This window comes from Rhizobium leguminosarum bv. trifolii WSM2297 (assembly GCF_000271845.1).
In genome coordinates, this window is record NZ_JH719395.1 from 4505093 (window position 1) to 4618097 (window position 113005).

Genomic DNA, 113005 nt, shown 5'->3' on the forward strand with positions numbered 1-113005 from the left:
ATCATCATATCCTTGTGCATCTTGGCGTTCGCCTCGCTGAAGGCGTGGCTGGCCGCGTCGTGGCTGCCCATCGGCTTGCTCATATCCATGGGCTTGTCCTCGGCAAGAGCGGGGGCGGCGATAGCGAGCATTGCGGTGAGCGTGATGATTTTCAGAGACATGAGAGTTCCTTCCTCTGTCTGACAATAGGTTTATGAAGCGACCGGGGCCGCTCATTCTGCATGGACGGATGCGATGTCAGGCAAATCGGGGAGGGCGCGCTTGTGGAGCAGGCCTGTTGTCATCCAGCGCGCGGACAGGCGCCGGCGCGGGATAAGCGAAAGCAGGTTTTGCATTGTCTGCCACGGAAATCGCCGGCGGCAGCAGAAGACAGGCGGCGCAAAGCGGCATATGCGCGGAGTTTGCACCTGCGCAGGGATCTTTCAGGGGCGTAGTCTTGCCTGCCCCTTCCGGCATATCCATGCCAGCCATCGCGTGGTGCATGCCGCCGCTCTCGGCGGTCACCGGTGCATTCATCGACGCACAAGTCGGACAGCCCGCCGAGGCGGACATGGCGCTATAGACCAGCCAGCTGAGAACCATCGTGATGAGAGCAAGCGTGCGCATGGTATTTCATATAGGGGAATGCCGACCGCAAGCCAATCCGGCCGACGGTGAACATTCGGTGACGACATCGTCATTGCCTCTTACCAGGCGGCAATGACCTTGTGCTCGATCCGGTAATCCCGGCTCTCTTCGCCGAGCGGCGCGACCGGCCATGTCCAGGCCGCTTTTGCGGGCGGCGGCGAAACGCTGTGCAGCAGGTCGGCCTCTTCATGCGTTTTGCCGTTGCGGTCGATGACGTCATAGGCGATGTCGGTCACCAGGCAATGGCGGCAGGGTATCTCAGAAAGCCCGGCCAGATGCGCCGCGATCAGCCTTTCCACGGTATCCGCCGGCATGCGGCCGGGCTCGGCCTCAAAACGACGTTTCACGCCGCGGCCGATCTGCGACAGGAGATTGGCCGAAACCACGAAATCGAGATAGGGCACCGACCGCAGGAAGCCGAGCGGTTCGGGCTCACGGCCGGCGGCAAGATCGTCGTAACCGGAGAGATCGCGCTCGATCAGCCGCACATTGCGATAGCCTTTGACGGCAAGCCACAGGCGCACAGAGGCGAGGTGAACGAGATCGACCAGCACGACGGTATCGAAATCGCGCGCCAGTTCCTTGATCGGCACATCACGCAGCAGGCCTGAGCCGAGCACGACGGCGGTACGCTTCTGCCGGAGATCGGCCGTTGCCGCACGGATCGCATTGCTGCTCATCGTCTCATGTTCGGCCCAATCCGCCCCACAGCGCCCGGCTCGTGACCAGAGATTGACGGAATAGCGGATGAATTTACGATAGGGCTTGCCGGTCAGCGGCAATGTCGCGGCATAGAGAAGCGCCTCGGTGATCATGAGCATATCCGCATTCTGATGGACGCCTTTGCTTCAATCGAGTCTGCTTACGGCTTCAAGACCCTTCGCCCTTGCCGCTCCCCGCCCAATCCGCTAGGAAACCGCCACTGTCACAGTCAGCGGAATTCCCGGAAATGAACGACAAGCAGAAGAAACCGCAAAAGCTCAAGGCCCGCCTGCCGCGCGGCTTCGTCGACCGCATGGCCGACGATATCCGCGCCGTCAATGAGATGACGGCAAAGATCCGGGAAGTCTATGAGCATTATGGTTTCGATCCGCTCGAAACGCCGCTGTTCGAATATACCGATGCGCTCGGCAAGTTCCTGCCCGACAGCGACCGTCCGAACGAGGGCGTCTTCTCGCTGCAGGACGACGACGAGCAATGGATGTCGCTGCGTTACGACCTGACGGCGCCGCTCGCCCGCCATGTCGCCGAGAACTTCAACGAGATCCAGCTTCCCTACCGCACCTATCGCGCCGGTTACGTCTTCCGCAATGAGAAGCCAGGCCCTGGCCGTTTCCGCCAGTTCATGCAGTTCGATGCCGATACCGTCGGCGCGCCTGGTGTTCAGGCAGATGCCGAAATGTGCATGATGATGGCCGATACGCTTGAAGCGCTCGGCATCAAGCGCGGCGACTATGTCATCCGCATCAACAACCGCAAGGTCCTGGATGGCGTGCTGGAAGCGATCGGCCTCGGCGGCGACGACAAGGCGGGCCAGCGGCTCAACGTGCTGCGCGCCATCGACAAGCTCGACAAGTTCGGCCCGGAAGGCGTAGCCCTGCTGCTCGGTCCCGGCCGCAAGGATGAATCCGGCGACTTCACGAAGGGCGCCGGGCTGAACCAGGAACAGATTGACAAGGTGTTGTTCTTCGTCGGCATCAAGGATTATGCCGAAAGTGCTGCACGCCTGGCCGAACTCGTTGCCGGAACGTCGAAGGGTGTCGAGGGCGTCGACGAACTGAACTTCATTGGCGCGCTGGTTGCCAGCGCCGGCTACCAGTCCGATCGCATCAAGATCGATCCCTCGGTCGTGCGCGGCCTCGAATATTATACCGGCCCGGTCTACGAGGCCGAACTCAGCTTCGACGTCACCAACGAAAAGGGCGAAAAGGTCGTCTTCGGCTCGATTGGTGGCGGCGGCCGTTATGATGGCCTCGTCTCCCGCTTCATGGGCCAACCGGTGCCGGCGACCGGTTTTTCGATCGGCGTCTCCCGTCTGATGACGGCGCTGAAGAACCTCGGCAAGCTCGGCGCCAGCGCGGTCATCGAGCCGGTGCTGGTCACCGTCATGGACGGCGATTCCGAGGCGATGGGCCGTTATCAGAAGATGACGCAGCAGCTGCGCGCCGCCGGCATCCGCGCCGAGATGTTCCAGGGCAACTGGAAGAAATTCGGCAACCAGCTGAAATATGCCGACCGCCGCGGCTGCCCCGTCGCCATCATCCAGGGCGGCGACGAGCGCGCAACCGGCGTGGTGCAGATCAAGGATCTGATCGAAGGCAAGCGGCTTTCCGGCGAAATCGAGGACAATGCCAGCTGGCGCGAAGCCCGCGTGGCGCAGGAAACGGTGCCGGAAGCCGACCTCGTCGCCAAGGTGAGGGAAATCCTTGCCGCGCAGGCGGAGGATCGGAAGAGGGCGGGCGGCGATGTCTGAGACATCCTTTCCGGCACCTTCGGCTATTGTTCGGAGCTCGCTATGCCCCTGATCAACCTCCCCGAATTCGCCGCTGACCTGCTGGCGGAGTTCGACGACCGCAAGGCCGAGCGCATCGATACGCCGGTCATTCAGCCGGCCGAGCCTTTCCTCGACATTGCCGGCGAGGATCTGCGCCGCCGCATCTTCATGACGGAGAGCGAAACCGGCGCCAGCCTCTGCCTGCGTCCCGAATTTACCATCCCCGTCTGTCTGCGCCACATCGAGACCGCAACCGGCACGCCGAAGCGTTACGCCTATCTCGGCGAGGTTTTCCGCCAACGCCGCGACGGCGCCAATGAATTCTATCAGGCCGGCATCGAGGATCTCGGTGATATCAACATACCGAGCGCCGACGCCCGCGCCATCAGCGATGCCACCGGCATTCTCGCCCGGCTGCTGCCCGGTCGGCGCCTGTCGGTGACGCTGGGTGACCAGGCGGTGTTCGAGGCGGTTGTCCAGGCGCTCGGCCTGCCGCTCGGCTGGCAGAAGCGTCTGATCCACGCCTTCGGCAACATGACGCAGCTGGAAGCGCTGCTCGCCGGTCTCGTCAGCCCGCAATTCGTCACGGGGTTGGACGACGATATTGCCAGGCTTGTCGCCTCAGGTGACGAGCAGGCGCTGGTCTCCCATCTCGAGCAGGAAATGCAGGCGACCGGTTATTCCACAAATGCGAGCCGCTCGCCGTTGGAGATCGCCCGGCGTCTCAAGGAAAAGCTCATCCTCTCCGAAACGCGCCTCGACGACGCGGCTTTCCATGTGCTGGAAGAGTTCCTGTCGCTCGACGTGCCGCTCGTCAACGCGTCCGCAGCACTGGCCGGTTTTGCCGATGCAGCCGGCCTGAAACTCGGCAATGCGCTCTCGCGCTTCAACGGTCGGGTCGCTGCCCTTGCCGATGCCGGGGTCGATCTTTCCTGCCTCGACTATCGCGCCGCCTTCGGACGGCCGCTCGATTATTACACCGGCCTCGTCTTCGAGGTAACGGTTGAGGGTTCGACCGCGGTTCTGGCCGGTGGTGGCCGTTTCGATAGGCTCCTGACTTTCCTCGGTGCAACCGACCGCATTCCGGCCGTCGGCTTTTCCTTCTGGCTCGACCGCATCGAAACCGAAAGGGTAGCCGCATGACCATCACCATCGCGCTTCCCTCCAAGGGCAGGATGAAGGACGAGGCCTCGGAGATCTTCGAGCGCGCCGGCATGCGGATCTCCGCAGTCGGCAACGACCGCTCCTATCGCGGCCGTGTAGAAGGCTGGGACGATCTCGAAGTGGCCTTCCTCTCGGCTTCCGAAATCTCCCGCGAACTCGGCAACGGTACCGTCGATTTCGGCGTCACTGGCGAGGATCTGATGCGGGAGGGTTTTGCCGAAGTCGACAAACGCGTCGAATTCTGCGCCCGCCTCGGCTTCGGCCATGCCGATGTCGTCGTCGCCGTGCCCGAGATCTGGCTCGATGTCGAGACCATGGCCGATCTCGGCGATGTGGCCGCCGATTTCCGCGCCCGCCACTCGAGGCGCCTGGCCATCGCCACCAAATACTGGCGCCTGACCCAGCAGTTCTTTTCGAGCCAGCACGGCATCCAGCTTTATCGCATCGTCGAGAGCCTCGGCGCCACCGAGGGCGCTCCCGCCTCCGGCTCGGCCGACATCATCGTCGATATCACCTCCACCGGTTCGACCCTGCGCGCCAACCACCTGAAGGTGCTCCAGGACGGCATCATCCTGCATTCGCAGGCCTGCCTGGTGCGCGCCCGCAAGGATACACATGTCGATACGCCGACGGTCGCGGCGATTATCGAGGCTGTCCGCTCGGTTCTCTGATCAGCTTGTTGAACATGCAAAACCCGCCGTCACGAGACGGCGGGGTTTGCGTGTTTGGGAGGAGATGGAATTAGCGGGCAGCGACGGCCTGCAGACCACGGCGTGCGTCGATCGAATAGGCACCGGCACCGACGGCGGCGAGCAGTATGTACGCGCCGGCCAGCGTGATGTTCTTCATGACCATGATCTGGTTGAGAATATTCACGAGTTCCGCGCCGCTTGCGTAGGGCAGATGGAAGGCAACGGCCGTGAAGACACAGAAGCCGGCGAGCAGCCAGCCGACAATGCGGACCTGGAAGCCTGTGAGAACAGCAAGGCCGGCCAGCAGTTCGAAAAGACCTGCGACATAGGCCAACAGGGTTGCTGCCGGCAGGCCGGCACCGGCGATCATGCCCGCAGTACCGGCAGGATCGGTCAGCTTCATGAAGCCGGAAAGGATGAACATGAAGGAAAGAAGAATGCGGGCAATCAGGATGATGACATTGTTCGACATGGATGCTGTCTCCGTTTGAAGGACCGTGGAGATCTTGGTGCCCCGGCACCTGTTGGACCTCGTATGCCACCTATGTCGCCTTTTCCTCGCGTTATGGATAGATAAACGAACGCGGACAGTTCGTTCAATAATATGAAACGATGACCTGCCGTCGTCGCTTGCCTTTCACGAAGCCGGTCTTTTATGGTCGGCTGATAACAAGGAGAATCCGATGGCAGATCTGTCCGCATTTCCGATCACGGCGCGCTGGCCGGCGAAAAATCCCGACATCATCCAGCTCTATTCCCTGCAGACCCCGAATGGGGTGAAGGTATCGGTCGCCCTCGAAGAGCTCGGGCTCGCCTATGAGCCGCATTATATTTCCTTCGCCGAGAACGAGCAGAAGTCACCGGAATTCGCATCTCTCAACCCGAACGGCCGCATTCCGGCGATTATCGACCCGAACGGACCGGATGGTAAACCGATCGGCCTTTTCGAATCCGGCGCCATCCTGCTTTATCTCGCCGAAAAAACCGGCAAGCTCATCCCTGAGGATGCCGCCGGCCGCTACGACTGCATCCAGTGGGTGTTTTTCCAGATGGCCGGGATCGGTCCGATGTTTGGCCAGTTCGGCCACTTCTACAAGTTCGCCGCCGATAAGGTCGCCAATAATTCCTATCCGGTGGAGCGCTATCGCGACGAATCCAAACGCCTGCTCGGTGTGCTCGAAGACCGGCTGAAAGGGCGTCAATGGATCATGGGCGATCAATATACGATCGCCGACATCACCACCTTCACCTGGGTTCGCGGCGCCGACATCTTCTATGGCGGCCGCGAGGTTCTCGACTATGCGAAATTTCCCGCCGTCATGGACTGGCTGCAGCGCTGCATCGCCCGCCCGGCCAGCGCCAGGGGCCTGAACATACCCGTCAAGCCGGAGTAGCGGACGGAGATAAGAGCAGGAATGTCACGCGCCATCCTGGCCCCAGGAGATCGGCGAGATCAGCCCCTCATCCGGCTGCCGCGACCTTCTCCCCGCCTGCGGGGCGAAGGGGAATAGCCGCGACCTCTCTGTCTCTCTCGCCAACTTCTCGTGTGGCACGTCCCCTCTCCCCGTCAAAACGGGGAGATGGTTAGGGTATGGTTAGGGTGAGGGGCAGCTTTTTTGGGCCCGAATCCGTGAGCAATCTCAAACTGAAACTCCCCTTGGGAGCGGCCTATCGCCGGCTTGTGTGGCTTGCGCCTTCGAGCTTGAAGCGCGGAAAGATGAAGACGCCGGCCAGGCTGCCGCTGTATTTCTCTTCGAGCCCGCTCGACTCGCCCATGCAGAAAAGCGGCTGGCGCAAGCGGTTCGGCATGATGATCGTCGTCGAAAAACAGAAGGAGGAGCAGAGTGTTGCCGCCTGCTCGAACAGCTCCAATATGTGGCCGCGGTCCTTGGCGTCGTAGCAGCGGATGAGGCTTAGGAGGCCGCATTCCTGTGCGGAGAGGCCGTGCAGCATGGCGCTCCATTCGCCGAGACGGAGCATGCCGCTCGACAGGTCTCCGGTCCAGGCTTCGGAAATGGAAAACTGCGCCACCATTTCGTCATTTTGATTCTGGTGGTCCAGCGAGCCTGATTTCAAAGGGACGGCTGCATTGGCTTTGGCGATCTTAAACAAGGCGTTCCCCCGTTCGGATGCAGCTCCTCCGCCGCACGCTCGACAAACACAAAGAAACAGAATCACGCAGCAGCGGGCCTTATGCCCGTGCTTTTACCGGCGATCGTTGCCGCGGCCATCAGGCTTGCGAAACGTCACGAATCGTCTTTCCACGCCCGTCAGATGGCGAGTTATCGCCGGGCGCGTCGATGGCAGCGCGGATTTATAGGAGCTTTTGGACAAACGGCAACGGCTTTTTAGGGCGTGTTCGGATCGGCATTTGTGCCCGGATGCCGGCCTCCTCATGGTATTTCCCGGGGAAGCAGCGCGGAAACACCAAATTTGCGGGCTTTGGAACGGTTCTGCCGCGGGTCGCGCCGCAAATCGTGTCTTCACACGGCGATTTCTCGCATGTTTGTGCCGACGGAAAATACGCGACGACGCAAGCTTCGCGAAAGCTTCCGGCCGGGCGCCGGCAACGCCGTGCCGGTTAAACGGGTGCGCGGCATGAAATAGCGCGCAACGGATCGAATCGCTTGGGGCGAAAGGAGGGGCACAAACGAAAAGGGCGACCCGAGGGCCGCCCTTCCTGTTCCGGATGCCGGAATGGTATCAGTGCAGGCTTTCGCCTATCACATCATGTCCATTCCGCCCATTCCGCCCATGCCGCCCGGCATGCCGCCGCCGGCCGACTCTTTCTTCGGCAGTTCGGCGATCATAGCTTCGGTGGTGATCAGCAGCGATGCGACAGAAGCAGCGTTCTGCAGCGCGGTGCGGACAACCTTGAGCGGGTCGACGATACCCATGGCGATCATGTCGCCGAATTCGGACGTCTGGGCGTTGTAGCCGTAGTTGTCTTCATTCTTGTCGAGGACCTTGCCGACAACGATCGAGGCTTCGTCGCCTGCGTTTTCAGCGATCTGACGAACGAGCGACTGCAGGGCGCGGCGAACGATGTTGATGCCGGCTTCCTGGTCGTCGTTTGCACCCTTGACGGTGATCTTGGTGGAGGAGCGCAGGAGAGCGATACCGCCGCCGGGGACGATGCCTTCCTGAACGGCAGCGCGCGTCGCGTTGAGGGCGTCGTCGATGCGGTCCTTCTTTTCCTTCACTTCAACTTCCGTCGAGCCGCCCACGCGGATGACGGCAACGCCGCCGGCGAGCTTGGCAAGACGTTCCTGCAGCTTCTCGCGGTCGTAGTCGGAGGTGGTTTCTTCGATCTGGGCCTTGATCTGGGCAACACGGCCTTCGATGTCGGACTTGGCGCCCGAACCGTCGACGATCGTGGTGTTTTCCTTGGAGATCGAAACCTTCTTCGCACGGCCGAGCATGTCGAGCGTGACGCTCTCGAGCTTGATGCCGAGGTCTTCGGAGATGACCGTACCGCCGGTCAGGATCGCGATGTCTTCAAGCATGGCCTTGCGGCGATCGCCGAAGCCCGGAGCCTTGACGGCAGCGATCTTGAGGCCGCCGCGCAGCTTGTTGACGACGAGCGTTGCAAGAGCTTCGCCTTCGACGTCTTCAGCGATGATCAGGAGCGGCTTGCCGGTCTGAACGACAGCTTCGAGAACCGGAAGCATCGACTGCAGGTTCGAGAGCTTCTTCTCGTGAAGGAGAATGAAGACGTCTTCGAGGTCGGCGATCATCTTTTCCGGGTTGGTCACGAAGTAGGGGCTGAGGTAGCCGCGGTCGAACTGCATGCCTTCGACGACTTCGAGTTCGGTTTCGGCGGTCTTGGCTTCTTCAACCGTGATGACGCCTTCATTGCCGACCTTCTGCATGGCTTCAGCAATGTCGAGGCCGACCTGCTTGTCGCCGTTTGCCGAGATCGTGCCGACCTGTGCAACTTCCTCAGAGGTGGAGATCTTCTTGGCCTTGGCCTGGAGATCCTTCACGACGTCGGCAACAGCGAGGTCGATACCGCGCTTCAGGTCCATCGGGTTCATGCCGGCTGCAACGGCCTTGTTGCCTTCGCGAACGATCGCCTGGGCAAGAACGGTTGCAGTCGTGGTGCCGTCGCCGGCGATGTCGTTGGTCTTCGAAGCAACTTCGCGGACCATCTGGGCGCCCATGTTTTCGAACTTGTCTTCGAGTTCGATTTCCTTGGCGACGGAAACGCCATCCTTGGTGATGCGCGGAGCGCCGAAGGACTTGTCGATGATGACGTTACGGCCCTTCGGGCCGAGCGTTACCTTGACTGCATCGGCGAGAATGTCGACGCCACGCAGCATCTTTTCGCGCGCGGTACGACCAAACTTGATTTCTTTAGATGCCATGATTGAAACTCCTCAATTCGAGTGTCCGGGTTCTGGACCCGTCGGCTACGTCGGAAAGGCCAGCGGCTGATCAGCCGATGATGCCCATAATGTCGGCTTCCTTCATGATCAGAAGGTCTTCGCCGTCGATCTTGACTTCGGTGCCGGACCACTTGCCGAACAGGATGCGGTCGCCAGCCTTGACGTCGAGTGCGACGACCTTGCCGGACTCGTCACGAGCGCCGGAACCGACGGCGACGATTTCGCCTTCCTGCGGCTTTTCCTTGGCGGTATCGGGAATGATGATGCCACCCTTGGTCTTGGCTTCGGACTCAACGCGGCGAACAACGACGCGGTCGTGAAGGGGGCGGAAGTTGGTGCTTGCCATTGTCTAATCCCTCGATCGAATGACATTCGCGGGCCGGAGCGGCCCACATGGATAGATGTTAGCACTCCCTTGCGGTGAGTGCTAGCGACGAGCATTTAGGGATGGCTCCGAGAGGAGTCAATGAGAGCAATCACGAATTTTTGCGCCGGAATTGTGAAGAGGCCGGAGAATTGCGGAGATTGCCGCCGAAACCCCGTGTGCTGGGCCGGCAGCAAAGAAAATGCCTTGCCATCGCCTTGCGCCTTTGCAATGTCACCGGGGACTGCAGCAAATCGGGAATTCGGAATGGCCAAGCGGATAGAAAACTTCTCGGAGATAACAGGTCATTATGACGTGGTGCTCTGCGATGTCTGGGGCGTCGTTCACAACGGCGTCGATCCGTTTCCAAAGGCAGCCGCTGCGCTTGAAGCAGCACGCGCAAACGGCGTCGCCGTCGTCCTCATCACCAATTCGCCGCGCCTTTCCTGGCAGGTGGTCGAGCAGCTGCGCCAGATCGGCGTACCCGACAGCGCCTATGACCGGATCGTCACCTCAGGCGACGTCACCCGCCGGCTGATCGCCGAAGGGCCGAAGACGGTCTTTCTGCTCGGCCCCGAGCGCGACAGCCCGCTGCTCGACGGCCTCGACATCGAGCGCCGGCCGGCCGGCGAAGCGCAATCGCTCGTCTGCACCGGCTTTTTCGACGACGAAACGCAGAAGCCGGAGGATTACACCGACATGCTGCTGGAGTTCAAAGCCCGCGAAGTGCCGATGATCTGCGCCAATCCCGACCTCGTCGTCGAGCGCGGCCATCGCATCATCCCCTGCGCCGGCGCCATGGCCGCCTATTACGAGCAACTTGGCGGCAGCACCCGCATCGCCGGAAAACCGCATCGGCCGATCTATGAGGCGACCCTGGCCGCTGCCCGCGAGCTTCGCGGCGATTTCCCCGTGGAGCGGGTGTTGGCGATCGGTGACGGCATGCCGACCGACGTGCGCGGCGCCTTGAATTACGGCCTCGACCTTCTCTACATCAGCGGCGGTATCCACGCCAAGGAATACACCCTGAACGGCGAGACCGACGAGGCTATCCTCAACGCCTATCTCGATCGGGAAAAAGCCGCGCCGAAGTGGTGGATGCCACGCCTTGCATAAAGAGAAGCCAGCCGATGACCGTCTTCCACCGCAATGAAACCCGGGAACCCTTGCCCGCCCATCTCAAGGGCGGCGTCATTGCCATCGGCAATTTCGACGGCGTGCACCGTGGCCACCAGTCGGTGCTCGACCGCGCGCTCGAAATCTCCAGGGCGCGCGGCATCCCAGCCTTGGTGCTGACCTTCGAGCCGCATCCGCGCACGGTCTTCCGGCCTGAGACGCCGGTCTTCCGCCTGACGCCCGCGCCGCTGAAAGCGCGCATCCTCGAGACGCTCGGCTTCAACGCCGTCATCGAATATCCCTTCGACTACGAGTTCTCGCAGCGCTCGGCCGATGATTTCATCCATTCGATCCTCAAGGATTGGCTCGGCGCCTCCGAAGTCGTCACCGGCTTCGATTTCCATTTCGGCCGCGGCCGCGAGGGCGGTCCCGCCTTCCTGATGAATGCCGGCCAGACCTATGGCTTCGGCGTCACCCTGATCGACGCCTTCCGCGACGAAAATGCCGATGTCGTCTCTTCGAGCCATATCCGCGCACTCCTGAAAGAGGGCAGTGTCAGCGAGGTCGCCGGCATGCTGGGCTACCGCTATACGGTTGAGGCCGAGGTGATCGACGGCGAAAAACTCGGCCGGCAGCTTGGTTTTCCCACCGCCAACATGCGCCTGCCGCCGGAGGTCGAACTTGCCGCCGGCATCTACGCCGTCCGCTTCCGCCGCCAGGGCGGCACGCTCCACGATGCCGTCGCCAGCTACGGCCGCCGCCCGACGGTGACGGAAAACGGCGCACCGCTGCTCGAAACCTATCTTTTCGATTTCAGCGGCGATCTCTACGGAGAGCTCTGCTCCGTCTCCTTCTTCGGCTATCTCAGACCCGAGCTGAAATTCGACGGCCTCGATCCGCTGGTCGCGCAGATCAAGCGCGACGAGGAGGAGGCGAGGGCACTGCTGGCGGGGGTAAAGCCGCTCGGCGAGCTCGATCGCAAGCTTTGTTTTTCCTGAGGTCGCTCCGCACGGAATTTTTCGGACGCAATCGAAAAATTCGCTCGCGCCCAGGGATCGCTTGCGGCGAATTCTTCTCTTCCTTTTCCCGGCAAAAACGCCTATGAACCGGCGCTATGACGAAATTTCGGCTGGCGATCACGATGCGAATTATCGGCCCGGCCTTCCGCGCGCGCTAAGCGGCCGGGAGGTCCGGGTTTTTGGCGCTCTCACATGAGCGCTTCCGTCACCAGCTTTTTCATGCCCGTAGCGCCCCTTTCTGGGCCGCCAGAAACGATTGTCCCGATATGACCGACACAGCCGAAAAGATCGATTATTCGAAGACCCTCTATTTGCCCGAAACCGATTTCCCGATGCGCGCCGGCCTGCCGCAGAAGGAGCCGGAACTCGCCAAGCGCTGGCAGCAGATGGATCTCTACAAGAAACTGCGTGCCTCGGCCGCCGGCCGCGAGAAGTTCGTGCTTCACGACGGCCCGCCCTATGCCAATGGCAACATCCATATCGGCCACGCGCTGAACAAGATCCTCAAGGACGTCATCAACCGCTCGTTCCAGATGCGCGGCTACGACGCCAATTACGTGCCCGGCTGGGATTGCCACGGCCTGCCGATCGAATGGAAGATCGAGGAAGAGAACTATCGCGCCAAGGGCAAGGCCAAGCCTGACTTGACCGAGCCGGCAGCGATGATCGAGTTCCGCCGCGAGTGCCGCGCCTATGCCGAAAAATGGATCAAGGTCCAGGGTGAGGAGTTCCAGCGCCTCGGCATCGTCGGCGACTTCGAAAACCCGTATCTGACGATGAACTTCCACGCAGAAAGCCGCATCGCCGGCGAATTGCTGAAGATCGCCCAGAGCGGCCAGCTCTACCGCGGCTCCAAGCCGATCATGTGGTCTGTCGTCGAGCGCACCGCGCTGGCGGAAGCCGAGGTCGAATACCACGATTATGAGAGCGACACGATCTGGGTGAAATTCCCCGTCGAAAAGGGCTCCGAAAGCGCTAGGGGTGCCTTCGTCGTCATCTGGACCACTACGCCCTGGACGATCCCCGGCAACCGGGCGATCGCCTATTCGTCGCGCGTTGCCTATGGCCTTTACGAAGTGATGGCTGCCGAGAACGATTTTGGCCCGCGCCCCGGCGAGAAGCTGATCTTCGCCGACAAGCTGGCTGAGGAATCTTTTGCCAAGGCGAAGCTGCAGTACAAGCGTCTCGCCGATGTCTCGGCTGGCGATCTCGCCGGCATCACCTGCGCCCATCCGCTGAAGGGCCTCGACGACGGCTATGAATTTGCCGTGCCGCTGCTCGAGGGCGACCACGTCACTGACGATGCCGGTACGGGATTCGTTCACACGGCGCCGAGCCACGGCCGCGAAGACTTTGACGTCTGGATGGCGCATGCCCGCGAGATCGAAGCGCGCGGCATCGAAACCAAGATCCCGTTCCCGGTTGACGACGGCGGCTTCTACACAGCAGATGCCCCCGGCCTCGAAGGCGCGCGCGTCATCGATGACAACGGCAAGAAGGGCGATGCCAACGACCGTGTCATCAAGGAGCTGATCGCCCGTGGCGCGCTCTTTGCCCGCGGCCGGCTGAAGCATCAGTATCCGCATTCCTGGCGCTCGAAGAAGCCGGTGATCTTCCGCAATACGCCGCAGTGGTTCGTCTATATGGACAAGACGCTGTCGGATGGAACGACGCTGCGCACCCGGGCGCTGAAAGGGATCGAAGACACCCGCTTCGTGCCCGCTGCCGGCCAGAACCGGCTGCGCGCCATGATCGAACAACGCCCGGACTGGGTGCTTTCTCGTCAGAGAGCATGGGGCGTGCCGATCTGCGTCTTCGTCAACGAGCAGGGCGAAGTGCTGCAGGATGATGCCGTCAACCGGCGCATCCTCGATGCCTTCGACGCCGAAGGCGCCGATGCCTGGTTTGCCGAAGGCGCCAAGGAACGGTTTCTCGGCAACGAGCATGACCCGGCCAAGTGGTCGCAGGTCATGGATATCCTCGACGTCTGGTTCGACTCGGGCTCGACGCACACCTTCACGCTCGAAGACCGCCCGGACCTGAAGTGGCCGGCCGACCTTTACCTCGAAGGTTCCGACCAGCATCGCGGCTGGTTTCATTCATCGCTGCTGGAATCGGCTGCCACCCGCGGCCGTGCGCCTTATAACGCCGTCCTCACCCATGGTTTCACCATGGACGAGAAGGGTGAGAAGATGTCGAAATCGAAAGGCAACGTCACAGCACCGCAGGAAGTGATGAAGGATGCCGGCGCCGATATCCTGCGCCTCTGGGTGATGACCTCGGATTATGCCGACGACCTGCGCGTCGGCAAGACGATCATCCAGACCAATGTCGACGCCTATCGCAAGCTGCGCAACACCATCCGCTGGATGCTCGGCACGCTCGCCCACGACAAGGGCGAGGAGATCGCCTTTGCCGACCTGCCGGAGCTGGAGCAACTGATGCTGCACCGGCTGGCCGAGCTCGACGAGCTGGTGCGCGAGAACTATGACAGCTTCGACTTCAAGAAGATCGCTCGCGCCCTGATCGACTTCGCCAATGTCGAGCTTTCGGCCTTCTATTTCGATATCCGCAAGGATGCGCTCTATTGCGACGCGCCGTCGAGCCTGCGCCGGCGCGCCAGCCTGCACGTCATCCGCCAGATCTTCGATTGCATGGTGACCTGGCTTGCTCCGATGCTGCCCTTCACCACCGAGGAAGCCTGGCTGTCGCGCAACCCGTCCGCCGTTTCCGTGCATCTGGAGCAGTTTGCCCCGGTTGCCAAGGAATGGCGCAACGATGCCCTGGCCGAGAAGTGGAAGAAGATCCGCGCCGTCCGTTCGGTCGTGACCGGCGCTCTGGAAATCGAGCGCAGGGATAAGCGCATCGGCTCGTCGCTGGAGGCGGCTCCCGTCGTCCACATCGCCGATCCGGAACTCAGGAAGGCGCTGGAAGGTCAGGACTTCACCGAGGTCTGCATCACCTCTGGCATCACGATCGAGGCGAACTCCGGCCCGACTGACGCCTTCCGCTTGGCCGAAGTGGCTGATGTCGCCGTCGTTCCCAAGCTTGCCGAAGGCGTGAAATGCGCCCGATCCTGGCGCATCACCACCGATGTCGGCTCCGATCCGGACTATCCCGATGTTTCCAAGCGTGATGCTGCCGCATTGCGTGAACTCGGTATCGGCGCCTGAAGATATTTGCCGGGTGAATTGCGTTTTCGCGGTTCATCCGGTAAAAGCTGCCTGAAAATGGCCGGATTTTTGCGTCAGGGGGACGGTTGTCCGGTTGGGCAACGATTGCACCGGTGGCTGGAAGGGTTTTCATGTTCGCAACGCATTGGTTCCGTATGGGCGCCTGCCTGTCTGTTGTCATGGCGGGATGCTCCCTGGTGTCAAGCTGCGCCAGCAGCCCGACCTACGGCACCGACAAGACCGCCATGGAGCAATTGACCGACGATCTCGGTCAGTCCGTGTCGTTGACCGGGCCGGATCCGAAGAACAAGGGCGTCAAATACACGCCGCGCCCGACGCTGGTGCTGCCGGCCCAGGCGCAGAAGGAGACCCTCGTTGCGCCGCAGCAGACGGTCGCCAACAAGGACAATCCGCAGTGGATTGAATCGCCGGAAGAAACCCGCGCCCGCCTCGTCGGGGAAGCCGATGCGAACTCGGACAATCCGAATTACCGCTCGCCGCTCGCAAGTTCCGCCATCGAAGGCGGCCGCCGCACGACCGAAGCCCAGACCAAGGCCTATCGTGAAGCCCGCGCCCTGCAGAAGGGCTCCTATATCGATCAGCGCCGCTATATTTCCGATCCGCCGCCCGGCTACCGCACCGTCGACGATCCGGCAAAGCTCGACGATCTCGGCGAGCCCGAGCTCAAGAAGGCGAAGAAGCGCAAGAAGGACGCGGCGGTCGCCAACACCGGCAAGCAGTGGTGGAATTTCCTGCAATAGCATTTGCCTGAGCGCTTAGGCGCTGCTGATTAGTAATTGATCATCCTGCATCCAGAGATCGGCGAGAGCAGCCCCTCATCCGGCTGCCGCCACCTTTTCCCCGTAAACGGGGCGAAGGGATATGCCGCAACCTCTCCTTCCTTCGCAAAGCTCTCGGGTGGCACGTCCCCGGTCAGATTAGGCTGAGGGGCAATCGGTGCAAATCCGAGAGTCGTGGCGCGAATTACAGCGCCTCTCTCTTTTGCGAAAAGAATGTCCGCAAAATCTCAGCCGACTGGATCTCGTTGATGCCGGAATAGACCTCCGGGGCGTGGTGGCAGGTCGGCTGTGCATAGAATCGCACGCCATTGTCGACGCCGCCGCCTTTCGGGTCCTCGGCGCTGTAATAGAGCCTGCGGATACGCGCAAACGAGATGGCTGCCGCGCACATGGTGCAGGGCTCCAGCGTCACGTAAAGATCGGCGCCGACCAGACGCTCCTGTCCGAGCGCGTCGCAGGCCAGCCGGATCGCGGCGATTTCGGCGTGTGCGGTGACGTCGTTGAACTCGCGCGTGCGGTTTCCCGAGCGTGAAATGGCGATATCGTCGATGACGACGACGGCGCCGATCGGCACCTCGCCGCGTTCTCCGGCGGCACGCGCTTCTTCGAGCGCCATCTCCATGAAACGATTTGTCTTCACGATCGCAAGAATTTCCACTTAACCGCAGATGCGTGACCTGATAGACAGGCCCAAAAGGCAGGCAAACAACAAATGACACCCAAAGACAAGCCAAAACGCCCGGGCGCAAAGCCCTTTTCACGGGACACCGGATCGAAGACCGGCGCCAAGCCGGGCGGCTCGAAGCCGGCGAAGGCTGCAATCGCCGCCGAAAACGATGGCGACGCGAAGGCCGAACGCATTTCCAAGGTGATGGCGCGCGCCGGCGTCGCCTCCCGCCGCGATATCGAACGCATGATCATGGAAGGCCGGGTGACGCTGAACGGCGCGGTTCTCGACACACCGGTCGTCAACGTCACGCTAGCCGATCGCATCGAGGTCGACGGCGTGCCGATCCGCGGCATCGAACGCACCAGGCTGTGGCTCTATCACAAGCCGGCCGGCCTGGTGACCACCAATGCCGATCCGGAAGGCCGCGCGACCGTCTTCGACAACCTGCCGGACGAACTGCCGCGCGTCATGTCGATCGGCCGCCTCGATATCAATACCGAAGGCCTGCTGCTGCTCACCAATGATGGCGGTCTCGCCCGCGCGCTCGAGCTGCCGGCGACCGGCTGGCTGCGTCGCTACCGTGTCCGCGCCCATGGCGAGATCGATCAGGACGCGCTGGACAAGCTAAAGGACGGCATCGCCGTCGACGGCGTGCTCTATGGTTCGATCGAGGCGACGCTCGACCGTACGCAAGGCTCGAACGTCTGGATCACTATGGGCCTTCGCGAAGGCAAGAACCGCGAAATCAAGAACGTGATGGGCGCGCTCGGCCTCGACGTCAACCGTCTGATCCGCATCTCCTATGGCCCGTTCCAGCTCGGCGACCTGCCGGAAGGCCATGTCATCGAGGTGCGCGGCCGCACATTGCGCGACCAGCTCGGCCCGCGCCTGATCGAGGAAGCCAAGGCGAATTTCGACGCGCCGATCTATAACGCGCCTGCCGTCGCCGCCGAGGAAGAGGCTGAAGCCGCCGTGCCGGAAAGGCGCGAACAGCGTCCGCGCCGCGACGAGGACAAGCGCGAACGGGCGCTGAGCCGCCTCGATACCAAGCGCGACGATCGCCGCGGTGGCGGGCGTAGAGATGACGACCGCCGCGATGGCGGCCGCTTCGACGACGACAAGCCGAAACGTCCCCAGCCGCTTGGCCAGCGCCGCAGCGCCAATGTCTGGATGGCGCCGGGCGCCCGGCCGCTCGGCGAAAAGGCTGCGGCGAAAGCCGCCAAGAATGAGCAGACCGCGCGCCGGCGCGGCGAGCAGACGCCGGCAAAGGGCGCCGGTTCCCACCATATCGAGGATCGCCCGCGCACGCAGATCAATCGCGTCCGCGAGGAGGATGGCGAATGGATCCGCTCGAGCGAGGAGCCCCGCCGCAAGGATGAGGGCGAGGGCTTCGGCCGCAAACGCTCGTTCGGGGATCGCCCGTCACGTGGAGATCGTACCTTCGGCGACAAGCCGCGTGGTGATCGCAAACCGCGTGGCGAAGGTGACGAGCGTCCTCGTGCCGCTAGAGCCTCCGCCGGCGAGGGCCGTTCTGAGCGCCCGCGCGGCGACCGGCCTTTCGGGGATCGCCCCTCGCGTGGCGACCGTCCCTTCGGCGACAAGCCCCGGGGTGACCGCAAGCCGCGGGGTGATAGTGACGAGCGTCCACGTGCCGCCAGAACCTCCACCGGCGAGGCCCGTTCGGAGCGTCCGCGCGGCGAACGGCCTTACGGCGATCGTCCTTCGCGTGGCGACCGGCCCTTCGGCGACAAGCCGCGGGGTGATCGCCGGCCGCGCGAGGACGGTGATGAGCGCCCGCGCGCAGCCAGAAGTTTTGCCGGCGAAGGCCGCTCCGAGCGCCCGCGCGGCGAAAAATCCTTCGGCGACAAATCTGCCGGTGGAAGGCCTTCGGGAGACAAACCTTCCGGCGACAGGCCGCGCGGCAAGGGCTTTGGCGCCAAGCCGGGCGGGCCTAAGAATTTCTCCGGTAAGCCGAAGGGCGCCAAGCCAGGCGGTGAAAGGCCCGGTGGTGAAAGGTCTGGCGGCGACAAGCCTGCGGGCGGGCCGTCCAGAGGTGGTGGCAAAGGAAAGGGAATGACGCGCGGTGCGGATCGTCGGCGGTGAGTTTCGCGGACGGCCTCTCGCCGTGCCAAAGTCCAACGAGATCCGGCCGACTGCCGATCGGACGCGCGAGAGCCTGTTCAATATATTGAGCCATGCCTATCCGGAATGCGTCGATGGCACCCGGATCCTCGACCTTTTTGCCGGAACCGGTGCCGTCGGCCTGGAAGCCGTTTCACGCGGCTGTCGCCATGCGCTTTTCGTCGAAAACAGTGTCGAGGGCAGGGCGCTGCTCTGGGAGAACATCGATGCGCTCGGCCTGCACGGCCGCACGCGCATCCTGCGCCGGGATGCGACCGATCTCGGCAGCGTCGGCAATCTCGAACCCTTCGACGTGCTGTTTGCCGACCCGCCCTATGGCAAGGGCCTCGGTGAGAAGGCGATGGCGGCGGCTGCCTTGGGGGGCTGGCTGCGGCCGGGCGCGATGGCGGTGCTCGAAGAACGCGGCGATATTGTCGTTTCCGTGCATCCTTCCTATGTTTTCCTCGAAAACCGCATCTTTGGCGATACGAGGGTGCATTTCTTCCGGTATCAGCCGCAATAAGCGGGGGCGGGGCGTGCAGCAGGCAGAGATCATCAGCCCGAAACTGCCTGCGATCAGCGATCTTCCAACGGTCGCTGTGGCTTTCGGCGGCGGCGGCGCGCGCGGGCTTTCCCATATCCACGTGATCGAGACGCTCGACGAACTCGGCATCCGGCCGGTGGCGGTGTCAGGCTCGTCGATCGGCGCGATCATGGGGGCCGGCATGGCCGCCGGCATGTCCGGCGCCGAAATCCGCGAACATGCGCTGGCGACCGTCGGCAACAAGACGGCCGTTGTTGCCCGCATCTGGGGCATGAGACCGGCAACGGTGCGTGATGCGGTGGCCAAGGGCATACGCATCGGCCAGTTCAACCTGGAGCGCATCCTGAAAGCCTTTCTGCCGGCCGAGCTGCCGGCCCGATTCGAGGATCTGCTGGTGCCGATGAAGGTCATCACCACGGATTATTACGGGCAGAACGAAGTCATCATCGAAGAGGGCGAACTGTTTCCGGCACTCGCCGCTTCCTCCGCCATCCCTGCCGTCTTCATGCCGGTGCGCCTGCGCGGCCGCGTGATGATCGACGGCGGCATCAGCAATCCAGTGCCCTATGAACCGCTGATGGATCTTGCCGACATCGTCGTCGGCATCGATGTCGTCGGCGCGCCGGAAGGCGACGGCACCCATATTCCGAACCGCATGGAGAGCATCTTCGGCTCCGGCCAGCTGATGATGCAGACGGCGATCACGCTGAAGCTGAAGCTGCGCCAGCCGCACATCTTCCTGCGCCCGGCCGTCGGCCGCACCGGCGTCATGGATTTCCTCAAGGCCCGCGAAGTCCTGGCCATGTCCGTCGGCGTCAAGGACGAGCTGAAATTCGCCCTCGACCGGGAGATCGAGGCGCGGCTGAAGCGTTAGCGATCACGTCTCCTCATTGGGCGTGGCCCTCATGGCCGCCGGCCGCGCGGTTCGATGCCTCGTCCATCATCATGACCGTGCCCTCGAAGCTTGAGAGCAGCGCGAGCGCGGAGGGATCGAGGTTGGCTTCGGCGTTTTTCAGTTTTGCCGCCAGCGCAGTGGCGTCATGTGCCGAGAGCCCGATCTTCTCCAGCGTCCCGGCATCCTTCAGGCTGTCGCCGCTGCAAAGATAGATGCTCCAGCCATGATGCATTTTTTCAGCAAAGCGCGTCCACCGCGTCCGTCCTGCCGCCAGCCGACGATCGCCCAATCGGCCTGGATGACGACCGGGGCGATGTCCAATGGCTTGTCCGGCCTTTCGAACATCACCTTCAGCGTGGCCGGGATGGCCTGCTGCGGATCGTCGTCTGCCGCTGCCATGGATGCGAGAAGCACGCAGGTAAGAAAAACAATGATCTTTTTCATCCAATGGCCTCCTTCAAGCGAGAACGCGTTTCAATACGGGGACCGAGCGCACGACGATCTGGTCGAAGGCGATCATGGCGACAATGGCGAGCCCGCTCATCGGGAAGGCGATGGCGAAGATCCCGGTAATCACCCACAGGCCGTAATAGACGGAGCGTTTTGGCGGCATGGGTGGGACGCCGAGCCGGCCGGCCGGCCGCCGTTTCCACCACATGATGACGGCAGTCACGCAGCTCAGAATAATTGCCAGGCAGGTTGCGAGCATCAGCAGCTGATTGAAACGTCCCCATTCCTGTCCCTGATGGACATTGATGCCCCATTCGATCGCCTTGCCGAGAAACGGATACTGATTGAAGCCGATATCGATCAGCGGTTTGCCGGAATACTGGTCGATATGGATGGTGCGTTCGTCGGCAAGATTGTCGGGATAGAGCGAGGCGGTATAGACGCCGGTCGCGTCGGAGGGCATTGCCATGTCGAAGCCCGGCGCCATGCCCAACCGCTCGGCAATCTCCACGGCTTTGTCGAGACCGATCGGCCTGGCCGATTGCGCCGCGGCGATATCGGAAAGCGGTACCGGCGCCTTCTCGACGATCCAGCCACTCTTCGGCAGGATGTCCTCGGTGACCTTCTGCGACTTCGGCACGTCGTCCCAGAGTTGGACGGGATAGCCGAGACCGTGCTCGGTCAGCCAGGCATTGGCATTCGCCCCCCAATAGCCCGACCACGGCATGCCTGACATCGCCAGGAAGAAGATCAGGACGCCGGCGAAGGCGCCTGTCACCGCATGCAGGTCACGCCAGAAAACCCGGCGGCGTGGTGTTCCCCGCACGCTGACGACACCACCCGTCTGGCGCCGCGGCCACCAGAGATAGATGCCGGTCGCGACGAGCATCATGGCAAAGCCGCCGGTGATCTCAATCAGCCGGTTCGTTGTGGTGCCGAAATAGGCCAGGCTGTGGATGCGCTTGACGACATAATTGAACTCGTCGGTCGATCCGACCACATCGAGCACCTTGCCGTCATAAGGGTTGACGAAGACCAGTCTCGCGCCGGCATCGCTGGCGACGGTGACGATCGCCGATCGCTCGGGCAGGGCCGGGTTCTTGAAGGAGGTTGCACGCGAGCCCGGCACGGCGGCGGCGGCGATCTCTGCGATCCGCTCCGCCGACAGCGCTTGGCCAGAAGGTTGGACGATGTAACGGTAGCCGAAGACAGTGCCGTTGATCTCGTCCTTGAAGAGATAGAGCGATCCGGTAATGGCCAGATTGAGCATGAAGGGTATGACGAGGAGCCCGGCAAAGAAATGCCAGCGCCAGATGGCGCGGTAAAGCGAAACGCCGTTGGCGGCGTCCTCCGCCGGTGCGGCGGCAGTAATAGTCGACATGATGGTGGATCCGTATCCGCGGCCGACTGCTCGAGCGCAGTTCAGCCGGCGTTGAAGGTGCGTCACGGCACTGCCGCAACACAAGGTTCAGGTCAGGAGCGGATCGGAAGGGGGAGCGCGAGGGCCGGTATTGGGCGGGAAAAGCTGCCGAGGGAAGACCTCTGAGCGGATCGGCAATTCAACCGCAACTGCAAAGCCTATGGGAGTGCCTGCCACGTCCACCGGCGCCGGCAGCAGGGTCGAGGCGCCGATCCGGCAGGCCTCGCAACCGTGCGAATGGGCTTTGTCGTGCTGGCCTTGGTCGGATTGATCGGTGACGGTGACGCAAAGCGTCGGCAGCGTACCATCGGGCAACATATATTGGGCGAGTTCGGCCGGACCAAAATCGCTGGCGGCTGCGACAGGAGCCTGATGGGCGAGCCCGACAACCACGAGCGCGGCCGCGCACAGGATGCGCAGTGCCCATTGCTCGATCTGTCTCGCTTGTCTGATCAACTGTCCCTCTTCGATCGCCCCGATCGCCCGGTGATAAACGCCGCCGAGTTCATATTCAATGCGTCAATTTCGCAAACCGGCCAGAGCGATCAGGCGTCCGCCGTCGCATCCACAGTCCCTGCCAGCGGATCGTCCTCGAAGGGATCGGCGGCTCGTTTCGGCTTGACCAGCGGTTCGGGGCGAACGGGGTGGGAAAACAGCATGTCACGCCCGGCCTGCAATCCTTCTGACACCTGCAGCACCAGGCGCGCCTCGTCGCGCTTGCGGATATCCTCGCCGATTTCATAGGCCTCGACCTCGGGAACGCCAAGCGCCTCCAGCGTCCGCCGCCCGAAGAGCAGGCCGGATTCCAGCGTTTCGCGCAGCTCGTAATCGACGCCCTTGTTGCGCAGTTCGATCGAATGGAGGCGGTCGTAGGATCGCACATAGAGCCTTGTATGCGGATAGTCCGCCTGTACCAGCTCCACCACCTTGTCGGTGAGTTCCTTTTTCTGCGTGCAGACGAGCACGATCTTTGCCCGCTCGATCCCGGCCGAGCGCAACACGTCCTTGCGCGCGCCGTCGCCGAAATAGATGCGGAAGCCGAAGGATGAGGCCTGGCGGATGCGGTCCGCCGAAAAATCGATGACGGTGACGCTGCGCCCGCCGGCCAGCAGGATCTGGGCGGCGATCTGGCCGAAACGCGAGAAGCCGACCATCAGCACGTCGGCGCCCGCACCCTCGAAATCCTCGTCCAGTTCCTCCTGTTCGTCGCCACGCAGCAGCCGCTTCGAAAGGGCAGCTCCGATCGGCGTCAGCGCCATGGAGAGCGTCACGATCGCGACCAGCAGCGATGCCGTGCTCGTCGACATCAGCCCGACCACGCCTGCCGTGGTGAACAGCACGAAGCCGAATTCGCCGCCCTGCGGCAGCAGGAAGGCAATGCGGATCGCATCGTCGTGGGAAGAGCCGGAGATCCGGCAGAGCCCATAGATGATAATCGCCTTGACTGCCATGACGATCGGCACGGTGACGATGACGAAGAGCGCGTTGTCGACGAGAACGCCGAGCTCCAGCGACAGGCCGACGGCTATGAAGAAAATGGCGAGCAGCACGCCGCGGAAGGGCTCGATATCCGCCTCCAGCTCGTGCCGGTAGGAGGATTCGGCCAGCATCACGCCGGACAGGAAGGCGCCCATCGCCATCGAAAGCCCAGCAAGCTGCATCAGGCTCGCCGATCCCATGACGACGAAGAGGGCGGCCGCGATCATCGCCTCGCGCGCGCCGGTCCGGGCGATGATCTGGAAGAGCGGCGTAAGCAGGTAGCGCCCCATGACGATCATGGCCGCAACGGCGCCGACGGCAACGGCGAAATCGGTGAGCGGCGCGTTGCTGCCCTTGTCGCCGCCGTCGAGGACGCTGATCAGCGCCAGGAGCGGCACGATCGCCAGGTCCTGGAACAACAGCATCGAGAAGGACCGCTGCCCGTATTTGGTGTTGACGTCGCCGTCGCCCTCGAGGATCTGCATGGCGAAGGCCGTCGAAGACAGCGCCAGGCCGAAGCCGGCGACGATACTGCTGCGCCAGTCGAGAACGCCGGACAGCCAGGCGAGCGCGGTCAGCGCCAGCCCGGTCAGCACCACCTGCGCCGTGCCGAGGCCGAAAATGTCGCGCCGCATCTGCCAGAGGCGGCTGGGTTTCAGCTCGAGTCCGATGATGAAGAGCAGGAAGACCACACCGAGCTCGGCGACGTTGAGGATCTGTTCGCCATCGGTGATGCCGTGGAACACAGGGCCGATGACGATGCCGGCAGCGAGATAGCCAAGCACCGTGCCGAGCCCGAGCTTCTTGAAGATCGGGGCGGCCACAACCGCTCCGCCGAGCAGCAGGATCGTTTCGGTAAAAAGGGCATTGGGCGCTGACATGCTGGCGATTTCTCTCGACGGCGGGGAACATGCTGGCCGCCCGGACAAAGAATCGGTCGCGGCGGCCTTGATGCTTGGGAGAGTGCACAATAAATGGAAGCCGAAGGAAAGGCCAAATCATGTCCTCTGAAATCGATTCCTCGACACTTCTTTCCCGCGCAAGTCAATTGATCGATCTGGCCAGGAAGGCAGGGGCCGATGCTGCCGACGCCGTCGTCGTCCGGTCGCGCTCGCAATCGGTCAGCGTCCGCCTCGGCAAGGTCGAGGGCACGGAATCCTCCGAAAGCGACGATTTTTCGCTCCGCGTCTTCATCGGCAAACGCGTCGCCAGCGTTTCGGCCAATCCGGGCTTCGATCTCCAGGCGCTTGCCGAACGCGCCGTCGCCATGGCCAAGGTCTCGCCGGAAGACCCCTTCGCGTGCCTCGCGGATGAGGCGAGCCTTGCGAAATCCTATCCCGACCTGCAATTGCTCGATACCACCGAGGTCTCCTCCGAGATGCTGCGCGAGGCAGGCCTTGCCGCCGAGGCCGCAGCCCTTGCGGTCAAGGGTGTCACCAATTCCTCCGGCGCCGGTGCCTCGGCCGGCATGGGCGGCCTGGTTCTTGCCACGTCGCACGGCTTCGAGGGCAGTTACATGGCCTCGCGTTTCGGGCATTCCGTCAGCGTCATCGCTGGAGAAGGCACCGGCATGGAGCGCGATTATGATTTCGACAGCCGGCTCTACTATGCGGAGCTCGACGATCCCGCCGAGATCGGCCGCCGCGCCGGCGAGCGGGTGGTCAAGCGCATCAATCCGCGCCAGGTGCCGACCGGCAAGGACGTCACCGTCATCTTCGACCCACGCGTCGCCCGCGGCTTCGTCGGCCACATCGCTGGCGCGATCAATGGCGCGGCCGTCGCCCGCAAGTCCAGCTTCCTGCGCGACAGGATGGGTCAGCAGGTGCTGAAATCAGGCCTGTCGATCACCGACGATCCTCTGATCGTGCGCGGCCCCTCCTCGCGGCCTTTCGACGGCGAGGGCGTGTCGGGCGAACGGATGGTGATGATCGAGGACGGCGTCTTGAAGCACTGGTTCCTCTCGACCTCCACCGCTCGCGAACTGGGGTTGGAAACCAACGGCCGCGGCGTGCGCGGCGGCACAGCCGTCTCGCCGTCCTCCACCAATCTGGCCCTCGAACCCGGCGACATCACTCCGGAGGAGCTGATCCGCAGCATCGGCAACGGTTTTTATGTCACCGAATTGATCGGCCACGGCGTCAACATGATCACCGGTGAATACAGCCGCGGCGCCACCGGCTTCTGGGTCGAGAACGGCGAATTGACCTTCCCGGTCTCCGAGGTGACGATCGCCTCGAACCTCAAGGACATGTTCATGCGCCTGACGCCGGCAAACGACATCGACCGCAAGTTCGGCGTCGCAGCCCCAACCTTCGCCATCGAAGGCATGACGCTTGCTGGGCGCTAGAGCAATTCCAGCAAAAGTGGGTGAGCGGTTTTGCGTCCGGAATTGCGTTAGAACAAAGAGCAATTCCGGCAAAAGTGTGTGAGCAGTTTCGCGGTAAGGCTGCTCATTATGAATTGAGAAACGGATTGATGGGATGAGCGATAGCAATCAGGCCCGTTGGCAAAGCGATCTGACGCTGATCGCCGATGCTGCGAAAGAGGCCGGCGCGGTCGCTTTCGGCTTCTTCAACCAGTCTCCCGAGGTCTGGTGGAAAAATGACGATCACTCCCCCGTCAGTGCCGCCGATTTCGCCGCCAACAAGACGCTCGAGACCATTCTGCGCAAGGCCCGCCCGGATTATGGCTGGCTGTCGGAAGAAACCGACGACGATGCCGGCCGCCTCTCGCCGAGACGCTGTTCATCATCGATCCGATCGACGGCACGCGCGCCTTTCTCGGCGGGCAGAAGGTCTGGTGCGTCAGCGTCGCGGTTGTTCATCGCGGCCGGCCGGTCGCCGGCGTGCTCTATGCCCCGGCGCTCGAGGAATTCTATGAGGCCGTCGTCGGCGGCGTGGCGCTGAAGAACGGCGTGCCCTTCACCGTCTCCGCCGCAGGACCGGATGAGACGAGCCGCCTTGCGGTCGGCGAGGACCTGTTGAAGACCTTTCCGCCGGAGTTTCGCGACCGGGTCAGCCGCCAGAAACACATTCCATCGCTTGCCTATCGCATCGCCATGGTGGCGGACGGCCGCCTCGAAGGCACCTTCGTCAAGGGCAATTCGCATGATTGGGATCTGGCGGCCGCCGATCTTATCTTGGCCTGCGCCGGCGGTGGTCTTGTTGACCTCGACGGCAGGCCGATCGTCTATAATCGCGCCGACGTGACCCACAAGGTCCTCTGCGCAGCACCGACGCCCCGCATCAGTGAATTCCTCACAGCCTTTGCGGGACGACGAGACAGTTGACGTTTCCGTCAAAATCCCGCAGATGGTGGCGGAGGAGTATAGCAGAAAGAGAACAAAAATGACTGAATCCGGTGACAAGAAGCAGCTTCTGCATCTCGTTTTTGGCGGCGAACTGAAAAGCCTCGATGACGTCCAGTTCCGTGATCTGAACGGTCTCGATATCGTCGGCATTTTCCCGGATTATGCCACGGCGCTGACAGCCTGGAAGTCGAAGGCGCAACAGACGGTCGACAATGCGCATATGCGCTACTTCATCGTCCATATGCATCGTTTGCTCGATCCGCAGGAAAAGGCCGGAGGCAACTGACCTCGGCTAGCGAGCTCGGCCAAGGCCATCCGCAAGTGCCGCCGGCGCTCGTTCGGTGCGCGGGGCTTTCGCGCATCGGCCGCCCGTCGTTCCGGATTGTCTGACGCATTCTGAACAAATTGATCGGTCATTGCGGCCGCAACGATAATGAGGGAATGGGTTTGATGTCGATCTTGGATCGGAGGCTGGCGCAATGAGCTCCCGGATGGCTCGGTTCGGTCTGAGCGCATACCGTCTGGCGGGAACCGTGGCCTCTCCTGTTGTCGGCCTCTACATCACCTACCGCACGGCCAAGGGCAAGGAAGACCGGGCGCGGCGCCTGGAACGCTTCGGCTATCCGAGCGCCAACCGGCCGCAGGGCCCGCTCGTCTGGTTCCATGCCGCAAGCGTCGGTGAAACCAATGCCGTCATCCCGCTGATCCGTGAAATCCGCCGTCGCGACATTCATGTCATCCTGACAACCGGCACCATCACCTCTGCCAGACTCGCCGCCGAGCGGCTCGGGAATGAAGCGATCCACCAATATGTGCCGCTCGACCTGAAACCCTCGGTCAGCCGCTTCCTCGATTATTGGCAGCCCGACTGCGCCATCATCGCCGAATCCGAGATCTGGCCGGCAACAGTGCTAGAACTCGGCCGCCGCCGTATTCCGCAGATTCTGATCAATGCCCGCATGTCGGACCGTTCCTTTGCCCGCTGGCGCCGCCGCCCTGCCATCGCCGAAGCCTTGTTCGAGAATCTGGCCCTCGTCATCGCCCAATCGGATATGGATGCCGAACGCTTCCGCGATCTCGGCGCCGTCCCCGTCATCACCTCCGGCAATCTGAAGGTCGATACCGACGCACCGCCATATGACAGCGCTGTCCTGGCCCGATACAAGAAGCAGATCGGCGACCGTAAGACCTGGGCGGCGATTTCGACCTTCGACGGCGAGGAGAATGCCGCCGCCATCGTTCATCGGGCGCTGAGGGAGCGTGATCGTCAGCTGACGATCATCGTGCCGCGTCACCCGGAGCGTTGCGACGAGATCGAGGCGGCTCTGGTCAAGCTGGGGCTGAAGGTCGCCCGCCGCACCCGCGACGATGTCTTGTCGGCCGATGTCGATATTTTCCTCGGCGATACGATCGGCGAAATGGGCCTTTATCTGCGCCTGACGGAAATCGCTTTCGTCGGCCGCTCGCTCTTTGCCGAAGGCGGCCAGAACCCTCTGGAGCCAGCCATGCTCGGCTGCGCCGTTCTTTCCGGCGGCCATGTGCAGAATTTCCGCGAGGCCTATCAGAAGCTTGCCCGCAGCGGCAGCGCCCGCATGGTGCGCGATACCGAGATGCTGGCCAAGGGCGTGCATTACCTTTTGATCAATGACGAAGCCCGCCGCAACATGATCGAGGCCGGCATTACCGCCGTGCACGAGATGCGCGGTGCGCTGACCGCCACCGTCAAGGGGCTGGAACCCTATATCAATCCGCTGACGGTGAAGGCGCGGCTGCTGCCCAAGGCCGTAGCCCAGGTCTGAGGATATATCATGCCGGCAGCATCCCTTATCAAAGGCATTCTCTTCGACAAGGACGGCACGCTGCTCGACTATGACGAGAGCTGGCTGCCGGTGAACCGCGAGCTTGCCCGCATCGCCGCTGAAGGCGACCCGCTTCTCGCCGACCGGCTGCTGTCTGCCTGCGGCATGGATCCCGTCAGCGGCCATATCGTTCCCGACAGCCTGCTTGCCGCCGGCAATACCCGACAGATTGCCGAGGGTCTCATTGCCGCCGGCTCGATGGTCGATGTCGAGCAACTGATAGTGCGCCTCGACGACCTGTTTTCCAACGCTGCTGAATTTTCCGTGCCGGTGACCGATCTCGCCGGTTTCTTCGCAAGGCTGCATCGGCGCGGATTCAAGCTCGGCGTCGCCTCCAGCGACAATGAACGCTCGATCCGCCAGACGGCGGAACGTTTCGGCTTCGCCCGTTATGTCGACTACATCGCCGGATATGACAGCGGTTTCGGCGTCAAGCCGGAGCCTGGCATGGTGCTCGGTTTCTGCGCCGCAACCGGTCTTTCGCCCGAGGAAGTGGCGATGGTCGGCGACAACAATCACGATCTGCACATGGGGCTGAATGCCGGAACAGGCCTCAGGATCGCGGTGCTGACCGGCACCGGTTCACGCGATTCGCTTGCCGCCGCTGCCGATCATGTGCTCGACGATATCACCGCGCTCGAGGCATTGCTGCCGGACTTGCAGCCCGCCTGACCGGTAAGGGCTTGCATTTTCACCGGTTTTGGCTTCTCAATCCGGCCTGTCGAGAAAAGCAGGGGTCTGGCCGCGATAAAGGCGGGCAGGGGAGCAGGACGGCAAGATGATATCCGAAGCGCCGCCGTTCTGGTGGAGGAAAGCCGATTGGCGGGCCTGGCTGTTGCTGCCGGTTTCCTTTCTCTACGGTCGTATCGCCGGCCATCGCATGGCCCATGCGCGCCGCGCCTCCGTTGCCATCCCGGTCATCTGCGTCGGCAATTTCACCGTCGGCGGCGCCGGCAAGACGCCGACGGCGCTGACCATCGCCCGTGCCGCCAAGGCGAAAGGGCTGAAACCGGGTTTTCTCAGCCGGGGTTACGGCGGTTCGCTCGATGTGACGACTGTGGTCGATCCAGATCATCACCGGGCGGTTGCCGTCGGTGACGAGCCGCTGCTGCTGGCTCAGGAGGCGCTGACGGTGATTTCCCGCCGGCGCGTCGACGGGGCTCAGCGTCTGGTGGCGGAGGGCGCCGATCTCATCATTATGGACGACGGTTTTCAGAGCGCCCGGCTGGCGATCGACTATGCCCTGCTCGTCATCGACGCGACCCGCGGCCTCGGCAACGGCCATATCGTGCCGGGCGGCCCGGTCCGCGCGCCGATCCGCCAGCAACTGCGTTCGGCCACCGCCCTGTTGAAGGTCGGCGGCGGCAATGCCGCCGACAGGATCGTCCGCATGGCGGCGCGCGCCGCAAAGCCCTATTTCACCGCATCGCTGAGAGTGCGCGGCGACAATACGCTCGCCGGCACCAAAGTGCTCGCCTTCGCCGGCATCGCCGATCCCGCCAAATTCTTCCGCACCGTCGAATCGCGCGGCGCCGAAATCACAGTTGCCAAGAGCTTCGGCGACCACGAGCACCTGACCGAGGACGAGATCGACGACATCCTGACGACCGCCGAGCGTCAGGGCCTCCTGATCGTCACCACCTCAAAGGACTTTGTCCGTCTCTCCGGCCATCCCGGCAAGGCGGCACAGCTCGCCGAAAAGTGCCGGGTCATCGAGGTCGACATGGTCTTCGAGGATCACCTCGCCCCGAGCCTGATCATCGACCGGGCGATCGTCGCCTGCCGCGAACGGCGTCTCAGGGAAATAAAGGCGGGGGGTAAAGCAATTTCAGGAAAGGCTCAGCCGCTCTAACAGGCGACAAACGGTCTCCTGCACATCGGGACACGCAACGCTATCACGCAATCGAGTGAAGCAAAGTTTCGCGGGCGGAAGTCAGATGCAACCGACATGCGCGATCGATCAGCGCGATATTGCGGCTTTCGAGCGCGTCGATCAGCGCGAGATGTTCCTTGATTGCGACTTCATTCCGCCCGCGTTCATCACGCTTGTTCCACTGATAGTGATAGTGGAAGACCATAGTTATCACGTCTTGGAAGCTCTCGATAAAGCGGTTTGGCGCAACCGCCGTAATCAGCCGGTGGAATCGACTGTCCAGTTCCGAGAAATCCTGAAATCGATTGTCAATATCCGCGAGCAGATCCAAATGTGCGGCCCGCATAGATTGGATCTGCTTCCAGACGGGCGAGTTGTCGGGCAGGGCAGGGAACTGCCGTGCGGAGCGCATTTCGAACATCTCTCTGATCTCGAACAATTCGAGTGCGAAACTGGCTGTGAACCCTTTAAAAACCCAGCCTGCATTCTGGCGCTTTTCGATTAACCCATATTTCTGAAATCGATTGAGAAATTCACGGACGAGCGTTGTCGCGGCGCCGAATTGCCGAGCTAACTCTGCCTCATTGATTTCTGTGCCCGGACAGACGTCGCCCCGCAGCATCCATTCCATGAAACTTGTCTCGACCTGTTCCGAAATTGCCAAGGTCTCTGCCTGCGGATAGCGTTCTATCTGCAGTGGCTGCTCGCGTATGATCCACCTGTGCGCTTCGGAAATGACGATCCCGCGGGCCGCCATCCCTGCCAGCACCTTCCGCACCGTTGTCCTGCTCACGCCAAGCTGCGCGCGCAGAGCATTTTCGGAGGGCAATTCCTTCCCGAGATCGAGTGTCCGAATGATGTCGATCATATCATTGAACGCCCGCTTGAAGGTCGCATCCGTTCTCATAACACAACTCCCGGTATGGTTATCTATCCATAAAAAACAAGTTGACGTACGTGTATCATATGTTTCTTATGTATAAAAAACAGGGGAGGCTAGGGGGATTTGGAAAACTCGGGGACTCTGCCGCAGAATTCGTCTCGGCCAGATGGTTCGCAGGATGCAACCCTCCATCCGAGACAGTCAGGCGTCACACTGGGGCTGAAGCTATTGAGCCTTGGCCCACTACTGATCCTCATCATGCTCATCGTCGTCGTCAGTGTGATCACGCCGGCTTTTCTAAAGCCCGTTAACCTGGGGAACATTCTGGCGCAGACAGCAGTGATCGCTGTTGTGGCAATGGGCCAGCAACTCGTTATCCTGACGCGCGGCATCGACCTGTCGGTCGGCTCGAATCTCGCGCTGGCGACGGTCATCGGCGGACTTGTCTACCAGCAGGTTGATTCCTCATTCATCGTCATTATGGCCATGCTCCTTGCAGGTGCTGCCGTTGGCGCAATCAACGGGGTGGTCTTTGTCTATGGTCGGCTGCCACACCCCTTTATCATTACACTGGCAACCTTGAGCATCTGCCGCGGTGTGGCACTTGCATTGGCGCCCGGCCACACGACCATGCGCGGCATGCCGGATGCGGTGACCGCGATCGGTGGGAGTACGACGCTTGGTGTGCCCAATTCCTTTTTTGTCGTCGGGATGTTCGGACTTCTTTTTCTGATCCTGACGAAGTCGATGGTCTGCGGCCGGTGGATCTATGCGGTCGGCGGGTCGCCGAACGCCGCCAGAAGCATGGGTATACCGGTAAGGGGCGTTCTGCTGTCGACCTACATCGTTTCCGGCTTTTGCGCCGGTGTCGGCGCGGTGCTGCTTGCCGGCCGGACGGGCGCCGCCTCGCCGATCTACGGCAATCTCCTGGAACTCGACACGATTGCTGCGGTGATTGTCGGTGGCGCCAGCTTCCTTGGCGGACGAGGTCACCTCGGGCACGCCCTGATGGGCGCCGTGCTGATCGGCGTCATCCGCAATGCCCTGAACCTTCTCGGCATCGACGTCTTCTTTCAGATGATTGCGATTGGCCTCGTCATCGTCATCGCCGTAGAGGCGGACGTGCTTCGAAACCATCTCGAGGCGCGTGCACGCGTGCTCCAATCGGCGAGAGTCCAATGAACCCGGCGCCCACCACACCGGCACTTTCTGTTCGAAACGCCCAGAAGCGCTTTGGCGCCATCCATGCCCTGAAAAATGTGAGCTTTGATGCTTATTCGGGTCAGGTAACTGCTCTCCTGGGTGACAATGGCGCCGGCAAGTCGACGCTCGTCAAATGCATCAGCGGGCTTCATAGTCTCGACGAAGGAGAGATCCTCGTGGATGGTGCTCCGGTGTCGCTCCATTCAACGGCGGCCGCCCGCCGCGCCGGGATTGAAACCGTCTATCAGGACCTGGCGCTTTTCGACAACCTGACCCCCGCACAGAATTTCTACTGCGGGCGAGAAATCTCTTTCCCCTCCTGGTTGCCGCGTCCGCTCCGGTTTCTCAACACGGGCGAAATGAAGCGGGAAGCGGCGAGCGTCATCGATCGCCTGAAGGTTAAGCTGCCGAGGTTCGATGCTCCGGTGGCGCTGATGTCTGGGGGACAGCGACAGGCGATCGCGGTCGCGCGCGCCATTGTTTTTGCACGTAAGCTGGTAATTCTTGACGAACCAACGGCCGCCCTCGGTCTTCGCGAGTCTCGCCAGGTTCTTGACATTATCAGTCAGCTCAAAGCCGACGGCAATGCCGTGATCATCATCACCCACAATATGGAGCACGTCGTCGAAATCGCTGATCGAGCGGTTGTCCTGCGGCAGGGTCGCAAGGTGGGTGAAGTGAAGCCAACGGACGCGAACAAGCAGGACATTGTCGCGATGATTGTCGGCGCGGAGGCTTAAGGAGATCGCTGCTTCGTTGGAGGCAGCGGACAACGAGGCCGCTCTAGAGGAGGGCGGTCGAAACATGGGAGGTGTAATCATGAAATCGCAATCCCTGCTGGGAGCTGTTGCGCTCCTGGTCGTCGCTGTAGTCCCGTGCCTGGCGCAGGAGCCGGTGAAGCTCGGCTTTATAACAAAATTCCCTGTACCGTTCTTCGCGACAATGGAGAACGCAGCCAAAGATTATGCAAAGAGAAATCCCGGCGTCGAGATAATCTATGGCCAAGGGACGTCCGCAACCGACATCGAGGGCCAGATTGCACAGATCGAGTCGATGGTAACACGAGGCGTGCAGGGCATTGCCCTTACGCCAGTCGATCCCACCGTATCCACCGCCCTGGACAAGGCGGTAGCGGCCGGTATCAAGGTCGTCCTGATGGATAACAATATTCCGGACTGGAACGGCAGGACTGCGCTGGCCACGACCAATAATTTCGCCGCAGGCAAAATCGCTGGGGAATATCTCAAAACCGTCCTTCATGCCGGCGACACGCTCGGGATTCTCGAGGGCGTGCCTGGCGTGCCAGCGCTTGATGACCGTGTGAAAGGCATGCTTGAAGGACTAAACGGACTTGACGTCAAGATCGTCGGGAAAGGCGCGACAAACTGTACCGAGGAGCTCGGGATCAGTGTCGCCGAGGATCTGTTGACGAAAAACCCGGATATCAAGGCGATTTATGCCGCCTGCGGCCCGCCCGCTGCCGGCGCGGCACGCGCGATCAAGAACGCTGGTACTGCCAATGACAAGATTGTGCTGGTCGGTTTCGATTTTTGCTGCGGCGAAGAGGAGGCGATGAAGAATGGAATAGAGGATGCGTCGGTCGCGCAGTTTCCCACCAAAATGGCCGAACTCGGTGTGGATGCGCTGGTAAAATCGATCCGCGGAGAGAAGGTTGAGTCTTTGATTGACTCTGGCGCTGCGCTCGTGACGCCTGAGAACATGGCAAAATTCAAGTAAACCGTTGCCGCTCCGTGCAATTTGCAAAGAGCGCATATGGAGCTTGTTAGTAAACGGCCCGTCCTTCATGGGGCGGGCCGGACCTGTGGTCCCTCGAATGCGGCGGCGTTTTAGCGCCGCTGGTTCGGCAGCACGCCGGCGCGTTTGTCGGCTTCGATTGCCGAGATCACGTCGGCATAGGGTTCCTGCCGGGCGACGCTCCAATAGCGCAGCTCGTCGAGCGGGATCTGTTTTCCGGTCATCACGCAGACGACATAGGAGCCGGGCGAGATAATCTGGAAATCGCCATCGAGATAGCGAATCTTCGCCTCGCGGTTTCCGTGCCCTTCGAACAAATTCATATGCTCCGTTCCCTGCAGCCTGTCATTAAAGCATGTCGCGCAAACTGCGCCGCTTTAGTCTGCCATACTCCCGCACAGGCTGCTTTTCCAGCTTTTTTAGCTTCTGCCGAAAAGCCGCTCGATATCGCTGAGCTTCAATTCGATATAGGTCGGCCGGCCGTGATTGCACTGGCCGGAGCCTGGTGTCACTTCCATTTCCCGCAGCAGTGCGTTCATTTCCTCTGGCCGCAGCCGCCGTCCGGAGCGCACCGATCCGTGGCAGGCCATCGTCGCCGCCACATATTCGAGCTTGGCCGACAGGCCCGACGCCGTGTCCCATTCGGCAATCTCGTCGGCAAGCTGGCGGATCAGGCCATGCGCATCGACCTCGCCGAGCATGGCCGGCGTCTCGCGCACGGCGATTGCCCCGGGGCCGAACCGCTCGATCGCCAGGCCAAGTTCGGAAAGCTCGGCGGCATGCTGCATCAGCCGGTCGCAATCTTCTTCCGGAATGTCGATGATCTCGGGGATGAGCAGCACCTGCGAAGCCAGCCGCTTGGAATGCAGCGCCTTGCGCATCGCCTCGAACACCAGCCGCTCGTGCGCGGCGTGCTGGTCGACGATGACAAGCCCGTCCTCGGTTTGGGCGACGATATAATTAGCGTGGACCTGCGCCCGCGCCGCGCCGAGCGGATAACGCGCGGTGGTGTCGGGTGCTGCCGGCTGCGGCGAAAACTGCGGCTCGGCCCGCGCCGTCGGCATCGATAGCCCGTCGAAGGAGGCCTGCGGCCGTTCACCGAGACCCGTTGCCGGCTGGTAGGGCCGCGACGGCGAGGTCTCGGCCGACCACGCCGTCTGCGGCCGCTGCGTCTGCGGCTGAAAGCCGGGGCGGAAGGAGCGCAGCATGTCGCTTGCTCCGGTCGTTGCCGCCCGGCTGCCGTCGCGCGCTAAAGCCTCGCGGATGGCGCCGACGATCAGGCCGCGCACCAGGCCGGGGTCGCGGAACCGCACGTCGGATTTCGCCGGATGCACGTTGACGTCGACGAGGGCGGGATCGAGGCTGATCGCCAGCACCGCCACCGGATGGCGGCCTGATGGGATCGTCTCGGCATAGGCGCCGCGGATCGCCGAGAGGATCAGCTTGTCCTGCACCGGCCGGCCGTTGACGAAGGCATATTGATGGGCGGAGTTGCCGCGATTGAAGGTCGGCACGCCGGCAAAGCCGGTGAGCGAGATCTCCTCGCGCAGGGCGTCGAGCGCGATGGCGTTGTCGCGGAATTCCTTGCCGAGCACCTGCGCCATGCGCGCCAAGTGATCGTCGCCGGTCGCCGGAAATTCCAGCGTCGTGCGGTCCGAGCCAGACAGCACGAAGCGCACGGCTGGAAAGGCGATCGCCATACGCTTGACGATCTCGGTAATGGCGCCGGCCTCGGCCTTCTCGGTCTTCAGGAATTTGAGCCGCGCAGGGGTGGCGAAGAACAGATCGCGCACTTCGACGATCGTGCCGGGATTGGCGGCGGCCGGACGCAAATGCGCGATCTTGCCGGCGTTGACGGCGATCTCGTGGCCGCCGGCGCTGTCGCGCCTGCGGCTGGCGATGCTGAGCCTTGCCACCGAGCCGATCGAGGGAAGCGCCTCGCCGCGGAAGCCGAGTGTGCGGATATCCTCGAGTGTCTCCGATAATTTCGAGGTGCAGTGGCGCCTGACCGCCAGTTCCAGATCGGCCGCATCCATGCCCGAGCCGTTGTCGCTGACCCGCAGCAGCGCCTTGCCGCCGCCCGATGTGGCGATCTCGATGCGCGTCGCGCCGGCGTCGAGCGCGTTTTCGATCAGTTCCTTGGCAGCGCTCGCCGGCCGTTCGATGACTTCGCCGGCGGCGATCTGGTTGATGAGCGTTTCGGAAAGCTGTCTGATGGCCATGGGCTATTTTCGAGGATTCGTGGGCCGGAGGGAAGGGGCTTCGATAGGCTTTCCCAAAGCGTGATCCGAGGCTCCCGCAAATTTGGGGGTCGCTAATGTTAAGCCGGTTTTAACATAAAAATGGCATTTCTAATCATATACCTCCGGAACCTTTCGAAATCGAACAGATGTGGGACGCAAGAGAATGAGTGCCGGCTTCGAAAAGGCGGACACATCATCGGAAACCGACGGGATTTCCGCCGTAGCCGATCTGCAGACGGCGCTTTTCGATGTGGTGTGCGACAGCCTTTCGGCAGCTTTCATCATCTATGACAAGAACGATCATCTGATCTTCGCCAGCCGCCAGACGCTGGAATTCTTCCCGCTGCCGCCGGAGATGCTGAAGCCCGGCACGCGGCTTCGCGATTTCCTCGGCGCGGTCTACGACACCGGCATTCGCCAGCAATATGACGTCAAGCAGCGCGGCTCGCTGAGCCGCGAGGACTGGCTGTCGCAGAAAATCGCCTCGCATTGGCGCGAGCGCTTCGACGTCGTCGAGCGCCACGCTGCCGACAGCTGGGTGCGTTTCGTCAAACGCAGGCTGCCCGGCGGTTACGGCGTCACCATCATTTCCGATATTTCCGAAGACAAGAAGCGCGAAGAGCAATGGCGCTCGGATCTGGAGCGTGTGCAGCTCACCGAGGACATTCTCGACAATCTACCGTTCCCGCTCTTCGTGAAGGACCGCAATCTCACCTATGTCGCGGTCAACCTCGCCTTTTGCGAGAAATATCAGACCACCGCCGACGAGGTGCTCGGGCGCAAGAGCGCCGATCTCTTCTCGGAAGAGATCGCCAAGCGCTTCGAGGAAAGCGATCGTCATGTGCTGGAGACCGGCGAGATGTCCGTCTCCCGCCAGCGGCAGATCTCCCGCGACGGCATCGAGCGCGATATTGTCAGCCGCAAGCACCGCATCGGCAAGCCGGGCCGCTATTTCCTGGTGTCGACAATGCAGGATCTGCCGCGCGACGGCGCCGATCTCGACGAGTTCGGCCGGGCATCGGCGATCACCACCTCAAGCAATCAAAGCTATCGCCGCGCCTATGTGCCGGTGCCGAGTGCCGTCGAGCGCCGCGAGCCGGCGGCAATGGAAGCGATCGTTCCGGAGAATTTCTCCGGCCGCAAGGTCCTCGTCGTCACGGCCGACCTTGCCGCCGAGACCGCCGCGCTGCGGACGCTGTCGAAATACGGTTTCGAATCCTGCTCGGTGCGCGGCGAGGACGAGGAGGAGCGGTTCCTGGAAATCGCCACTTCCTCCGGCATCTCGCTCGATCTCTTGATCATCGACAACCAGATGGGCATGCGCTGCCTCGAGCTTGCCGAGCAATACGGGATCCCGGCGCTTGTTATGGACGGTTTCCAGATCGCCAACGAACTCACCTTCCAGATCGCCCGCCATTTCAACCGCAACAGCCGCAATGGCGGCGCCGCTGCGGATTCGGATTGGGAAATCAGCATTTCCGACGATGTCGTCGGCCTGCAGGTTCTCGTCGCCGAAGACAATGATATCAACCAGATCGTTTTCTCGCAGATCCTCGAGGGCCTTGGTTATCGCCATATGATCGCGGCGACCGGCGATGAGGCCGTGCGGCTGTGGGCCGAGCACCGGCCCGAGATCGTGCTGATGGATATTTCGCTGCCGGGCTTCAACGGCTTCGAGGCGGCCCGGCTCATCCGGCAGATGGAGGAAACCGGCGGCGCAAGCCGCACCCCGATCATCGGCGTGCTCACTCAGGCCTTCGAACGAGACCGCGCCGAATGCGTCAAAGCAGGCATGGACGATGTCATCATGAAACCCGTCAGCCCCGATATGCTCGAGGCCATCTTCCAGAGGCATCTGATGGATGAGGCCATGCGGGCGCGAGGCTGATGCATATCATCAGGATATGTGCAGCGGTTCCGAGCTGACGGCTTAAAACCATGAACTTTAGCCGGGGCCACCCGTCAACTCCCGGAATCTGGGGTGGTTCTAGGAGCAATGCCTGCTGATTTACTATCAAATTGTTAAGACATACCGGTCATTCTTTGCCTGGCGCGGGAAAGCTCGGGTGGATGATGAAATCGGCGGACTTAGCTTTCTTGACCGTCGGTCAGAATGAGCTTCAGGCGATGGCCTATACCGATCCGCTGACCGGATTGGGAAACCGCAATCGCATGCGGGACAAGGTGTTGCAGATCTCTTCCGAGCGCGCCAGCGACCCGGCCCCCTTCACCATCGGCATCGCCAATCTCGACAGTTTCAAACCGATCAACGATCTTTTCGGCTCGGCCGCCGGCGATGAAATCCTTTGCCAGGTCGCCCATCGCCTCCGGGCCTGCATTCCCGATGGCGCGCTGGTCACCCGCCATGATGGAGATGAATTCGCCTTCGTGCTGCCGCTGATTTTCGAGCGGGCGAGTGCCGAGAAATTCGGCCAGATGATCCGCGAGGTGTTGTCGGCCCCCTATGATCTCGGCGACCGCAACGTCCGTCTCTCCGCCTCGCTCGGCTTTGCCATCTATCCCTTTGCCGGAGAAGATTGCGAGGAACTGCTGAAGAGTGCGGAAACCGCGCTTTACCGTTCCAAGCGCCGCGGCCGCGGCCAGGTCACCGTCTATTCGCGCGAGATCGCCCAGGAAATGAAGCGGGCGACGCAGCTGGAGCAGGCGCTCAGAAACGCCATCATCTCCGACGCGATCGACGTGCATTTCCAGCCGATCGTCTCGCTCTCCAACAACCAGGTCGTCGGCTTCGAGGCGCTCGCCCGCTGGAACGATCCGGATCTCGGCTTTGTCTCGCCCGGCGTCTTTGTGCCGCTCGCCGAAGAGCGTGGCTTCATCGACGCGTTGTCGGAGGCACTGCTGCGCAAGGCTGCTGAAGCCGCCCTTTCCTGGCCGCGCGAACTCTTCCTGTCGTTCAATCTCTCCTCGGCCCAGCTGATGGATCCGGGCACCAGCGGCAGCATCCTGTCGATCCTCGGCCGCGTCGGCTTTGATCCGCATCGCCTGGAGCTGGAAATCACCGAGACCGCGGTGATGAGTTCGGCCGATACCGCCCACCGCATCATTGCCGATCTGCGCGCCGCCGGCGTGCGTATTTCGCTCGACGATTTCGGCACCGGCCAATCGAGCCTCGGGCGCCTGCGCGACTTCATCTTCGACAAGATCAAGATCGACCGCGCCTTCGTCTCCCGCATCAACTCCGACCGCGCCTCCGAACATATCATCAAGGCGATCCTGACCATGTGCGACGGCCTGGAGCTGGAAGTCGTGGCGGAGGGCATCGAGGATTATGCCGAGGCAGTAAAGCTGCGCACGCTCGGCTGCGGCATGGGCCAGGGCTATCACTTCGGCCGCCCGGCGGACGGGATCGCCACGCTGCGCTTTCTGCACGAGAATTACTACGATCCGGCCACGGTGGAGCGTGTCAGCGCTAGAGCATGACGCCGAAACGTGCGCGCGGTTTTCGCGCGACATCATGCTCTAACGAACGACCCAGCAAAAAGTGATGGCGCCCCTAGGAGCGCCATCGCCTACGCTATACTACCGCGCGCGCGGTTTATCTGGCTCCAGCTTCCAACGCCAATTTACTTAGGCGTTGTCGAGCCGGTTGCCGTGGTATCGGTGCCGGTCGCAGCCGGGGCCTTTTCGGCCGACTGCATGGCCAGCGTCTTGAACTCAGGTGCGGCCTTCAGCGATTCAGCCGTTTCGCTTGTCGTCAGCTTGACGCTGCCGTCCTGGGTATTCTGGGCGACGGTGATCTTTTCCATCGGGACAGCGACATTCTTTTCGCCGATACCGAGGAAGCCGCCGACGCCGACGATTGCAGCAACAAAGCCACCATCCTTCTTGAGGATCAGGTCATTGACGCTGCCGATGCTTTCATTGTTGCCGTTATAGACGGACTGGCCGATATAGGTGTTGGCGCTGACCTGGTCCGGAGCCTGCTCCGTGATATAACCGGCCTGAGCCGTATCTGCTGTCGGTGCTGCGGCCGGTGCCTGTGCGGCATCGCCTGCGGGCTTGGTGACATCAGGGGTGATGGGCGGCTTCGGTGCTGCCGGATCGGCGGGAGCCGCCTGGGTCGTAGCGGCTGGATCGGCCGGCTTCGGGGCTGTCTGCGAGAATGCCGCCGGTGCGAAAGCCGTGGCAAACAGTGCGCCAGCGGCAACGGTCGTCAAGAGTTTGCGTGTCATTTCGAACCTACTTTCATTTCCCTAGTGTGGTCTTGACCCGGCAATATCGTCTCATTGCCGCGCCGGTTCGAAAGGAAAATGACTGGTGCGCCGATTGGTTCCGGTTGAAAACACGGAAAATTTCTCGATTCTCACGGAACATTTATCAAGGTGCGGCAACCGAAACGAGAAAAGGCGCTCCAGTCCGGAGCGCCCCTCGCAGGCAAAATTCACATCGCCATTTTCAGATCACATAGACCGGATCGAACACGCCTTTGACGTCGATGCCGAGTTCCAGCAGCGCGCCGGCGCTCGGCTGCGCCGAACGGGCATCCTCGTCGAGGCCCTCCCAGGCGGTCGTCACTGCCAGCCGGTCGGCATTGACGCCGATGAAGGCGGGGCAGGAGGGCTGGACGGCGGGAACCTTGTAGCGCGAGATGCGCAGGCCATCGGGATTGTATCGGTCGACGACGCCGGCGCCCCAGCGCGAATTCCAGATGTAACCATCGGCATCGACCACCGAGCCGTCGATGTCGCCGGGCTCGTTGGCGCTGTCGACCAGCACGATCGGCTCGCCGGAGGGCAGGCCGGTGTGCGGATCGACCATGACGCGCATCAGCCGGTTGAGGCGGGAATCCGTGTAATAGCCGATGGTGCCGTCGGGCGAGAAGCAGATCGAATTCGGGATGCTGATGCCGTTGAAGATCTTCGTCACCTTGCCGTGAGCGACATGATAGATGGCGCCGGCCTGGTTTTCCGCCCGCTTGCTCATCGTGCCGATCCACAGCGCACCGGAAGGATGGGTGCGGCCGTCGTTCGAACGGTTTTCCGGCCGGTCGTTTTCGAGCGCGGCGTAGAAGGTGAGGTTGCCGCTCGCCACATCGCGGACGAAAAGCCCTTCTTCCGTTGCGATCAGCTGCCGTTTGGCGTCGATGCGGGCAAGTACGCTCGCCATGGCGGGCAGGGGATGCACCTTCTTCGCGCCCGTCGAAAGATTGAGCTCGTGCAGTTCCTTGCCGAGGATGTTGAACCACCAGACGGTATTGCTGTCCGGATCATAGGTCGGGCCTTCGCCGAGAACGGAATTGGTGTTGCAAAGGGTCTTGCCCTCGAACTCGTAGATGTCGGTCATACGTTCACGCTCCCAGTGGCTGCATCATAGGCGTAAATGGTCGCCTTGGCGCGCTCGGCAACCTCTGATGCGGTCATTCCCGGCTTGTAGAGACTGGTGCCGAGACCGAAGGCGAAGATGCCGGCCTTGGTATAATCGCCGAAATTCTTGTCGGACACGCCGCCGACGGCGGCAATCGTCAGTTCCGGCGGCAGGATCGCCCGGATCGCCGTGATTCCGGAAGGGCCAAGCACGCTCGCGGGAAAGAATTTGAGACCGGTGGCGCCGGCGCGCGCTGCCGCGAGCGCCTCGGTCGGCGTGAAGACGCCGGGCATCGTCACCATGCCGTATCCGCGCGCCCGGATGATCACCTCCGGCTCGACATTCGGCGTGACGAGCAGCGTGCCGCCGGCGGCGTTCAGGCTGTCGACCGCCTCGACCGTCAGCACCGTTCCGGCGCCGATCAGCACCTCGGCCGGCGCCATCTTGGCGGCGATCTCGATGGATTTGAACGGCTCCGGCGAATTGAGCGGGATCTCGATTGCCGTCAGGCCATTGTCGATCAAGGCGCCGACCACGCTTTCGGTCTCGTCGGGTCGGATGCCGCGCAGGATGGCGATCAGCGGGCGTTTCATGTCGGGGAAGGGGATACGGTTCATCATGTCGGCTTTCTCAATTCGGCCAGATGGCTTCGGCGGCGGCCGAAAGCCCGCGGCGCACGGCGGCGTCGGCATCTATGGCGGTGAAGGTCAGGGAGAGGGTTTTGAAGGCCTGTTCGTAGAGCGCCTGCAGGCGCCCGGAAGCGACCAGCGTGATGCCCGAGTTGGCTGCATCCTGCAGCGCGCCGGCGATTTCGAGGCCGATCAGCGTGCCGGAGAGCCGGGCCTGCGCTGATGCGGCCGAGATCCCGTGCAGGAGCTGGCCCGAGCGGGCGGTAAAGAGCAGGTTGGAAGCAAGCGCGGGGCGCGCGAAAGCCGCCGAGACCGCCGCCTCGAAGGTCGCTGCATCGGCCGGCTGCTCCTCGGCGTCGACAACGGCATGCGAAAGGATCGTGTGTTTGCTGATGACGTCGAAAAGCTCGCCGGTCATGAAGGTTGAAAAGCCGGTGACCTTGCCGTCGCTGACATGCACCCATTTCGAATGCGTCCCGGGCATGCAGACCGCCTGCGCGCCCGCGCTTGCGCCGCCGAGCGCGCCGAGAAGCTGGGTCTCCTCGCCGCGCATGACGTCGGGTGTCGACGTATCCCGCTGGGCAAGCCCCGGCAGGATGCGGATGTCGCGGCTTTCGCCGGGCACGGAGACCGCCGCAGTCAGGATCGAGGCGAGCGGGGCCGGCACGTCGATATAACCGGCCTCCACCCAGCCCTGCCGTGCGCCGGCCATGCCGCAGACGATCACCGGCAGGTTTTCCGGCGCCTCGACGGCGGCGAGATGGCCTGAAAGCACGGCGGAAAAGCCGGTCTTTGCAGCACTCGTCATGCCTTCGCCGCTGCGGCGCTCGGCAAGGACGCTGCCGTCCCTGCCGATCAGCCAGAGCCGAAAGCTGCTGGTGCCCCAGTCCACCGCGACATAAGCGGGATTAACCATTACAGAATGCCTCCATCGACAATCAGGGACTGGGCGGTCATTCCAGCCGCGCAGTCGGATGCAAGAAACAGGCAAGGACCGACGATCGCGTCGGGCTTGAGCGCGACCTTCAGGCACTGCTGCTCGACCGAGCGCGCGATGCTCTCATCGGTCAGCCAGAGCTGCATCTGCCGGTCGGTGAGGACCATGCCGGGCAGAATGCAGTTGACGCGGATATTCTCCGGCCCGAGCCTGCCCGCCATGCTCTTCGTCAGTCCGACGACCGCAGCCTTCGCCGCCGCATAGGAGGGAAAACCGCCCATGTTCAGTTTGAAGGCGATCGACGACATATTGATGATTGCCCCGCCGCCGGCCGCCCGCATCGATGGCGCTGCTGCCTGGGAGGTGAAGAACACATGCCGCAGATTGACCGCCTGGTTGTTGTCCCAATAGGCCTCGGTCACCGCGTCGAAATCATGACGGTCGTCCCAGGCGGCATTGTTGACCAGCACCCGGATCGGCCCTGAACTGGCAACCACGGTATCGACGGTCTGCCGGATCGCCTCGATATCGCGCAGGTCGGCATGGTGAAAGGAAACCGGATGGAGTGTCTCGCGCGACAGGTTTTCGGCGAGCGCGCGGCCCGTGGCCTCGGCGATATCAATGAAGGAGACCTTGGCGCCCTGGCGCGCGAAACCTTCGACGATCGAAGCACCGATGCCCGATCCGCCACCGGTCACCAGCACGGTTCGGTCTTTGAACTCCGGAAATTGTGCTGGCATCGCCGTCGCCCCATGAATTCCGCAATGTTCCATTATTTGGAACTATATTTGACTATATGGAATTATCGAATTATGCTGGCCTTGCTGTCAAGGGCGGACGAGACGATGACTTCAAATAGCGATGGCATGACGCAGACCCGCGAGACCGGCACGCTCGGCAAACTGATGGGCCTGCTCGATCTCGTCACCCATGCCGACGCCCCGCTGCGTTTCACCGATATCCTGACCCTTGCCGGCCAGCCGCGCGGCACCTTGCATCGCCAGCTCAGCCATCTGGTGGAGGAAGGGCTGCTTGAGCTTGATGGCGACGGCCGTTATGCGCCGGGCCTGCGCCTGCTCGAATTTGCCGCGCGCAGCTGGGCGCGCAACGAATTCCGCCTGATTGCCGAGCCGCACCTTGCCAATCTGCAGCAGGCGACCGGCGAAACGGTGCATCTTGGTGTTTTGAGGGGGCAGTCGATCATCTATCTCGACAAGGTCGACGGACGCCAGCCGGTGCGCATGTATTCGCAGATCGGCAATGCCTCGCCCTGTTACTGCACCGGCGTCGGCAAGGCCGCGCTTTCGCTGCTTCCGGCTGATCTCCTCGCCGATCTTCTCGCCGGCCTGAGCTTTGTCAGATTTACCGCCTCGACCCATCTCTCGGCCGACTCGCTGCTTGCCGAAATCCGCGAGATCACTGACCAGGGCTATGCCTTCGACCGCGAGGAGCATGAGGCCGGCATCAGCTGTGTCGCCGCCCCTCTATGGTCGCAGGATCGGACCTTTATCGGCGGCATCTCGATCACCGGCCCGGCCTACCGTCTGTCGATGGAACTTCTCAGCCAATGGGCCGTTCCAGTTCAGCTGGCAGCTGGGAGGATCATGGAAGACATGCGCATTCGGCTCGGCCCGCGCCGCTAAATGCGATCGGAGAGATTGAGATTTGCCGGCGAATCACGACAACTACAGATAGTCCGCGAAATCGATAACCACTCACCGGCCGAACGCTGCACGCCGAGGCCGTTTCCATGTGATCCAGTCACGATCGTCATTCCCCGTTGCAATCGAGCCGGCCACAGTGCCGAAGATGAAGAAATGTGATGGCACCCTTGTCGCAAACATCCCCGGAAGACGACGACTATATCAATGAAATAGCCGGTCTGAAGACCCAGTTCGATATTTTCCGGTTCCTGAAACGCGTGACGGAAGCCTATCGCAGCCGTGCCTTCATGGTGCTCAATCTGCCGCCGGTCACGTCGCTGGATATCCAGGGCAGCACCGTCATCACCAGCTGGCCGGCCGAGCTTCTGGCGCTCTACGATCAGGAGAGTCTGCTGGTGAACAGCCCGGTTCTGAGGCGCCTGAGAACATCGGCGCGGCCGTTCTTTTACGACATGACGCGCGAGAACTGGTCACGCGACGACGGCAAGTCCGTCCTCGTCACCGCGCTGTTCGAACGTTTCCGGATGATGCGCGGCGCCTATTTTCCGACGCATGAGCCATCCGGCCTACGCGGCGCCATTTCTTTCGCCGGCGACCGCGAGACTTTCAGCCCGGCCGAGATGCGGGAGCTCTGCTACATCGCCATCCATGTCTATGACAGGCTGGCTGAGATCCGCAATCTCGATACGCGCATCACGGACACGCTGACCGATCGGGAAATCGATTGCCTCAATTGGACGGCAGCCGGCAAGACCAGTGCGGAAATCGCCGAAATCCTCACCCTCTCCGAGCACACGGTCAATCATTACCTGAACCGTGCCACCAAGAAGCTCGATACGGTCAACCGCACCCAGGCGGTGGCCAAGGCGCTGCGGATCGGCCTGATCAAATAAGGTGCAAAAGGCACGGCGGTTTTTCGCCGGACGCCCAGCGCGTGGGCATATGCTGGCCGTTGGGGCCGTCCTCATGCCGCGTTCGCGCCATTTGCGCCGAATTTCCGTCTGGCACGCTTTCTGCATCTCTTTTTCCAGAGGCCCAGAGGGGACTTGGACCAGCGCCAGGAAATGGCGCGGCCGGCATACCGCTGCCCGACGCCGATGCCGCTTTTTCAGCAGGCCTTCGGTGTCGGCGGTGGTTGTTGCGTTTTGGCACCGCTCATTTCGCAGCTGTTGGCGATTTGGTCTTCCCCGGTCATTTTTCGCTGGCCTTTTTGTCGGCTTGCGCTAGTTCGCCCCGGATTGCGCCGGTTCTCGGGGAGACCGTTGCGGCCATCAGGGCGAAAGCCCGGCGGACTTGATGGCCGCAACGGATCGCCCATTCTCCCCGGCGCTTTTTTGCAAGCCGGCAAATCGATTTTCCCGCTGATGATTTTGTTTGGCGAAGGCGTCCGGCTCCACTATCTCTACTGCATGATTTTAGCCTTGATCGGAATCGATCAAGGCTAAAATCATGCGGCAATTTAAGGTGCTGCAGCGTCCTTTGCGTCTTGAAAGACGCGCGCGCTGTCGTGCGAGAAGAAGCAATGAGGGTGGAATGACCGACGTCACCAAGGAACAGGTTCTCGAAACGTTGAAGACCGTGCGTGGACCGGATCTCGAGCACGATATCGTCGCGCTCGGCATGGTGTCCGACGTCTTCATCTCCGACGGCAAGGTCTATTTCTCTATCACCGTTCCGGCTGAACGCGCCAGGGAACTGGAGCCGCTGCGGCTCGCCGCCGAGCGCGTCATCAAGGAAATGCCGGGCGTCAAGGGTGCCCTTGTTACACTGACGGCAGATAAAAAGGCCGCCGCCGCTCCCGCCGCCCGTCCAGCGCCGAACCCGCCCCATGGCCATGCCGGCCACGATCACGCCGGTCATGATCACACAAGCCATGATCACAGGGGACACAACCACGGCGGCCAATCGCACGCGCCGCAGCAACAGCCGCCGCGGGCCGGCAAGATCGGCGTTCCCGGCATCGGTGCCATCATCGCCGTCGCCTCCGGCAAGGGCGGGGTCGGCAAGTCGACCACCGCCGTCAACCTGGCGCTCGGCCTGCTTGCCAACGGCCTTCGCGTCGGCATTCTCGATGCCGACATCTATGGTCCCTCGATGCCGCGGTTGTTGAAGATATCCGGCCGCCCGACCCAGATCGATGGCCGGATCATCAATCCGATGGAGAATTACGGCCTCAAGGTCATGTCGATGGGCTTCCTCGTCGACGAGGAGACGGCGATGATCTGGCGCGGTCCGATGGTTCAGTCGGCGCTCTTGCAGATGCTGCGGGAAGTCGCCTGGGGTGAACTCGACGTGCTCGTTGTCGACATGCCGCCCGGCACGGGCGACGCGCAATTGACCATGGCCCAGCAGGTGCCGCTGGCCGGTGCCGTCATCGTCTCGACGCCGCAGGACCTCGCTTTGATCGATGCCCGCAAGGGTCTCAACATGTTCCGCAAGGTCGAGGTGCCGGTGCTCGGGATCGTCGAGAATATGAGCTATTTCATCGCGCCGGATACCGGCACCCGCTACGACATCTTCGGCCATGGCGGCGCCCGCAAGGAGGCCGAACGCATCGGCGTGCCCTTCCTCGGCGAAGTGCCGCTGACGATGAATATCCGCGAGACTTCCGACGCCGGCACGCCGCTCGTCGCCTCCGAGCCGAACGGCGTCGTCGCCGGCATCTATCGCGGCATCGCCGCCAAGGTCTGGGAACAGGTCGGCGGCCAGCCCCTGCGTCCTGCCCCGGCGATCGTCTTCGAATAGGTCTGCCACGGCGTGCAGTTCCGAGCCACACTCTTGGCGGCCGAATCGCGACCGCCAGTACCCCAAATTGTGGGGGAAACGTGGTGAAAAGCCGCGGTTCACGGAAGATGTCTTGATTATTTCACGGCTTTGCTGCATATGCCGCGGCGCCATGATGGCGTTTGCTGCAGATGCTCAATGACGGCCGCTCTTGTTTGGAAGATCTCGGCCCGCCTGCAAGTTCGGAGTTGTCTTGTCGATCGAAGGATTGGTCGCTGCGATGCGGTGGAGCACAATGTGCATGCCGGCCTTCGAGGTTGGATGCAGCCGGAGTTGTATGAACTTTTTTGATCCGCTTCCGCCGGGACCTGGGACGAGCGACCCTCGCATTGCCGCGCTGGCCGTCGCATGGAAAGGCTGCCGGTGATCACCGCTTACTGTTCCAATTGCAGATCGGTCGAGATCCGCGATCTGACGCATCCCGCATCCTTCCCTGAGGATGTCGTATGGATCGACATGATCGAGCCGAGCCGCGACGAGGAGCTCTATGTCGAGAAGGTTCTCGGCATCGAGGTTCCGACCCGGGACGACCTCAAGGATATCGAGCCCTCCGCCCGTCTCTATGTCGAAAACGACGCCGTTTTCATGACCGCTTCGCTCCTCTGGAAGGCCGATACCGACGCACCGACGCTGACCGATGTCGCCTTCATCCTGGCCGGCAACCGGCTGGTCACCATCCGCTACGCCCATCCCAAATCCTTTGCGCTGTTCATCGCCGCCCTTCACCGGCTGCCGGAAAACTGGCGCAGCGGTGCTGCCCTTCTCGCCAAGCTGCTGGAGACGATCGTCGACCGCACCGCCGAGATCCTCGAGGTCTCCGTCTCGCGCATCGACATCTTGTCGATGCATGTCTTCGGCGACCGGGCGAAGAAGACGCGCAAGCCCTCGAACTACCTCGAGGAGAAGCTGCGCGATATTGCCGGCTATCATCGGACGATCAGCAAGGTGCGCGACAGCCTCGGGTCGCTGTCCCGCCTGCTGACCTTCTTTCACACGATCCCGGCAGTGCAGCAGGACCGCGAGACGAAGGAACTCTGCCGCACGCTGTCGCGCGATATCCAGTCGCTGTCGGAGCATGCCGCCTTCGTTGCAGGCAACATCACCTTCCTGCTTGACGCTTCGCTCGGTCTGATCAACATCGAGCAGAATTCGATCATCAAGATCTTTTCGATCGCCTCGGTGGTGTTCTTGCCGCCGACATTGGTCGCCTCCATCTATGGTATGAATTTTCAGGTCATGCCGGAGCTTGCCTGGGCCGCGGGTTATCCCTATTCGCTGGCCCTGATGGTGATATCCGCCGTCATCCCCTTTTTCTTTTTCCGCTGGAAAGGCTGGCTCTGAGGAGCCTGTTGCAACTTCATGTCCGAAGCGAGCCATCCGAACGAATCCCAGATGACGCCGAAAAAGCTGTTCTATCTTGCGCTCGGTTCCGTCGGCGTCGTCTACGGCGATATCGGCACCAGTCCGCTCTACGCTTTTCGCGAGGCGCTGAAGCCCGTCGCCCATGACGGCGTCACCCGTTTCGAGGTCATCAGCCTGATCTCGCTGATGATCTGGGCGCTGACCATCATCGTCACCATCAAATATGTGCTGTTTTTGCTGCGCGCCGACAATGAGGGCGAGGGCGGCACGCTGTCGCTGCTCGCTCTTCTGATGAAGACCGCCAACGGCCATACCGCCATACTCATGCTGCTCGGCCTGATGGGCGCTGCGCTCTTCCTCGGCGATGCGATGATCACGCCGGCGCTGTCGGTGCTTTCCGCCGTTGAGGGCCTGAAGCTCGTCACCCCGAGGCTTTCGGAATATATCGTGCCGATTTCGGTGGTGATCCTGGCGCTGCTCTTCGTCGTGCAATCGCGCGGCACCGGCGCCGTTGCGAGATTTTTCGGCCCGATCACCGCCGTCTGGTTTCTCGTCATGGCTGCCGCCGGCATTTCGCATATCTCGGATGATTACGGCATCCTTGCCGCCTTCAATCCCTATTACGCCGTCAGCTTCCTGCTGCATGAGGGCTTTTACGGCGTCGTCGTGCTCGGCGCCGTTTTCCTGACGGTGACGGGTGCCGAAGCGCTCTATGCCGATCTCGGCCATTTCGGTCGGCGTCCGATCCAGTGGGCCTGGTTCCTGCTGGTTTTCCCGGCGCTGACGCTGAACTATCTCGGACAGGGCGCTCTCGTCCTCGGCAATCCCTCGACGATGTCCGATCCCTTCTATCTTATGTATCCGAAATGGGCGCTGCTGCCGGTCGTCATCCTGGCGACTGCCGCGACGATCATCGCCAGCCAGGCCGTCATCACAGGCGCTTTCTCGATGGTGCGCCAGGGCATCAACCTCGGCTTCCTGCCGCGCATGGAAATCCTCTTCACCTCGGAAACCAATACCGGGCAGATCTTCGTTCCCTCGGTCAATGCCGTGCTGTTCATCGGCGTCATCTTCCTGGTCCTGAGTTTCAAGACGTCGGACGCGCTGGCGACCGCCTATGGCATTTCCGTCACCGGTGCCATGGTCGTCACCTCGATCATGGCCTTCGAATTCGTTCGCGCCCGCTGGAACTGGTCGCTGCCGGTTGCGGTGATCGCGCTCGCGCCGTTGGTCGTGCTCGAACTGATCTTCCTCGGCGCGAACCTGTTGAAGATCCACGACGGCGGCTACATCCCGATCCTGATCGCCACCGCCTTTACCGTCATCATGTGGACCTGGCGCCGCGGCACCGCGATCCTGATGGAAAAGACCCGCCATACCGATATTCCGCTCCCCTCCTTCGTCAGCTCGATCGAGCGCAAGAGCGAACATTCGCCGGCCCAGGTTCCGGGCACCGCGATCTTCCTGACCAGCGACCCGGAATCGGCCCCGGCCGCCCTGCTGCACAATCTCAAGCACAACCACGTGCTCCACGACCGCAACGTCATCCTGACGATCCGCACCGTCAACAAGCCGCGCGTCCCGAGCCAGGACCGCTACAAGGTCGAGCAGATTTCCGAGCGCTTCTCCCGCGTCGAACTGCTGTTCGGCTTCATGGAATCGCAAAATGTCTCGCAGGCCCTGGCGACCCTGCGCAAGACCGGGCTGAAGTTCGACATCATGTCGACCTCCTTCTATCTCGGCCGCCGCAAGCTGGTGCCGGACGCCAAGTCGGGCATGCCCTATTGGCAGGACCGGCTCTACATCGCGCTTGCCAACGCCGCCGCCAATCCGTCGGACTACTTCCGCCTGCCGGCCAACCGCGTGGTGGAACTGGGGTCGCACGTTATTATTTGATGGGTGGGATGACATTGCTGACGTGGGTGCCGCGCTTTGAATGGCCCCTCCGCCACCTCGTCCTCCGTCATGCTCGGCCTTGAGCCGAGCATCCACACGGCATCCACCAGTAACTGTGGCATGGGTCCTCGGCTCAAGGCCGAGGACGACGGAGATTGGGGATGCGTTCCTGCCGAACTCGCCTTACGGAGCCACATCAATAGATATGGGGTCATGAAGAGCGCAGCGGCTCCGGATGGCCGAAACTGTCAGCCACATTAGAACATGCAAAACTTCGCATGGTCACATTCCGGCACGCCCCGTTAACCGGACGTCAAGGTTAATGCGGGATTTATTATGGAATGTTCCCGCGTTCCATGCCCGGAGTTGGTGTTGCGTCGAAAGAGCTCTCCCCGTAGCAAGCTGCGTCTTCTTCCCGAGAATTGGGTGTCGCCCGCAATCTTCGGGCTCGCCGGCTGGCTGATCTTCCCGAGTGTTGCATCTCATGCCGATCTCGCCGCCATGCTCGCCGGTCTCGACCGGGAGGGGCAGAACTGGCGCATGGTGCTGACCAATTCGCCGGCCGGCTCGATCCATCAAGCCGAACTTGCCTTCGCCGATCCGGCGGTGACGGGTTCGATCTCCTCAGGCGCCGGCATGGTGCTTCCCGATGGCCGCAAGGTTGCCTTTAACGCCAAGGATAAGGGCCACGAAGACACGCCCGACGAGGATCGCGTCAACCGCGGCACCAAGAAAGGCCGCGTCGTCGCCGTTGAGAGGATGCAGCCGCCGAAGGATTTTTCCGCGGGCTCGATCCTTGAGCGCACCAGGATGCTCTTCACCCCGAACTTCGATCTCAAGGACAGGTCGGCTTTCGTCAAGCCAAAGATCCAGGGCAAGGAAATCGAGATCGCCACTTCTTTCTATAAGAAGCAGCCAGTGGTGACCGATAATGGCGTGCCGGCGATGCTCGCAAGCCTCGTTACCAACGACAAGGCTGATGTGCTGGCCACCGCCTATGGGCCGGCCGCACCCGACTATTCCCGCCAGTCGCCCTTTGATTCGATTCTGACCGATCAGGACAGCGGCCGCTTCGTTCCGGAGATCGGTCCGCACGACCATGCCTGGGCCGCTAGCATATTGTCGCCGAGCGTCTTTTCCGCCCGCGAACAGCAATGCCTTGCCTCGGGCATCTATTTCGAAGCGCGGGGAGAATCGGTGAAGGGTCAGGCGGCCGTTGCCCAGGTCATCCTCAACCGCGTCCGTAACCCTTCCTATCCGAAATCCATCTGCGGCGTCGTCTACCAGAACGAGGATTGGCGCAATCGCTGCCAGTTTTCCTTCGCCTGCGACAGCATCAAGGACAGGGTGAACTCGGAATATCACTGGCGGATGGCCCGCGATGTGGCGATGGCGGTGACATCAGGCAAGATCTGGCTGCCGCAGGTGGGCTCGGCGACGCATTACCATGCCGTCTATGTCAGGCCCAAATGGGCAAAGACTATGGAAAAGGTCGGCCGCATCGGTCTTCACGTCTTCTATCGCACCTATGGCGGCGGCTGGAGCTGAGATAAATCGCCGGCGCAAGCCGATTTCCGTGGCTTAAAAGCGGATTCTTTCCATCGAATTTAAGAGATCGACCCAAAATCGACTTATCTCTTTGATTCGACGAAATTATTTTCTGGCTGGACAGAAGCTGTCTACGCCTTGACTATACCAATCCCTAAAACTATGTTGCGCGCGACTTCAGAACGGGCCGGAAGGGTCTCAACCTTCGCGTCCGGGGTCCGAATGACCGGGGTAGCGGGAGTGCGGGCGACGGGCAGGCGAGGAGAGATCCATGGCGGATGACCGCGAGGAAAGTCTTGAGAAGCGCCGTGCGCAACTGGAAGCGAAACTCGCGACCAAGCGCGCTGAGGCGGGAGTGGAACATGCAAGCGAGGCCCAAGCCGAGGTAAGCCGCAAAGGTTATGCCCAGGCGATGAAGCTTTCCAGCGAGTTCATTGCCGCGATCATCGTCGGTGCCGTTCTTGGCTATGTTCTCGACCGTTTTGTTGGCACGGCGCCTTGGGGGATGATTGTTCTTCTGCTTCTCGGATTCTGTGCCGGCGTTCTGAACGTGCTGCGTTCTGCGGGGGTGGTGGCCCATCCCCTGGACGATAAGGACGACAAGAAATAAGGACCGGTTCCCGGTCCAGTGCAATGACCCCGCGTCCTGCGGGCCAAAGAGAGAGAACAAGCGGTGTCCAACGATCCGACTCATCAGTTCCAGATCTTCAAGATTGTGCCGATCGAAATCGGCGGAATTGATTTTTCGTTCACCAACGCATCGCTCTTCATGGCCGCTTCGGCCGCCGTGGCTGTAGGCTTCCTCTATTTCGCCACCTCGAACCGCGCCATCGTGCCGGGTCGTTCGCAGTCGGTCGCGGAAATGTCCTATGAATTCATCGCCAACATGCTGAAGGAAGGCGCCGGCAAGCAGGGAATGAAATTCTTCCCGCTGGTCTTCTCGCTCTTCATGTTCGTGCTGACGGCGAACCTGCTCGGCATGTTCCCGTATTTCTTCACGATTACCAGCCAGATCATCGTCACCTTCGCGCTGGCGATCCTCGTCATCGGCACGGTTCTCGTCTACGGCTTCTATAAGCACGGTTTCCATTTTCTAAATGTTTTCGTGCCCTCGGGCGTGCCGGGCATATTGCTGCCGCTGGTCGTCTCGATCGAAATCATTTCCTTCCTGTCCCGTCCGATTTCGCTCTCGGTTCGTCTTTTCGCCAACATGCTCGCCGGTCACATCACGCTGAAGGTGTTCGCAGGCTTCGTCGCCTCGCTTGGAGCCCTCGGTGCAGTCGGTGTCGGCGGCGCAGTTCTTCCCCTCATCATGACCGTCGCCCTGACCGGTCTCGAGTTCCTCGTCGCCTTCCTTCAGGCTTACGTCTTTGCGGTGCTGACTTGCATGTACCTCAACGACGCAATCCATCCGGGCGGGCACTAAGGATAACGACAACGACGTCTCCAGGGCGTCAGTCATTCGCCGCAACAACCATTTCAAAGGAGTTCAACATGGAAGCGGAAGCAGCAAAGTACATCGGTGCAGGCCTGGCTTGCTTTGGTATGGCCGGTACGGCTCTCGGCCTCGGCAATATCTTCGGCAGCTACCTCTCCGGCGCACTGCGCAATCCGTCTGCCGCTGACAGCCAGTTCGGCCGTCTGGTATTCGGCTTCGCCGTTACGGAAGCTCTGGGCATCTTCTCGCTGCTCGTCGCTCTCCTCCTCCTCTTCGCCGTCTGATATCGGCGAATAGATGGATCACGGCCTGCCACCGCAAGCCGTGATCCTTTGCATTTGCAGTCCACCTGGAGGTGAGAATGTTTTTTGTGACCCCGGCTTACGCTGAAGAAGCACCGGCGGCAGCGACGGGTACGGATGCGCATGCCGCTCCGGCCGCAGGCGAGGTCCATACCGAGACCGGTGTTGCCGAAGGCGAACACGCGCGCGGCCCGTTCCCGCCTTTCGATTCGACGACCTACGCATCCCAGCTGCTCTGGCTGGTGATCACGTTCGGCGTCTTCTATTTGCTCATGCAAAAGGTCATCGCGCCGCGCATCGGGGCCATCCTCGATCAGCGTCATACGCGTATTTCCCAGGATCTGGAAGAAGCAGGCCGCCTGAAGGCGGAAGCCGACGCCGCCGTCCAGACCTATGAAGGTGAACTGGCCGCTGCCCGCGCCAAGTCCAACGCGATCGGCGCCGCCGCACGCGATGCCGCCAAGGCCAAGGCCGAAGAGGATCGCCGCGCTGTCGAGGCGAGCCTGTCTGAAAAGATCAAGGCTGCCGAGCTGCGCATCGGCGAAATCAAGGCCAAAGCCTTTGCCGACGTCGGCACCATTGCCGAGGAAACCGCGGCTGCCGTGGTCGATCAGCTGATCGGCGGCACCGTCGCCCAGGCCGATGTCGCCGCCGCCGTCGCGGCCGCCAAGAAGGAGGCTTGATCGATGGAATTTCACTTTGATGCGACTTTCTTCGCCCTTGTCGGCCTCGTCCTCTTTCTGGCGCTGGTCGTCTACCTGAAGGTTCCGGGCATGATGGCACGGTCGCTCGACGACCGCGCCGATCAGATCCGCAACGAATTGGCCGAAGCCAAGCGCCTGCGCGAGGAGGCCCAGCATCTGCTCGCCGAATACCAGCGCAAGCGCAAGGAAGCGGAAGCTGAAGCGGCCCACATCGTGGCTGCCGCCGAGCGCGAAGCCGAAATGCTGACCGCTGAGGCAAAGAAGAAGACGGAAGAATTCGTCACCAACCGCACGGCGCTTTCCGAGCAGAAGATCAAGCAGGCCGAAGCCGAGGCGATGAAGGCGGTCCGTTCCGCCGCCGTCGATCTCGCAATCGCCGCTGCAGAAACGGTGCTCGCCAAGCAAGCCGACGCCAAGGTCCAGTCCGAACTCTTCGGCAATGCCCTCGGCCAGGTCAAGACACGGCTCAACTGAGCAGTGTCGCATGGAATGGAGAAAAGGCCGGGCATGTCCCGGCCTTTTTCTTTGTGATTAGAGCCTGTCCTTTGCTCGGCCGCGTACGGCGCCTTGATCCGCCGAGTTGCCCCTCATCCGCCTGCCGGCACCTTCTCCCCGCTTGCGGGGCGAAGGGACATGCCGAAACCTTCCGTCCCCTCCACGCTGTCCATCCTGCGGCTCGCTCTCGCATTGCCCTACGCTTTCCGTCCCGCAGGAAAGAGTGGACGTGCCATTCGAAAAGGCTGCGGGGAACGGAGACGACTCGGCTTGTCCCTTCGCCCCGTTTACGGGGAGAAGCGCAACCATTAAGCGGAAGAGCTTTGCAGCGGGGTACTTTTTGCCCACGGGGTTTGGCGTTTGAGGACTGTGTTGGCGAAGATGATGAGTTTGCGGGCGCATGCGATGAGGGCCTTTCTGTGAGATTTGCCCTTCTGGACGAGGCGTTTGTAGAGCGCCATCAGCGCCCCGTTCCAGCGCTGCGAGGCCGGTAAGGCGGCATTGAACAGCGCTCTGCGCACGCGCGCCCGACCACCGGCTATATGGCGCTCGCCGTCATGTTGGCCGCTCTGGTCGTCATAAGGCGCCACGCCGGTCAGGGCGGCGATCTCCTGGCGGTCGACCTTGCCGAGTTCGGGCATCAGGATGACCAGGGTGAGCGCCGTGCGCATGCCGATACCATCGACGCTTTCGATCAGGTCCAACCTGCCGGCGAGGTCATCATGCTTGCGGATGGCGGTTTGCAGCCGGGCGAGCTCGGCCTTGCCACGCTGCTTGAGCCCGTCGATGGCTCGATCGATTTCCTTGAGGATGCGTCGATCGGTGAAACGTTCGCGACGGGTCTTCAAGCAGGCGATGTCGGCCTCGATCTGCTCGATGAACAGCAGCCATTCGCCAAAGGCTTCCAGGCGGCTGTCGGGCGGTTGGCGCGACGCCGTCGACCAGGCGGCGCATTCTGCGATCAGGGCGGCGTCGAGCCGGTCGTTCTTGGCGCGGCGCAGCTTGTAGAGGCCGAAAGCACGGACCTGGCGCGGCTGCAGCAGGATGACCTCGAGGCCTCTCTTATGCAGATATGCAATGACGCCGCGCTCATAACCGCCAGATGCTTCGATGCCAATCCGTTCGATCCCGCGCTGCTTGAGCCAGTCGGCCAACGTCTTCCAGCCTTCGGCGGTGTTGGGCACTTTCAGTCTGTCGCTCACCGGGTAGGTGGCGATGTCGAGCCACATTTTGCCGGTATCGATACCGGCGGCTTTCGTGATAATCTCAGCCATCCTTGTCGTCCCTGCCTTGCATACGAACCAGGTTGTTCCAGCAACCATTCGGGCCACGATGAGGAGCCGATCGCGATCCTGCTTCTCCCCAACCCAAAAGGTTCTGGTGGCTGCGATCCGACAATCGGCGCCTTTGGCCGGGCGGCCGCCCGGCCAAAGGCATCCCGCTTATACAACATCTCTTATGCAAGGTGGCGGCAGCCGGATGAGGGGCAGCTCGGCGATCAAGAAGCCACGGCGTGTTTCTTTTGGAGACCTATTCCGAGATCAGCTCGTCCATCTCAGGACCGTCCTCGACCTTGCGCAACAGCCGGAAACTCATCCGGTGCAGGGGGCAGGGGCCGTGTTTTTCGATGCCGGCGCGGTGCTGCGCCGTGCCGTAGCCGACATGGGCGGCAAAGCCGTAATCCGGAAACACGTGATGCGCCCGGGCCATCATCCGGTCGCGTGTCACCTTGGCGACGATCGAGGCGGCGGCGATCGAGACCGAGCGGGCATCGCCCTTGACAACAGCCTGTCCCGGACAATCGAGCCCGGGCGGCACGTCAAGCCCGTCGGTCAGCACGTAGCTTGCCGGAACGGCGAGGCTGCAGATCGCGCGGCGCATGGCGTCGAGGCTCGCCTTGCGGATATCGGTCTCGTCGATGCGCGTCGAGCTGGAGGAGGCGATGGAGACCGTGGCGGTCGCCAGGATCTGCACGAACAGCTCCTCGCGCCGTTGCGCCGAAAGCTGCTTGGAATCGTTCAGACCCTCCGGAATGCGCTTCGGATCGAGGATGACGGCGGCAGCCACGACAGGTCCGGCTAGCGGCCCGCGGCCTGCCTCGTCGGCGCCGGCGACCGGCCAATGGCCGGCCTTGCGGGCTCTGAGCTCCAGCCGGAAGTCCGGCACGAGGGGAACCGCTTGGAAAAGCTCGGGAGAATCGGGTGGCGTGCGAGGTTTCATGCGGCTGAACCTCGCACGCCAACCCGATTGCCCGCAAGTCCCCGATCAGGGCGGCGGTCGGGGACCGGGTCCGGCGGATGGTGGCGGTCAGGGCCATCCGCAGGAATTGCGCTCGGGGCTCGAAAACAGGGCGGTTTTTCTGAGCAGCCGATACGCAAGCTACAAGCAATTCCAGGAAAAGTGCGAAGCGGTTTTCCGTCCGGAGTTGCGTAAAAGGCAGAAGCAATTCCAGGAAAAGTGCGAAGCGGTTTTCCGTCCGGAATTGCGTAAAAGGCAGAAGCAATTCCAGGAAAAGTGCGAAGCGCTTTTCCCAGGCAAAGCGCGAAGCGCTTTTGCCAAGAATTGCGTAGGAACAAAGGCTAAAGCAGTGACAGCTGCACGCCGCTGCCATCCGGCGGCACGAACAGATCGTCGCGCAGCGGCATGCCGCGTCGCGTCAGCCCGAAACGTCTGGCGGCCATTTCAAAGCGCCGGGCGATCTGCCAGGCATAGGGACCGGCGCCCTTCATGCGCTTGCCGAATTCGGCATCGTAATCCTTGCCGCCGCGCATCGAGCGCACCAGCGACATCACATGCCGATAGCGATCGGGATAATGCTGCAGCAGCCAGTCGCGGAAGAGTGGGCTGACTTCGAGCGGCAGTCTCAGGATGACATAGCTCGCCTCGGCGGCGCCGGCAGCCTTGGCCGATTCGAGGATGCGTTCCAGCTCGTGATCGTTCAGCGCCGGGATCAGCGGGGCGGCCATCACAGCCGTCTGGATGCCTGCTTCCGACAGCGTGTGAATGGTCTCCAGCCGGCGCGGCGGCGTGGCAGCGCGCGGCTCCATCGTCCGGGCAAGCTTGCGGTCGAGCGTGGTTACGGAGATACCGACGCGCACCAGGTTCTTTGCTGCCATCTCCTGCAGAATGTCGAGATCCCGCAGGATCATCGCCGATTTGGTGACGATCGATATCGGGTGGTTCGCCTTGTTCAAGACCTCGAGAATACCGCGCATGACGCGCCATTCCTTTTCGATCGGCTGATAGGGGTCGGTATTGGTGCCGATCGCGATCGCCCGCACCTTGTAGCCCGGCTTGGCGAGTTCCCGCTCCAGCAGTTTTGCCGCATCCGGCTTGGCGAAGAGCTTCGTCTCGAAATCGAGCCCGGCGGAAAGCCCCATATAGGCGTGCGTCGGCCGGGCGAAACAGTAGATGCAGCCATGCTCGCAGCCGCGATAGGGGTTGATCGAGCGGTCGAAGGCAATGTCAGGCGATTCGTTGCGGGTAATGGCCGTTCGCGGCTTCTCGATCTGCACGTCCGTCTTGAACGGCGGAAGCTCTTCCAGCGTGTGCCAGCCATCGTCGAAGGTCTCGCGCTGCAGCGCCTCGAACCTGCCGGTCGGGTTCAGTCCCGCCCCGCGCCCACGGCGCCGGTCGACCTCGATCCTCAGACCGGAGGACACGATCATCGCATCGGCAATATCTGCCGTATTGGCAGGCGCGAATGCGGCCTGCCCTGCCAGGGACTGCTCTCTCATCGGATTCTCCCGCGGCAAAAGCCATCGCTTCCGCCCGTTTTGATGATTAAATTCCTATCCGCAAAACAAGAACAATGCAAGAACAAAATGCGGAAAACGCCGCTGGCAAAAATTTGTGCGGCGCATTATGAATGGGCAATGTTGACGGTTGTTCTTGAATGTCAGGATCAGGAAACTGAGCTGGCCCAGACTTTATCGGTATTGGTGGCTGGCGCTGTGGAAGGCCTCGTCAGCGATGTGGTGGTGCTCGATCACGACTCGCGCGACGGCAGCTCGCGGGTCGCCGACGCCGCCGGCTGCCGCTTTTATTCGCATTGGGATATCAAGGACATCGTCCGCTCCGCCCGCGGCGAATGGCTGCTCTTCGTCGAGCCCGGCGCACGGCCCCAGGCCGGGTGGATCGATGAGATCGCCGAATATATCGCGCTGAACAAACTGCCGGCCCGCTTCACCGCTTCGCGCGGCTACCGGCGCCCGTTCTTTGAGCGCCTCGGCCGCGCCGCGCCGCCGCTAGAACTCGGTCTGCTGATGCCGAAGAACCAGGCGCTCGCCGCCGCCAAGAGCGGCATGCGCCTTGCCGAATTCGTCAAAGGCCAGAAGCCGCGCAAGCTCTCAAGCGAACTGATTCCCGCTTGGGTCGCCCGCGCTGCGCGGTAAGCAGTTTCACTCTCTGTCATGCCCAGAACTTGACCGAAGGCTGTCTGGTTGGCGCGGAGAGCTGCCCCTCACCCTAACCTGACCGGGGTCGAGCCACTGGTCTCGACCCGTTCTTCGGACCCGCAAACGGGGCGAGGGGACGTGCCAATAAGAGGTGGGTGGGAGACGGAGAGGTCGCGGCATGGTCCCTTCGCCCCGTTGTTACGGGGAGAAGGTGGCGGCAGCCGGATCAGGGGCGGGCCTCGCTGTGTAGCGCGTCACTGATCTCTCCTCCCCTCGCGAAAACATGGCGCCCAATAGGATTTCGCGCTATAATTCTCCCATGGCGCCGCCGAAGCGCCGCGCTTCGCAACGGATGGCCATGAATGCCGGTGGACGGCAGAACAGGTCGGCGACAATCTCCTCTTCTGCCGGGTTCCCGGCGAAAGGAGGTGCGTCATGCCACGCGGTAGGATCTACGGCGTACGCAATATGGTCTACGGCCTGTTGGCCGTCATATTGCCGACATTGGTGATCGCGCATCCGCATTCGGCAGCATCGCAGGCGATGCTCAGTTGCGCAGGCCGATCCGAGGTCGTCAATTTCCTCGACAGGAATTTCGCTGAAAAGCTGACAGCGGTCGGACTGGTCAACGAGAACGCCGTTATGGAGGTCTATGCCGCCAAAAGCGGCACCTGGACGCTCGTCGTCACGGATGTTCACGGCATAAGCTGCATTCTGCTGTCGGGTGACAGCTGGGAAACGATGCCGGCTCTGCCCGGCCTTGCTACATAGCGAATTCTATTTGGTCGCGCCGCGTTTCAGGTGTTCGTCCAGACGCGGCATGATCTCAACAAAATTGCACGGCGCGCTGCGGTAGTCGAGCTGCCCTTTCAAAATGCCGTCCCAGGCATCCCGGCAGGCGCCGGGCGAGCCCGGCAGCGCAAAGATGAAGGTGGCGTTGGCAACGCCTGCCGTGGCGCGTGACTGGATCGTCGCCGTGCCGATCTTATCGTAGGAAATGCGGTGGAAGACGGCGGAAAAGCCGTCCATCCGCTTTTCGAATAAGGGCTCCAGCGCCTCGGGCGTCACATCGCGGCCGGTAAAGCCGGTGCCGCCTGAGGTGATGACGACGTCGATCTCGTCCCGCTCGGTCCAGGCTTTCACCGTTGCTGCGATTTTCTCGCGATCATCGGGCACGATTGCCCGGTCGATCAGCCGGTGGCCCGCCTCGCTGATTCGCGCCGCCAGCGTGTCGCCTGACTTGTCCGTCTCCGGCGTGCGTGTATCCGAGACGGTGAGCACTGCGATGCCGACGGCGATGAAGGGTCGCTTGTCCAGACTTGCCATCACATGCCTCCCGAAACCGTTTCCGTCGCCTGGAAATACCAGTCCGGCCGCTCGCCGTGAAGAGCGGCCGCCGCCTCTTGCGCCGCCGTCATGCTCGCAAAGATCCCGAAACAGGTGGCGCCGGAACCGGACATACGGGTCAAAAGCGCCCCGCGGGACTGCAGCATCGCCGAGATCACCGCAATCTCAGGGACGATCTGGCGCGCTGGCGGCTCCAAGTCGTTACGGGCATCACCGATCACTGCCAGCCAGTCGGCACTCTCAGCAAGCCCCGGAGCCAGGTTCAAAGACGGATTGTTCTTTGTCGTCAGCCGGCGGAACACCTCGGGGGTCGAGACACCCTTCAGCGGATTGGCGAGCACCATGGCAAAAGCCGGCAGATCAGGCACCGCCTCGATCTGGTCACCGATGCCGCGGGCAATCAGCGGCCGGCTTCCAAGGCACATCGGCACGTCGGCGCCGAGCGTCAGCGCCAAGGCGGCGAGCGCCTCCACCGGCAGGCTCATGCCCCAGAGCCGCATCAGCCCGCGCAGCGTCGCGGCGGCATCGGCCGAGCCGCCGCCGATGCCGGAGGCAACCGGCAGGTTCTTTTGCAGGTGGATATGGACAGGGAAGGCGAGGGCCCCGAGCTGCTTGCGCAGCAGATCGCGCGCCCGCAGCACCAGATTGGTGCCGCCGTCGCCGGCAAGGGTTTCGCCGAAGCGGCCCGACAGCGTGAAGGCGTCGGCCTGTGCAGGCAGGAAACCCAGCCGGTCGCCGCAATCGGCGAAGGTCACCAGCATATCGAGCAGATGATAGCCATCTGCCCGCTGGCCCGTCACATGCAAAGCGAGGTTGATCTTCGCGCGCGCTTCTTCGGTAACGCCGAAAGCCTCGGCAAAGCCCTCTTCAGGCATCGCCCGTCAGGATTTCTTGTCGACCGGCGGCGGGGTGACCGGTGCCGGATCCGGCTGCTTCTTGTCGGCCGCCTTGGCATCGTCGCTGGCCGGCGGCAGGCCGTTGGCGACCTTGTCCTTGATCTTCGGGATCTCGGCGGCCTCAGGCTCGGAGGCGAGTGCCCGATTCCACTGATAGACGGCCTCGAGCTTGCGGCCGACGCGCCAATAGGCGTCACCCAGATGGTCGTTGATCGTCGCGTCGCCGGCCTTGATCTGTGCTGCCCGCTCCAGCTCGTCGACGGCATCGTCGAAGCGGTTCAGGCGGAAATAGGCCCAGCCGAGCGAATCGATGATGTAACCGTCGTCGGGACGAAGGTCGACGGCCTTCTTGATCATGCCGAGACCTTCATCGAGGTTGCGGTTCATGTCGATCCAGGAATAGCCGAGATAGTTCAGCACCTGCGGCTGGTCGGGATTGAGCTCCAGCGCCTTGCGGAAATTCGGTTCCGCCTGGTCCCACTTCTTCAGCCGCTCATAGGCGATGCCGCGCTGGAAGAAGACGCTCCAGTTGGCGCGGCCGGGAATGGGGCCGATCGCGTCGACCGCCTTGTCGTAATTGGCAGCCATCGCCTCGTAGTCCTTGGCGTCGGAGAGCACGCTGCCATAGGCGAGGTAGCTGCGGATATCCTTCGGATCGGAGGCAATCAGCGCCTGCAGATGTTTGCGCGCCTCGTCGACCTTGCCGCCCTGGGCAAGGGCAAGGCCGAGCTGCAGCTCGGAGATGCGCCGCATCGGCGAATTCTCCGGCACCTTCTTGTAGAGCGCGATAGCGCGGTCCATCTGGTTCTGCTTCTCGGCGATGCCGCCGAGCAGCACCAGCGTATCGGCGCTGTTCGGGTCGAGCGCATTGGCGGTCTGCAGGTAAAGCGAAACGATGTCCTCGGCGCCATCGCGGTTCAGCGCGCCGCCGACAGAAAACAGCACGCCGGCAGCGCCTTCTTCGGCCGTCTTGACCTGCTGCTCCTGCTTCTCGTCCTTTTCGATACTGTCGCGCAGCGCATTCAGCGGCGCGTAGTTCGGCAGCAGGTTGTCGCCGACGGAAACGGCGTCGAGCGCCTTCTGCTTATTGCCTTGTGACGCTTCGAGGCGGGCAAGCGCCATCACTGCGCGCATGAAGGTGTCGGGCGCAGTCGCACCCCCTTCCTTGTCGAGCACGGCATCGTTCAGATGCTTGCGGGCGGATTTCACGTCGCCGGTGGCGATGGCGATGGCGCCGGCATTATAATTCTGGAAGATGTCAACCCAGTCCGGCCCCTTCATCTTCTCGACCATGGCGAGCGCTTCCTTGCCGCGGCCGGCGCCGACGCGCGCCCAGGCGAGCAGCAGGTCGTTCATCATCCGATCGAGATCGTTCGGCCCCTTATATTTGAGGATGGCCTCGGCGGACTTGTAGTCGTCACGGCGCACGGCATCCATGCCGCGCACGATCGTGGTGATGCGCTCGACCGAAGGATCGCCCTTCAGGTCGTTGGCATATTTGACGCCTTCCTTGATGTCGCCGTTGAGCAGCAGTGAGATCATCAGCCGCTGGCGAATCTCCGGATTGCCGGGCTCGATCTGCAGCGCCTTCTTGTAGAGTTCGATAGCCGTTGCATAGTCATGATCGACATCGGCCGTGCGCGCCGCGAGGAAGGCGCCGGAGAAAGTGGTAACGCTATCGGCATCGAAGCTATCGGTCTTCTCCACATCGCTCGGCTTGGCCGCATCCTCGGCACTCACGCCGCCGACACCGCCCAGCGAAAGGACAGCGGCAAGCGCTGCGCTCGTAAGAAGACGGATGGCAAATCTCTGCCGCATTAGGAAACCTTTCTTCGACAGCGTCCCGACAATGGTGCCGGTCGCAAAACCAGTTGTGTTCACTGATTCATAACAGGATGGCTTTTTTGAAGCGGCGCCGCAAGAAATTCAGCCTGCGATCAAGGACGTTTGATCAATTGACGCGCTCGATGCAGAAGTCGATCACTTCCATCAGGGAGGATTTCCAGACCGTATCGGGAAGCGGCGCAAGCGCGTCCCTGGCGATCGTGCCGTAATGGATCGCCCGGCCGATCGTGTCGCTGAGCGTGCCATATTTGGTGATCAGCCCCAGCGCTTTTTCGAGATTGGCGTCGGTGCTGTTGCCGGCTTCGATCGCATCGCGCCAGAAGGCGCGCTCGTCCTCGGTGCCGCGGCGATAGGCGAGAATGACCGGCAGGGTGATCTTGCCCTCACGGAAATCGTCGCCGACATTCTTGCCGAGATCGGCCGCCTTGCCGCCGTAATCCAGCGCATCGTCGACCAGCTGGAAGGCCAGTCCGAGATTCATGCCGTAGGATTTCAGCGCGTTGCGGCCGGATTTGCCGGCCTCGGCGACGATCGGCCCGACTTCGGCGGCGGCGGCAAAGAGCGCCGCCGTCTTGGCGCGGATGACGGAAAGATAATCGTCTTCGGTCGTTTCCATGTTCTTGGCGACCGAAAGCTGCAGCACCTCGCCTTCGGCAATGATGCAGGCGGCAGATGACAGAACGTCGAGCGCATCGAGCGAGCCGACATCGACCATCATGCGGAAGGCCTGGCCAAGCAGGAAGTCGCCGACCAGCACGCTTGCCTGGTTGCCCCAGATCATCCGCGCCGTCGATTTGCCGCGGCGCAGGTCGCTTTCGTCGACGACGTCGTCATGCAGCAGCGTTGCCGTGTGCATGAACTCGACCGATGTGGCGAGCTTGACGTGGTTTTCGCCGCGGTAGTCGAACAGCGAGGCGGCGGCCAGCGTCAGCATCGGCCGCAGCCGCTTGCCGCCGGAGGAGATCAGATGGTTCGCCACTTCCGGGATCATCTGCACGTCGGAGCCGGCCTTGGACAGAATGAGCTGGTTCACCCGCTCCATATCCGCCCTGGTGAGATCGACCAATGGCTTGATGGATGCCAGTTTGTTTTTGCTTTCTTCAAGCGGTATGACCACGCCCAACGACCCGGACTCCTGTTCATTCTTTGTATCTGACAATAGAAAGGGGCGATGGACGCGGCAAGGGGTGAATTGTCGCGCAAGACGAAATTGGAAGGAAAACGACGGCAAATGCATGAACTTATCCGCGCCAACGACCCCGTTCTGCTCTCCTTTGCCGAGAGTTTGATGAAGGATGCGGGCATTCACTGCTTTATCGCCGATCAGGGCATGAGCGTGCTCGAAGGTTCACTCGGCATGCTGCCGCGCCGTCTGCTGGTGGATGAGGAGATGGCCGATCAGGCCCGCCGCATCCTGATCGACGCCGGCCTCGGCGGCGAATTGCGCGATAGGACGTGAGCAGGCGATGACCGGCGAGCCGCTCGAAACGATCGATGCCTTCCATCGCGGCGCCTTTCATCTGCTGCAGCCGAAGGGCAGGGGCCATCGCGCCGGCATGGATGCGATGCTGCTTGCCGCCCTTGTCGCCGACGATCGGCCGGTCAGGGTCGCCGATCTCGGCGCCGGCGCCGGTGCGGCCGGCCTTGCCGTCGCCTCGCGCCTGGCGAAGGCGGAGGTGGTGCTGTTCGAGCGGTCGGCTGAAATGGCTGATTATGCCCGCCGCAGCATTCTGCTGCCCGGAAACGCCGATCTTGCGGGCCGAGTCAGCGTCGTCGAGGCCGATGTGACGCTGACCGCCAAGGCGCGCAACGATGCCGGTCTCATCGATGAGAGTTTCCACCATGTCATCATGAACCCGCCCTTCAATCACGCCGGCGACCGGCGCACGCCGGACACGCTGAAGGCCGAAGCCCATGCGATGACCGATCGCTTGTTCGAAAGCTGGCTCCGCACGGCCGGCGCCATCATGATCCCGGGCGGGCAATTGTCGCTGATCGCCAGGCCCGAATCGATCGCCGAGATCATTACCGCCTGCGGCCGGCGCTTCGGCGGCATTGAAATCACCGCCATCCATCCGCGCCCCGGCGAAAACGCCGTCCGCATCCTGGTGACGGCGGTCAAGGGATCGCGGGCACGGCTGTCGCTGCGCGCACCTTTGATCATGCACGAAGAGGGGAGCCACAAGTTCTCCCCTCTCGTCGACGATTTCAACAATGGCCGGGCGGCCTATGCCAGGCTTTAGAGCGCTTCGGCTCTCGCCGGTTAGCCGGTGACGAAGTCGAGGAGCAGCTTGACGTTCAGCCCGGCAATCACCACCGCGATCAGATAGGCAATGCCGCTCAGCCAGCGCGGCGCCACCAGTTCGCCCATCTTGGCCTTGTTGGCGGTGAACATGACGAGCGGGAAGACCGCGAAGGAAAGCTGCAGGCTGAGCACCACCTGGGTGAGGATCAACAGCTCGGCCGTGCCCTTGTCGCCATACCAGATGGTGACGATCGCCGCCGGCACGATGGCGATGGCGCGGGTGATCAGCCGTCGTATCCACGGCTTCAGCCTGATTTTGAGGAAGCCTTCCATGACGATCTGGCCGGCAAGGGTTGCCGTCACCGTCGAGTTGAGGCCGCAGCAGAGCAGCGCGATGCCGAATAGCGTCGGCGCAATGGCGAGGCCCAGCAGCGGCGACAGCAGCGAATAGGCATCGCCGAGTTCGACGACATCGGTCTTGCCGTGCGCATTGAAGGCGGCAGCCGCCAGGATCAGGATCGAAGCATTGATCAGCAGCGCGAAACACAGCGCCACTGTCGAGTCGATCGTCGCAAAGGTCAGCGCTTCCTTCTTCTCGGGCACCGTATGGCCATAGGCCCGTGTCTGGACGATGCCGGAGTGAAGGTAGAGATTGTGCGGCATGACGGTCGCGCCGAGAATGCCGAGCGCCAGATAGAGCATCTCCGGATTGGTGACGATCTCCGTGGTCGGGAAGAAGCCGGTGAGAACGGCGCCCCATTGCGGGTCGGCAAGCAGGATCTGCACGCCGAAGCAGACGGCGATGACGCCGAGCAGGGCGATGATGAAGGCTTCCACCCAGCGGAAACCGAGCTTCTGCAGGAAGAGGATGACGAAGACGTCGAGTGCTGTGATCAGCACGCCGAGTTCGAGCGGGATGCCCATCAAGAGGTTGAGGCCGATCGCCGTGCCGATCACCTCGGCGATATCGGTGGCGATGATGGCGATCTCGGCAAAGGCCCAGAGCGGCACCGAGACATATCTGGGGAAGGCGTCGCGGCAGGCCTGCGCCAGGTCGCGGCCAGAGGCGATCGCCAGCCGCGCGCAGAGCGATTGCAGCACGATGGCCATCAGGTTGGAAAGCAGCGCGACGGTGAGCAGCGCATAGCCGAATTTCGAGCCGCCGGCGAGCGAGGTCGCCCAGTTGCCGGGATCCATATAGCCGACGGCGACCATGTAGCCCGGCCCGGCGAAGGCCGCCGCCCGCCGCCACCTTGAACTGTGACGCCCGGTTCCGACGGTGCGGTAGACATCCGATAGCGACGCCTCGCCGCGTTCGTGCCGCCAGCCGCGGTTTGCATTCGGATTTAGGGCGTCCATGCGATTTCCACCTATTGCTCGTGAGGGGCACTATGACGGATTAGAATGATAATGCAAGTCATTCGCAACAAGAAAATCAATCCGGTTTTTTCAGGCCCGATGTTTTCGAGAACGCGGCCATTGCGTTTGTCGTTCCAGCGCATACATGGATGCCGATCGTCATTGACGCGATCGCGCCACCCGAAGTGAAGGATGAGAGATGGCCGGATTCTGGAGAAAGCTGCTGCCGAAACGATTCCGCAAGGGCGGCATTACCATCCCGGTCGTCAGATTGCAGGGGGCGATCGTCAGCGGCGGCGGTCCGTTCCGCCCGGCTCTCAATCTCGCCAATGTCTCTCCGGTTCTGGAAAAGGCCTTCGCCATGAAGGAGGCGCCGGCAGTTGCCATATCAATCAATTCGCCGGGCGGTTCGCCCGTCCAGTCCCGCCTGATCTTCACCCGTATTCGTGAGCTCGCCCGCGAGAAGCAGAAGAAGGTGTTGGTCTTCGTCGAGGATGTCGCCGCTTCCGGCGGTTACATGATCGCCCTTGCCGGCGACGAGATCATTGCCGACGCCACCTCGATCGTCGGCTCGATCGGCGTCGTCTCCGGCGGTTTCGGCTTTCCCGAACTGTTGAAGAAGATCGGCGTCGAGCGCCGAGTCTATACCGCAGGCGAAAATAAGGTGATCCTCGATCCATTCCAGCCGGAAAAGGAAAAGGATATCGAGTATCTGAAGAGCCTGCAGCTCGAAATCCACCAGGTCTTCATCTCGATGGTGCGCGAGCGCCGCGCCGGCAAGCTGAGGGACGATGCGGCGGTGTTCTCAGGCCTGTTTTGGAGCGGCACCCGCGGCCTCGAACTCGGCCTCATCGACGGCCTCGGCGACATGCGCCAGGAATTGAAGCGGCGCTACGGCCAGAAGACCAAGCTGGAGCTTGTCACAGCCGGCCGCGGCCTGTTCGGCCGCCGTATTCCCGGCGTGTCGCCGGTCTCGCTCGAAAGTGCCGCATCGGGACTCGCGACAGGGCTTGTCGAAGCGGCGGAAGAGAGAGCATTGTGGAGCCGCTTCGGGCTTTGAGGGGAGCGAAAGAGGGAAATGGCGCAGCTTATCACCATCCTGGTCCTGGTGTTCTCGGCCTGGTGGCTCTACCGCCGCTTCGTCTCCGATGCCCGAAAACTCGCCGAAAAATCGCGCCGCGCCGAAAAGGAACGCCAGACCGGCGCGATCGGCACGCTGGTCAAGGACCCGGTGACCGGGGAATATCGGCTGAAGCGGGATGAGGAATAGGAGGGCGTAGCGCCCGCGTCGGCCCCTCATCCGGCTGCCGCCACCTTCTCCCCGTAAACGGGGCGAAGGGGATATGCCGCGACGTCTCCATCCTTCGCTAACGTTTCGCATGGCACGTCCCCTCGCCCCGTTTTTACGGGGAGAGGGTTAGGGTGAGGGGCGGACGTCTCGGTACAGCCTGGGTGGTTGTCTCTCGACACGCCCGCCGCAAAACCCTTGACCCCTGCGGCCCTCCGTGGCACCTGTCGCGCCGATAATCCCCACGCAATCGGTGTCGTTTCATGTCAGCCATCCCAGACCATATGAACCCGAAGCGCTCCTTCCAGGCGCTGATCCTGACCCTGCATAGCTACTGGGCGGATAAGGGTTGCGCGGTGCTGCAGCCCTACGACATGGAAGTCGGCGCCGGCACCTTTCATCCGGCCACCACGTTGCGCGCACTCGGCCCCAAGCCGTGGAAGGCCGCTTACGTCCAGCCGTCGCGGCGCCCGTCCGACGGCCGCTATGGTGAAAACCCGAACCGCCTGCAGCATTATTACCAGTACCAGGTCATCCTGAAGCCGAACCCGCCCAATCTGCAGGAACTCTATCTCGGTTCCCTCGCGGCGATTGGCCTCGATCCGCTGCTGCACGATATCCGCTTCGTCGAGGACGACTGGGAAAGCCCGACGCTCGGCGCCTGGGGCCTCGGCTGGGAATGCTGGTGCGATGGCATGGAAGTCTCGCAGTTCACTTATTTCCAGCAGGTTTGCGGCATCGAATGCGCGCCGGTCGCCGGCGAATTGACCTATGGTCTCGAACGCCTCGCCATGTATGTCCAGGGCGTCGACAATGTCTACGATCTGAATTTCAACGGCCGCGAGGGCGACGAGAAGATCAGCTATGGCGACGTCTTCCTGCAGGCCGAACAGGAATATTCGCGTCACAATTTCGAATTCGCCAATACCGAGATGCTGCATCGCCACTTCGTCGATGCCGAGAAGGAATGTCGGGCGCTGCTCGATGCCGGAGCGCCTGCCGACAACGCCAACCAGCGCCTGCACAAATGCGTCTTCCCGGCCTATGACCAGTGCATCAAGGCCAGCCACGTCTTCAACCTGCTCGACGCCCGCGGCGTCATCTCGGTCACCGAGCGCCAGAGCTATATCCTGCGGGTACGCACCCTCGCCAAGGCCTGCGGTGAAGCCTTCCTGCTGACCGACGCCGGCGGCGTCAACCTGGGCAGAGAGGCGGCCTAAAAGCCGCTTCTCCAGAACGCGTGTAAATGCCGAGGTCATCGCGGCAAATGCCGGATGACAAGCAATTGGAAAACTGCATAGTCTCGCCAACACTTTACGTCGTTTGGGAGATTCGCGATGTATATTGCACTTGGCGTTATTGTTCTCATCGCACTCTACGTCGTCTTCATCTACAACGGCCTGGTTCGCTCGCGGCAGATGGCGGAGGAAGCCTGGTCGGGCATCGATGTGCAGCTCAAGCGCCGCGCCGATCTGATCCCGAACCTGATCGAGACGGTTAAGGGTTATGCCGCCCATGAGAAGTCGACGCTCGAAGAGGTGGTTGCGCTCCGCAACAAGGCCCAGGCCGTGCCATCAGGCGACGTCGCCGGCAGGGCGCAGGCCGAAGGCCTGCTCGGCCAGGCGCTCGGCCGGGTCATCGCGCTCGCCGAAGCCTATCCCGATCTCAAGGCCAACCAGAATTTTGCCGAGCTGCAGGCCTCGCTGGAAACCATGGAAGGCGAGTTGCAGATGGCGCGGCGTTATTACAACGGAGCGGCGCGCGATCTGAACGTCAAGGTCGAGAGCTTCCCGTCCAATCTCGTCGCCGGCCAGTTCGGTTTTGCCAAGCGGGAATATTTCGAAATCACCAACGAGGCCGATCGCGCCGTCCCCAGCGTGAAATTCTGACGATCTGGCATTTTGCCTTTGCAAGAAAGCGATTAAGAGCAAAGGCAGATTGCGGCCGATAAGGCTCGCAGATGGACGGAAGACATAAGCATGACACGCACAGCCAAACTCACGATCATCCCGCCGGGCAAGCCGCTTTCTGGGCGCGCCATGCCGCCGGGCTCCAAGTCGATCACCAATCGCGCGCTGCTGCTCGCCGGCCTTGCCAAGGGCACGAGCCGGCTGACCTGCGCGCTGAAGAGCGACGACACGAAATATATGGCCGAGGCGCTACGGGCCATGGGTGTCGCGATCGACGAGCCCGATGACACGACCTTTGTGGTGAGCGGCAGCGGCAAGCTTCTGCCGCCGAAAGCGCCGCTCTTCCTAGGCAATGCCGGCACGGCGACACGCTTCCTGACGGCCGCCGCGGCGCTGGTCGACGGCACCGTTATCGTCGATGGCGATGAACATATGCGCAAGCGGCCGATCGGCCCGCTGGTCGAGGCGATGCGCACGCTCGGCATCGACGTGGCCGCCGAAACCGGCTGCCCGCCGGTCACCGTCAGGGGCAACGGCCGCTTCCAGGCCGACCGCATCCGCATCGATGGCGGCCTGTCCAGCCAATATGTCTCGGCGCTGCTGATGATGGCGGCCGGCGGCGACCGGCCGGTCGACATCGAACTGGTCGGCGAGGATATCGGCGCGCTCGGTTATATCGATCTGACCACCGCGGCGATGAAGGCCTTCGGCGCCAAGGTCGAAAAGACCAGCCCGGTCACCTGGCGCGTCGAGCCGACCGGCTACCAGGCCGCCGACTTCATCGTCGAGCCCGATGCTTCGGCTGCGACCTATCTCTGGGCCGCCGAAGTGCTGACCGGCGGGACGATCGATCTCGGTGTGCCCTCCGACGCCTTTTCGCAGCCGGATGCCAAGGCCTACGAGACGATCGCCAAACACCCGCATCTGCCCGCCGAAATCGATGGTTCGCAAATGCAGGATGCCATCCCGACGATCGCCGTTTTGGCGGCCTTCAATGAGACGCCGGTCCGCTTCGTCGGCATCGCCAATCTGCGCGTCAAGGAATGCGACCGCATCCGGGCGCTGTCGACGGGACTGAACAATATCCGCGAAGGTCTGGCAGTTGAGGAGGGCGACGATCTGATCGTCCATTCCGATCCCGCTCTCGCCGGTCAAACGCTGCCGGCTGAGATCGATACCTTTGCCGATCATCGCATCGCCATGAGCTTCGCGCTCGCCGGCCTCAAGATCGACGGCATCACCATTCTCGATCCCGATTGTGTCGGCAAGACCTTCCCCGCCTACTGGCGGACGCTCGCTGCCCTCGGCGTGACATATCAGGACAACGATTGACGGAAACGCAGCCGAGGCTGCCGGCGGGGAGACTGGGATGGGGCGTCGGGTTTTCGGGTTTTGTTTTGCACTGCTCTTGATGCTTGCCGCGCCGGCGGCCTTTGCCGCCGAGGTCATCGACAGTTTCGCCTCCGACATTGCGCTCGAAAAGAGCGGCGCGATGTCGGTGACGGAAACGATCACGGTCAATGCCGAGGGCAACCGGATCAATCACGGCATCTTCCGTGATTTCCCGCTCTATTTCACCGATGCTAGAGGCCGTCGCCGCAGCGTCGATTTCGATATGGTCTCGGTCAAGCGGGATGGTGAAGACGAGCCCTGGCACACGGAATCGATTTCGGACGGCATCCGCATCTATGCCGGTTCGGCCGACGTCACGGTGACGCCCGGCCGTCATCGCTACGCCTTCACCTACAAGACCAACCGCCAGATCCGCTATTTCGACGATCATGACGAACTCTACTGGAACGTCACCGGCAATGGCTGGATCTTCCCGATCCGTTCGGCGACGGCAACGGTGAAGCTGCCGCCTGAGGTCAGCGCGACGGAGACGACCTTCTTTACCGGCCGTCAGGGCGCGACGGGAAAGAATGCCAGCGTCAGCGAAACCGGGGCGGGCCTCATCTTTTCCACCACCGCGCCGCTTAATGCCAACGAAGGGCTGACCTTCGCGATCGGCATGCCGAAGGGCTCGATCGATCCGCCGAGCGCGGATATGGAAAGCACATGGTGGCTCAAGGACAACCGCAATTATTTCATCGGCTTCGGCGGTTTGATCCTGGTTTTTGCCTATTATCTCAGATCATGGCTGAAGGTCGGCCGCGATCCCGCCCGCGGCGTCGTCGTGCCGCGCTGGGATGCGCCCGAGGGCATCTCGCCGGCACTGGTCAACTATATCGACAATAAGGGCTTTTCCGGCGGCGGCTGGACGGCGCTTTCCGCCACCGCCCTCAATCTTGCCGTCCGCGGCTACGTCAAGCTCGAAGACCTGAAGAACTCGATTGTCATCCGCGGCACCGGCAAGCCGCTCGGCAAGGAAAAATTCCAGGCCGGCGAGACCGAACTGTTGAAGGTTGCCGGTGGCGCCGGCGCGACGCTGACGATCGACAAGGCCAATGGCGAGCGGGTGAAAACCGTCGGCCAGTCCTTCCGCTCGGCGATCGAGAAGGAGCATCGCGGCAAATACTATAATTCCAACCTTGCTTATACCGCGGGCGGCATCGCGCTCAGCGTCGCCGCCCTGATGGCGCTGTTCGTCTTTGGCTCGCTGCAGCCCGACACGATCGCGCTGATGCTGATCCCGACCGCGATCTCGGTTTTCGTTGCCGTCTTCGTCGCCGGCTTCGTCCGGTCGCTGCATCGCGGCAAGTCGCTGTTCGGCAAGATCGTCGCCATCATTGCGACGGCTATCGGCGTTTTTGTCGGCATCAGCATCCTTGCCGTCGTCATCATGACGCTTGCCTCGTCGCTGGTGGAACTGCACGAAACGCCGATGCTCTTTGCCGTCGGCGGCATTGTGCTCCTCAATATCCTCTATGTCTTCATCATGGGCGCACCGACGCCGCTCGGCGCCAAGATGATGGACGGCATAGACGGGTTGCGCCAATATCTGACGCTGGCCGAGAAAGACCGCATGAACACCGCTGGCGCTCCTGCGATGTCGCCGCAGCATTTCGAAACGCTGCTACCCTATGCGGTGGCGCTCGGCGTCGAAAAACCCTGGTCGCGCACTTTCGAAACCTGGCTTTCGGCCGCTGCCGCCGGTGCGGCCGCAGCCTATGCGCCAGGCTGGTATTCCGGCAATTTCAACAGTGGCAGCTTTTCCGATCGCATCGGCGGCTTCTCCTCGTCGATGGCCTCGACCATCGCCTCGACCATACCCTCACCGCCGCCGTCGAGCTCATCCTCCGGTTTTTCCGGCGGCGGTTCGTCTGGCGGAGGCGGCGGAGGCGGTGGAGGCGGCGGCTGGTAAGCTTTCCCGCTTGACCTTTCGCCCCTTGGCCCTTAACCGCCAGAGGCAAAAGGAAAGGGTGGCGCATGAAGGTTCTGTTGATCGGATCGGGCGGACGCGAGCACGCACTCGCCTGGAAGCTGGCGCAATCGCCGTTGCTGAGCGAATTCTACGCCGCCCCCGGCAATCCCGGCATTGGCGAACACGCCATCCTCGTGCCCGTCAACACCGAGGATCATGATGCGGTCGCCGCCTTCTGCCGCGACAAGGCGATCGATTTCGTCGTCGTCGGCCCGGAGGCGCCGCTGGTCGCCGGTCTTTCCGACCGGCTGCGCGCCGATGGCCTGACCGTCTTCGGCCCTTCGGCCGCTGCCGCCCAGCTCGAGGGTTCGAAAGGCTTCACCAAGGATATCTGCGCCCGCTACGGCATTCCCACAGGCGCCTATCAGCGCTTCAACAATGCGCCGAAGGCCAAGGCCTATATTCGTGCTCAGGGCGCGCCGATTGTTGTCAAGGCCGACGGTCTGGCTGCCGGCAAGGGCGTGACGGTGGCGATGACGCTGGACGAGGCGCTTGACGCCGTCGACGACTGCTTCGAGGGCGCCTTTGGTGCTGCCGGCGCCGAAGTCGTCGTCGAAGCCTATCTCGACGGCGAGGAGGCGAGCTTCTTCTGCCTCTGCGATGGAAAACATGCGCTGCCGCTGGCAACCGCCCAGGATCACAAGCGGGTGGGCGAAGGCGATACCGGCGTCAATACCGGCGGCATGGGCGCCTATTCGCCGGCGCCCGTGATGACCGCCGACATGGTCGCTCGCACCATGAAGGAGATCATCGAGCCGACGATGCGCGGCATGGCCGAGAGCGGCCATCCCTTCTCCGGCGTGTTTTTCGCCGGGTTGATGATCACTGAGAAGGGGCCGGAGCTCATCGAATACAATGTCCGCTTCGGCGATCCCGAATGCCAGGTGCTGCTGATGCGGTTGAAGAGCGATCTGCTGCCGCTGCTGCTTGCCACCGCAAACGGCACCCTCGATCAGGTGAGCGCCGAATGGAGCGACGATCCGGCCTTGACCGTGGTCATGGCCTCGAAGGGCTATCCCGCCGCCTATGAAAAGAACACGCCGATCCTCTCCCTGCCTGAGGCAGGCGAGGGGGAGAAGGTGTTTCATGCCGGCACGGGCCTGAAGGACGGCGCGTTGGTTGCGACCGGCGGTCGCGTGTTGAACGTGACGGCGTCCGGCGGCACGGTCGCCGAGGCCAAGGACCGTGCCTATGCGCTGCTCGACCGGGTGCAATGGGAAAACGGCTTCTGCCGGCGCGACATCGGCTGGCGGGCAATCGAGCGCGAAACGGGCCCGGACACAGTATAAACCGGCACGTTCTTTAAATTTTTACCCTTTCCCCTGACGGGATGGAAACAAAGCTGCGTTATACCGCTCGAACGGTAAGACGGAGGTGCGTTGATGCGTCAGATTTTCCTCGGTGCGGCAATCCTGCTGATGGCAGGTTCGGCAATGGCGTCCTCGATCGAGGTGGTCGGCAAGGCCGCGCCCCAGGCTGAAAGCAGTATCGTCACTGAAAGCTGTGCCGCTTGCCCGCCGCTCCAGGCCGAACTCATCAAGAAGGACTATACGGTGCCGGAGCTGAAGCCCGGTGTCCTCCAGGCGAGCGAAGTCCGCGATGTCGGCGGCGAAAAGAAGATCTATCGCACCGAAGGCTGGATGGGCGGCTCGCCCGTCGTCTTCGTCAGCAAGGCGACCCCGGAAGCGATGATCGCGGCCGCGCCTTCAGCCCCGCCCGTGGACGGCATTGATATGAGCGCGACGACCGCAGCCGTCATCGGCGGCGATGCCAAGCCGGTTGTGGCCGGCATGGTTGAACGGCCGGCGAGCCTCGACACCTCCGAATTCAAGCTGCGTTTCTGAGGTAATTCCAGCAACGCACGATTAAATTCCCTGCCCCGCCTGATCAAGGTTTCGATCGTTTGGGGTTCCACCTCAGGGTGGACCGAATGCACCCCCGATGAGCAGCGGGGGTGCATTCTCTTTCGTGCCTGATGCCGAGAGCGGTGTGCACTTTAAGAACTTCAATCAAATGAGATCCTGCTATTCGGTGGAAATCCGACGAATTTGCGTCGCTGGCGACCCCTCGATTTTAGGGAAATTCGCGTCGCGTCCAATAAAGTTAAAGTTTTATTATAAGCTTGGCGACAATTGTAACGAACCGGTCGCAGCATGTTGTTATTAGCAGCGGTAGACGCGTCGCCCTTCTTCTCCGACGCGCTCGCACAGGCGGTAGAAGACCGCACCGGGATGCAGCCATTCATTCCCGTTGCGAGGCAACATGAAAAATTTGAAAATTTCGAAGCAGCTCATACTGCTGGTCATCGGCCTGATGGTGGCCTTTGCCGTCGCCACGACCCTGCAGATCCGCTCCTCGGTCGATGCGATCTACAAGGAGCGTTATGACATGCTCCGCGCCGAGGTTCAGTCGGCGGTCTCCGTTCTCAAGCTTTACCAGGCCAAGGTGACGGCGGGCGAAATGACCCTTGAGGATGCCCAGAAGCAGGCCTACGCCACCGTCAACGGGATGAAATACGACCCGGACGGCTATTTCTTCGGCTATAGCTACGACGTCCAGATGATGTTCCATTACGACGCCTCGAAAGTCGGGCAGAACCTCAAGGGGCAGGCGGACAGCAAGGGCAAGCTCTACCGCGAAGAGCTGGTCAAGCTCGGGCAACAGGGCGGCGGTCTCGTCGAATTTTATTCCACCAGCAAGCCGGGCCAACCGGCCGGCGATTACCGCAAGACCGCCTATGGGCAGGCCTTCGATCCCTGGAAGGTGGTCGTCGTCACCGGCGTCTATATGGACGACCTCGATGCTCAGATAAACAGCACCATCCTGACTGCGCTCTCCGGCAGCATCGTTCTGTTCTTCCTTGCCATGACGGCTGCCTACTTCGTCATCCGCGGCATTTCGGGCCCTCTCAACAGCGTTCATGCCGCCCTGAAGGCTGTAGCCGAAGAGGATGTCTCGATCGCCATCCCGCATACGGCCATGAACAACGAAGTCGGCATGATGGCCAAGGCGACGCAGTCGCTGCAGGAAAAGATCCGGGAACGCCATGCGATGTCGGATCGCGAAGCGGCCCAGCAGCTGGCGCTGGAAAACGAGCGTGAAAACAATCAGCGCCAGCAACAGGACGAGACGGCGCTGCAGACGCGTGTGATGGCGACGATCGGCCAGGCGCTGGAGATGATCGCCCGTGGCGATCTCACCGTCCGCTGCGCCGATCTCGGCCAGAAATACGCCGCTCTTCGCGATAATTTCAACGATGCACTGTCGCATCTCGAAGCCGCCATGGCCAAGGTCAGCGCCAAGGGCAGCGATATCGGCACCAGCAAGGAAGAAATCCGCCGCGCCTCCAACGAGCTTTCGCAGCGCACCGAGCGCCAGGCGGCCAGCCTCGAGGAAACCTCGGCGGCCCTCGACGAGCTCACCGTCGCCGTCCGCCAGACAGCCGATGGCGCCCATGAGGCAAGCAAGCGCGTGCACTCGGTCAGCAATGAGGCCACCCACAGCGATGCGATCGTCGGCCAGGCGATCGAGGCGATGAGCGGCATCGAGAATTCATCGTCGGAGATCACCAAGATCATCGGCGTCATCGACGAGATCGCCTTCCAGACCAACCTCTTGGCGCTGAATGCCGGCGTCGAGGCGGCCCGCGCCGGCGAATCCGGCAAGGGTTTTGCGGTCGTCGCCCAGGAAGTGCGCGAGCTCGCCCAGCGTTCGGCTGCAGCGGCCAAGGAGATCAAGGATCAGATCGCCCGCTCCTCCAGCCAGGTCGATCATGGCGTCCGCCTGGTCGGCGAGGCAGGCGAGGCGCTGAAGCGCATCTCCGACCAGATCAAGGCCGCCAACGAGATCGTCGCCAAGATCGCCCACAGCGCCTCCGAACAGGACACGACGCTGCGCTCGATCTCATCATCGATGAACCAGCTCGACGCCGCCACCCAACAGAACGCCGCCATGGCCGAGGAGACCACGGCCTCGGCCGAAACGCTGGCCAGCGACACCGACGAGTTGCTCGACCTCATCCGCGGCTTCCGCGTCGATGGCGAAAGCGCCGCTCCGGCCATGCATCAGGGTCGTCGCGCCGCTTAAACCGCGCGGGGGCAACAAGGGTTGTTATCAGCAAGTTAGCGGCCGTCGGTTCTCCGGCGGCCGTGCTGCTTTGGACGCAAGTCCTGCGTTGGTGTCGAAATGACAAGGCGACTGCAGCGTAACAAATTCAAGCGAGGCGCCGGCGGCATGGATACTCGGGTCAAGCCAGGTCAAGCCCGAGTATGACGGAGGGTGGGGCGCACTTTCGGCACGAGGCGAGACGTCTGGGTGAATCCTAGCAAAGTGTGCAGCAGTTTTGCGCGGGAATCGCGCAAACAAGAACGGCAATTCCAATAAATCGCTGCGCTTGCGGTACTTGCCACGTCGGCTCCCCACTCTCCGTCGTCCTCGGGCTTGACCCGAGGACCCATGGCTGCAAGCGCTGCGTTTGTGTTAAAGCACCCAGCCGAAGCCGCTCTCACCCCGAGATCTTCGAGAAATCCGCAACTGTTCCCGTCGCCTCGCGGATCAGCCGCAGCAAGGCGAGGCGGTTGGCGCGGATGGCGGCGTCCTCGTCGTTGACGAGCACGTCTTCGAAGAAGCGGTCGACCGGGCCGCGCAGCTTGGAGAGCGCTGCCATTGCCGAACGGAAATCCTCGCCGGCGACAGCGTCAGCCGCCTCCTTCGATGCACCTGATATTGCCGCGAACAGCTCCTTCTCGGCGTCGAGCTTCAAGAGCGCCGGCGAAACGGCGTCGGCGATCACGGTGCCCTTCTTTTCCTCGGCGGCGAGCAGCTGCGTGGCGCGTTTGGTGCCGGCAAGCAGGTTCTTGCCGTCCTCGGAGGTGATGAAGGCCGTCAGCGCTTCGACGCGGCGCGCCACCATCAACAGGTCGTCGGCATCAGGTGTCAGCACGGCGTCGATCAGATCGTGGCGGGCGCCCTGGTCGCGCAGATAGACCTTGAGGCGGTCGTGGAAGAAGGAGAGCAGGTCGAAGAAAGTCTCGCCCGGGTCGCCGGCGAATGCAAACACCGCGTCGCCGCCCGTCTTGGCGAGAAGCGAAGTCCGGCTCATGATCGCCAGCAGCGGCAGCCTGACATTGCGCTCCAGCAGGATCCTGACGACGCCGAGTGCGGCCCGCCGCAGCGCAAACGGATCCTTCGAACCCGTCGGCTTTTCGCCGATCGCCCAGAAGCCGATGAGCGTATCCAGTTTGTCGGCGAGCGCGACGGTGATCGCGACCTTGTCGGCGGGAACGCGATCGGATGGGCCTTGCGGCTTGTAATGATCTTCTATGGCGGCGGCAACAGACGCATTCTCGCCCTGCAGCCCCGCATATTTGCGGCCCATCAACCCCTGCAGTTCCGGGAATTCGCCGACCGCTTCGGTGCGCAGATCGGCCTTGGCAAGCACGGCGGCACGATCGGTGAGAGCCGCATCCGCGCCGACGATCCTTGCCAATTCCCCAGCCAGCGTGCGGATGCGGGCGACACGCGCGCCCTGCGTGCCGAGCTTGGCATGGAAGGTCACGTCGAGCGCATCGAGCTTGGCCATGCGCTGGTCGAGTGGCTTCTGCAGATCGAGACCGAAATTTGCGGCCGACGCCGTCAGCGTCTCCAGATCCGGCAGGGCGCCCTGGTCGCGTTTCCAGAAATGCAGCGCATCCGAAAGCCGGGCCCGCACCACCTTGCCGTTGCCGTGAACGATTTCCTTGCCGCCGTCATGTGCCTGGATATTGGATATCAGGATGAACTTGTTCGACAGCGTTTCCTCGCCCTGCTTGCGGGTGACGAAGCACTTCTGGTTGGTCTTGATCGTCAGCCGGATGATCTCGGAGGGGATCGAGAGGTAATCTTCCTCGAAGGAACCCATCAGCACCTGCGGCCATTCGACAAGGCCGGAGACTTCCTCCAGCAGGCCTTCGTCTTCCACCAGTTCCAGCCCGTTGGCGAAGGCGATGTCGCGGGCGTCATGCAGGATGATGTCCTTGCGCCGCTCGGCGTCGAGGATGACCTTGGCCTTTTCCAGGCTCGCCGCATAGTCGTCGAAGCGCCGGACTGTGATCGCCTCGGGCGCGTGGAAACGATGGCCGTAGGTGACGTTGGAGGCGGTGATGCCGTCGATCTCGAAGGGGATGACGACCGTTTCCTCATGCTCAGGCCCGAAGGTGCAGACGATCGATTGCAGCGGCCGCACCCAGCGCAGCGCGCCCGGCGCGGAGGAGGCCTTGCCCCAGCGCATCGACTTCGGCCAGGGAAAATCGCGGATGATGCCGGGCATCACCTCGGCGACGATCTCTTCCGCCGCGCGGCCGGGCTTGGAGATGACCGCCACGTAGAAATCGCCCTTCTTCGGATCGCTGACCACCTGCGCCTCGGAGACCGACGAAAGGCCGGCGCCGCGCAGAAAACCTTCGATCGCCTTTTCGTTGGCGTCGGTGCGCGGCCCCTTGCGCTCCTCGCGCACGTCGGCGGAACGCGCCGTCAGGCCGTGGATATCGAGCGCCAGCCGCCGCGGCGTCCAGTATTCGCGCGCACCCTCATAGGAAAGACCCGCTTCGACAAGCGCATCGGTGACGAGCTTCTTCAGGTCGCCGGCAGCCTTGCGCTGCATGCGGGCCGGAATCTCTTCGGAGCGAAGTTCGAGAAGAAGGTTTGGCATGTCACTCTTTTCCTTGCGCCCGCGGGCAGGGCGATCCAAAAACGTTGCTTCTGCTATCAAAGAATGCCGCATCTGCACAACCGCAAAAACGGAAGCGGGCGATGGGATCGGGCGACCCGCAGATGCCCCCCATTCCATAACTTCCGCTGTGGAAACCACAGTCGGGCATTGCCTTGCCGCTTTTCGCCGTTATGGTCCCGCAACTTTCGTCGGAACAGGAAATTCAGGAAACCTCATGGCCGCTGACCTCCGTTTTCTCGCAGCCCGCATCTCGGCCGAAATCAACGCCCGGCCCGAACAGGCCAAGGCCGCCATCGAGCTGCTCGACGAGGGCGCCACCGTGCCCTTCATCGCCCGCTACCGCAAGGAAGTGACGGGCGGCCTCGACGATACGCAGCTGCGCAATCTTGCCGAGCGGCTGGTCTATCTGCGCGAACTCGAAGCCCGGCGTGACGCGATCGTCGAATCGATCACCGGCCAGGGCAAGATGACCGACGAGCTGATGGCCAAGGTCGGCGGCGCCGAGACCAAGGCCGAGCTCGAGGATCTCTATCTGCCCTACAAGCCGAAGCGCCGCACCCGCGCCGAAATCGCCCGAGAGCGCGGCCTCGGCCCGCTTGCCGAGACGATCCTTGCCGACCGCGGCCGGGAACCGGCAGTTTTGGCTGAAGGCTTCATCATGGCTGATGTGCCGGATGTAAAGACGGCGCTCGAAGGCGCGCGCGACATCATCGCTGAAGGCATTGCCGAAAATGCCGACCTGCTCGGTAGATTGCGCGCCCATATGCGCCAGGCGTCCCTGCTGAAGGCCAGGGTCGTCGACGGCAAGCAGGCGACGGGCGAGAAGTTTTCCGATTATTTCGACCATTCCGAACGCTGGGCGACGGCGCCCGGCCACCGCGCGCTCGCCATGCTGCGCGGTTGGAACGAGGAGGTGCTGACGCTGACGATCGAGGCCGACGCCGAGACCGCCTCGCCGAACAAGCCGGTCGAACGCATGATCGCTGCCGCCTATGAGATCGGCGCGAGCCGCCCCGGCGACCGCTGGCTGATGGAGGTCGCGAGCTGGACCTGGCGCGTCAAGCTTTCCATGTCGCTGTCGCTCGACCTGATGCGGGAACTGCGCGAGCGGGCCGAAGAGGAGGCGATCCATGTCTTCGCCCGCAATCTCAAGGATCTGCTGCTGGCCGCACCCGCCGGCTCGCGCGCGACCATGGGTCTCGATCCCGGCATCCGCACCGGCGTCAAGGTCGCCGTCGTCGACGGCACCGGCAAGGTGGTGGCGACTTCGACGGTCTATCCGTTCCAGCCGCGGAACGACGTGCGCGGCGCCCAGATCGAGCTGGCATCGCTGATCCGCAAGCACAATGTCGAGCTGATCTCGATCGGCAACGGTACCGGCAGCCGCGAGACCGAAAAGCTGGTGGCCGACATGCTGGCCGACTTGCCGGCGCCGAAGCCGACCAAGGTCATCGTCTCGGAAGCCGGCGCCTCGGTCTATTCCGCCTCGGCGACCGCGGCGGCCGAGTTTCCCGATCTCGACGTGTCGCTGCGCGGCGCCGTCTCTATCGCCCGGCGGCTGCAGGATCCCCTAGCCGAACTCGTCAAGATCGAGCCGAAGTCGATCGGCGTCGGCCAGTATCAGCACGATGTCGACCAGCAGAAGCTGTCGCGCTCGCTCGATGCCGTGGTCGAAGATGCGGTGAACGCCGTCGGCGTCGATCTGAACACCGCCTCGGCGCCGCTGCTTTCCCGTGTCTCCGGCCTCGGCCCCTCGATCGCCGACGCCATCGTCCGCCACCGCGATAGCGAGGGCCGCTTCGAGACGCGGCGCGATCTCATGAAGGTCGCCCGGCTCGGCGGCCGCACCTTCGAGCAATGCGCCGGCTTCCTGCGCATCCCCAACGGCAAGGAGCCGCTCGACGCCTCCTCGGTCCATCCGGAGGCCTACGGCGTCGCCAAGAAGATCGTCGCCGCCTGCGGCCGCGATCTCAGGGCACTGATGGGCGATAGCGTCATGCTGAAATCGGTCGATCCGCGCCAGTTCATCGACGAGAAATTCGGTCTGCCGACGGTGCGCGATATTATCGCTGAACTGGAAAAGCCCGGCCGCGATCCGCGTCCGAGCTTCAAGACGGCGACCTTCGCCGAGGGTGTCAACGAGATTTCCGACCTGACGCCCGGCATGGTGCTGGAAGGCACGGTGACCAATGTCGCCGCCTTTGGCGCCTTCGTCGATATCGGCGTGCACCAGGACGGTCTGGTGCATGTGTCGCAGCTTGCCGATCGCTTCGTCAAAGATCCGCACGAGGTCGTCAAGGCGGGTGATGTCGTCAAGGTGCGGGTCGTCGAGGTCGACGCCAAGCGTAAGCGCATCGCTCTGTCGATGAAGCGGGATGACGGTTCTTCAGCCTCTGCGCCGCGGAGTGATTCTCGCGGAAACCAGGGCTCGCGCCCGCAGAACGAGCGCCGGCCGGCGGCTGCCAAGCCGGAGAGCCAGGGTGCCTTCGGCGCCGCTCTTGCCGAAGCCATGAAGCGAAAATAAGGGTTTAGCCGGTATTTCGGCAAAAATGCAACAGTTTGGCAACGTTCTTTCGAGAGTGCTAAATCCGGCGCTTGTAAGGCGGAAGAGAGCTATTAAGTTGATGTGACCATCCTGTCACATTTGCGAGGCGTCCATGGCGTCGGCTTTCCTTTCGATCGTCCAGCAAATCATCCGCAAGGGTTCGTTGGAACTTACCCTTGCCAATGGCGACACCTACTTGATCGGCGACGGCAGCGGCGACAGGGTTGCCGCTCGCCTGGCCGATCAGGAGGCTGAGGACGCCATCCGGCGCGATCCGACGATGAAGCTCGGCGAAATGTACATGCAGGGCCGGTTCATTCTCGAACAGGGCAATATCTACGATTTCCTGTCGCTGGTGAAGCAGAACACCACCAACGAGATCTTCGACTTCAAGATGGCGGCACTGCTCGTCGGCCGGATTGCCTGGCAGCAGCTGAAGAGCCGTGTGCCGGTCAATCGCAACAAGCACAATGTCGCCCATCATTACGACCTGTCGGCCAAGCTCTTCGATCTTTTCCTCGACGAGGATTGGCAATATTCCTGCGCCTATTTCGAACCGCCGGGCATCGGGCTCGACGAGGCGCAGCTCGCCAAGAAACGCCATATCGCCGCCAAGCTGCTGCTTCAGCCAAATCAGCGCATCCTGGAGATCGGCTCCGGCTGGGGCGGCATGGGCATGTATCTGACGGAGGCGACCGAAGGAGCCGATTTTACCGGCATTACGCTCAGCGAAGAACAGCTGAAGGTTTCCCGCACCCGCGCCGAAAAGCGCGGTCTTGCCGAGCGCGTGCGTTTCGAGCTGCAGGATTACCGCAGCATGACCGGCAGAAAGTTCGATCGCATCGTCTCGGTCGGCATGTTCGAACATGTCGGGATCGGCAATTACCCCAATTTCTTCCGCAAGGTATCCGATCTCCTCGACGACAACGGCGTCATGGTGCTGCATTCGATCGGCCGCCCGAAGCCGAGCTTCGGCACCAATGCCTTCATCGAGAAGTATATTTTCCCCGGCGGTTATATCCCTTCCGTCGGCGAAGTCCTGCCGCCGCTCGAAAAGGCTGGGCTGCTGGTCAGGGATGTCGAAATCCTGCCGTTGCATTACGCCTATACGCTGCGTCACTGGCGCGAGCGCTTCGTCGCCCGCAAGGCCGAAGCGGTGGCGCTCTACGACGAGCAGTTCTTCCGCATGTGGGAATTCTACCTGGCCGGCTCGGAAATGGGCTTCCGCTGGGACGAGCTCTTCATCCTGCAGATCCAGATCGCCAAGAACCAGTTCACGGTTCCCGACAATCGCACTTACATCGCTGAGAATGAAGCCAAGCTGAAGGAATTCGAGGCGAGGCGCCCGCCGCTGGAAAAGGTGACCTTCTGAGCGGCAGCAGCCGGACGGGATGAAAGGACATGCAGATGAGCAGCGCGTTTCCCGAGATCTATCTCGTCCGCCACGGTGAAACCGAATGGAGCCGTTCCGGGCGCCATACCGGACGAACCGATATTCCGCTGACGGCAAACGGCGAGGCCGCCGCCGGCAAGCTTGCCGAATGGCTTTCGGGCCTCACCTTCTCCGCCGTCTGGTCGAGCCCCTCCGCACGGGCCCGCAAGACCTGCGCGCTGGCCGGCTTCGGATCAGCGGCGGTGATCATGGACGATCTCGCCGAATGGGACTATGGCGCCTATGAAGGCATCACCACCAAGGATATCTTGGCCGCCCGCCCCGGCTGGCAGCTCTTTCGCGACGGCTGCCCGAATGGAGAATTCGCCGCCGATGTCGGCGCCCGCGCCGACGCCGTCATCCACGCGCTTCGTCAAACGGCCGGAACCATCCTGATCTTCTCCAGCTCGCATTTCCTGCGCGTGCTCGCCGCCCGCTGGCTCGGCCTGCCGCCGGAAGGCGGTGTGTATTTCTCGCTCGATACGACCAGTATCAGCATACTCGGCTACGAGCACGATCTGACCGAACCGGTGATCCGTGGGTGGAATCAGAGATAGCGAATCTGAGGGAGTGGGTTTGCGTCCAGTACGTGGCTGCCCCTCACCCTAACCCTCTCCCCGTAAAACGGGGAGAGGGGACGTGCCCTGCGAGAGGTTAGAGGGGAACGGAGAGGTTGCGGCACACCCCTTCGCCCCGTTCACGGGGAGAAGGTGCCGGCAGGCGGATGAGGGGCCGTTCTCGCCAGTCTCATAAGTCTCCATAACGCGCAATCTCCTCGCCCGTGGTTAACATCGCGGTAACGACATCACGATAAGTCTAGCCACCGCCGCTCTCCGCGGCTTTGTTTTTGCGTTTTCTGGAGTGCGGACGTGTCTCATCGATCAGTCGTATCGATCTTTTTTGCTATTGCCTTTTCATCCCTGGGTTCGGCGGCTGCAGCGCAGGAAAGCGGCCAGCATTTCTGGTCGGGCGACTGGTATCTGAACGTCGGCGTCGCCGGCTTCTCGGCGCCGAAATTCGAGGGCTCGTCGCATAATGAATTCAAGTTCAGTCCGCTGATTTCGGTCGGTCGCCAAGGCGCCGGCCCACGCTTTTCCTCGCGCAACGACAACCCGTCCTTCGCTCTCATCGACAAGGGCGCCTTCCGCGCCGGTATCGTCGGCAAGTTCGTGCCGTCGCGCGATGCCGGCGACGACAGTGACCTGAAGGGCTTGAGGAAAGTCAAATGGGGAGCTGAGGCCGGCGGCTTCGTCGAAGTCTATCCGACCGATTTCCTGCGCGCCCGCGCCGAAGTCCGGCAGGGCATCCGTTCCCACGACGGCGTCGTCGCCGATCTCGCCGTCGATGCCTTCACCGACATCGCGCCCAACCTGCAGCTGTCAGGCGGCCCGCGCGCGACATTTGCGACGAGAGGCTATTACGATGCCTATTACGGCGTCAGCGCCAAGCACGCCGCAGCGAGCGGCCTTGACCCTTACAAGCCGTCGGCGGGCATGCAGTCCTATGGCGCCGGCGCGGCGCTGACATGGAAGGCGACCGAAAATCTCTCGGCCAGCTCCTTCCTCGAATATAAGCGGCTCGCCGGTCCCGCCGCCGACAGCAGCCTGGTGCGCGACCGCGGCTCGAAGAACCAGGTGCTGATCGGCGTCTCGGCGACCTACAAGTTCAATTTCTCCCTGCAGTGATCCAATGCATGTCGCCCGGAAGTGTGTAGCGGTTCCGGGATAACGACATGCATTAAACATCCAATGCATGTCGCCCGGAAGTGTGCAGCGGTTCCGGGCTAACGACATGCAGAAGACAAAGAGATCGCTTCTTGACCGGATCGCCGGCCGGTCGCTAGATGGCGGCATGCAAGATACCGGCGACTTCAACGATCGCGTTTCCGACGCACCTTCCGATAACTGGGTCTACCGGATCCTGCCGCCATGGCTGTGGCCCTATGCGCAGCTGGCGCGATGGGATCGGCCGATCGGCTGGCAGCTGCTGATGTGGCCGTGCTTCTGGTCGGCAACGCTTGCCGCCAATGCGGCGATCGGCGAGGGGCTCTATTCTGGCAGCCTGCTGGTGTCCCACCTTTTCCTTTATTTCATCGGCGCGGTCGCCATGCGCGGCGCCGGCTGCACCTATAATGATCTCGTCGACCACGAGATCGACATGGAAGTGGCGCGCACGCGGTCGCGTCCGCTTCCCTCCGGACGCGTGACGCGCGCCCGCGCGAAGATCTTCATCGGCCTGCAAGCGCTGGTCGGCCTCTTCGTGCTCTTGCAGTTCAACTGGTTCACGGTCTTCCTCGGCGTGCTCTCGCTCGGCATCGTCGCGCTTTACCCCTATGCCAAACGCTTCACCGACTGGCCGCAATTCTATCTGGGGCTTGCCTTTTCCTGGGGCGCGCTGATGGGCTGGGCCGGCATTCTGGGCGAAATTTCCTTCGCCTCCATCCTGCTTTACGCCGCCTCTGTCGCCTGGACGATCGGTTACGACACGATCTATGCGCATCAGGACAAGGAGGACGACGAGCTGATCGGCGTCCGCTCGACCGCGCGCCTGTTCGGCGACAGGACGCGGCAATGGCTGATCGGCCTTTATGGGCTGACGCTGGTGCTGATGTTTGTGGCTTTTGCTCTCGCCGGCGCCAATCTCATCGCTTTCCTGGCCTTGCTCGGCGCCGCCGGCATGTTCGCCTGGCAGATCGTCCGGCTCGATATCGACGATGCCGCCCAATGCCTGGCACTGTTCAAATCGAACAACCGCGTCGGCCTGATCATCTTCTTCGGCCTTTTCGTCTCGCTGCTGTTTGCCATTCCCTGAATGAAACGATGAATGAAACGACAAACCCGGCGCGGGCGCCGGGTTTCAAATGCGTACGAAAACGAAGTGTCGCTATTTCGTTCAGTTGCGGGCGATGATTTCCTTGCCTTCGATCTTCATGGCGACGCCGAGCCGGCCGGTGGTGCGGCGCACGAGGAAGCGCGGGCGGCGGTTGGCGAAGTAGGAATGGCGGCGACGCGGCTTGAGGTCGCTGGTGCGCAAGGCGCCGATATGGTCTTCGAGCGGCCGGGCGACGCCGTCGGCCTCGACCATCAGCATCGGAATGCGGAAGGCTTCCGACCAGCCGCGCCAATCGGCGGCAATATCGCTGAGATCATGGGCGACGAGCAGCGGAATGCAGAGTTCCGGATCGGCATGATGAAGCTCGAGGGTGACGGTAACCTCGCCGTCGCCATGGTCGATGGCGCGGGCGGCGACACCTAGGAAGACGCGCTTCGGCAGCGCAATCGAGAGCGGCAGGCCGCTGGAGGGGAGGACCTTGCGCAGGACCGCGCCGCGTTCGTCTATGGTGATATTGACGTCATCCGAACAATCATGGATGGCGTAGCTGACCTGCTGCGGAAAGCGGGACGGATCGAGGCGTAACGTCGTGCCAGCCCAAGCGGGCTTCATTACGGGATTGTTCATGTCATTCTACCCTTGTCTTACCTGAGAGCCGATTTCCGGTCTTCTCCTTGGGACTTTTCGTCCTCTATGGCCGACAATAGGCGGGGGCCGTTCCGTACAGCTTAAAAATTGCGGTTAAGAAAACTTTGCCTCCTCTGATGGTTATCAAAACCGAATCCGGCAGGGTTTCCGGAAGGTGAACAGGACGCTGTGCTGAAATGATGCATCCTGAGGTAAGTCTCAGGTAAGCTTTTCGTGGCAAAATTTGCTTACCAGCAGTTCGTTCTTTTAGAGATTTTGCCGAAAAGGGCGCATTTGATGATTACGGCTTCCCTCGCTTACACGATCCTGTCGAAGGATATGACGTCGAGCCTGAGCAAGGTCGCGTCGCAGGCGACGGTCAAGAAGGACGCCCAGTACTACGCCGACCATATCAATAAGGTCACATCGGTCGACGACTTCCTCGGCGATTACAAGCTCTACAGCTATGCGATGAAAGCCTATGGTCTCGAGGACATGACCTATGCCAAGGCCTTCATGAAGAAGGTGCTGGAAAGCGATCTCACCGACCCCAACAGCTACGCCAACAAGCTCTCCGATACGCGCTACCGCGAATTCGCCGCTGCCTTCAATTTCAATGCGCCCGAAAAGGACGTGCAGACGGACGCGCAGGAGGACGATCTCATCGGCCTCTACAAGCAGTCCTTCGTCGACGCCGACAAGGCGGCGACCGCCGAGAGCACTTATTACGGCAACAATATCGACAGCGTGAAGACCGTCGACGATCTGGTCAACAACACCAGGCTTCGCACCTATGTGCTGAAGACCTTCAACATCGATCCGACCTATGCGTCGAAGGATTTTCTGCGCCAGGTGCTGACGAGCGATCTCAGCGACCCCACGAGCGTCGTCAACACGCAGGGCGGCGACAAGTATAAGGCGCTGGCCGCCCAGTTCGGCTTCAACGCCGACGGCACGGTCACCGGCACGGCCCAGACCGCGGCGCAAAAGGCTTCGGTCATCGAGACCTACACGCTGAATTCCCAGTCCGTGATCATCGACAATTCGGTCGGTTCCGACGTTGTCTACGTCAACAAGACGGCGGCCGATTACAACCAGGCCTATTATACCGCCAAGATCGGCACGATCACCAATGTCGACGATTTGGTCGCCGACAAACGTCTGACCTCCTACATCAAGACGGCTTACAGCATGGGCGCCGATTTCACCGCGGCGGCGCTGCGCACGGTCCTGACCGATCCCGGCTATGCCCAGCTGATGGGCTTTACCAATGTCTACAACGCCTTCAACTTCAAATCCGACGGTTCGACCTCGAACACGGTGCGCGTGCGGACGCTCGACCAGGCGAACAAGCTGTCATCGGCGGCGTCGATCACCGCCAACTACTATAAGGTGACGTCGCAATCGAGCGGCATCACCAATGTCGACGACCTGCTCGCCGACGGAAACATGGCGCGCTACATCAAGGATGCCTATGGTCTCGGCACCGATTTCAGCAATGCCGATTTGAAGAACATCCTGACCGACTCGGCCTATGCCTCCGCGCAAGGCCATGCCGATCTCAATGCCGATTTCAACTTCCAGGCTGATGGTTCGATCAATGGTTCGGTGATCCAGACGGACACGCAGCGCAAGTCGACAACCGACAAATCGGCGGCGAACGCCGCCCACTTCAACGCCATGATCGACACTGTCACCAATGTCGACGCCATCATGTCCGATCCCATTGCGGTCAGCTATCTCAGAACCAGCATGCAGGTCGCCGACAGCGTCTCCGATGCGACGCTGAGGACCTTCCTCGTCGATCCCGCGGCGGCCAGCGCTCAGGGCTATAGCGACGTCCACGATCTCTTCAATTTCAAGACCGACGGTTCGGTCGCCACCCTCTACGCTTCGCAGACGGCCGCGCAGAGCGCGAGCACTGCCAGCAAGGCCGACAGCGCGGCAGTCTATTATCAGTCGACCATCGCGGGAATCTCGAACGTCGATCAGCTGCTGGCGGACCAGAAGCTGAATAATTTCGTGCGCAACGCCTTCGGCATCCCGTCGACCGTCACCGATGTCGCTCTTCGCAGCATTCTGACCGATCAGAGCGGCACCGGCACCTATGCCGACGTCGCCGCCGCCTTCAATTTCAAGGCTGATGGCTCTCTCAAGGACGGACTGGCGGCGCAGACGGACACCCAGATCCGCAACACGAAATTTTCCGCCGGAGCGCGCACCGACGATTATTCCGCCCGGATGGCGACGATCGCCAATGTCGACGAGCTCATCGCCGATCCCGCCATCACCAATTTCCTGAAGAGCACCTACAATCTGCCGTTGGACATCTCGGATGCCGACCTGAAGAGCTTCCTGACCGATGCGACGGCCGCCTCAGCCGCCGGTCATTCCGATCTCAACGCCGATTTCAACTTCGCCGCCGACGGATCGCTGCCGGTCGTCAGCTCGGTCCAGACGGCCGACCAAGCGCAGACCACCAATGACAACTATATGGCGCGTTATGACGACGAGCGCGACGAGGCGATCGACGAGGTCGTGTCCAACTACTCGAGCATGATGGCCGAAAGCACCAGCCTGCTCGACACTGCCGAGATCAAATCGGTCAACGATTTCCTGCGCAGCAATGCCACGGCCGATTTCAAGAAGAGCAACGACAAACTGCCGGATCCCTATCATGTGGCGCTGCAGGCCTTCGGCCTGACAGACCAGGACGTGCCGCGCTCGATGATGCGCAAGATCCTGACGAGCGATGCCTATGATCCGGACGGCTATATCGCCTCGCTGAAGGACGAGCGCATCACCAATCTCGCCCGCGCCTTCAATTTCGGCCCCGACGGCAAGGCGGCATCACCCTTCCAGGCGCTGCCCGACGCGACCATGGCCAAATATGCCACCGACTACAAGGCGCATATGACCATGCTGCTGAAGGCCGGCCCGGTAAAGGACAAGGCATCGAAGGACGCAACAACCGAGGTCGATTACTTCGCCAAGGGCATGGCCAAGGTGAAGTCGCTCGACGATTTCCTCGACGACAGCCGCCTGACGGATCTGGTGCTGAAAGCCAACAATCTCGACCCGAAGAATTACGACAAGGCGACGCTGAAGAAGATCTTCACCTCCGATCCCGACGACAAGAAGAGCTATCTCAACACCAAGGCCGATGGCCGCTTCAAGGATATCGTCGCCGCCTTCAACTTCGACAAGGACGGCAATCTGACCCGCGCCAAGATGGGCGCCATCCAGAACAAGGCCGCCGAGGAAAACACCCAGGAACTCTATGTCCAGCAGACGCTGGAAGCCCAGCAGGGCGAAAGCAACGACGGTGTGCGCCTGGCGCTTTATTTCAGCCGCAAGGCCCCGAGCATCACCTCGATCTATTCGATCCTCGGCGACAAGGCGCTCTATCAGGTGATCACCACCGCCTACAGCCTGCCCTCGCAGATCTCCGGCATGGACGTCGCCAAGCAGGCCGACCTGATCAACCGCTTCGTCAAGCTCGAGGATCTCCAGGACCCGAAAAAGGTCGACAAGCTGCTGCGCCGCTTCACCGCCATGTACGACGTCCAGAACAGCGCCCAGCAATCGCCAGCGCTGCAAATCCTCACCGGCGGCGGTACGCGCTAGTCATAATTGCTCCTCACGCTTCAAGCCCCTCACCCTAACCCTCTCCCCGTTTTTGACGGGGAGAGGGGACGTGCCCTGCACGAGGTTGCGTGGGAACAGAGAGGTCGCGGCACATCCCCTTCGCCCCGCAAGCGGGGAGAAGGTGCCGGCAGGCGGATGAGGGGCTATTCTCCCCCTGGCGGCGCCCTCAAACGTCGACGCTGACGACTTTCCCGGGGTTCATAATATTCGCCGGATCGAAGGCGCGCTTGATGCGGCGCATCAATTCGATTTCGATCGCCGGCCGGATTGCCGCCAGCTCGTCGCGCTTCAGCTGGCCGATGCCGTGCTCGGCCGAGATCGAGCCGCCATGCGCCAGCACCAAGCCATGGACGATGTGGTTCATTTCGCGCCAGCGGCCGATGAAGGCGGCCTTGTCGGCGCCGATCGGCTGGGAAATATTATAATGGATATTGCCGTCGCCCATATGGCCGAAAGCGCAGATGCGGGCTCCGGGCATTGCCGCCATCACCGCTTCTTCCGCCTCGGCCATGAAATGCGGGATCCTCGATACCGGCACGGAAACATCGTGCTTGATCGACCCGCCTTCGGGCTTCTGGGCATCCGACATGCTCTCGCGCATGTGCCAGATCGCCTTCTGCTGTGCCACCGATGAGGCGATCGCCGCATCGAGCACCAGCCCGGCCTCAAAACCCTGTTCGAGCACGCCGTTCATCATCCGCTCTGCCGTCTCGGCCGAATCCGACGTCGAAATGTCGATCAGCACATACCAGGGATAGGCCGCTTCCAACGGATCGCGCACGCCGTCGATGTGGCGTGTGGTGATCTCGACGCCGAAACGCGGCATCAGCTCGAAACCGGTGAGCGAGGCGCCGCAGAGGCTGGAGGCAAGATTGAAGAGACCGAGCGCATCCGCCACCGAATTCAGGCCGGCGAACGCCACCTGATGGCCGAGCGGCTGCGGGAAAAGCTTCAGAACCGCGCCGGTGATGATGCCGAGCGTGCCTTCGGCGCCGATGAAAAGGTCGCGCAGATCATAGCCGGTATTGTCCTTCTTCAGGCGGCGCAAGCCGTCCCATATCTCGCCGGTCGGCAGCACCACCTCGAGGCCGAGGCAGAGCTGGCGCATATTGCCGTAGGCCAGCACCGCCGTACCGCCGGCATTGGTGGACAGGTTGCCGCCGATGCGGCAGGAACCCTCTGAGCCGAGCGACAGCGGAAACAGCCGCCCATGCGCTTCGGCCGCCTTCTGCACCTCGGCCAGAATGGCGCCGCCATCGGCCACCAGCACGTTCGCCACCGGATCGACATCGCGGATCCTGTTCATGCGCTCGAGCGACAGGATGATATCGGACTTGCCGGCGCGCGGCGTCTGGCCGCCGACCAAGCCGGTATTGCCGGTCTGCGGCACGATCGCCGTTCCAGTCTCCGTCGCAAGCTTCATGATCTCGGAGACTTGCTCGACCGAACCGGGCTTCAAAAGGAGAGGGGAGGAGCCGTGATAGAGTCCGCGGTTTTCGATCAGGTGCGGCGCAAGATCGGCCTCGGCGCGAAGCGCGTATTTGTCGCCGACGATGGCTGCGAAGCGGTCGAGAAGTTCGGTGGAAATGCCGGTGCTGCTCATCGGGGTCGATCCTCGGTCGATTTGATCAGTGTCAGTTGCGCGGAGCCGCTGCCCGCTGCAGGCGGTCGTTGATCGCTTCGCCGAGCCCCTCCTCGGGAATGGCCGAGAAGGCGATGCTCGAAACCCCGCTGGCATCGGCCCGCTTCATATAGTCGAAAAGATTGGCTGCCGCCTCGGCGAGGTCGCCGCGCGGGCTGAGATCAAGCACGATCCGGGCGCCGTTTGCGCCGGAGACCGCCGCACCGCCGAAGGCGATCAGCGCTTCGCCGGGTTCGACCGTCTTCGCATTGAGGCGCACCGAAGCGCCCGGCGCGTAGTGTGAGGCGAGCATGCCGGGTGCTTCGATTGCTGCGGATGCTGTCTTCGCTCTCAGCAGCGGCCGGCCGGCGACACGCTCGATTTCGCGCGCCGCCAAGCCACCGGGGCGCAGCAGCCTCACCCGGTCGCCCTCCACCTTGACGATTGTCGATTCGACGCCGACGGTGCTTGGGCCCGCATCGAGGATCAACGGGAGTTTCGCGCCGAGATCGGCCTCGACATGGGCCGCACTCGTTGCGCTGATCGCGCCCGAGGTATTGGCGCTCGGGGCTGCGAGCGGCCGCCCGAAGGCGCCGATCAGGGCGCCGGCAAAACCTTTCGGCACGCGCACGCCGACGCTGTCGAGCCCGGCGGTCGCCAGCGAATGGATCGGGCTTTGAGGTTTCAGCGGCAGCACCAGCGTCAGCGGGCCGGGCCAGAAGGCTGCGGCGAGCGCCCGCGAGACAGGATCGAATTCGGCATGCTCTTCAGCCATGGCAAGGTCGGCCATATGGCAGATCAGCGGGTTGAAGCGCGGCCGTCCCTTGGTCTCGTAGATGCGGGTGATCGCCGCCGGATTGGTGGCGTCGGCGGCAAGGCCGTAGACGGTTTCGGTCGGGATGGCGATGGCAAAGCCGTCGGCAAGCGCGGTGCAGGCGGCTTCAAGCGCTGCCTGCCTGTCTTCCTCTATGTCGATGATGCGTGCCATGTGCTGCCTGGTGCTAATGCATGCCGCCCGGAAGTGTGCGGCGGTTCCGGGATAACGGCATGCATAAAAACAAAGAGCTAAAGCGCGTCGCATAAACCACGTTGGATGCGTCGCGCTTTGGTTCCGGCAGTCATTAGGCTTTCCCCCGCCCGCGATCAATCGCGTTTATAGCTGGCGGATGATTTCGCGCAGCTGTTCGTTGCGGGCGCCGAGCAGCAGGATGTTGCGGATTGCCGCCTGCGGATCATGGGTGCGGAACAGCAGCCCATTGCCGCGCACCGACCGGTCGATGGTCATCTTTTCCAGGGAGTTCTCGCCCGGCTTGATGGCGACGGCGAAATACATGCGGGAATAGCCGATATCGATCCGTTCGAAGAAGTTGTCGTTCTCGCCGATGTCGGAATAGAAATTGGCGATGTAGAAGGCCCAGCTCACCTCTTCGTAATGGGCGAACTTCGTCCGCGCGGCGGTGACGTGGCAGTAGCCGAGATGCGGGCTGTCCTCCAGCGTCCGGTGGAAGATCATCTTCGGAAACTGGATCGAGTGGTGAAAGCCGTTGATGTGCTGATGCGTCTTCTCGCCGGCCACCTGCAGCTTGCGGCCGGTTTTGGCGGCGACCTCGTCATGGGTGAAATAGCGCTTTTCCTCGGCCAGCCAGTGCTGCCGCTCGCGGGGGATGCGGCCGGTGCGCAGGAATTCGGAATGCGCGGCGATCGGTTGCCGCTCTTGCAATCTGCTTGCATCTTTCGCGTCGAAATAACGGAGTCTGGCCATGGTTCGCGTTCTTCGGTCGGTCTGAATCACAAGCAGGATAGGGCGGTATGCTTAAGGCGATGTTAAAAATCACTCCGCAGCCGGCCGGCCAAAAGGCAAATCCCGGCAGATGTCGCAAACGCGACGGACACCCGTATCGGCCGGCTCGCGACTTTGCGCATCGGGTCTTTACGCCATGTCGCAAATGACGATAATCGTCTGCAGAGTCGGGCGATGCGATCGGCCTGGACGGGCCGCTTGCATCCTGTCGTCAATTTCGAAGCCGATGTCGCATTACAACCGAGCGGCAGCCGGCCCAGATGATTAAATGGGCTCAGGTGATTACATGGCCGCCATGAACAATTCTCCCGAAGGAGAAGGAAGCGGGCGCGCTTCCGCCGGCCTTCAGGGTAAGGGCGGCAACCGGGTGCACGAGGACATGAAGATGGATATTCGCAGCAACGTTTTGCGTCAGCTCAAGAGCCGCCGGGAGGGCTTCAGCCTCGAACGGCCGTTCTATATCGACGAGGATTATTTCCAGCTCGATATGGAGATGATCTATTATCGCGACTGGCTGTTCATCGGCCATGATTGCGAGCTGCCGAAGGCGGGCGCCTATTTCACCGTCCAGATCGGCAGCTATCCGGTCGTCGTCGTCCGCGGCAAAGACAATGTCATCCGCGCCTTCCACAATAGCTGTCGTCATCGCGGCTCGCGGGTCTGCACCAAGGAGCACGGCTCCTCCGTGCGCCTCGTCTGCCCCTATCACCAGTGGACCTACGATCTTGAAGGCAAGCTCGCCTTCGCCCGCCACATGGGTGATGATTTCGACAAGACCGGCTTCAACCTGAAACCCGTCCATTGCGAAGTCGTCGCAGGTTATGTCTTCATCTGCCTTGCCGACACGGCTCCCAATTTCCAGCCGGTGCGCGACAAGATCGAGCCCTATGTCGCGCCGCACCGGATCAGCGAGAGCAAGGTCGCCTTCCAGAGCACGATCATCGAGAAGGGCAACTGGAAGCTCGTCTGGGAAAACAACCGCGAGTGCTATCACTGCGCCGCCAATCACCCCGAACTCTGCCGCACCTATCCCGAAGCCCCGAGTGTCACCGGCACGGACGGCGGCGCCGACGATCCGGAGATCGCCGGCCATTGGGCGCGCTGCGAGGCTGCCGGCCTGCCGAGCAAGTTCCAGATTTCGCCGGACGGTCAGTTCCGCACGGCACGCATGCCGCTGATCGAAGATGCCGAGAGCTACACCATGTCGGGCAAGCGCGCCGTCCAGCGTCAGCTCTCCGACGATATCTCGATCAACCGTATCGGCACCATGCTGCTCTTCCACTATCCGACGACGTGGAACCATCTGCTCGGCGATCACGCCATCTCCTTCCGGGTGCTGCCGCTCAGCGCCAACGAGACGGCGGTGACGACCAAGTGGCTGGTCCACAAGGACGCCGTCGAAGGCGTGGATTACAATCTCGAGGAACTGACCCACGTCTGGACCGAGACCAACGACCAGGATCGCCGCATCGTCGAGGAAAATGCCTTCGGCATTCACTCGCCGGCCTATGAACCCGGCCCCTATTCTTCCCTGCACGAGGGCGGCGTCATGCAGTTCCTCGAATGGTATTCCAACTTCATGGTCAACCGCCTGCAGGGCGACCAGGCCAAAATCTCCGCCGTGGCCTAACCACACGTCGGAAGACGGGCATTAAGCGCGGTTCCTCCCGGTTAATGCCCGGTTCAGATCGATTTCTTTAAAAAGACGAGAGCAGCCGGCCCCGGCCGCTTTCGGAACCATTCGGGCACGAAGGCGTTGCTGTGCAGGCGGTTTGCCGCTGTTGAATGGGAGAGAAGAATGTTTAGTTTGAGTAACAAGATCGCGACCGCAGCTCTGGCTGCCGCCGTCGTTCTGACAAGCTTCGTGCCGTCGCAGGCAATCCAGATGCCGACCGTCCCGCAGGTGGAAAAATCCTCCACCGTCGAAAACGTCCAATACCGCCGTTACTATCGCGGCGATTATTACCGGCCGGGCTATCGCCCTGGCGCCTATTATCGGCCCGGCTACGGCGGCGGCTACCGCCCCGGCTATTACGGCGGCTATCGCGGATATAGCTATTACCGCCCGGGTTACCGTCACTACAACGGCTACTGGTACCCGCTCGCCGCCTTTGGCGCCGGCGCGGTCATCGGCGGCGCCATTGTCGCCCAGCCGCGTTACGTCGCCCCCGGCCCCCGTATGGGTTCAAGCCACGTCGCCTGGTGCGCCAACCGCTACCGGTCCTATCGCGCGTATGACAACACGTTCCAGCCCTATAACGGCCCGCGCCAGCAGTGCTATTCGCCGTATTGAGGCTGTACGGCACGACGCTGCCCTCACACTAACCCTCTCCCCGTAAAAACGGGAGAGGTGTCGCGCCAGCCATTTCATCGTCGGCTGCAAAACTCAGTGAACGACGGTGATAACCGAAATGCCGGCTTCGTTGGCGGCACGGATAAGCGCTGCTCGCGCGTCCTGAGCCGGAATCTCCCCGTGTATTGCATCCCGGCAAGCCATAATCGCCACGAGGTATTCTTCTCCATCGTCGATCGGCCAGCCAACTGTCAGCATCTCCGCAGCCTGACCAAGGGTTGCAACAAGCTTGTATTTTTCCGGCCCACTCACAACGAGCATTAGAGGGGCAAACTCTCCGGATGTGCACCATTTCATGACATTAGCTCTCCCCACGGTAAATATATTAGTAACCGTGCAAGAACCGTTCCGGGTGAGCTGGCGGCATGAACCAGCTGATCACCCGAGCGTCGCCGAGGCTAAACATCAGATGGACAACCCGTCGCGATATTGAAAGGCAACACGTTCCCGCCCTATAACGCGCAGCGCCAGTGCTATTCGCCGTCTTGATGAAGGCATTGTTTGCCCCTCACCCTAACCCTCTCCCCGTAAACGGGGCGAGGGGACTTGCCCGCGAGAGGCCAGCAGGGACCCGAGAGGTCGCGGCATATCCCCTTCGCCCGCAAGCGGGGGTCCGAAGGACGGGTCGAGACCGGTGGCTCGACCCCGGTCGGTGCCGGCAGGCGGATGAGGGGCCGGTTCGCTACGGTTTAAAGAATATCCACGCGCCGCAGCAGCCACCAGGCAAAGGCAATCGAGGCGACGATCAGGGCGACGGCGTATTCCGTGCCGTAGTCGCCGACGGCGAAGGGCAGGTTGGCGGTGTTCATGCCGAAGAAACCCGTTACCAGGGTCGGCGGCAGCAGGAAGGCCGTCATGATCGACAGCAGATAGAGATGGCGGTTGGTTTCGGAGGATTGTTTCGAATCGATTTCTTCGTGCAGCAGCCGCGCCCTATCCTGCAGCGCATAAATGTCGTGGTCGACCGTTTCCAGCCGGCTCGTCAGCCGCCGCGCCACATCGTCGAAGCCGAAGGGCATCTCGTCGTCGTCGGCAGCTGCCGCCCGGCGCATCAGCGCCAGCACCGTGCGCAGATGCCGATGCAGCCGGACCACGGTGCGCCGCACCGGTGCCAAGCGCCGGCGTTCGTCGCGGGGCGCATTGTCGTAGACGAAATCCTCGATCAGGTTCAGCTCGTCGGTGAGCTCGATGACGATCGCGATCAGCGTGCGCTGAAACTCGATCACCAGCAGTTCGAAGAGATCGACCGGCCGTGAAAACTTGCCCGGATTCTTCTCGATCAGCGCCCGCGCCCGCTCGACGCTGCGCAGCGGCTGCAGTCTCGTGGTGATGATGAAGCGGTCGGACATGGCGAAATGCAGCCAGCCGAGATTGTTGGTATCCTGGGCGAAATCGCGCTGGCAGTCGACGAGCGTGCCGTAGAGCATCTGCTCGTCGACGGTGATGGTCGCATGCGTGTCACGCGTCGTCAGTGCCGATTTCGCGTCCTCCGTCAGCCCGTCGAGGGTTTCGAGCAAGGCCGGCACGCGGGCGTCGACAAGGTTGAGGTGCAGCCAATAGAAACAATTGTCGGCAGTCAGTTCCGCCACCGTCGCACTGTTGTTGAGCCGCACCGCGGTCTTTTCATCCGGCGAGAAGCGATAGGCCCAGACGAAACCGGGTATGTTGACGGGCAATGTATCCATTGGTCGCCGATCCTTTGCGAAGGCGATGTCATTCCTTAGAGAGTCTTCATGACGTCCATTTGTGCAAGGGTGCAAGTGCCAAGCGCCGTGTCGGGCGAATTATCGCATGGCGGCAGGGGAAATCGAAATTGACGTTTACGTAAAAATCAATTAGCCCTTTGCCTCGGAGGGGCTTTGCCCAAGTGCAGGAAGTGCAGACGCGCGAGGCCGGTCCCACGGAGGAAATGAGCATGTACAAGGCGCCCGTCGAGGAAATCGCGTTCACATTGAAGCATGTAGCCGGCATGGGCGAGGCGGTTTCACAAGGGCTTCTCGGCGATCTCAGTGACGATCTGATCGACGCCATCCTCTCCGAGGCGGGACGTTTTGCCACAGAGGAAGTCGCGCCGCTCGCCGAAATCGGCGATCGTCAGGGTGCCCGTCTGCAGGGTGGCGAGGTCAGGCTGCCGGATGGCTGGCGCGATCTCTATCGCAACTGGATCGCCGGCGGCTGGAACGGCCTGACGGCGCCCGAAGCTTTCGGCGGCCAGGCCCTGCCGCATATGCTGAATGTCGCGGCGCTGGAAATGTGGAATTCCGGTTCCATGGCCTTTGCGCTCGCCCCGACGCTGACGATGGGCGCGATCGAGGCGGTCAGCACCCATGGCAGCGCCGCGCTGAAAGACAAATATCTGGCAAGGATGGTGTCCGGTGAATGGACCGGTACCATGAACCTGACCGAACCGCATGCCGGCTCCGATCTCGGCGTGCTCAAGGCTCGCGCCGAGCGCCGCGCCGACGGCAGCTACCGCATATCCGGGCAGAAGATCTTCATCACCTGGGGCGAGCATGACGCCGCCGACAACATCATCCATCTTGTGCTCGCCCGCCTGCCGGATGCGCCGGCCGGCACCCGCGGCATTTCGCTGTTCCTGGTGCCGAAATTCCTGGTGCACGACGACGGCTCGCTTGGCGCCCGCAACGATCTGTTCTGCCATTCGCTGGAGCACAAGCTCGGCATTCATGGTTCGCCGACCTGCACGATGATCTATGGCGACGGCCGGTTCGGCGACGAAAAGGGCGCTGTGGGATGGCTGGTCGGCGAGGAGAACAAGGGGCTGGCCTGCATGTTCACGATGATGAACAATGCCCGCCTGGCCGTCGGCATGCAGGGCGTGGCGATCGCCGAAGCCGCCACCCAGAAGGCTGTCGCCTATGCCAAGGAACGCACCCAGGGCAAGGCGCCCGGCTGGAGCGGTGCCGGCATGAGCCCGATCGTCGAACATCCCGATGTCGCTCGCATGCTTCTCACCATGAAGGCGCTGACCCAAGGGTCGCGCGCCATCTCCTATGCCTGCGCCCACGCGATCGACATGTCTCACCGGGCCGGCGACAGCCGCCACTGGCAGGAGCGCGCCGCCCTGCTGACGCCGATCGCCAAATCCTTTTCGACCGATGCCGGCGTCGACGTCGCCTCGCTCGGCATTCAGGTGCATGGCGGCATGGGCTTCATCGAGGAGACCGGTGCGGCCCGGTACCTGCGTGATGCCCGCATCGCGCCGATCTACGAGGGCACCAACGGCATCCAGGCGATCGACCTCGTCACTCGCAAGCTGCCGCTCTCCGGCGGCGACCAGGTGCGAGGCTTCATTGCCGAGTTGAAGCAGATCGCCGATAACGTCCGCCGCTCCAATCTCGATGGTTTCGGCGAGACCGCCGTCAGGCTCGACGCAGCGATTTCAGATCTCGAAGAGGCGACCGCCTGGCTGCTGCAGATGCTCGCCGACAACAGAGCCGCCGAGGCGCTTTCCGGTGCGACACCCTATCAGCGCCTGTTCGGCCTGGTGCTCACCGGTTGCTATCTCGCCAAGGGTGCTCTCGCCGATAGCGGCGATGGCAGGGGCGAGGGCCGCATCGCGCTTTGCCGCTTCGCCGCCGAAAACCTGCTCGCCGAGACCGCGGCCCTTCGCGACTGCTTGGTCAATGGTGCGGCAAGCCTTGCCGCCGCCCGTATCCTGCTTGCCTGAGGACATCCAATGACCGATCACATCATCGTCGAGCAGCCTTCCGCCTATCCGGGTGTCCAGATCATCCGCTTCAATCGACCGGAAAAGAAGAACGCCATCACCCGCGCCATGTATGGCGCGATGACCGAGGCGCTGAATGCGGCCAATGCCGATCCCGCCATCCGCGCCACCGCCTTGCTCGGCACCGAAGGCTGCTTTTCCGCTGGCAACGACATGAATGATTTTCTCGCCGCCGCGATGGGCGGCGGCTTTATTCAGGAGATCCTCGATTTCCTCTATGCGCTGGTGAAGGCTGAAAAGCCGGTGGTCTCGGGCGTCGACGGCCTGGCGATCGGCATCGGCACGACGATCCACCTCCATTGCGACCTGACGATCGCCTCGAGCCGCAGCCAGTTCCGCACCCCCTTCGTCGATCTGGCGCTGGTGCCGGAGGCGGGCTCCAGCCTGGTCGCGCCGCGCCTGATGGGCCACCAGCGCGCCTTCGCCCTGCTGGCGGCGGGAGAGGCCTTCTCGGCCGCCGAGGCCAAGGACGCCGGTCTCATCTGGAAGGTGGTCGAACCCGGCGAGGTCGATGTCGTAACGCTGGCGACCGCCGCCCGGCTTGCCGCCAAACCGCCGGAGGCGCTGCGCATCGCCCGCGATCTCATCCGCGGCGACAGGGACGAAATCATCGCCCGCATCGACGAAGAGGCCCGCCATTTCTCCGCCCGTCTGAAAAGCGCCGAGGCCCGGGCGGCTTTCGAGGCGTTCATGCGGCGTTAGAGCGGTTCAGCTTTTCGCGGAAGCGCGGAACCGCTCTAAGCTTTTGTTTTTACGCAATTCCGGACGGAAAACCGCTTCGCACTTTTCCTGGAATTGCTCTAAACCGGGTCGGACGCGACGTGCCCTAGCTGTCGACATTCATCGAAGCCATATCATTGCGGTGACGCCCTTCGTTCTCGGAGCGCATGAAAATAAGTGTGGGGGAACAGACCCAAACCTGAAAAAGGACAGTTGCGAAGTTCGCGTTCGCGTCGAGGGACAACGTGCCTTCAATGATGATGACCTGATCTTACAGGCGGCTCTCGACGGGGGGCTGGCGTTCGTATGGAAGGCTCCGTTGCTCAAGCTGCTTCTGACGGCCGGCTGATCGGCGTTGGTGTCCGCCTTTTGCCAGCTATCACGCCTATTATTGGTACCAGCCTTCAGCCGCGTCACGTTCGCACTAGAGACACTCCGGTACGGAAGTTGGGCGGTTTTAGACTTTGCGTCAGACCCTTCCTGGATCCAAATGAGCAACGTCGCCGGTTCGGCTCATTTTTGCTCGGCTACCTGTGGAACCTTGCGAAACAGGGTCATGTGATCACGCGACTTCCAATTCGGAACTGAGCGTCAATTCTGGCTGAACTGTGCCTTTCTGTTTCATTATCTGCCGCCATCTCCCGGGAGCAAGGCCTTCTCTTCGTTTAAATACGCGGCTCAACGACAGGTCGTTGTCATAGCCAACCAGGTTGGCGATGCGAAGCAGGCTCTCGTCCGTCGCCGTCAGCAGCAGCTTGACTCGATAAACACGCCATCCCGTGAGGTAATCCAGCGGCGCTTCGCCGACCACCGACTTGAAGAGTGCCGCAAAGCTTGAACGCGAAAGTCCGGCCTGCTGCGCCATATCTTCGACCGTCCAGCGGCGGGCTAGGTCAGAGTGGACCGCGTGGATCGTGCGCGCCAATCGCCGATCTCCCAAGCCCGCCAGCCAGCAGCCTGTCTTACCGGTATTGTTGTTACACAGCGCACGTAGCGCCTGCACGAAAAGCGTGTTGACCAGGCGATCAACCACAAACCCCGAACCATGCTCCCCAGCCTTGGTTTCCATGCCGATGAGATCGAGGGTCGCCCTGATCAGGGCGGCATGTGTTTCGTTTAGTGGGAAGTGAACCAGAGCGGGTATCGAGCGGAACAGAGGTTCGGCCGCGACCGCATCAAACGAAAGGCGAGCGGAAGCGATCTCGGTTTGCAAGCCGCTTCCGCCATGGGCAACGGCGCCGTCCGTTTCCGATGCTACCAGTGTTTCACATGCGATCACGCTCTGATCGGGCAGGTCCGACAGATCGAAGGTGACGTGCGGCTGGACGATCATGCAAGTGCCGGTCTCCAGTCGGACCGGATCGGCAATCCCCTCCCATCGCAGCCAACAGTTGCTCCCGGATATGACTACCAGTCGAGCATGCTCGCCGGTGTGGAACCGGATGCCCCACGGCGCACCCAGATCAAGACGGGCGTAAAGCGATGTCTCGACCTTCATCTGGTGAATGATCTCATCGAACGGGTTCATGACAGCTCCGGATTGGACGATCGGATATAAATAGCGGACTGCGCGGCATTATTCATCCGATCAGCCAATGCTAGATGGGCGCCATAGTCAAGCATGGAGCTGAAGATGAAAGTTTACCGCCACACGCAGCTGGGCGACATGGGCACTCTGAAGGTCCGTGAGGAAGCTCTTCCCGAGGTTGGTGCCGGTCAGTTGTTGGTTCGCGTCAAAGCCAGTTCGCTGAACTTCCGCGACATCATTATTGCCCAAGGTCACTATCCCTTCGGCATCGTGGAGAACCACGTACCCTTGTCCGATGGCGCAGGCATTATCGAAGCTGTCGGCCACGGGGTCCGGCGGTTTGCCGTTGGCGATCGCGTCTTGAGCAGCTTCTTTACGAGCTGGTTCGGCGGACGCATCCCCGCGTATCGCGAGCAATACCAGAAGGAGCAGGATGGCTGGCTCACGGAATACATTCTAATAAGCGCGGAGGCCTTGACGTCCATTCCTGATCATCTGACCTTCGAGGAGGCATCAACGTTGCCATGCGCGGCACTGACGGCGTGGTCGGCGGTATCGGGTGTGGTTCCTGGCGATACGGTTCTGACGCTCGGAACTGGTGGTGTTTCGATCTTCGCAATCCAGTTCGCAAAGGCATTGGGCGCACGTGTCATCGCCACGACGTCGTCCAGCGACAAGTTCGAGAAGCTGACGGCGCTCGGTGCGGATGCGCTCATTAACTACCGCGAGACCCCGGAGTGGCATCGGGCGGTGCGTGATCTGACGGGTGGCCTGGGTGCCGACCGTATCGTCGAGGTCGGCGGACCGGCAACCATCGCCCAGTCCGTCCGCTCTATCCGCGAAGGTGGCCAGGTCTCCATCGTCGGCGCGCTCGGCATGGAAGGCGAAGCGATCGATATCATGAAACTGTTCTTCAGCCAGGCGACCTACAAGGTCATCAGCGTCGGCAATCGCAGCGATCTGGAGGAAATGAACCGCGCCGTTGCGGCCCATCAGATCCGCCCGGTGATTGACAGCGCCTTTGCGTTCGAGGACGCACTTTCGGCCTACGAGCGCCTCGCGAGCCGAAATGTCTTCGGAAAGGTCGTCATTCGCAACTGACCGGGCCTTTGAACTCTCAAGGAGATTGAATATGACCGCTTATGCGATTTTCATTCGAGAACGCAGCCGCGATGCCGCTGAACTGCAGACATATGCGGAGTTGGTAACGCCACTGCTAGGAAAATCGGGAGCGACCGTGCTTGCGGCCTACGGCCCTCTCGATGCTCTGGAGGGGGCTGCTCCTGAAGGGGTGGTCATGGCCAGCTTTCCCACAATGGAGGCGGCACGTGCCTTCTATGACAGTCCCGAATACCAGGCTGCCGTAAGACACCGGTTTCTCGGCGCGGACTATCGGTCGTTCATCATCGACGGGTCGACTAGCTAGACTGCCGGCACGTCGAAGACCTCGCCGGCCCTCAGCGGCCGGAACCGTTCCGGGGGAATGTCATGCTCGCGCATCGCGTCTTGCAATGCTCGTGCCGGTGCGTCGACCGCCTCGTCTGTCAGTTGGAACGTCGCGAAGTGGTGCCCCGCCACATAGGCCGCATTTGCCAGCGTCATCCCGATCACCGCCTCCCGCGGATTCTGGTGCTGGCCTTTCATGAACCATCGCGGCTCATATGCGCCGAAGGGTAAAAGCGCCAGGCGAAAGCCGCCGTGCTTCTGCTGTGCCGCTTTGTAATGGATGCCGTAGTGAAAGCCGGTATCTCCAACGTGATAAATCTTTCCGGCCGGAGTCGACAAGACGAACGACGCCCAGAGTGCCATCCGGCGATCGGCCGTGCCGCGAGCGGACCAATGATGCGCGGGCTCCGCATCAATGCTGATTCCGGCATGCGAGATGCGTTCGCCCCAATCCATCGTTATCGTCTCTAGATCGGGCACGGCGCGGCGGATGATCGTGTCATTGCCGAGTGGCGTCACGATGCGCGGCCGATGTTTCGCCTGCAACCGGTTGAGGGTCGCGATATCGAGATGATCATAGTGATTGTGCGAGATCAGCACGAGATCGATTGGCGGCAGATCATCGAAGGCGATGCCCGGTTGGACGACGCGCTTGGGCCCGGCAAAAGTAAAGGGGCTGACGCGCTCCGACCATACCGGGTCGGTCAGGATATTGAGCCCGGCGACCTGGACGAGCATTGTTGCATGGCCAACCATGGTCACCCGCAGATCTGCACCGTCAACACGTGCATCGGGTTTGGCCGCCGCATACGGACTTGGGACCGATTTCGGCCAACGCTCACGGCCGCCGCCGAATTGCCATCGCAGCAAATCGCGGAAACCAAGGGGCTCGATACCTTCGGGATTGAAGAAATGCGTGCCGTCGAAGTGATCGGACACCGGGCCGTCATAATAAGGATTGCGTCTTCTGGTCTTGCACATTCGCAATCGGGTTCCTCCGCCTGGTGGTTTTAGGCCGGTCCCTCGGCACTGACGGCGGGTAAGGCGGCGGACGGCCCGCCTATTTCTCCAGCGTCGCCACCACCTCGACATGCGAGGTCCAGAGGAACTGGTCGATCGGCGTCACCCCGGTGATCCGGTAGCCGCCCTCGACGAGGATCGCCAGATCGCGCGCCAGCGTCAGCGGATTGCAGCTGACGGCCGCGATCTTCTTCACGCTTGAGCGGGCAAGCTCCTTGCACTGGAACTCGGCGCCGGCGCGCGGCGGGTCGAAGACGACCGCGTCATAGGGCTTGAACTCCTGCGTCATCAGCGGACGGCGGAAGAGATCGCGTTTTTCGACGCTGACCGGCTTCAGTCCGGGCGTGTTGCGGGCGGCGTGGTCGAGGGCTGCGAGCGCCTTTGCCTCGGCTTCGACCGCATGCACGCGGCCGATCCGCGCCAGCTGCAGCGAAAACGTGCCGGCGCCGGCAAAGAGATCGGCAATGCGCTTGGCCTTGCCGGCATGGGCCAGCACCAGCTCTGCCATTGCCTCTTCCGCCGGCTTGGTCGCCTGGGTAAAGCCGCCGGGCGGCGGCGAAACCTGGACGCCGCCGAAGTCGACCAGCGGTTTCGACGGCTCGATGAGGATTTCGCCGTTCAGCGAAACACGGGCGATGCCGCGCAGGCCAAGCACGGTTTCGACCGCCTTGCGCCGCTGCGGGTCGGACAGTTTCTTCACCTCGTCGACCGCTATGTCGAGGCCGGACAGCGTTTCGAGCACGGAGACGCGGAAGGGTTCGGCATTGGTCGCCAGTGCCGCGGCAATCGCCCGGATCGCCGGCAGCCGGGCAACGATGCCCGCAGACGAGATCGGACATTCCTCGATCGCGACGATGTGGTGGCTTTCGGCCTGGTTGAAGCCGATTAGCATGTCCTTCTCGGTCTTGCGCGCCGCAAACACCACGCGCCGGCGTTCACCCGGACGGGCCGGCACGATCTCGCCGACGTCGGGCGTCAGCCCCTTGGATCGCAGCGCATCGATGACCAGCTGGCGCTTGAAGGCGCGGTAGGGCAGATCTGCCATATGCTGCAGCGTGCAGCCGCCGCAGGTGCCGTTGAGACCGTCCGGGCCGAAATGCCGGCAGGGCGGCTCCTGCCGGTCGGGCGAGGGCGTGGTGATCGACATGATCGTGCCCTGGCTTTTGACGCGGGCGATCGCCACGGTTTCGCCGGGCAGAGAAAACGGCACATAAACCGGTCCGCCGGCGCTGCCGGCAATGCCGTCGCCCTGGGCGCCGAGCTTATCGATGGTGAAGGTTTCGGTGCTCACGGTTTCAATCCTGCCAGAAGGAATTCCTGATTGCCGTCGCCGCCGGAAATCGGGGAAGGGATGAGGCCGAGGCTGTTCCAGCCCATGTCCTCGGTGAACCAGCGCGCGAGCCCCGCCGCGACGGCGGGCGCCGAGGAGGGGTCTTTCAACAGCCCGCCCTTGCCGATCGCTTCGCGCCCCGCCTCGAACTGCGGCTTGACCAACAGCACGGCGACGGCGCCCGGCTCCGCGATCTCAAGAGCCGGCGCCAGCGCCAGCTTCAGCGAGATGAAGGAGACGTCGGAGACGATGAAGGTGGCGGGCTCGCCGATATCGTCGGCCGTCAGATTGCGGGCGTTGAGGCCTTCCCGGTTGGTCACGCGAGGATCGCCGGATATGCGCGGATGCATCTGCCCATGGCCGACATCGATCGCCGTGACATGCGCAGCACCGCGCTGCAGCAGCACCTCGGTGAACCCGCCGGTGGAGGCGCCGATATCGAGACAGTGATGACCGGCGGGATCGAGCCGGAAATGGTCGAGCGCTGCTGCAAGCTTCAGAGCGGCGCGCGAGACATAGTCCTGCGCCGGGTCGTCGATCTCGATATCGGCGTCGTCGCCGAAGACTGCGCCGGCTTTGGTCACCACCTGGCCGGCGATCCGGACGGTGCCGCGTTGCACGGCGTCGCGGGCCCGCGAGCGGCTGGCGAAAAGGCCGCGGGAGACGAGAAGTTGGTCGAGGCGTTGGCTGTTTTGTTCGGACATCGGCTGTGAATGACCGGCAAAGCCGCCGGTTGCAAGCGTTTTGTTCCAGACAGCATCATTGACCCTCGAAAGCTTTCGGCGATAATCCTGCCGCGGCGATGACGGGGCGGGCCGCAGACATGGGGGTGTTTTATGCTGAAGCTCTTCACTCTTCTTGTCGCGGCAGGGATCGCATCGCCGGCGCTGGCGAACGACACCATGGCCGAGGTCAAGACCGGTGGGCTGATCTTTGCCCAATCCGATGATGTCAGCATGGTCGAAGAGGATCTCTTCATCTCCGCTTCGCAAGTGCGGGTGGATTATGTCTTTGAGAATAGCTCGGACAAGGATGTCGAAAGCCTGGTCGCCTTTCCGATGCCCGACATATCGGGTCAGGTGGACAACAATTCCGCCATATCGGATTATGACAGCGACAATTTCCTGCATTTTTCCACCGTGCAGGATGGCAGGCCGATCACCGCCAAACTGCAGCAGCGGGTCGTTTCGCTCGGCATCGACGTGACCGACGAGTTGGCCAAATACGCCATCCCGGTCCTGCCCTACAGCCAGAAGACGACAGAAGCGCTTGCCAAGCTTCCCGAGCCCGTCCGAAAAGACTGGATCGCCCGCGGCCTGATCTATGCGATGACAGATGCCGATCTTGTGCCGCTCTGGACGTTGCGCTCGACCTATTGGTGGCGCACCACCTTTCCGGCGAAGAAGAAGGTGAACGTCGAACACCGCTACCAGCCGGCCGTCGGCGGCACCGTCGCCATCAGCTTTCTCGAAAACGGCCAGGCGAAGGGTGAGCGCTTCGAGGAATATTCCCGCAAATACTGCCTGGATTCAGACTTCGTCAGGGTGGCGCAGCAGCGTGCGGGGGAGGCCGAAGCCGGCGGCGCCAACTCTACCGAAAGCTGGATCTCCTATGTGCTGTCGACCGGCGCCAACTGGGCGGGACCGATCAAGCGCTTCCAGCTGACAATCGACAAGGGTAAGCCCGGCAGTCTCATCAGCTTCTGCGGCAGCAATGTCGAGAAGATCGGCCCGACCACCTTTCGGATGACGGCCGAGGATTTCGATCCCGCCAAGGATTTCGACATCCTGATCCTCAATCCCCCGGAAGCGGAACCGAAGCCTTAATTTAAGCAGCTTTAATCATGGTCTGGGCCGCTGCTGCGGCGCACAATTTAAACAAATCTAAAGCTCGCCCGCATAGCTTCGCCCCGATTGCAGCGGTTCGTCCGGACCGCTCGGCGCCATGACGGCGCAAGCGTTTCAACGCCGATCATGTTCTCAGTTTCAAACATCCCTGCGGTTGCGCCTCACGCGCGATCCGCCTTCGCCGCGTCGACTGTCGTCAGGAGTTCACCGATGTCCGCCAAAAACATATCCTTGAACGGAAAGCTTGCGGCCACGTTCGCAGCCCTCATTCTTATTTTCGTCGCCGTTTCCGCCTTCGTCTATTCCAAGGCGACGGCGTCGGCGGCCGCTTCTGCCGAGCAGGAAAAGTCCGAGCTGCTCGTCAACCAGATTGACGATGCGCTGCAGGCAATGCTCGAGCAGGCCGTCAATTTGCGCGGCTTCATCCTTTTCCGCAGCGACAGCACCTATGGCGATGTCTTCGCCAATCGCGAGCGCATGCTGAAGGCGATTGCCGCCGCCAAGCAGACGGCCGCCGGCGAGCCGCAACTGGTCGAGATGATCGACGGCATGCAGAAGGCCGCCGACCTCTATTTCCATGAACTGGCCGAGCCGCAGACCAAGGCGCGCAAAGAAACCGACATGCCGATCGAGGAGGTCGTCAAGATCGGCGTCAACGCCACCAAGGGCCAGCTCGACGGCTTCCGCCAGGCCTCGGCCAAGATCAAGGCCAGCGCCCGCGAAAAGTCGGAAGCGCTCGCTGAAATCCGCGCCGATGCCAACAGCGACCTGAAGACGACGCTGCTGGCCGGCGGTATCCTCGCCTCGCTTGCCGCCGCCGTCCTCGCCTGGCTGATGTCGCGCACTATCGTCCGCCCGATCGTCGGCATGACGGGAGCCATGGATCGCCTCGCCGGCGGTCAGAACGATATCGAGGTCCCGGCGACTGACCGTGGTGACGAAGTCGGCCGCATGGCTCAATCGGTGCTGGTCTTCAAGCAGGCGGCGATCGAGAAGCTCCGCCTTGCCGGCGAAACCGACCGCATGCGTGACGACGCCGAGCGTCAGCGCCGTGCGGGCGACGAGCAGAAGGCCCGCGAGGAAGGCGAAATCCGCTTTGCCGTCGACGCGCTTGCCGGCGGCCTTGCCGAGCTTGCCAATGGCGATATGGCCGGTCGTATCCAGACGCCGTTCGCGCCGCAATATGACAGCCTGCGCAATGACTTCAACCATGCTGTCGAAAAGCTGCAGGCAGCCCTGCAGTCGGTCGGCCGCAACGCTTCGGCGATCAATGCCGGCGCCGGCGAAATCCGCTCCGCTGCCGACGATCTTGCCCACCGCACCGAGCAGCAGGCTGCCGCCGTCGAACAGACCGCCGCAGCGCTCGAAGAGGTAACGACGACCGTCCGCGACAGCGCCAAGCGCGCCGAGGATGCCGGCAATCTCGTCGAGCGCACCCGCCTCGGCGCCGAAAAATCCGGCGAAGTCGTCCGCAAGGCGGTCGCCGCCATGCAGCAGATCGAAAAGTCTTCGGGCGAGATCTCCAACATCATCGGCGTCATCGACGACATCGCCTTCCAGACCAACCTTCTGGCTCTGAACGCCGGCGTCGAAGCTGCCCGCGCCGGCGATGCCGGCAAGGGCTTTGCCGTCGTTGCCCAGGAAGTGCGCGAGCTCGCCCAGCGTTCGGCCAAGGCGGCCAAGGAGATCAAGGCGCTGATCACCACGTCGGGCGAACAGGTCGTTGCCGGCGTCTCCCTCGTCGGCGAGACCGGCAAGGCGCTTGAGGCCATCGTCGCCGAGGTGCAGGAGATCAACCACCACGTCAACGCGATCGTCACCGCCACCCGTGAACAGTCGATCGGCCTGCAGGAGATCAACACCGCCGTCAACAACATGGACCAGGGCACCCAGCAGAATGCCGCCATGGTCGAGGAGCAGACCGCGGCAAGCCATGCGCTCGCCCAGGAGGCAAACGCGCTGGACGAATTGCTGCACCAGTTCAAGCTCGGCCAGACGAGGCCGGATGCCGCAGCACCGCGCGCCGCCGTCGCCAACGCCCGCCCGGTCGCTTCTCCCGCCCGCGCGCTCGCCAGCAAGGTCACCAAGGCCTTCGGCGGAAGGCAGGCAAGTGCCGCGGTTGCGGTTCAGGAGGATTGGACGGAGTTCTGAGGGCGCAGCTTTCGGAAGGGATGTTAAATGCGGAGGGCGGCGCAGCGGTGCCGCCCTTTTTCATGATGTTATGATCGTTGTCCCGGCGGCCCCCTCATCCGCCCGACGGGCACCTTCTCCCCGAGGGGAGAAGAGGGAATCGAGACGTTGCCGCAAGTCCCTTCTCCCCAGCGGGGGTCCGAAGGACGGGTTGAGACCCGTGGCTCAACCTCGCGGGTGACCCGAAGGGTCGGATGAGGGGGCCACACGACACGCCCTCAATAATCTTTACACCGCCACCCCAACTGCAACCCCACGCCCCAGCGCCCGGAACACCGTCGACACGATCCCGGCGCGATCAAGCCCGGCATGGGCGTTCATCGCTTCGGGCTTGGCCTGTTCCATCCAGATGTCGGGCATCACCAGCGAGCGGATCTTCAGCCCGTTGTCGAGCAGGCCTTCGCTTGAGAGATATTGCATCACCTGGCTGCCGAAGCCGCCGACCGAACCTTCCTCGACGGTAATTACCATTTCGTGGTGGCGGGCGAGCTGGCGGATCAGATCGTGATCGAGCGGTTTGGCGAAACGCGCATCGGCAACCGTCGTCGACAGCCCGGCGGCGTCGAGGTCCTCGGCGGCCAGCAGACAATCGGCAAGCCGTGTGCCGAAGGAGAGCAGCGCTACCTTGGTGCCTTCCTTGACGATGCGGCCCCTGCCGATCTGCAGGATTTCGCCGCGCACCGGCATGTCGACGCCGACACCCTCGCCACGGGGATAGCGGAACGAGATCGGCCCGCCATCATAGGCGACGGCGGTGCGCACCATGTGCTTGAGTTCAGCCTCGTCGGCCGCCGCCATCACCACGAAGCCGGGCAGGGTGGTGAGGAAGGCGGTGTCGAAGGAGCCGGCATGCGTCGGGCCGTCGGCGCCGACGAAGCCGGCGCGGTCGATCGGAAAACGCACCGGCAGTCCCTGGATCGCCACATCATGCACGACCTGATCGTAGGCGCGCTGCAGGAAGGTGGAATAGAGGGCTGCGAACGGCTTGTAGCCTTCCGCGGCCAAGCCGGCGGCGAAGGTCACGGCATGCTGCTCGGCGATGCCGACATCGAAACAGCGTGACGGAAAGGCCTCGGCGAGCTTGTCGAGGCCGGTACCATTGGGCATGGCGGCGGTGATGCCGACGATCTTGTCGTCGAGGGTGGCTTCCTGCACCAGCGCTTCGGCAAAGACGCTGGTATAGCTCGGCGCATTCGGCTTCACCCGCGCCTGGGCGCCGGTGATAACGTCGAACTTGTTGACGCCGTGATATTTGTCGGCTGCGGCTTCGGCCGGCGGATAGCCCTTGCCCTTCTGGGTGACGACATGGATCAGCACCGGTCCGCGGC

The 113005-nt window shown here is 62.3% G+C and carries 99 protein-coding genes and 3 pseudogenes (2 of these 102 cut by a window edge); 61 read left to right on the forward strand and 41 right to left on the reverse strand.

Annotation, left to right across the window (positions count from 1 at the left end):
• The 3 genes from copM to RLEG4DRAFT_RS37010 form a co-directional block, all read right to left on the reverse strand.
• A protein-coding gene (gene copM / locus RLEG4DRAFT_RS37000; protein ID WP_003584500.1) for a CopM family metallochaperone crosses the window boundary here: on the reverse strand, positions 1-161 show its 5' portion. The gene continues 196 nt to the left of window position 1, outside the view; the window shows 161 of its 357 coding nt (coding positions 1-161); its start codon is at positions 159-161; the stop codon falls past the left edge of the window.
• A 76-nt stretch (positions 162-237) separates the two neighbouring features.
• On the reverse strand, positions 238-606 hold the full coding sequence (locus tag RLEG4DRAFT_RS37005) for a hypothetical protein (RefSeq protein WP_037094581.1): 369 nt from the start codon (positions 604-606) through the stop codon (positions 238-240).
• An 80-nt stretch (positions 607-686) separates the two neighbouring features.
• A complete protein-coding gene (locus RLEG4DRAFT_RS37010; protein ID WP_003584501.1) occupies positions 687-1442 on the reverse strand; it encodes a hypothetical protein in 756 nt (251 codons plus the stop codon).
• Positions 1443-1576: 134 nt separating this feature from the next.
• On the opposite strand from RLEG4DRAFT_RS37010, the gene hisS reads away from it, so the two are divergent.
• From hisS to hisG, 3 genes are read left to right on the forward strand one after another with little or no spacing between them, the layout of a single operon-like run.
• Positions 1577-3100, forward strand: coding sequence for a histidine--tRNA ligase (gene hisS, locus RLEG4DRAFT_RS37015; RefSeq protein WP_003584503.1), 1524 nt, complete (start codon positions 1577-1579; stop codon positions 3098-3100).
• Between the two features lie 42 nt (positions 3101-3142).
• Positions 3143-4264 carry an ATP phosphoribosyltransferase regulatory subunit gene (locus RLEG4DRAFT_RS37020; RefSeq protein ID WP_003584504.1) on the forward strand — a complete coding sequence of 374 codons (1122 nt, stop codon included), beginning with the start codon at positions 3143-3145 and terminating at the stop codon, positions 4262-4264.
• Positions 4261-4956: an ATP phosphoribosyltransferase gene (hisG, locus tag RLEG4DRAFT_RS37025; protein WP_003584505.1), complete on the forward strand. Its 696-nt coding sequence runs from the start codon at positions 4261-4263 to the stop codon at positions 4954-4956. Before RLEG4DRAFT_RS37020 ends, hisG begins: the two co-directional genes overlap by 4 nt.
• A 70-nt stretch (positions 4957-5026) precedes the next feature.
• On the opposite strand, the gene RLEG4DRAFT_RS37030 is transcribed toward hisG, so the two are convergent.
• Positions 5027-5449: a DoxX family protein gene (locus RLEG4DRAFT_RS37030; protein WP_003584506.1), complete on the reverse strand. Its 423-nt coding sequence runs from the start codon at positions 5447-5449 to the stop codon at positions 5027-5029.
• Between the two features lie 211 nt (positions 5450-5660).
• Here RLEG4DRAFT_RS37030 and RLEG4DRAFT_RS37035 point away from each other — a divergent pair, with 211 nt between their 5' ends.
• The gene (locus RLEG4DRAFT_RS37035) at positions 5661-6371 is read left to right on the forward strand and encodes a glutathione binding-like protein (RefSeq protein ID WP_003584507.1); all 711 of its coding nucleotides are present in this window, start codon (positions 5661-5663) and stop codon (positions 6369-6371) included.
• 274 nt (positions 6372-6645) lie between these two features.
• Here RLEG4DRAFT_RS37035 and RLEG4DRAFT_RS37040 read toward each other — a convergent pair whose 3' ends face one another.
• The 3 genes from RLEG4DRAFT_RS37040 to groES form a co-directional block, all read right to left on the reverse strand.
• Positions 6646-7089: a hypothetical protein gene (locus RLEG4DRAFT_RS37040; protein WP_003584508.1), complete on the reverse strand. Its 444-nt coding sequence runs from the start codon at positions 7087-7089 to the stop codon at positions 6646-6648.
• Positions 7090-7700: 611 nt separating this feature from the next.
• Entirely contained in the window at positions 7701-9344 is a 1644-nt protein-coding gene (groL, locus tag RLEG4DRAFT_RS37045) for a chaperonin GroEL (RefSeq protein WP_003584509.1), read from the reverse strand.
• A 70-nt stretch (positions 9345-9414) separates the two neighbouring features.
• The gene (groES, locus tag RLEG4DRAFT_RS37050; protein WP_003545797.1) at positions 9415-9711 is read right to left on the reverse strand and encodes a co-chaperone GroES; all 297 of its coding nucleotides are present in this window, start codon (positions 9709-9711) and stop codon (positions 9415-9417) included.
• Positions 9712-9996: 285 nt separating this feature from the next.
• Here groES and RLEG4DRAFT_RS37055 point away from each other — a divergent pair, with 285 nt between their 5' ends.
• From RLEG4DRAFT_RS37055 to RLEG4DRAFT_RS37075, 4 genes are all read left to right on the forward strand, one after another.
• Positions 9997-10845, forward strand: coding sequence for a TIGR01459 family HAD-type hydrolase (locus RLEG4DRAFT_RS37055; RefSeq protein ID WP_003584510.1), 849 nt, complete (start codon positions 9997-9999; stop codon positions 10843-10845).
• A gap of 14 nt (positions 10846-10859) precedes the next feature.
• The gene (locus tag RLEG4DRAFT_RS37060) at positions 10860-11843 is read left to right on the forward strand and encodes a bifunctional riboflavin kinase/FAD synthetase (protein WP_003584511.1); all 984 of its coding nucleotides are present in this window, start codon (positions 10860-10862) and stop codon (positions 11841-11843) included.
• A 287-nt stretch (positions 11844-12130) separates the two neighbouring features.
• Complete coding sequence (gene ileS / locus RLEG4DRAFT_RS37070) at positions 12131-15037, forward strand: isoleucine--tRNA ligase (RefSeq protein WP_037094584.1); 2907 nt, start codon at positions 12131-12133, stop codon at positions 15035-15037.
• 131 nt (positions 15038-15168) lie between these two features.
• A complete protein-coding gene (locus RLEG4DRAFT_RS37075; RefSeq protein ID WP_003584513.1) occupies positions 15169-15798 on the forward strand; it encodes a hypothetical protein in 630 nt (209 codons plus the stop codon).
• A 223-nt stretch (positions 15799-16021) separates the two neighbouring features.
• Here RLEG4DRAFT_RS37075 and RLEG4DRAFT_RS37080 read toward each other — a convergent pair whose 3' ends face one another.
• Positions 16022-16459, reverse strand: coding sequence for a nucleoside deaminase (locus RLEG4DRAFT_RS37080; protein WP_003584514.1), 438 nt, complete (start codon positions 16457-16459; stop codon positions 16022-16024).
• A 90-nt stretch (positions 16460-16549) separates the two neighbouring features.
• Between RLEG4DRAFT_RS37080 and RLEG4DRAFT_RS37085 the strand changes: the two genes are divergently transcribed.
• Genes RLEG4DRAFT_RS37085 through RLEG4DRAFT_RS37095 form a run of 3 tightly spaced genes read left to right on the forward strand, consistent with a single transcriptional unit; the run spans position 16550 to position 20046 of the window.
• A complete protein-coding gene (locus tag RLEG4DRAFT_RS37085) occupies positions 16550-18610 on the forward strand; it encodes a pseudouridine synthase (RefSeq protein ID WP_003584515.1) in 2061 nt (686 codons plus the stop codon).
• On the forward strand, positions 18591-19151 hold the full coding sequence (gene rsmD / locus RLEG4DRAFT_RS37090) for a 16S rRNA (guanine(966)-N(2))-methyltransferase RsmD (protein ID WP_003584517.1): 561 nt from the start codon (positions 18591-18593) through the stop codon (positions 19149-19151). The genes RLEG4DRAFT_RS37085 and rsmD overlap by 20 nt, the downstream gene beginning before the upstream one ends.
• 13 nt (positions 19152-19164) lie before the next feature.
• Entirely contained in the window at positions 19165-20046 is an 882-nt protein-coding gene (locus tag RLEG4DRAFT_RS37095) for a patatin-like phospholipase family protein (RefSeq protein WP_003584518.1), read from the forward strand.
• Positions 20047-20059: 13 nt separating this feature from the next.
• On the opposite strand, the pseudogene RLEG4DRAFT_RS58760 reads toward RLEG4DRAFT_RS37095, so the two are convergent.
• From RLEG4DRAFT_RS58760 to RLEG4DRAFT_RS37115, 4 genes and pseudogenes are all read right to left on the reverse strand, one after another.
• Positions 20060-20511, reverse strand: a pseudogene (locus RLEG4DRAFT_RS58760) (copper uptake system-associated protein).
• A gap of 13 nt (positions 20512-20524) precedes the next feature.
• Positions 20525-21898 carry a PepSY-associated TM helix domain-containing protein gene (locus tag RLEG4DRAFT_RS37105; protein ID WP_003584521.1) on the reverse strand — a complete coding sequence of 458 codons (1374 nt, stop codon included), beginning with the start codon at positions 21896-21898 and terminating at the stop codon, positions 20525-20527.
• Between the two features lie 87 nt (positions 21899-21985).
• The gene (locus RLEG4DRAFT_RS37110) at positions 21986-22393 is read right to left on the reverse strand and encodes a hypothetical protein (protein ID WP_003584523.1); all 408 of its coding nucleotides are present in this window, start codon (positions 22391-22393) and stop codon (positions 21986-21988) included.
• Between the two features lie 89 nt (positions 22394-22482).
• Positions 22483-24297 (reverse strand): monovalent cation:proton antiporter-2 (CPA2) family protein, encoded by a 1815-nt coding sequence (locus tag RLEG4DRAFT_RS37115; RefSeq protein ID WP_003584525.1) that lies wholly within the window; start codon positions 24295-24297, stop codon positions 22483-22485.
• Positions 24298-24416: 119 nt separating this feature from the next.
• On the opposite strand from RLEG4DRAFT_RS37115, the gene RLEG4DRAFT_RS37120 reads away from it, so the two are divergent.
• From RLEG4DRAFT_RS37120 to lpxK, 6 genes and pseudogenes are all read left to right on the forward strand, one after another.
• Positions 24417-25763: a TldD/PmbA family protein gene (locus RLEG4DRAFT_RS37120; protein ID WP_003584527.1), complete on the forward strand. Its 1347-nt coding sequence runs from the start codon at positions 24417-24419 to the stop codon at positions 25761-25763.
• A gap of 133 nt (positions 25764-25896) precedes the next feature.
• Positions 25897-26705 (forward strand): annotated as a pseudogene (locus tag RLEG4DRAFT_RS37125) (3'(2'),5'-bisphosphate nucleotidase CysQ).
• 58 nt (positions 26706-26763) lie between these two features.
• Positions 26764-27012 carry a DUF4170 domain-containing protein gene (locus RLEG4DRAFT_RS37130; protein ID WP_003584530.1) on the forward strand — a complete coding sequence of 83 codons (249 nt, stop codon included), beginning with the start codon at positions 26764-26766 and terminating at the stop codon, positions 27010-27012.
• A 193-nt stretch (positions 27013-27205) separates the two neighbouring features.
• On the forward strand, positions 27206-28525 hold the full coding sequence (waaA, locus tag RLEG4DRAFT_RS37135) for a lipid IV(A) 3-deoxy-D-manno-octulosonic acid transferase (protein WP_003584532.1): 1320 nt from the start codon (positions 27206-27208) through the stop codon (positions 28523-28525).
• 9 nt (positions 28526-28534) lie between these two features.
• The gene (locus RLEG4DRAFT_RS37140; protein ID WP_003584533.1) at positions 28535-29257 is read left to right on the forward strand and encodes an HAD family hydrolase; all 723 of its coding nucleotides are present in this window, start codon (positions 28535-28537) and stop codon (positions 29255-29257) included.
• A gap of 106 nt (positions 29258-29363) precedes the next feature.
• Positions 29364-30437 carry a tetraacyldisaccharide 4'-kinase gene (gene lpxK / locus RLEG4DRAFT_RS37145; protein ID WP_003584535.1) on the forward strand — a complete coding sequence of 358 codons (1074 nt, stop codon included), beginning with the start codon at positions 29364-29366 and terminating at the stop codon, positions 30435-30437.
• Positions 30438-30480: 43 nt separating this feature from the next.
• Here lpxK and RLEG4DRAFT_RS37150 read toward each other — a convergent pair whose 3' ends face one another.
• Positions 30481-31365, reverse strand: a complete 885-nt coding sequence (locus RLEG4DRAFT_RS37150; RefSeq protein WP_003584536.1) for a GntR family transcriptional regulator — start codon at positions 31363-31365, stop codon at positions 30481-30483.
• 99 nt (positions 31366-31464) lie between these two features.
• Between RLEG4DRAFT_RS37150 and RLEG4DRAFT_RS37155 the strand changes: the two genes are divergently transcribed.
• From RLEG4DRAFT_RS37155 to RLEG4DRAFT_RS37165, 3 genes are all read left to right on the forward strand, one after another.
• Positions 31465-32523 (forward strand): ABC transporter permease, encoded by a 1059-nt coding sequence (locus RLEG4DRAFT_RS37155; RefSeq protein WP_003584538.1) that lies wholly within the window; start codon positions 31465-31467, stop codon positions 32521-32523.
• A complete protein-coding gene (locus RLEG4DRAFT_RS37160; RefSeq protein WP_003584540.1) occupies positions 32520-33284 on the forward strand; it encodes an ATP-binding cassette domain-containing protein in 765 nt (254 codons plus the stop codon). The genes RLEG4DRAFT_RS37155 and RLEG4DRAFT_RS37160 overlap by 4 nt, the downstream gene beginning before the upstream one ends.
• A gap of 79 nt (positions 33285-33363) precedes the next feature.
• Positions 33364-34281, forward strand: a complete 918-nt coding sequence (locus RLEG4DRAFT_RS37165; RefSeq protein ID WP_003584542.1) for a sugar ABC transporter substrate-binding protein — start codon at positions 33364-33366, stop codon at positions 34279-34281.
• Between the two features lie 110 nt (positions 34282-34391).
• Here the strand turns inward: RLEG4DRAFT_RS37165 and RLEG4DRAFT_RS37170 are convergent, their stop codons facing one another.
• Both RLEG4DRAFT_RS37170 and mutL read right to left on the reverse strand, forming a co-directional pair.
• Positions 34392-34622, reverse strand: a complete 231-nt coding sequence (locus RLEG4DRAFT_RS37170; protein ID WP_003584544.1) for a DUF2093 domain-containing protein — start codon at positions 34620-34622, stop codon at positions 34392-34394.
• 96 nt (positions 34623-34718) lie between these two features.
• Positions 34719-36521 carry a DNA mismatch repair endonuclease MutL gene (gene mutL, locus RLEG4DRAFT_RS37175; protein WP_003584546.1) on the reverse strand — a complete coding sequence of 601 codons (1803 nt, stop codon included), beginning with the start codon at positions 36519-36521 and terminating at the stop codon, positions 34719-34721.
• 184 nt (positions 36522-36705) lie between these two features.
• Here mutL and RLEG4DRAFT_RS37180 point away from each other — a divergent pair, with 184 nt between their 5' ends.
• A complete protein-coding gene (locus RLEG4DRAFT_RS37180; RefSeq protein WP_003584548.1) occupies positions 36706-38430 on the forward strand; it encodes a response regulator in 1725 nt (574 codons plus the stop codon).
• 182 nt (positions 38431-38612) lie between these two features.
• Positions 38613-39983 carry a putative bifunctional diguanylate cyclase/phosphodiesterase gene (locus RLEG4DRAFT_RS37185; protein ID WP_003584550.1) on the forward strand — a complete coding sequence of 457 codons (1371 nt, stop codon included), beginning with the start codon at positions 38613-38615 and terminating at the stop codon, positions 39981-39983.
• Positions 39984-40126: 143 nt separating this feature from the next.
• Here RLEG4DRAFT_RS37185 and RLEG4DRAFT_RS37190 read toward each other — a convergent pair whose 3' ends face one another.
• The 5 genes from RLEG4DRAFT_RS37190 to RLEG4DRAFT_RS37210 all read right to left on the reverse strand — a co-directional run bounded on the left by RLEG4DRAFT_RS37190 (position 40127) and on the right by RLEG4DRAFT_RS37210 (position 44173).
• Positions 40127-40735 (reverse strand): PRC-barrel domain-containing protein, encoded by a 609-nt coding sequence (locus RLEG4DRAFT_RS37190; protein ID WP_003584551.1) that lies wholly within the window; start codon positions 40733-40735, stop codon positions 40127-40129.
• Between the two features lie 223 nt (positions 40736-40958).
• Positions 40959-41846: an SMP-30/gluconolactonase/LRE family protein gene (locus RLEG4DRAFT_RS37195; RefSeq protein ID WP_003584553.1), complete on the reverse strand. Its 888-nt coding sequence runs from the start codon at positions 41844-41846 to the stop codon at positions 40959-40961.
• Positions 41843-42484 carry a 2-dehydro-3-deoxy-6-phosphogalactonate aldolase gene (locus RLEG4DRAFT_RS37200; RefSeq protein WP_037095060.1) on the reverse strand — a complete coding sequence of 214 codons (642 nt, stop codon included), beginning with the start codon at positions 42482-42484 and terminating at the stop codon, positions 41843-41845. The genes RLEG4DRAFT_RS37195 and RLEG4DRAFT_RS37200 overlap by 4 nt, the downstream gene beginning before the upstream one ends.
• A gap of 13 nt (positions 42485-42497) precedes the next feature.
• A complete protein-coding gene (locus RLEG4DRAFT_RS37205) occupies positions 42498-43412 on the reverse strand; it encodes a 2-dehydro-3-deoxygalactonokinase (RefSeq protein WP_003584555.1) in 915 nt (304 codons plus the stop codon).
• Complete coding sequence (locus RLEG4DRAFT_RS37210) at positions 43412-44173, reverse strand: SDR family NAD(P)-dependent oxidoreductase (protein WP_037094592.1); 762 nt, start codon at positions 44171-44173, stop codon at positions 43412-43414. The genes RLEG4DRAFT_RS37205 and RLEG4DRAFT_RS37210 overlap by 1 nt, the downstream gene beginning before the upstream one ends.
• Before the next feature lie 105 nt (positions 44174-44278).
• Between RLEG4DRAFT_RS37210 and RLEG4DRAFT_RS37215 the strand changes: the two genes are divergently transcribed.
• From RLEG4DRAFT_RS37215 to RLEG4DRAFT_RS37270, 12 genes are all read left to right on the forward strand, one after another.
• The gene (locus RLEG4DRAFT_RS37215; protein ID WP_037095061.1) at positions 44279-45076 is read left to right on the forward strand and encodes an IclR family transcriptional regulator; all 798 of its coding nucleotides are present in this window, start codon (positions 44279-44281) and stop codon (positions 45074-45076) included.
• A gap of 179 nt (positions 45077-45255) precedes the next feature.
• On the forward strand, positions 45256-45990 hold the full coding sequence (locus RLEG4DRAFT_RS37220; RefSeq protein WP_003584560.1) for a LuxR family transcriptional regulator: 735 nt from the start codon (positions 45256-45258) through the stop codon (positions 45988-45990).
• 153 nt (positions 45991-46143) lie between these two features.
• Positions 46144-46542, forward strand: a complete 399-nt coding sequence (locus tag RLEG4DRAFT_RS41100; RefSeq protein WP_171898265.1) for a hypothetical protein — start codon at positions 46144-46146, stop codon at positions 46540-46542.
• 88 nt (positions 46543-46630) lie between these two features.
• A complete protein-coding gene (locus RLEG4DRAFT_RS37230) occupies positions 46631-47842 on the forward strand; it encodes an Mrp/NBP35 family ATP-binding protein (RefSeq protein ID WP_003584561.1) in 1212 nt (403 codons plus the stop codon).
• A 402-nt stretch (positions 47843-48244) separates the two neighbouring features.
• Complete coding sequence (locus RLEG4DRAFT_RS37235) at positions 48245-49222, forward strand: magnesium transporter CorA family protein (protein WP_003584563.1); 978 nt, start codon at positions 48245-48247, stop codon at positions 49220-49222.
• Positions 49223-49240: 18 nt separating this feature from the next.
• Positions 49241-51139, forward strand: a complete 1899-nt coding sequence (locus tag RLEG4DRAFT_RS37240) for a potassium transporter Kup (protein WP_003584564.1) — start codon at positions 49241-49243, stop codon at positions 51137-51139.
• Positions 51140-51475: 336 nt separating this feature from the next.
• A complete protein-coding gene (locus tag RLEG4DRAFT_RS37245) occupies positions 51476-52687 on the forward strand; it encodes a cell wall hydrolase (RefSeq protein ID WP_051040932.1) in 1212 nt (403 codons plus the stop codon).
• Positions 52688-52958: 271 nt separating this feature from the next.
• Positions 52959-53297: an AtpZ/AtpI family protein gene (locus RLEG4DRAFT_RS37250; protein ID WP_003584568.1), complete on the forward strand. Its 339-nt coding sequence runs from the start codon at positions 52959-52961 to the stop codon at positions 53295-53297.
• Positions 53298-53360: 63 nt separating this feature from the next.
• Complete coding sequence (locus RLEG4DRAFT_RS37255; protein ID WP_003584570.1) at positions 53361-54113, forward strand: F0F1 ATP synthase subunit A; 753 nt, start codon at positions 53361-53363, stop codon at positions 54111-54113.
• A 68-nt stretch (positions 54114-54181) separates the two neighbouring features.
• The gene (locus RLEG4DRAFT_RS37260) at positions 54182-54409 is read left to right on the forward strand and encodes a F0F1 ATP synthase subunit C (protein ID WP_003545854.1); all 228 of its coding nucleotides are present in this window, start codon (positions 54182-54184) and stop codon (positions 54407-54409) included.
• Between the two features lie 77 nt (positions 54410-54486).
• A complete protein-coding gene (locus RLEG4DRAFT_RS37265; protein WP_003584571.1) occupies positions 54487-55110 on the forward strand; it encodes a F0F1 ATP synthase subunit B in 624 nt (207 codons plus the stop codon).
• 3 nt (positions 55111-55113) lie between these two features.
• The gene (locus RLEG4DRAFT_RS37270; protein WP_003584574.1) at positions 55114-55605 is read left to right on the forward strand and encodes a F0F1 ATP synthase subunit B; all 492 of its coding nucleotides are present in this window, start codon (positions 55114-55116) and stop codon (positions 55603-55605) included.
• 329 nt (positions 55606-55934) lie between these two features.
• Here the strand turns inward: RLEG4DRAFT_RS37270 and RLEG4DRAFT_RS37275 are convergent, their stop codons facing one another.
• The 3 genes from RLEG4DRAFT_RS37275 to RLEG4DRAFT_RS37285 all read right to left on the reverse strand — a co-directional run bounded on the left by RLEG4DRAFT_RS37275 (position 55935) and on the right by RLEG4DRAFT_RS37285 (position 59363).
• Positions 55935-56900 (reverse strand): IS110 family transposase, encoded by a 966-nt coding sequence (locus tag RLEG4DRAFT_RS37275; RefSeq protein WP_003584576.1) that lies wholly within the window; start codon positions 56898-56900, stop codon positions 55935-55937.
• A gap of 256 nt (positions 56901-57156) precedes the next feature.
• On the reverse strand, positions 57157-57846 hold the full coding sequence (locus tag RLEG4DRAFT_RS37280) for a ribonuclease HII (protein ID WP_003584578.1): 690 nt from the start codon (positions 57844-57846) through the stop codon (positions 57157-57159).
• Positions 57847-58205: 359 nt separating this feature from the next.
• Positions 58206-59363, reverse strand: coding sequence for a PA0069 family radical SAM protein (locus RLEG4DRAFT_RS37285; protein ID WP_003584580.1), 1158 nt, complete (start codon positions 59361-59363; stop codon positions 58206-58208).
• Between the two features lie 138 nt (positions 59364-59501).
• On the opposite strand from RLEG4DRAFT_RS37285, the gene RLEG4DRAFT_RS37290 reads away from it, so the two are divergent.
• On the forward strand, positions 59502-60020 hold the full coding sequence (locus tag RLEG4DRAFT_RS37290) for a glycosyl transferase (protein WP_037095065.1): 519 nt from the start codon (positions 59502-59504) through the stop codon (positions 60018-60020).
• 438 nt (positions 60021-60458) lie between these two features.
• Complete coding sequence (locus RLEG4DRAFT_RS37295; protein ID WP_003584582.1) at positions 60459-60794, forward strand: hypothetical protein; 336 nt, start codon at positions 60459-60461, stop codon at positions 60792-60794.
• Between the two features lie 6 nt (positions 60795-60800).
• Here the strand turns inward: RLEG4DRAFT_RS37295 and moaB are convergent, their stop codons facing one another.
• The 4 genes from moaB to RLEG4DRAFT_RS37315 form a co-directional block, all read right to left on the reverse strand.
• Positions 60801-61349 (reverse strand): molybdenum cofactor biosynthesis protein B, encoded by a 549-nt coding sequence (gene moaB, locus RLEG4DRAFT_RS37300; RefSeq protein ID WP_003584583.1) that lies wholly within the window; start codon positions 61347-61349, stop codon positions 60801-60803.
• Positions 61349-62245: a 4-(cytidine 5'-diphospho)-2-C-methyl-D-erythritol kinase gene (locus tag RLEG4DRAFT_RS37305; RefSeq protein WP_003584584.1), complete on the reverse strand. Its 897-nt coding sequence runs from the start codon at positions 62243-62245 to the stop codon at positions 61349-61351. Before RLEG4DRAFT_RS37305 ends, moaB begins: the two co-directional genes overlap by 1 nt.
• A 6-nt stretch (positions 62246-62251) precedes the next feature.
• Complete coding sequence (locus tag RLEG4DRAFT_RS37310) at positions 62252-64084, reverse strand: tetratricopeptide repeat protein (RefSeq protein ID WP_003584585.1); 1833 nt, start codon at positions 64082-64084, stop codon at positions 62252-62254.
• 133 nt (positions 64085-64217) lie between these two features.
• Entirely contained in the window at positions 64218-65234 is a 1017-nt protein-coding gene (locus RLEG4DRAFT_RS37315) for a polyprenyl synthetase family protein (RefSeq protein WP_003584587.1), read from the reverse strand.
• 108 nt (positions 65235-65342) lie between these two features.
• On the opposite strand from RLEG4DRAFT_RS37315, the gene RLEG4DRAFT_RS37320 reads away from it, so the two are divergent.
• Together RLEG4DRAFT_RS37320 and RLEG4DRAFT_RS37325 are read left to right on the forward strand one after the other, a co-directional pair.
• Positions 65343-65570, forward strand: a complete 228-nt coding sequence (locus tag RLEG4DRAFT_RS37320) for a DUF2007 domain-containing protein (RefSeq protein WP_003569978.1) — start codon at positions 65343-65345, stop codon at positions 65568-65570.
• 7 nt (positions 65571-65577) lie between these two features.
• Positions 65578-66354, forward strand: a complete 777-nt coding sequence (locus tag RLEG4DRAFT_RS37325; protein ID WP_003584590.1) for a tRNA1(Val) (adenine(37)-N6)-methyltransferase — start codon at positions 65578-65580, stop codon at positions 66352-66354.
• A 20-nt stretch (positions 66355-66374) separates the two neighbouring features.
• Here RLEG4DRAFT_RS37325 and RLEG4DRAFT_RS37330 read toward each other — a convergent pair whose 3' ends face one another.
• Positions 66375-67715, reverse strand: coding sequence for an Nramp family divalent metal transporter (locus RLEG4DRAFT_RS37330; RefSeq protein ID WP_003584592.1), 1341 nt, complete (start codon positions 67713-67715; stop codon positions 66375-66377).
• A 199-nt stretch (positions 67716-67914) separates the two neighbouring features.
• Between RLEG4DRAFT_RS37330 and RLEG4DRAFT_RS37335 the strand changes: the two genes are divergently transcribed.
• The 9 genes from RLEG4DRAFT_RS37335 to RLEG4DRAFT_RS37375 all read left to right on the forward strand — a co-directional run bounded on the left by RLEG4DRAFT_RS37335 (position 67915) and on the right by RLEG4DRAFT_RS37375 (position 78363).
• Positions 67915-68775 carry a S49 family peptidase gene (locus RLEG4DRAFT_RS37335; RefSeq protein WP_003584594.1) on the forward strand — a complete coding sequence of 287 codons (861 nt, stop codon included), beginning with the start codon at positions 67915-67917 and terminating at the stop codon, positions 68773-68775.
• Positions 68776-68793: 18 nt separating this feature from the next.
• Complete coding sequence (locus tag RLEG4DRAFT_RS37340) at positions 68794-68985, forward strand: hypothetical protein (RefSeq protein ID WP_003584596.1); 192 nt, start codon at positions 68794-68796, stop codon at positions 68983-68985.
• A gap of 281 nt (positions 68986-69266) precedes the next feature.
• A complete protein-coding gene (locus RLEG4DRAFT_RS37345; protein WP_003584598.1) occupies positions 69267-70223 on the forward strand; it encodes a glycine--tRNA ligase subunit alpha in 957 nt (318 codons plus the stop codon).
• A gap of 117 nt (positions 70224-70340) precedes the next feature.
• Positions 70341-70892: a LemA family protein gene (locus tag RLEG4DRAFT_RS37350; RefSeq protein ID WP_003584600.1), complete on the forward strand. Its 552-nt coding sequence runs from the start codon at positions 70341-70343 to the stop codon at positions 70890-70892.
• Positions 70893-70982: 90 nt separating this feature from the next.
• Positions 70983-72245, forward strand: a complete 1263-nt coding sequence (locus tag RLEG4DRAFT_RS37355; RefSeq protein WP_003584602.1) for a 3-phosphoshikimate 1-carboxyvinyltransferase — start codon at positions 70983-70985, stop codon at positions 72243-72245.
• Positions 72246-72282: 37 nt separating this feature from the next.
• Positions 72283-74217, forward strand: a complete 1935-nt coding sequence (locus RLEG4DRAFT_RS37360; protein WP_003584604.1) for a DUF2207 domain-containing protein — start codon at positions 72283-72285, stop codon at positions 74215-74217.
• A gap of 65 nt (positions 74218-74282) precedes the next feature.
• A complete protein-coding gene (purD, locus tag RLEG4DRAFT_RS37365; RefSeq protein WP_003584607.1) occupies positions 74283-75566 on the forward strand; it encodes a phosphoribosylamine--glycine ligase in 1284 nt (427 codons plus the stop codon).
• A 93-nt stretch (positions 75567-75659) separates the two neighbouring features.
• Complete coding sequence (locus tag RLEG4DRAFT_RS37370; RefSeq protein ID WP_003584608.1) at positions 75660-76121, forward strand: plant virulence effector HPE1-like domain-containing protein; 462 nt, start codon at positions 75660-75662, stop codon at positions 76119-76121.
• A gap of 418 nt (positions 76122-76539) precedes the next feature.
• Positions 76540-78363 (forward strand): methyl-accepting chemotaxis protein, encoded by a 1824-nt coding sequence (locus tag RLEG4DRAFT_RS37375; protein ID WP_003584610.1) that lies wholly within the window; start codon positions 76540-76542, stop codon positions 78361-78363.
• Between the two features lie 418 nt (positions 78364-78781).
• Here RLEG4DRAFT_RS37375 and glyS read toward each other — a convergent pair whose 3' ends face one another.
• Positions 78782-80965 (reverse strand): glycine--tRNA ligase subunit beta, encoded by a 2184-nt coding sequence (gene glyS, locus RLEG4DRAFT_RS37380; protein WP_003584613.1) that lies wholly within the window; start codon positions 80963-80965, stop codon positions 78782-78784.
• A gap of 235 nt (positions 80966-81200) precedes the next feature.
• Between glyS and RLEG4DRAFT_RS37385 the strand changes: the two genes are divergently transcribed.
• The 5 genes from RLEG4DRAFT_RS37385 (at position 81201) to ubiA (ending at position 87774) form a co-directional block, all read left to right on the forward strand.
• Complete coding sequence (locus tag RLEG4DRAFT_RS37385) at positions 81201-83510, forward strand: Tex family protein (protein ID WP_003584614.1); 2310 nt, start codon at positions 81201-81203, stop codon at positions 83508-83510.
• Positions 83511-83643: 133 nt separating this feature from the next.
• Positions 83644-84903: an SAM-dependent methyltransferase gene (locus RLEG4DRAFT_RS37390; protein ID WP_003584616.1), complete on the forward strand. Its 1260-nt coding sequence runs from the start codon at positions 83644-83646 to the stop codon at positions 84901-84903.
• A 35-nt stretch (positions 84904-84938) separates the two neighbouring features.
• The gene (locus RLEG4DRAFT_RS37395; protein WP_003584619.1) at positions 84939-85520 is read left to right on the forward strand and encodes a histidine phosphatase family protein; all 582 of its coding nucleotides are present in this window, start codon (positions 84939-84941) and stop codon (positions 85518-85520) included.
• A gap of 312 nt (positions 85521-85832) precedes the next feature.
• A complete protein-coding gene (locus RLEG4DRAFT_RS37400; protein ID WP_003584623.1) occupies positions 85833-86648 on the forward strand; it encodes a MipA/OmpV family protein in 816 nt (271 codons plus the stop codon).
• A gap of 166 nt (positions 86649-86814) precedes the next feature.
• Positions 86815-87774: a 4-hydroxybenzoate octaprenyltransferase gene (ubiA, locus tag RLEG4DRAFT_RS37405; protein WP_037095067.1), complete on the forward strand. Its 960-nt coding sequence runs from the start codon at positions 86815-86817 to the stop codon at positions 87772-87774.
• 81 nt (positions 87775-87855) lie between these two features.
• On the opposite strand, the gene RLEG4DRAFT_RS37410 is transcribed toward ubiA, so the two are convergent.
• Positions 87856-88422, reverse strand: coding sequence for a DUF6101 family protein (locus RLEG4DRAFT_RS37410; RefSeq protein WP_003584626.1), 567 nt, complete (start codon positions 88420-88422; stop codon positions 87856-87858).
• Between the two features lie 297 nt (positions 88423-88719).
• On the opposite strand from RLEG4DRAFT_RS37410, the gene RLEG4DRAFT_RS37415 reads away from it, so the two are divergent.
• Positions 88720-92049: a DUF1217 domain-containing protein gene (locus tag RLEG4DRAFT_RS37415; RefSeq protein WP_003584627.1), complete on the forward strand. Its 3330-nt coding sequence runs from the start codon at positions 88720-88722 to the stop codon at positions 92047-92049.
• Positions 92050-92236: 187 nt separating this feature from the next.
• On the opposite strand, the gene RLEG4DRAFT_RS37420 is transcribed toward RLEG4DRAFT_RS37415, so the two are convergent.
• The 3 genes from RLEG4DRAFT_RS37420 to RLEG4DRAFT_RS37430 form a co-directional block, all read right to left on the reverse strand.
• The gene (locus RLEG4DRAFT_RS37420; protein ID WP_003584630.1) at positions 92237-93673 is read right to left on the reverse strand and encodes an FAD-binding oxidoreductase; all 1437 of its coding nucleotides are present in this window, start codon (positions 93671-93673) and stop codon (positions 92237-92239) included.
• 31 nt (positions 93674-93704) lie between these two features.
• Positions 93705-94679, reverse strand: coding sequence for an L-threonylcarbamoyladenylate synthase (locus RLEG4DRAFT_RS37425; RefSeq protein WP_003584632.1), 975 nt, complete (start codon positions 94677-94679; stop codon positions 93705-93707).
• Positions 94680-94844: 165 nt separating this feature from the next.
• Positions 94845-95453, reverse strand: a complete 609-nt coding sequence (locus tag RLEG4DRAFT_RS37430; RefSeq protein WP_003584634.1) for a DUF6656 family protein — start codon at positions 95451-95453, stop codon at positions 94845-94847.
• A 424-nt stretch (positions 95454-95877) separates the two neighbouring features.
• Here RLEG4DRAFT_RS37430 and RLEG4DRAFT_RS37435 point away from each other — a divergent pair, with 424 nt between their 5' ends.
• Both RLEG4DRAFT_RS37435 and RLEG4DRAFT_RS37440 read left to right on the forward strand, forming a co-directional pair.
• Positions 95878-97122: an aromatic ring-hydroxylating oxygenase subunit alpha gene (locus RLEG4DRAFT_RS37435; protein ID WP_037095070.1), complete on the forward strand. Its 1245-nt coding sequence runs from the start codon at positions 95878-95880 to the stop codon at positions 97120-97122.
• A gap of 168 nt (positions 97123-97290) precedes the next feature.
• On the forward strand, positions 97291-97785 hold the full coding sequence (locus tag RLEG4DRAFT_RS37440) for a BA14K family protein (RefSeq protein WP_003584637.1): 495 nt from the start codon (positions 97291-97293) through the stop codon (positions 97783-97785).
• 93 nt (positions 97786-97878) lie between these two features.
• Here RLEG4DRAFT_RS37440 and RLEG4DRAFT_RS37445 read toward each other — a convergent pair whose 3' ends face one another.
• Both RLEG4DRAFT_RS37445 and RLEG4DRAFT_RS37450 read right to left on the reverse strand, forming a co-directional pair.
• A complete protein-coding gene (locus RLEG4DRAFT_RS37445; protein ID WP_003584638.1) occupies positions 97879-98142 on the reverse strand; it encodes a DUF982 domain-containing protein in 264 nt (87 codons plus the stop codon).
• Positions 98143-98534: 392 nt separating this feature from the next.
• On the reverse strand, positions 98535-99530 hold the full coding sequence (locus RLEG4DRAFT_RS37450; protein ID WP_003584639.1) for a transporter: 996 nt from the start codon (positions 99528-99530) through the stop codon (positions 98535-98537).
• A 230-nt stretch (positions 99531-99760) separates the two neighbouring features.
• Between RLEG4DRAFT_RS37450 and RLEG4DRAFT_RS37455 the strand changes: the two genes are divergently transcribed.
• Both RLEG4DRAFT_RS37455 and RLEG4DRAFT_RS37460 read left to right on the forward strand, forming a co-directional pair.
• On the forward strand, positions 99761-101536 hold the full coding sequence (locus RLEG4DRAFT_RS37455; protein ID WP_037094602.1) for an acyl-CoA dehydrogenase: 1776 nt from the start codon (positions 99761-99763) through the stop codon (positions 101534-101536).
• 9 nt (positions 101537-101545) lie between these two features.
• The gene (locus tag RLEG4DRAFT_RS37460) at positions 101546-102298 is read left to right on the forward strand and encodes a crotonase/enoyl-CoA hydratase family protein (protein WP_003584641.1); all 753 of its coding nucleotides are present in this window, start codon (positions 101546-101548) and stop codon (positions 102296-102298) included.
• Between the two features lie 580 nt (positions 102299-102878).
• On the opposite strand, the gene RLEG4DRAFT_RS37470 is transcribed toward RLEG4DRAFT_RS37460, so the two are convergent.
• On the reverse strand, positions 102879-103844 hold the full coding sequence (locus RLEG4DRAFT_RS37470; protein WP_003584642.1) for an AraC family transcriptional regulator: 966 nt from the start codon (positions 103842-103844) through the stop codon (positions 102879-102881).
• Positions 103845-103949: 105 nt separating this feature from the next.
• Between RLEG4DRAFT_RS37470 and RLEG4DRAFT_RS37475 the strand changes: the two genes are divergently transcribed.
• On the forward strand, positions 103950-104945 hold the full coding sequence (locus tag RLEG4DRAFT_RS37475) for a zinc-dependent alcohol dehydrogenase family protein (protein WP_003584643.1): 996 nt from the start codon (positions 103950-103952) through the stop codon (positions 104943-104945).
• A 31-nt stretch (positions 104946-104976) separates the two neighbouring features.
• Positions 104977-105270, forward strand: a complete 294-nt coding sequence (locus RLEG4DRAFT_RS37480) for a DUF1330 domain-containing protein (RefSeq protein ID WP_003584644.1) — start codon at positions 104977-104979, stop codon at positions 105268-105270.
• Here the strand turns inward: RLEG4DRAFT_RS37480 and RLEG4DRAFT_RS37485 are convergent.
• The 3 genes from RLEG4DRAFT_RS37485 to RLEG4DRAFT_RS37495 form a co-directional block, all read right to left on the reverse strand.
• Positions 105267-106271, reverse strand: a complete 1005-nt coding sequence (locus RLEG4DRAFT_RS37485) for an MBL fold metallo-hydrolase (RefSeq protein ID WP_003584645.1) — start codon at positions 106269-106271, stop codon at positions 105267-105269. The genes RLEG4DRAFT_RS37480 and RLEG4DRAFT_RS37485 overlap by 4 nt on opposite strands.
• Before the next feature lie 79 nt (positions 106272-106350).
• Positions 106351-107601, reverse strand: a complete 1251-nt coding sequence (locus RLEG4DRAFT_RS37490) for a class I SAM-dependent RNA methyltransferase (protein WP_003584646.1) — start codon at positions 107599-107601, stop codon at positions 106351-106353.
• Positions 107598-108344, reverse strand: coding sequence for a TlyA family RNA methyltransferase (locus tag RLEG4DRAFT_RS37495; RefSeq protein WP_003584647.1), 747 nt, complete (start codon positions 108342-108344; stop codon positions 107598-107600). The genes RLEG4DRAFT_RS37490 and RLEG4DRAFT_RS37495 overlap by 4 nt, the downstream gene beginning before the upstream one ends.
• A gap of 132 nt (positions 108345-108476) precedes the next feature.
• Here RLEG4DRAFT_RS37495 and RLEG4DRAFT_RS37500 point away from each other — a divergent pair, with 132 nt between their 5' ends.
• Entirely contained in the window at positions 108477-109466 is a 990-nt protein-coding gene (locus RLEG4DRAFT_RS37500) for a DUF4424 domain-containing protein (RefSeq protein WP_003584648.1), read from the forward strand.
• A gap of 231 nt (positions 109467-109697) precedes the next feature.
• A complete protein-coding gene (locus tag RLEG4DRAFT_RS37505; RefSeq protein ID WP_003584649.1) occupies positions 109698-111638 on the forward strand; it encodes a methyl-accepting chemotaxis protein in 1941 nt (646 codons plus the stop codon).
• A gap of 69 nt (positions 111639-111707) precedes the next feature.
• Here the strand turns inward: RLEG4DRAFT_RS37505 and RLEG4DRAFT_RS64535 are convergent.
• Together RLEG4DRAFT_RS64535 and dxs are read right to left on the reverse strand one after the other, a co-directional pair.
• Positions 111708-111899: pseudogene (locus RLEG4DRAFT_RS64535) on the reverse strand (hypothetical protein); the annotation flags it as partial.
• A 6-nt stretch (positions 111900-111905) separates the two neighbouring features.
• A protein-coding gene (gene dxs, locus RLEG4DRAFT_RS37510) for a 1-deoxy-D-xylulose-5-phosphate synthase (protein WP_003584650.1) crosses the window boundary here: on the reverse strand, positions 111906-113005 show its 3' portion. It continues 817 nt past the right edge of the window; 1100 of the gene's 1917 nt are visible here — the last part of the coding sequence; its start codon lies beyond the right edge, outside the window — the gene reads right to left on this strand; the stop codon is at positions 111906-111908.

What these genes read in the sequence shown, in the direction of transcription:
- RLEG4DRAFT_RS37280 (WP_003584578.1), bottom strand. Translation starts at nt 57,846, where the DNA reads ATGAAACCTCGCACGCCACCCGATTCTCCCGAGCTTTTCCAAGCGGTT.
- RLEG4DRAFT_RS37395 (WP_003584619.1), top strand. Translation starts at nt 84,939, where the DNA reads ATGAGCAGCGCGTTTCCCGAGATCTATCTCGTCCGCCACGGTGAAACC.
- RLEG4DRAFT_RS37215 (WP_037095061.1), top strand. Translation starts at nt 44,279, where the DNA reads ATGACTTCAAATAGCGATGGCATGACGCAGACCCGCGAGACCGGCACG.
- RLEG4DRAFT_RS37150 (WP_003584536.1), bottom strand. Translation starts at nt 31,365, where the DNA reads ATGAGAACGGATGCGACCTTCAAGCGGGCGTTCAATGATATGATCGAC.
- RLEG4DRAFT_RS37345 (WP_003584598.1), top strand. Translation starts at nt 69,267, where the DNA reads ATGTCAGCCATCCCAGACCATATGAACCCGAAGCGCTCCTTCCAGGCG.
- RLEG4DRAFT_RS37085 (WP_003584515.1), top strand. Translation starts at nt 16,550, where the DNA reads ATGACACCCAAAGACAAGCCAAAACGCCCGGGCGCAAAGCCCTTTTCA.
- RLEG4DRAFT_RS37120 (WP_003584527.1), top strand. Translation starts at nt 24,417, where the DNA reads ATGTCCTCTGAAATCGATTCCTCGACACTTCTTTCCCGCGCAAGTCAA.
- RLEG4DRAFT_RS37270 (WP_003584574.1), top strand. Translation starts at nt 55,114, where the DNA reads ATGGAATTTCACTTTGATGCGACTTTCTTCGCCCTTGTCGGCCTCGTC.
- RLEG4DRAFT_RS37385 (WP_003584614.1), top strand. Translation starts at nt 81,201, where the DNA reads ATGGCCGCTGACCTCCGTTTTCTCGCAGCCCGCATCTCGGCCGAAATC.
- ileS (WP_037094584.1), top strand. Translation starts at nt 12,131, where the DNA reads ATGACCGACACAGCCGAAAAGATCGATTATTCGAAGACCCTCTATTTG.
- RLEG4DRAFT_RS37480 (WP_003584644.1), top strand. Translation starts at nt 104,977, where the DNA reads ATGACCGCTTATGCGATTTTCATTCGAGAACGCAGCCGCGATGCCGCT.
- RLEG4DRAFT_RS37505 (WP_003584649.1), top strand. Translation starts at nt 109,698, where the DNA reads ATGTCCGCCAAAAACATATCCTTGAACGGAAAGCTTGCGGCCACGTTC.
- RLEG4DRAFT_RS37340 (WP_003584596.1), top strand. Translation starts at nt 68,794, where the DNA reads ATGGCGCAGCTTATCACCATCCTGGTCCTGGTGTTCTCGGCCTGGTGG.
- RLEG4DRAFT_RS37275 (WP_003584576.1), bottom strand. Translation starts at nt 56,900, where the DNA reads ATGGCTGAGATTATCACGAAAGCCGCCGGTATCGATACCGGCAAAATG.
- RLEG4DRAFT_RS37370 (WP_003584608.1), top strand. Translation starts at nt 75,660, where the DNA reads ATGCGTCAGATTTTCCTCGGTGCGGCAATCCTGCTGATGGCAGGTTCG.
- RLEG4DRAFT_RS37080 (WP_003584514.1), bottom strand. Translation starts at nt 16,459, where the DNA reads ATGGAGATGGCGCTCGAAGAAGCGCGTGCCGCCGGAGAACGCGGCGAG.
- RLEG4DRAFT_RS37460 (WP_003584641.1), top strand. Translation starts at nt 101,546, where the DNA reads ATGACCGATCACATCATCGTCGAGCAGCCTTCCGCCTATCCGGGTGTC.
- groL (WP_003584509.1), bottom strand. Translation starts at nt 9,344, where the DNA reads ATGGCATCTAAAGAAATCAAGTTTGGTCGTACCGCGCGCGAAAAGATG.
- RLEG4DRAFT_RS37325 (WP_003584590.1), top strand. Translation starts at nt 65,578, where the DNA reads ATGACCGGCGAGCCGCTCGAAACGATCGATGCCTTCCATCGCGGCGCC.
- RLEG4DRAFT_RS37415 (WP_003584627.1), top strand. Translation starts at nt 88,720, where the DNA reads ATGATTACGGCTTCCCTCGCTTACACGATCCTGTCGAAGGATATGACG.
- moaB (WP_003584583.1), bottom strand. Translation starts at nt 61,349, where the DNA reads ATGGCAAGTCTGGACAAGCGACCCTTCATCGCCGTCGGCATCGCAGTG.
- RLEG4DRAFT_RS37445 (WP_003584638.1), bottom strand. Translation starts at nt 98,142, where the DNA reads ATGAAATGGTGCACATCCGGAGAGTTTGCCCCTCTAATGCTCGTTGTG.
- RLEG4DRAFT_RS37245 (WP_051040932.1), top strand. Translation starts at nt 51,476, where the DNA reads ATGGAATGTTCCCGCGTTCCATGCCCGGAGTTGGTGTTGCGTCGAAAG.
- RLEG4DRAFT_RS37475 (WP_003584643.1), top strand. Translation starts at nt 103,950, where the DNA reads ATGAAAGTTTACCGCCACACGCAGCTGGGCGACATGGGCACTCTGAAG.
- RLEG4DRAFT_RS37330 (WP_003584592.1), bottom strand. Translation starts at nt 67,715, where the DNA reads ATGGACGCCCTAAATCCGAATGCAAACCGCGGCTGGCGGCACGAACGC.
- RLEG4DRAFT_RS37035 (WP_003584507.1), top strand. Translation starts at nt 5,661, where the DNA reads ATGGCAGATCTGTCCGCATTTCCGATCACGGCGCGCTGGCCGGCGAAA.
- RLEG4DRAFT_RS37290 (WP_037095065.1), top strand. Translation starts at nt 59,502, where the DNA reads ATGTTGACGGTTGTTCTTGAATGTCAGGATCAGGAAACTGAGCTGGCC.
- RLEG4DRAFT_RS37250 (WP_003584568.1), top strand. Translation starts at nt 52,959, where the DNA reads ATGGCGGATGACCGCGAGGAAAGTCTTGAGAAGCGCCGTGCGCAACTG.
- RLEG4DRAFT_RS37190 (WP_003584551.1), bottom strand. Translation starts at nt 40,735, where the DNA reads ATGACACGCAAACTCTTGACGACCGTTGCCGCTGGCGCACTGTTTGCC.
- RLEG4DRAFT_RS37240 (WP_003584564.1), top strand. Translation starts at nt 49,241, where the DNA reads ATGTCCGAAGCGAGCCATCCGAACGAATCCCAGATGACGCCGAAAAAG.
- RLEG4DRAFT_RS37005 (WP_037094581.1), bottom strand. Translation starts at nt 606, where the DNA reads ATGCGCACGCTTGCTCTCATCACGATGGTTCTCAGCTGGCTGGTCTAT.
- hisS (WP_003584503.1), top strand. Translation starts at nt 1,577, where the DNA reads ATGAACGACAAGCAGAAGAAACCGCAAAAGCTCAAGGCCCGCCTGCCG.
- RLEG4DRAFT_RS37265 (WP_003584571.1), top strand. Translation starts at nt 54,487, where the DNA reads ATGTTTTTTGTGACCCCGGCTTACGCTGAAGAAGCACCGGCGGCAGCG.
- RLEG4DRAFT_RS37430 (WP_003584634.1), bottom strand. Translation starts at nt 95,453, where the DNA reads ATGGCCAGACTCCGTTATTTCGACGCGAAAGATGCAAGCAGATTGCAA.
- waaA (WP_003584532.1), top strand. Translation starts at nt 27,206, where the DNA reads ATGAGCTCCCGGATGGCTCGGTTCGGTCTGAGCGCATACCGTCTGGCG.
- RLEG4DRAFT_RS37295 (WP_003584582.1), top strand. Translation starts at nt 60,459, where the DNA reads ATGCCACGCGGTAGGATCTACGGCGTACGCAATATGGTCTACGGCCTG.
- RLEG4DRAFT_RS37160 (WP_003584540.1), top strand. Translation starts at nt 32,520, where the DNA reads ATGAACCCGGCGCCCACCACACCGGCACTTTCTGTTCGAAACGCCCAG.
- RLEG4DRAFT_RS37185 (WP_003584550.1), top strand. Translation starts at nt 38,613, where the DNA reads ATGATGAAATCGGCGGACTTAGCTTTCTTGACCGTCGGTCAGAATGAG.
- RLEG4DRAFT_RS37500 (WP_003584648.1), top strand. Translation starts at nt 108,477, where the DNA reads ATGCTGAAGCTCTTCACTCTTCTTGTCGCGGCAGGGATCGCATCGCCG.
- purD (WP_003584607.1), top strand. Translation starts at nt 74,283, where the DNA reads ATGAAGGTTCTGTTGATCGGATCGGGCGGACGCGAGCACGCACTCGCC.
- RLEG4DRAFT_RS37030 (WP_003584506.1), bottom strand. Translation starts at nt 5,449, where the DNA reads ATGTCGAACAATGTCATCATCCTGATTGCCCGCATTCTTCTTTCCTTC.
- RLEG4DRAFT_RS37115 (WP_003584525.1), bottom strand. Translation starts at nt 24,297, where the DNA reads ATGTCAGCGCCCAATGCCCTTTTTACCGAAACGATCCTGCTGCTCGGC.
- RLEG4DRAFT_RS37310 (WP_003584585.1), bottom strand. Translation starts at nt 64,084, where the DNA reads ATGCGGCAGAGATTTGCCATCCGTCTTCTTACGAGCGCAGCGCTTGCC.
- RLEG4DRAFT_RS37020 (WP_003584504.1), top strand. Translation starts at nt 3,143, where the DNA reads ATGCCCCTGATCAACCTCCCCGAATTCGCCGCTGACCTGCTGGCGGAG.
- RLEG4DRAFT_RS37105 (WP_003584521.1), bottom strand. Translation starts at nt 21,898, where the DNA reads ATGTCGACTATTACTGCCGCCGCACCGGCGGAGGACGCCGCCAACGGC.
- ubiA (WP_037095067.1), top strand. Translation starts at nt 86,815, where the DNA reads ATGCAAGATACCGGCGACTTCAACGATCGCGTTTCCGACGCACCTTCC.
- RLEG4DRAFT_RS37060 (WP_003584511.1), top strand. Translation starts at nt 10,860, where the DNA reads ATGACCGTCTTCCACCGCAATGAAACCCGGGAACCCTTGCCCGCCCAT.
- RLEG4DRAFT_RS37435 (WP_037095070.1), top strand. Translation starts at nt 95,878, where the DNA reads ATGGATATTCGCAGCAACGTTTTGCGTCAGCTCAAGAGCCGCCGGGAG.
- RLEG4DRAFT_RS37260 (WP_003545854.1), top strand. Translation starts at nt 54,182, where the DNA reads ATGGAAGCGGAAGCAGCAAAGTACATCGGTGCAGGCCTGGCTTGCTTT.
- RLEG4DRAFT_RS37180 (WP_003584548.1), top strand. Translation starts at nt 36,706, where the DNA reads ATGAGTGCCGGCTTCGAAAAGGCGGACACATCATCGGAAACCGACGGG.
- RLEG4DRAFT_RS37470 (WP_003584642.1), bottom strand. Translation starts at nt 103,844, where the DNA reads ATGAACCCGTTCGATGAGATCATTCACCAGATGAAGGTCGAGACATCG.
- mutL (WP_003584546.1), bottom strand. Translation starts at nt 36,521, where the DNA reads ATGGCCATCAGACAGCTTTCCGAAACGCTCATCAACCAGATCGCCGCC.
- RLEG4DRAFT_RS37210 (WP_037094592.1), bottom strand. Translation starts at nt 44,173, where the DNA reads ATGCCAGCACAATTTCCGGAGTTCAAAGACCGAACCGTGCTGGTGACC.
- RLEG4DRAFT_RS37485 (WP_003584645.1), bottom strand. Translation starts at nt 106,271, where the DNA reads ATGTGCAAGACCAGAAGACGCAATCCTTATTATGACGGCCCGGTGTCC.
- RLEG4DRAFT_RS37350 (WP_003584600.1), top strand. Translation starts at nt 70,341, where the DNA reads ATGTATATTGCACTTGGCGTTATTGTTCTCATCGCACTCTACGTCGTC.
- RLEG4DRAFT_RS37010 (WP_003584501.1), bottom strand. Translation starts at nt 1,442, where the DNA reads ATGATCACCGAGGCGCTTCTCTATGCCGCGACATTGCCGCTGACCGGC.
- RLEG4DRAFT_RS37285 (WP_003584580.1), bottom strand. Translation starts at nt 59,363, where the DNA reads ATGAGAGAGCAGTCCCTGGCAGGGCAGGCCGCATTCGCGCCTGCCAAT.
- RLEG4DRAFT_RS37075 (WP_003584513.1), top strand. Translation starts at nt 15,169, where the DNA reads ATGTTCGCAACGCATTGGTTCCGTATGGGCGCCTGCCTGTCTGTTGTC.
- glyS (WP_003584613.1), bottom strand. Translation starts at nt 80,965, where the DNA reads ATGCCAAACCTTCTTCTCGAACTTCGCTCCGAAGAGATTCCGGCCCGC.
- RLEG4DRAFT_RS37425 (WP_003584632.1), bottom strand. Translation starts at nt 94,679, where the DNA reads ATGGCACGCATCATCGACATAGAGGAAGACAGGCAGGCAGCGCTTGAA.
- RLEG4DRAFT_RS37055 (WP_003584510.1), top strand. Translation starts at nt 9,997, where the DNA reads ATGGCCAAGCGGATAGAAAACTTCTCGGAGATAACAGGTCATTATGAC.
- RLEG4DRAFT_RS37455 (WP_037094602.1), top strand. Translation starts at nt 99,761, where the DNA reads ATGTACAAGGCGCCCGTCGAGGAAATCGCGTTCACATTGAAGCATGTA.
- RLEG4DRAFT_RS37440 (WP_003584637.1), top strand. Translation starts at nt 97,291, where the DNA reads ATGTTTAGTTTGAGTAACAAGATCGCGACCGCAGCTCTGGCTGCCGCC.
- RLEG4DRAFT_RS37355 (WP_003584602.1), top strand. Translation starts at nt 70,983, where the DNA reads ATGACACGCACAGCCAAACTCACGATCATCCCGCCGGGCAAGCCGCTT.
- RLEG4DRAFT_RS37320 (WP_003569978.1), top strand. Translation starts at nt 65,343, where the DNA reads ATGCATGAACTTATCCGCGCCAACGACCCCGTTCTGCTCTCCTTTGCC.
- RLEG4DRAFT_RS37165 (WP_003584542.1), top strand. Translation starts at nt 33,364, where the DNA reads ATGAAATCGCAATCCCTGCTGGGAGCTGTTGCGCTCCTGGTCGTCGCT.
- groES (WP_003545797.1), bottom strand. Translation starts at nt 9,711, where the DNA reads ATGGCAAGCACCAACTTCCGCCCCCTTCACGACCGCGTCGTTGTTCGC.
- RLEG4DRAFT_RS37360 (WP_003584604.1), top strand. Translation starts at nt 72,283, where the DNA reads ATGGGGCGTCGGGTTTTCGGGTTTTGTTTTGCACTGCTCTTGATGCTT.
- RLEG4DRAFT_RS37130 (WP_003584530.1), top strand. Translation starts at nt 26,764, where the DNA reads ATGACTGAATCCGGTGACAAGAAGCAGCTTCTGCATCTCGTTTTTGGC.
- RLEG4DRAFT_RS37305 (WP_003584584.1), bottom strand. Translation starts at nt 62,245, where the DNA reads ATGCCTGAAGAGGGCTTTGCCGAGGCTTTCGGCGTTACCGAAGAAGCG.
- RLEG4DRAFT_RS37200 (WP_037095060.1), bottom strand. Translation starts at nt 42,484, where the DNA reads ATGAACCGTATCCCCTTCCCCGACATGAAACGCCCGCTGATCGCCATC.
- RLEG4DRAFT_RS37170 (WP_003584544.1), bottom strand. Translation starts at nt 34,622, where the DNA reads ATGAATTTGTTCGAAGGGCACGGAAACCGCGAGGCGAAGATTCGCTAT.
- hisG (WP_003584505.1), top strand. Translation starts at nt 4,261, where the DNA reads ATGACCATCACCATCGCGCTTCCCTCCAAGGGCAGGATGAAGGACGAG.
- RLEG4DRAFT_RS37420 (WP_003584630.1), bottom strand. Translation starts at nt 93,673, where the DNA reads ATGAGCAGCACCGGCATTTCCACCGAACTTCTCGACCGCTTCGCAGCC.
- RLEG4DRAFT_RS37205 (WP_003584555.1), bottom strand. Translation starts at nt 43,412, where the DNA reads ATGGTTAATCCCGCTTATGTCGCGGTGGACTGGGGCACCAGCAGCTTT.
- RLEG4DRAFT_RS37375 (WP_003584610.1), top strand. Translation starts at nt 76,540, where the DNA reads ATGAAAAATTTGAAAATTTCGAAGCAGCTCATACTGCTGGTCATCGGC.
- RLEG4DRAFT_RS37195 (WP_003584553.1), bottom strand. Translation starts at nt 41,846, where the DNA reads ATGACCGACATCTACGAGTTCGAGGGCAAGACCCTTTGCAACACCAAT.
- RLEG4DRAFT_RS37495 (WP_003584647.1), bottom strand. Translation starts at nt 108,344, where the DNA reads ATGTCCGAACAAAACAGCCAACGCCTCGACCAACTTCTCGTCTCCCGC.
- RLEG4DRAFT_RS37140 (WP_003584533.1), top strand. Translation starts at nt 28,535, where the DNA reads ATGCCGGCAGCATCCCTTATCAAAGGCATTCTCTTCGACAAGGACGGC.
- RLEG4DRAFT_RS37390 (WP_003584616.1), top strand. Translation starts at nt 83,644, where the DNA reads ATGGCGTCGGCTTTCCTTTCGATCGTCCAGCAAATCATCCGCAAGGGT.
- RLEG4DRAFT_RS37335 (WP_003584594.1), top strand. Translation starts at nt 67,915, where the DNA reads ATGGCCGGATTCTGGAGAAAGCTGCTGCCGAAACGATTCCGCAAGGGC.
- RLEG4DRAFT_RS37410 (WP_003584626.1), bottom strand. Translation starts at nt 88,422, where the DNA reads ATGAACAATCCCGTAATGAAGCCCGCTTGGGCTGGCACGACGTTACGC.
- lpxK (WP_003584535.1), top strand. Translation starts at nt 29,364, where the DNA reads ATGATATCCGAAGCGCCGCCGTTCTGGTGGAGGAAAGCCGATTGGCGG.
- RLEG4DRAFT_RS37220 (WP_003584560.1), top strand. Translation starts at nt 45,256, where the DNA reads ATGGCACCCTTGTCGCAAACATCCCCGGAAGACGACGACTATATCAAT.
- RLEG4DRAFT_RS37450 (WP_003584639.1), bottom strand. Translation starts at nt 99,530, where the DNA reads ATGGATACATTGCCCGTCAACATACCCGGTTTCGTCTGGGCCTATCGC.
- RLEG4DRAFT_RS37230 (WP_003584561.1), top strand. Translation starts at nt 46,631, where the DNA reads ATGACCGACGTCACCAAGGAACAGGTTCTCGAAACGTTGAAGACCGTG.